Raw genomic sequence first — 112972 nt, 5'->3', positions numbered from 1 at the left:
AGCTATCCCTACGTCAACGTGGCCAATGGCTACGCCCGCGACATAGTGCGCGGCAAGATCCCTGCCTGCCGCTATGTGATCCAGGCATGCCAGCGTCATCTCGATGATCTGGCCAAGGAGAAGTCAGCCAAGTTTCGCTACCGCTTCGACAAGGACAAAGCCGAGCGGGCCGCCAAGTTCGTCCAGCTCATGCCCCACACCAAGGGGGAGTGGGCCTTCAAGCGCCAGACCCTGAACCTTGAGCCGTGGCAGCTGTTCATCATCTGCTGCGTGTTCGGATGGGTGCGCAAAGGAAGCGGCCTGCGGCGCTTTCGCGAGGTTTACAACGAGATCCCCCGCAAGAACGGTAAGTCGGCGCTCTCCGCCCCGGTTGGCCTCTACTGCTTCGCGGCGGATAACGAATTTGGCGCCGAGGTTTACTCCGGCGCCACGACAGAGAAACAGGCGTGGGAGGTATTCCGCCCGGCCCGCCTGATGGCCAAGCGTACCCCGGCGCTGCTCGATCATTACGGCATCGAGGTCAACGCCAGCAACATGAACATCCCTGCTGACGGCGCCCGTTTCGAGCCGCTGATCGGCAACCCTGGTGACGGCCAGTCACCATCCTGCGCCATCGTGGACGAATACCACGAGCACGACAGCGACGATCTCTATACCACCATGATCACCGGTATGGGGGCCCGCAAGCAGCCCCTGATGTGGATCATCACCACCGCGGGCTACAACATCGACGTGCCCTGTTACGACAAGCGGCGGGAGGTCATCGAGATGCTGGCCGGCACAGTGCCGGACGATGAGCTGTTCGGGATCATCTACACCATCGACGAAGGTGATGACTGGGCAGATCCTGCGGTGCTGGCCAAGGCCAACCCCAATATGGGGATCTCGGTCTACTCAGATCACCTGCTGGCGCAGCAGGCCAAGGCAATCAAGTCGGCCCGCTTTGCAAACATCTTCAAGACCAAACACCTCAACGTCTGGGTCTCGGCCAAGACGGCGTTCTACAACATGCAGCGCTGGGCGGCCTGCGAGGACAAGAGCCTCACCCTGGAGCAGTTTGCCGGTGACGAGTGCATTCTCGGCTTCGACCTGGCACGCAAGCTCGACATGAACTCCATGGCGCGGTTGTTCTGGCGCGATATTGACGGCAAGCGCCACTACTACTCGGTCGCCCCCCGATTCTGGGTGCCGGAAGATACCGTATTCGATAACGATAACCGGCGTCTGGCGGAGCGATACCAGAAGTGGGTCAACCTGGGTGAGCTCAGCACCACCGATGGGGCAGAGATCGACTATCGCGAGATCTTCGAAGAGGCCAAAGAGGCCAACCTAACCAATAAGGTGCTGGAGACTCCACTCGACCCGGCAGGGGCAATTGCCCTGTCTCACTCGCTGGCAGATGAGGGGATGACCCCCATCACCATCACCCAGAACTATCAGAACATGTCCGCCGGGATGAAGGAGCTGGAGGCTGCGATCCAGGCCGGCCGCTTCCACCATGATGGCAACAGCTTGATGACCTGGTGTATCGGCAATGTGATCGGCAAATACCTGCCCGGAAACGATGACATGGTGCGCCCGATCAAGGAGAGCGCGGATCAGAAGATAGACGGCGCGGTGGCGCTGATCATGACCATCGCCCGCGCCATGGTGCCGGATCGCGGCGATGACCGCTCCATCTACGAAACCTCGGACGTTTTATGCTGACACAACTTTTCATTTTCATCGTGGGCCTGCTGGGGGCTGCGGCGCTGGCCTATGGCGCCAGCCTCTACGCCCCGCCGCTCGGCTGGATAGTGGGCGGTCTGCTCTGCCTGATCTGGTCATTAATGATGAGTCGAGCAGTGGCTGCCGCCGAGTTCGCCAAACGCCACAAGGGGGATAGCTAATGTTCCTGCCAATGATGTTCGGCAGCGGGCGCAAGGGCGGCAACTTCAGTCAGTGGATCAGCAGCATGGCGGGTAAGACGACCAAGGCCGGAGTGCTGGTAACGCCGGAGACTGCCCTGGCGCAAGGGGTAGTGCGTGCCTGTGTCACCCTGCTGGCCGAGTCCGTGGCGCAGCTCCCCTGTGAGCTCTACCGTCGAGATGATGACCAGCGGCTGCGTGCAACTGACCACCCGCTGTACGACCTCATCCATAACCAGCCGAACCAGAAAGACACAGCGTTTGAATTCAATGAGCAGCGCATGGGCCACCTGGGCCTGCGTGGCAACAGTTATAGCTTGATCGACCGGGATGGGCGAGGCTTCATCACGGAGCTCATTCCCATCAACCCGGACAAGGTAGCTGTGCTCAAGGGGCCGGATGGGTTGCCCTATTACCAGTTGCTGGATGGCAGCAACCAGATCTTGCCGATGCGGATGGTGCACCACGTCAAGGCGTTCAGTCTTGACGGCTACCTGGGGCTATCACCAATCCAGACCAACCCTGACACCATCGGACTTGCGATGGCGGTGGATGAGCATGCGGGAAGGGTGTTTGCCAATGGCACGACTCTCTCGGGCGTCATCGAGAGCCCGAAGGATGGTGCCAAGTTTGACACACAGGCCAAGGTGGATGCGTTCCTCGGCAAGTTTGTAGAGCGCCACTCTGGGCTGCGCAACGCCTTCTCAGTCGCATTACTGCAGGAGGGGATGCAGTACAAGCAGCTCGCCATGAACAACGAGCAGGCGCAGCTGCTGGAGTCCCGCAAGTATGGCGCAAACGAGATCTGCCGGCTCTACAAGGTGCCGCCGCACATGATCGGCGAACTGGAGCGGGCGACCAACAACAACATCGAGCACCAGGGGCTGCAGTTTGTCATCTACACCCTGCTGGCCTGGGTCAAGCGGATCGAAGGCGCCATGATGCGCGACTTGCTGTTACCAGCGGAGCGCAAGAACCTCTACATCGAGTTCAACGTCTCCGGGTTGCTACGGGCAGATCAGAAGTCCCGCTACGAGGCCTATGCCCTCGGTCGCCAGTGGGGCTGGATGAGTGTCAACGATATCCGCCGGCTGGAGAACCTACCGCCGGTAGCAGGTGGAGATATCTACCTGACCCCGCTCAACATGGTGAGCACCGGCTCCCTCCCGCCAGGCATCACCAAAGCCAGCGCCGAACAACTCAACGAGATCGAGGCCATCCTATGCCGAAGCTGATCAATTACCCCCATCTGGCCAGCATGGCGTTTGGCCAACCCCTCTATGCCACCCAGGATGTTCTGGCTGGGGTGAAGAGCCTGCTGCTGCCACGGATGCTGGGCAACCAGCGAGACATCATGGCTGCCGACGAGTTGCCGGACGGATTCGAGCCTGCTCCGCTGGAGGCCAAGGGGGAGTTCAAGAACCGTATCGGCGGGCTGGCGGTCATCCCTGTACACGGCATCCTGATGGCACGGCGTGGGCACATCGATGCCACCTGCACCGAGCTGACCAGCTACGAGTGGGTGAGGATGCAGATCGCCACCGCGCTGGCTGACGAACGGGTCAAGGAGATCGTGCTCGACATCAACTCCGGCGGCGGCATGGCGGTGGGCTGCAAGGAGCTGGCGGAATACATCTATTCCAAGCGCAGCGTCAAACCGATCACCGCGTTGGTCAACTTTGCCGCCTACTCGGCCGCCTATTTCATCGCTGCCGCTTGCACCAGGGTGGTGGTGAGCGAGACCGGCGGCTGCGGCTCGGTGGGCGTCATCATGGAGCACATGGAAGTGAGCAAGTGGGAGCAGGAGGTGGGCCTCACCTTCACTACCTTCTACCGCGGCGAGCGTAAGAAAGACGGCACCCCGCACGAGCCTCTCTCCGAGGGGGCGATGGCCGCCATTGACCACCGGATGGATCAGGCCTACGAGCTGTTCGTGAGTTCGGTCGCTCGATATCGCAGCTTGTCAGCAGAGCAAGTGCAGGCCACTGAAGCTGCCCTCTTCAGCGGCAGTGAAGCCGTGGCCAACGGCCTGGCAGACGAACTGGCCAATCCCCAGGATTATCTCAACGCCCTTGCCGCCAGCGTGGCCAACCAGGGTAAACCTCAACAGTCCGTAGGCCTGCGGGCCAGGGCCATCGAATTGCAGAACCAGCTCTAGCCCTGCGGCGGAGCCCATCCCAATAAGCCCCTTTCGGGGCTTTTTTTATACCCAAAGGAAACCACTCGATGAAAACTATCGAAACCCTCCGCCGCGAGCGTGGCGAAATCGTCGCCCAGATCAAAGCCCTTGCCGACCTGGAAGCGAGCGGCACTGCCTTGAGTGACGAGCAACTGGCCCAGTTTGCCAATCTGGAGGCGCAAGCGAACCAGATCAGTGCCGCCATTGCTCGCCAAGAGAGCACCGAGCGACTGATGGCTCAGCAGGCTGTGCCGGTCAATGCTCACGGATCCCAGGCCCCCCCGGCAGTACATGTTAAACAAGAACTCAAACAGTACCCCGGTGCTGGCATGGCTCGTATCGCCATGGCCATTGCTGCAGGCGAGGGGGACATGAAGCTGGCAGAGCAGTTTGCCGCCAACGAGATTGGTGATACCGGGATTGCCATGGCTATCAGCACCGCGGCTGGTTCCGGCGGTGCTCTCATCCCTGAGAACCTGCACTCCGAGGTGATCGAGTTGCTGCGCCCCCGCACCATCGTTCGCAAACTCGGGGCCCGGCCGGTGCCGCTGCCCAACGGCAATCTGAGCATGCCGCGCATGTCCGGTGGGGCCACCTCCAGCTACGTGGGGGAAGGAGTTGATGCCAAGGCTACCGGTGGCAGCTTCGATGACGTGAAGCTGGCCGCCAAGACCATGATCACCCTGGTGCCGATTAGCAACCAGCTGATCGGGCGTGCCGGGTACAACGTCGAACAGCTGGTGCTGGGTGACATGCTCGCGGCCATGGGCGGTCGTGAAGACAAGGCGTTTCTGCGCGATGACGGCAGCAACAATACTCCGATCGGCTTCAAGAAAGTGGCCACCGACGCGGGCCGTACTGTTGCCTGGACCGGCACGGCGGATCTGGACACCATCGATGCTTACCTCGACTTGCTCATCCTGAAACTGATGAGCTCCGACTCCATGATGATCAACCCGGGTTGGGGCATGAGCCCGCGCTCCTGGATGAAGCTGTTCGGCCTGCGCGATGGCAACGGCAACAAGGTCTATCCGGAAATGGCCCAAGGCCTGCTGAAGGGTTACCCGGTTGCCCATACCAACACCATTCCGGTGAACCTCGGCGCGGGTACCAACCAGACCGAGATCTACTTCGCCGACTGGAACGACGTGGTGATCGGCGAGCAGGACAACATGACCATCGACTTCAGCCGCGAAGCCACCTATGTGGATGCTGCCGGCGAGCTGGTCAGCTCCTTTGCCCGCAACCAGTCCCTGATCCGTCTGGTCGGTAACCACGACGTGGGCTTCCGTCACGTAGAAGGGCTGGTGCTGGGGACTGCCGTTACCTGGTAAGCCCTGTCACGGGGCTACTTCGTGGCCCCTTCCATTTCCCTATCAAGATCGTTCAGGAGAGCCATCATGGCCAAACCAGACAAGGCGGGGAGCGAACCCACCGTAATGCTTATCAAGGTGATCCGCCCCTTCAAGAACTACAGCCCCGGCGACATCACCGGATTTGACGTAGCCAAGGCGCAGGCCTTGATCGACGGTGGCGTGGCTGAGGCCTACACCGCAGCCGAGGGTGAGGAGTAAACATGTTGCTGATCACCGTGGTTGAAGCCAAGGCTCAGTGCCGAATCGAACCGGAGATGACCGACGAAGATGCGCTTCTGACCGGTTTGATTGAAGCGGCGATCAGCCACATCCAGTCCGACATCAACAAGCCGCTGGTGGCAGCAGGGGAGGAGGGGCAGCCCCTCACTCCTGCGCTCAAGCTGGCGGCTCTGCTGCTGATCGGCCACTGGTATACCAACCGGGAGGCCGTGGTGACGGGCACCATCGCCACGACTCTGCCGCTGGCGTATGACTCGCTGATCCACCCCTACCGTGACATCGTGGTGGGCTAGGGGGACGCATGCTTAAAAGTGGCGAACTCGACACCCGGCTGACGCGCTTTGGCGCCGCAACCGGCACGCCCCCAGAATGGCCGCTGCTTGGCAAACTGTGGGCGAAGATCATTGACCCGAAGGCGGCAGGGCGCGAGGCACAGGCCAGTATCTATGCAACCGGTTCGACTTTGATAACGGTGCGGGCTCGGGGCGATATCCTGCCCGGGCAGTTGCTGAAGGCAAATGCCTGCTGGTACTTGATCGAAGACACCGCCAGCGAGCCTGGCGCCTTGCAGATCTCGGCCCGCAAACTCTCCGGCGAGCCAGCCACCTACACTCCGAAGCATGGGGAGCCATACCCGGTCACCGCCTTCCTGGTGGCAGAGAACGTGATGGTGGGAGCCCGTAGCGAGCCGCGGCACCAGATAGACCTGATCCTACCTGAGCTCGTGCCCCCCTTTGCACGCCAGGGTGACCAGATCACCTTGCGTGGCAGGCAACATCGTATCGATGGGCTGATTGAGGGCAGTGACAACGGCACCACGCTCCGAGTGATGGTGGTCTGATGCCGGGCGGACTTAGCCGCAAGCGCAGGGCCAGGGCGATCAACGTCACCGGCCTGAGCGAGAGTATTGATGCATTCAAGGCGCTCCCTGCCACGATCCGCAAGCAGTTGGTGGCCGTGGTCAATGAAGTGGCCACCAACACCCGTGGTGACATCGTGAACCGGATCGCCGCCGATGGGTTCAATACTACCTCGGTCAGGGCGCGGATCCGGCTCGACAAGGCGAACGCCAGCAACGACGTTGCCACTATCAGCCTGGACCTGAAGAAGATCCCGTTCAGCCGAGTCAAATTTGCCAGTCAGCGTACCGATGGTACCGGCACCCGGGCCAGTGTCTGGGTGCTGCGGGGCGGAAAGCGCGTGCAGGTCTACGGCTTTATCAACCCCTACGGCAAGAAGCGTCGCCCGATGATCCGCTATGCGAAAGCCGGCAAGCCGCGGCTGGTGATGGCGGGTGGTGTGGGGCTGCGGGGCTGGTGGAACGACATCATCACCGAGCAGTTCCTTGATGAACTGCAAGCCAACCTTGCCAGCACCTTCAGCAGGAGAGTGACATGACCGAAGCGACCGTCATCATCGATGCGCTGCTGGCCAAGTTGCGCAGCGTGCCAGCACTGTCGCCAGAAGACAGGGTATGCGACAGCGACCCGCAGATCGACCAGCACACCCCGCTGCCGCTCGCCCATTTTCGGGAGCTGACCGAGATCAAACCGGAGCGGCGGGGCCGTGAGTGGAAGCGTAACCGCAACATTCAGGTAGATCTCTATCAGTCCGTGAGTGACGGGCGGGCAGGGCGTGACCAGTTGCTGTCCGAGGTGCTGGCGGCGCTGGTGCCCTCGACGGCGGGGATCCCCCTGCCGGGCACGACGCTGCTCACTATCTCGGTGGGCACCATCAATCTGGAACCCGAAGAAATCGGCAGCGATACCTTGCTGACCTCCATCCAATTCAGCCTCACCTACACCGCCAGCCTATAGGCCGGCACCACCATCTGGATACAATAGGAGCATCCAAGCATGTCATTTACCGACAAAGGCCTGCTGCTGGCCGGTGATGTCTACATCGCCGAAATCAGCAATGGCGTGAAAGGGCCCCTGATTGGCCCCATCAACGTCAACGAGATCACCGTCACCCCGCCGACCACCGAGGAGAAGTCGCGTATCTCCAAGAAGCGCAGCACCTTCGGGCAGGCGCTGGACTCGGTCCAACTGCCGAAAGACCCGGCCAAGCTCTCACTGAAGTGGGACTCCATGACCAAGCAACTGCTGGCCGATGCCATCGCCGGCAAGCAGGTGGCCTTCACCCAGACCGAGGCCGCGGTCGTGGATGAACCGGTGACCCTCAGTAAAGAGGGATGGGTCGAGTTGGGCAACGCCTACATCAAGCCCGGCACCATCGTCGTGAAACTCGCCAGCGGCAGCACCACGCTGGTGCTCGACACCGATTACAAGGTGAATGGCAACATGGTGATGGCGCTGAACGACACGGCGGCTGTCGCTTGCAAGGTGAGCTACACCAAAGCGGCCGTGACCGGCACCACCTACACCGGCACCACCGAGACCCTCAAGCCGCGCTACTTCCTGATCGACGGCGAGAACCTGGCCAACCCCGGCCAGCGAGTGCGCGTCACCATCGACCAGGCCATGCTGGCCGCCCAGGGCGCCCTGGCGCTGATGAGTGGCGAGTTTATGGAAGGGGAGCTGGAAGGCTCATTGGTGACTCAGCCCGGTAAGTCCGAGCCGTATCGGATGGAGATCCTCAACTAATCGAATGGCATCGATGGATGCCATTCTGTTATTCGACCGCGATGCAGTTACTTCGCTTTTGGGCTCTTTGACTGTTGAGCTTGCTGAAGGATTCTTGAGGTATGCCATTGTCCCATTTTGGCGAGAGACTTGACCTTCTTCTTGTATTTAGCTGCAGTCAAAGGGTCTTTGTCATTGTGCCTTGCTTGGTTGCAATACTTACAAGCAGCCACAATGTTGCTCGCAGAGTTAGGCCCGCCATCGCATTTGGCTAATAGATGCTCCCCGGTGCATTGGAAGTGGTCTACTTGCTGCTTGCTTATCTGATATCGATCAGAAAACTGTGTTGGGTTCGCCTCCCACATAGGCATGCCGCAGTAGTAGCAACGATATGCTTGGTTTACCGCTGCGCGGTGACGTTGTTTATGAATTGAACTTGCCATATAGGGCTCCAAAAGTTGCTTGAAGCCCGGGGGGATAACAGACAGAACAGTGCCGGGCTTCAATGTTGAAGTTGAAGTCCCGTCACACCTTATCGGGTAGATCGGGCACTGGCAGGAGATTTCCTGACAGCACAACACCAGCGGCGTAACCGACTGGCACCCCATTTTGTTTGAATGTGGCAGGACAAATATCATCCAAAAAATGGTGTGATGCAATTGAATACAGATCGCCATTGTCACAAAAAGTAACTATTAACCCGCTTCGGCGGGTTTTTTCATTTCTGAGGAATCCCCATGGCCAGCAACGATACCGATATCCAGCTGCGGATCCGCGCCGCTGTTGAGGGGCTGGCCGAGATCAGCAAGCTCATCACTGAGGTGGATACCCTGGGTGGTGAGACCGAATCGAGCAGCGAGCAGGTCGGTTCCCTGGGGGATGAGCTGCTGCGCCTCGGTGAGCAAAACGCGACCCTGACCCAGTTTGCCAACCTCAAGCGCAGCACTGCCGATCTGGGTGAGGGGCTCGAGGCTGCCCGCACCCGTGCTACCGGCATGGGCAAGGCACTGGCGGATGCCAAGAAAGAGCTGACAGCGTCCAATGCTGCCTACAGTACCAGTCGGCAGGAGACCGAGCGGCTGGCGAGCGCTCATGCGGAAGCCAAGGCCAAGGTGGACCTGCTGCGCCAGGCCAATAGCGAGGCTACCAGCGTCACCAAGGAGCAGCGCCAGGCGCTCAAGGATGCACGGGATCAGGTTCGTCTGCTGGGGGACCAGTACAAAGAGAGCGCAGGGCAAACCAATGCCCTCAAGAACGGACTGGATGCCAGCGAGAAGGCTCTGCGGCAGCAGGCCCGGGAGTTCAACTCTGCTCGCCGGGAAGTGCAATCCCTCGATAGCCAGTATCAACGGCAGAACACCACGCTCAATGGGCTGCGCCGCGCCCTGACAGAAGCAGGAGTCGACACCCGCAAGCTGGCCAGCGAGCAGAAGCGGATTGAAACAGCCAGCCAACAGGCCGGAACCCAGGTGGCTTATCTGAAAAGCCAGCTTGCAGGACAGGCAGGGCAATTGCGCTCCAATGCCGTCGGGATGGAGGCATACAGCAAGAAAGCCAAGCAGGCGGAGCAGAACACCGAACAGCTGCATGAAGCGGTTCAGAGTGGCGAGCAAGGATGGGCAGCTCTGGCGGGCAAGATCACCGGCGTTGCAGCAGCCTTTCTCAGTTTTGATCAACTGGCTGCCCGCACTACCGGGATGGTCAGAACAGCGGATGAGATTGAGCGCCTGGGCGTCTCGCTCAAGAGCGTGGAAGGGAGTGCCGCCGGCGGTGAAAAGGCACTGGCCTGGTTGCGGGAGTTCAACGAGAAGACCCCGTTCCAACTCAACGAGATCACCACCGCCTTTATCAAGGCCAAGAACTTCGGATTGGACCCCTATAACGGGGTGCTGCAGGCCACGGCCAACTACACCGCAAAGACGGCCGGTACCTATCAGGATCTGGAAGGGGTCATCACCGCCCTCGGGCAAGCCTATGTGAAAGGCAAGCTGCAAGCGGAGGAGATGAACCAGCTCAATGAGCGCTCGGTGGCAGCGGCCAAACTGCTGGCGAAAGCCATGGGCAAGACCACTGACGAGATCATCGCCATGGCCACGGCAGGCAAGCTGGGTCGAAACGAGATCGAACTGCTGATCAAGGCGATGGGCGAGGATGCGGCCGGTGCGTCGGAGGAGATGGCGCAGACCTTCAGTGGAATATGGTCGAACTTTCTCGAGCAGCTCAACCAGGTCGAACTGGCCGTGGCCGATGCGGGGATTTTTGCCTTCATCAAATCCGAGCTGGCAGAGGTCACTGCCCAGATCAAAGCCGCAGCGGCAGATGGCAGTTTGGCAACCTGGGCACAAGGTGTGTCCGATGGCATGAGATCTGGTGCCATCGCCATTCGTGGGATCACCGAAACCCTTGTCGAGATGAGAGACGGGATCGGGCTGGTGGTGAAGGTCTGGGGCACCATGAAGGTGATCCAGTGGAGTACCCAACTGCTCGGCTTCGGGCAGGCGATGAAAACAGGGGTGGTACAGCCGGCAGCAGAGGCCGGCAAAGAGCTCGACAAGACGAGCAAGAAAGCGGTCAAGCTCAATGGGGTGCTGGGGGCGCTTACCGTGGGTAATGGTGCCGTTGCGGCTGGCCTCTCTGTTCTTGTCTACGAGGGTGGAAAAGGGCTGGCCAAGCTGGCCGAAGACGCCGGGGTCTGGGCGGCCAAGATGGGCGAGGCTGGGGAGGTTGATCAGCGAGTGGCCGAGCAGTCTCGCGCCTTCTTCGCCCAACTGCAGCGCCAGGGCATGACCACCATGGCGCAGTTTGACGAGTTCAAGAATGTGCAGATCCTCACTGCACAGGAGGTCGCCAACCTCTCTGCCGTCGAGCGGGCAGCCTACGAGCAGCGGCTCAAAGGCCATCGCGAGTACCTGACGGGCCAGTTGCAGGTGCAAAAGGCGCTTGAAGCCTCCGGGCTCAAGGCCGAGTCCATGCAGTATCAGGCCGATGCTGCACTGGCCAGCATGCGACAGGGATTTCTCGATCTGGCGGCTGGCGCCGACATGGCTGGCCAGGCCATTGACGCCAAGACTCGACCAGCAGTGCTGAAGCTGGTGGCCGACTTCGACTTGCTCAAGGCAAAAGGGAAGGAAACGGCCACCGGGATCAGCGAGATGTTCAAGGGGCTGCAATTGGGGGATCCCACCTCCCTGCAGAACATTACCCTGGCGCTCGAGTCGCTGCGTGAGCAGGGCAAGGTCACTCAGACCGAGATTGATGCGGGGCTGCGCAAGAGTCTGCAGGACATGAGCCTACAGGATCTCGAGGTATTGAAGGTCCAGTCAATGGCGGCTTTTGACACCATGAAAAATGGTGCCATCAGCACGGCCCAGATCACTGAGTCGGTGCTGTCAGAAAAGCTGCGCCGCCTGGGCGTGGATTATCAAGCGCTCCATACCGGCATAGATGCCGTGGGCCGCCAGACCATCGACACCTTCCGCGCTGTTGCTACCGATGTGAATGCCACCTCGCAAGACATTGCCGCTGCCATGAAGGCGGCCGTCAACAAGGCAGACACGGTGCAAGAGCTGGAGGAGCTGAGAAAGGTCTGGTTATCGGTAGGGCAGGCGGGAAAGGTCTCTACACAGGAGCAAGGACGCGGGCTTACCTATCTGGATGATCATATCCGCCAGACCAAAGCGAAAGCAGCAGAGATTGGTGATGGCTTCAACACCGCGGCGGATAAGTCGAAGAAGGCCACCGACACCATGAGGGAAAACCTCAAAGGGGTGCAAGAAGAGGCCAAAAAGACCAAAGCCGATGTGGAAGACGCCATCAGCAGTACGAGTGGTGGCAGCTCTGCCCTGTCGGGGGCGGGGCGAGGGGATGTGACTCGCACGGTTGGTGCTGGCTCCTTCTTCTACAAGACGGTGGATATCAACCAGCTCCGCGGCAACGCCGATGCCCTGGCCAACACCTTGGCCGGGGTGGAGGATGAGCTGGCCCGCTACAGCCAGAAGGTCAGGGACATCCCCGCCTACAGCGAGTGGAGCAAGTGGTACGCAGAGAAATTCCAGAAGGAGATGGAGGCCATGCGTGCCCAGCTCCAGAAGGAGTTGAATAAGGCACAACAGAAGGAGGTTGCAAAGAGTCAGCCAGCAGCAAGCCAACCTGTAGTTTCCCAACAGGTTTATCAGCCGACCCCACAAGCCCAGCAAGCAGAGAAACAGGTCACCATTATCCTGCAACTCCCCGGTGCCCCGGATGCACAGCTTCTGGCAGATGAGAAGGGTCTGAACAACCTGCTCAACATCCTGGAACAGGCGGGGTTGAACAAAACATGATCCAGCTAAATGGCATTGATTTGCCTGATGATATGTCATGGCCAAACGAACTTGCGCACACCCCGGTGGTGCAAAGCCTTGAACATGCAGTCACCGGGGATCCGGTGCTGCAATTCGGTATTCAAAAAGGGGGGCGTGCCATCCATTTGGTCTCTGACGGTGCATGGCTCAGCAGGGAACAACTGGACGCTCTGCGAACCACTCTAACCATCCCACCTCCACTGTTTCTGAACCTGGCGAACACCGTGTTCAAGGTCACCTGGGATCACCCTACTACCCCTATTGAAGCCACCCCCATCAGTCCCGAGGCGGAGCCTTGGCTGAATCCGACTGCTCAATACGAAGTCACGCTACGATTCATCACATTGGAGTAACCCATGCCCATCACAGCAAAAGATATCGTCATCTACGAGTCGGCCAGGCTGACGGATGAAGACAACGGCGGTGGGTTGCCGACTGGCCGACGGGTGATCGATGGGCAGGTCAACAACCTGTTCCCCGACACCAGCCGCCTGGACCGCACCCAGGGGCGGGTCAATATCCGCAAGATCTTCGGCGGGGTGGCGGTGGATACCCAGGAGGTCTACCTGGGCTCCCATTTCATGGTGAGCAAGGATGCCGCCGACAGTCGCGTCAACATGATCGCCTTTGCCGGCACCCCGACCGACACCCGTGCAGAGGTCAAGAACGCCATCGAGAGTTACCTGGTGCCCGGCATCAGCGCCCGCATGTACCTGCTCGGCGACCAGTACAAGGGGCAGCGGATGATCCTCGCGTTTCAGGAGGTGTCCGCTCCCGAGCCCGAACTGGGCGGCACCCTGCTGCTGCGGGGCGTGGACCCTGACACCAAGGCCGCCTATGAGCAGTACGTCAAGATCGCAGAGTATGAGGCCCACGAGCAGACCTTCACCTATGAACACGGTGGTGAGTTCAAGACCCTGGTACGGCGGGTCTGCACCCTCAAAATCACGGCCCGGCTCGCCTTTACCTTCTATGGCGGCGCCCCGTATCCAACCGGCTCGACCACCTCCAACGGTAATCAGGTGGCCGACATCCTCACCACCACAGTGGCGGATGCGGCACGCTACTACGGGGTCGCTGCGTTGGCGCGGCCAGCCTTGCCGGGGGATCTGCAGGTGCGGGTCAACTCGGTTTACAAGCCGATCGTGCCGAGCGCCTATGGCGAGAACCTGCTGACCGACCGCTCTGCCGCCACCGATCTGGCGATCATGCAACCCTCGGGCAATGCCGTGACTCGCCCCCTCCAGTTCGCCTTGGTGGCGGGCAGCCAGTCTCGCAGCTATCTGGAGCGGGTGCCCAAGCGCGGCTCCCTGCAACTCACGATCGATGGGGGCGTGTTCAAGGACAATGGCAGCGGGGAGTTGAAGTTCCAAAGCGGCAACAACAACTTCAGCAAGCTGACCGTGAACTTCGAAACCGGCCAGATCGACGTCTGGCGCAATGCGGGCAGCTTTACCGCTTCGGCCACCGCCAGCTACACCCCGGCGGTGCGGATCCTGGGCAACCTCATCAGCGCGAGCCGGGAGGTGACCCCGGCCACCCGCACCTTTAACTGGACGTTCGACTTCTCCGCCGCCATCCCCATGCCGGGCACGGTGCGGGTCTTGTATCGGGCGCTGGGCAAGTGGCAGCAGCTCGAAGACAACGGCAGCGGCCAGCTGGTGGGGCAGGGCTCTGGCACTCAGAACTTTGTGACCGGCTCCCTGGCCGTCACCACTGCCGCCCTGCCGGATGCCGAGAGCGAGATCATCGTCCAGTACCAGCCCGCTCAAGGGATAGCGGTCGAGTTGCTGCTGGGCAGCAAGACAGTCGGCAAGCACCAGCGCCTGGAGTTGCCGGACGGCATCCTGCCGGGCTCGCTGCAGGTCAGCTGGGTCAATGGCAGTACCGGATACAGCCTCACCAGCAACGAGCAGGGGGAATTGTCCGGCAGTGGCAGCGGCACCGTGCTCGATGTAGATGGGCTGATTGAGTTCACGCCACTCGTGTTGCCCAGCGATGGACTTTATACCCTGACCTACACACCGGATATCCGTCTGCTTGGGGAGGTGGTGATCCCGGGAGCAGGAAACCAGAGTGCCAACGGGTCGGTGGGGCAGGCGTTCAAGCCGCACAGCTTCCTGCTGCGCTATGCGGTGCGCCGCTTCAATTACGCCGGGCGCTTCCATGCCCAGGGGGATGGCTACTACACCACCCAGGTGATCGATATCCGTGACGATGGGGCGGGAAACCTCATGCGTGGTAGCGAGAATGTGGGGGTGATCAACTATCAGACTGGGGTGTTTTCCTTCACCTGGTCACAGGGCTATAGCTACAAGTACGAATGCTATGTTGGCCAGAACTGGACGGTCAGCACCGTCAACCTGTTTGAGGAGATGGTGGGCCCAGGCAGCTGGCAAGCGCTGGAAACGGGAACTGGAACTACCCCCATCACCAAGCAGGTCAATGCGCCGGAGCTCGATTTCTTGCTGGGTAAGCCCAACATTCTGACCGGTTCGCTCTGGTTTACCGATGGCAGCACCCACTACATCGAGCGAGATGGCATCCTCTGGAAGAATCCGGACTCCCGTACCGGGGCCGGGAGCCGGGTTGGCCGGGTGGATCTGGGGATCGGGCGGGTGGTGCTCTCCGATCTCAGCGGCTTTACCGGCAACCTCACGCTGCTCTCCTGTGCCCGCGTGGTGACGGCGGCATTTGCCAATGCGCTGACCTTCCGCACCCCCGGCAGCCCGCTCAAGCAGGCCAACTTCCAGCTGATCGCGGTGGCCTATGACGGCACCCTGGTGAATGCCAGCGCCGATGCGCAGGGGGATCTGGTGGGCGATGGCGTGACCGGGACGGTGAACACCAACACCGGGGTGGTGAAAGCAACTTTTGCCAAGCCGATCTTGGCGAGCTCTGCCCGCTACAACACCGTGTTGCTGACTGCCTTGCCGCTGGATGCCGCCCGCATCGGGCTGGATCCGGTGCGCCTGCCTGCCGATGGCAAGGTGCCCATCTACCAGGATGGCGACACCCTGGTGCTCTCCCACACAGCCTCCCAAGCGGTGGGGGTGCCAGCCGGTGGCGCAGTGCTCGACGCCGGGCGCGACTATGTGGCCGACCTCTACCTGGTGGGTGCCAATGGCAAGCGCCTCGCGCCCACCCAATACACCGAGGATCGGGACAGCGGTCTGCTGACCCTGAAAGCAGGCTACAGCCTGGTGGACGACACCGGTGCGGCAGTGACTGCGCCGCTCACCTTCGTCAACCGCATCGAGCACATGAGCCTGGTACTGGACGTGCAGATCTCCGGCGACCTGACCCTGGCCGACCCGCTGGTACACGACTATCCGGCCGGGGAGACCATGGTCAGCTCCTGCCTGCAGTTTGGCGACCGCTTTGCCAGTTGGGCCAACAACTTCGTCCAACAGAGCTGGAACAGCGCCAGCCCGAACTGGGGCAGTGCGCCCGTAGGCGGGGCCATCAGCGCCAACTACAACTGGGCGGATCACCCGGTGCAGGTAACCGACCGGGGGGCGGTGGATGAGCAGTGGGCGCTGGTCTTCACCAGTACCACCACCTACAACGTCATCGGCAAGACGCGGGGGCTGATCGCCTCTGGCAACCTGACCACCGACTTGGCACCGCTCAACCCCAACACCGGTACCCCCTACTTCGTGCTGGAGGCGGCGGGCTTCTCCAGCGGTTGGGCCACCGGCAACGTGGTGCGCTTCAATACCAGCTCGGCCCTGGCGCCGGTCTGGTTGCTGCGTTGTGTCAGCGTGGGCCGGGCTACTCACCCGGATGATCGCTTTGAGGTGGCCCAGCGTGGTGACGCCGACTAAGTGGCGCTATTGGGACAATGAGAGATAACGAGGAGCCGTGCAGTGCAGCGACTATCAGGCAGTGTCAATGATCAGGGGATTGCGGTGGTCGATGCCGTGGTGCTGGCCCTGCCGCGCTTTGCCGGAGTGATCCCCGGCTCCTCGCCGCCCAAGGTAGGGCGCTGGGTGATTGGCCACACCCGTACCGATGGCGCAGGGGCGTGGCAGCTCGATTGCGACTATTCAGGCCCGGTTATCGTGATGTGCTGGGATACGACAGGACGACAATTGGCCCCCATGGTACTGGGGCCGGTGGAGCTGATTTCATGAGCTATCTGCAGGGTGATGGTACTTCATTAAGTCCATTCATTATTCACAACGATATTGCATTTGAATATTGGTTAAATAATCATTGTAAGCGGAGCGACATTATTTTCTATGCTGAATTGGTAAGTAATGTTTCTTTCAAAAAAATTCTTCCAGTATATAACTATACTTGGTATGGAATACTTAATGGCAATGGGTATGAAGTATCAGGGGTGGCACATAACGGAGATGCGAAACTTAATGGTGTAATTAAAAATATAGCATTCAAAGACTGTGTTTTTGGTGTGTATTCAGGCATCGGAGTCAATACAGGTACATTGGAAGATGTTATTTTTCATGGCAACAACAGAGCATTTTGGAAGTCAGGTAATGGTCAAGTAAATCGAGTTTTGTGGAATCCATCCAATAATGTTGGTGGGTACTCAAATACAACCATCCCGCTACCATCCAAGTTGTACCAGCTTATGGGCCCTCTCATACCAGGTACCGGTGTTGTAGATCTTAGGTCAGCCATCGATAGATTCGATCCTAAATACTACCCAGAGTTGGTCGCTAAGCCAGAAATATGGATTTTCGATGGGGCTAGCCCACCGAGATTAAAAAGACAAGATACATCAGCACTGACAAGGGCATATTTGGTTAAAGGTCAAGTTAAAGTTGGCGGTGTTGCCAAGAATAGATTTGTTAGATTACTCAGCATGGGTGACTTCTATCGAATCAGTGATGGAGTCGCTGCTGCAGATGGAACATTTACCTTACAAAGTGGCTTTTATAGCGATGCGGTGATGGTTGCAACGTATGAGCCTTATGGTGAGATTCCTACGGTAAATAAAGGGTATGTACTTGGCGACATCATTCATCCTGTGACACCGAATGGCTTTCGCTACCTTTGCACCAAGGCTGGCAATAGTGGCGCTACCTTGCCTCCTGAGCCGTGGTCAACGTCGGCTGCTTTGACCATTGGTGCTGCCATTTTCACTCCCGATCCGGTTTATCAGCCACAGTTGCATGGCCCCATCAAACCGGTGCTTGTTGATCTGATAACCGGCCAACCGGTTTAAGGAGTCTTCATGGCTACCCCATATCTATTGACTGTTCCTGGCCTTGGCGTCGAATTTGATGGATTGAGCAGCTACGTATCCCCACCATGGGATCAGATCGCCTTTGATGTGCCAGATTGGCTGGAGCGCACTATCACAGGCCGGGTGGCGGGTGTGGTCACGGTGCGTGATATTGGCCGTGCCCGCGAGGTATTGGTGCTGAGTGCCGAACCCATTGAAGGCCAGTATCGGGTGCTGGCAGAGGTCACCAGCGGTGGGGACGGCGCCTTTGCCGCCCAGTGGCAGGCCTATCAGGGCAAGGTGTTGGTGGTGGGGCTCTCTCTGTTCGGTGAGCCCTTCCAGACGCAACGCATCTATCAGGTGGGGGAGGTACTCAGCCCCACTGAGTGGACGGGCTTTGTCTACGTCTGCGAGCAGCCCGGCACGGCAGGAGCCCAGGAGCCGGTCTGGCCGCAAGCGGAAGATGCGGCGGTGCAGGTTGGCAGCGCGGTGTTCCGCACCCGGCAATATCTGCCTATCGTGGCCCATGGGCCGTTGCAACCAGCCATTGAGGTTAGCTGATGTATCTGCCGCCATCCGCGACATCCATCCCGCTGGCATTCAAGGCGCCGCGCCGCCCAGTGTTCCTGCCCGCCGTTGATGCCATTCACTTCTATCTTGGCGGTGCCCTGCGCCCGCCCTTGGCCCCATCGATCCAGTCCAGGGTAGCCAGCCATTGGCAGGGGCTGGCACGGGTGATGGATAGCGAGTTGGCGCTGGATGCTGGCATCCTGCGCGAGAGCGATCTGTGTGAGGTGCTGCCGTTCGGTAGTGCCGTAGCGCGGGATCATCAGCTGCAGGCACCGCTGACGCAGGCCACCCCTCTCGATCTGGCCCAAGCTGGCGGCTGGTTGCAGGCCACTAATCTTGACTTGCGTCAGTGGCAGGGACTGGCGATGAGCACGGCCCGCGATCAGCGCCCGGTGGTCGGCAGTTGGCAGCAGGCGGCCAAGCCGCTGGATCTGGCCAGCAGCACCCCATGGCAGCAGCCGCCAGCCCGAGACCAGACCAACCAGACCAGCTGGCATATCACCGATCTCAGTCATCGCCCCTGGGAGTTGCGCTGGGATGGTCAGCCCCCGCTGTTAACCCGGTTACCCACCCGCGAACACCTGGATTTTGCCCTGACCGCCGCCACTGGCGAGTGGCAGGCGATGAGCCTGGTGCTATCGCTGGCATTGCCCCAACCGATCCGCCCCGTTGCCCCCCGTGATACCGGCCATGGCCTGCCTGCGGGTTATGCCCGCGAGGCAGACCAGAGCGATACCATGCCCTGGGGTGTTGGTGCCAAGCCGCTCGACCCTGATTGGGGTCTTGATCACGGCGATAACTCGGGCGGCGAGATCGGCGATCGCGATCCCCCCATCAACCCCAAACCGGCGCCCTATATCATCATGAACGAGATCAGCTGTGTTGCCGTCAATGGCAGCGAGCGCGTACCGCTCGCTCTGTTCAATCCGAGCCTGAAACTGGATATCGACAGCTTTGTGTGGGAGCTGACCGGCGAGCTGCGGGGCAAGACCAATCTGCCCTATGTGAAGCCGACCGCCACCGGGCCGCGCCATATCGAGCTGACCATCAATGGCTGGACCTGGCTGTTTGCGGTGCAGGGCTACCGGGTCAACCGTGCCCTGGGAAGTGAGGTCTATCCCTTCACGGCCCGCTCGCGCACCCAGTTCCTCGACAGCCCCTGGGCGTCCCTGGTCGATGTGACCCTGCCCAATGAGATGACTGCCTGGCAGCTCGCCGAGGCGCTGCTGACTCCGCTGGGCTTTGCCATTGAGCGCCCCGCCCACGGCGAGTGGGTGCAGACCCCGGACTGGTCGCTGGCACCGGGCTCTATCAGCGAACGGATGGCCCCCAAGGAGCTGCTGGCCAGGCTGGCCAAGGCGGCGGGGGCCGTGCTGGTGCCTCACATGAGCGAAGACAAGGTGCTGGTGCAGCCTCGTTACCTGGTGAGCCCGTGGCAGTGGGCCACGGCGCCGGATTCGGCCTTTAGCCACCTCATCCCCGAGGCGATGATCCCGGAAGAATCGAGCGAGTCGGCATCGAGCCCTCGCCTGGAGCGGGTGCTGATCGCCGGCACCACCCACGGGGTGGTCACCGAGGTGGTGCGCACCGGCACGGCGGGCAGCCAGAGCGGCGAGGATATCAGCGACGTGCTGGCCCAGACTCACCCGGTCAATGCCGAGCGGGGGCGCAATTTCATCGCCGACTCGGGCGAGCAGGAGATGGTGACCCTGCGCCTGCCACTGATGCGGCCGGGGCAGGCCCCCGGGCTGGTGATACCAGGCCAGTTGGTGAAGGTACTGCGGGCCGATGGCAGCCATACCAGGGCGCTGTGTATCAGCAATGCGCTGGCGCCTTCTGGCATCAGCTCGGTGTGGCAGAACGTCACCCTGGAAGTGCATTTGGACATGGAGGCATAGATGGCGAGCAACAACCCATGGAAGAAGTTTGAGGCCATGCTGCCGAGCACGGTGAGAGTGAGGGGCAAGGTGCTGCTGGTCGATACCCTGCGCGGTACCAGTCTCATCGAACAGGTGGGCGGGTCCACTCTGCGGGTGTTTGGCACTAGTGCCGCCGTGGGCCGCTGGGTGCTGGTTGAAAATGGTGCAATTGTGACCCAGCTCCCCGATCTGCCCTTTGCCAGAATTGAAGTCTAGGGCTACGTTTGATGCCAACTGAACAGGAGGTTCTATGAGACGGTTGATGATACTGCTGATATTGGCTATGCCCGTGACGGCGAATGCTGGAGCAATGAGGTGCAAAAGCGCACTGATCAGCGAAGGAGATTCATCCTTCAACGTGCAGAAGAAGTGCGGTCAACCACAGATGAAAGAGGACATCATCGACGAGCGTCTTTTGGATGCCCCAAAGATCGGGGAGCGCAGGACATATCAGGCCCGCGAAAGCGACATCCCTCAGGCAGTGACCATCATCAATGGCAAGGTGACCCAGATAGAAGACCTCACCCGCTGACATGAAAATGGCCACGCAATGTGGCCATTCCCGCCTCAGATAAATCAGCAAGCAATTTGCTCACGATAAACCTCATTTCCCCCTCTTTCATCTTTGCCACTGTCAGATCTGACAGTGCTTCATCTCTTGGTGATTGGAGCCACTATCGCCAGCAAAAAGGCTCCCAAAATTGGGGCCATCCTGGGGCCAAAAAATGCAGAACTGATGGGTTTGGGGCCAAAATGGGGCCGCAAAAAGAGCTATGAAAAGCCGAGGTTAGCTGATGGGGAGTGAGCCTAAGATTATGAATTAGCCAGCTATATGCGGCTCTTGGTAGCTCTATCTAGCTTTCGTTCTACCTCAATGGTTCATCGTGTAAATAAATTGAGCCATTGGCTAATTCTCTTCCTTTCAGCAGTTTAATGTCTTGGCATTAACAAACTGATGTCGTGGTGGGGCCGGGTCGACGGGCCGTCAACCCGGTTCCAAAAAACCCGTCGATTGTAAACCAATGGGAGAGGGGCGGCAAAGCCGGGCGCCGCAGGCGCGAGGGAAGAGGAGCAACCGGGCAAGCTCAGCGCGGTGAGCTGCGGCGGGCCGGTTTGTCAGGATCCTGCCCCGAGTAGTAGAGCACCCGCTGCACATACTCCTGGGTTTCCTGATAGGGCGGCACACCGCCGTGGCGCAGCACGGCCTGCTCCCCGGCGTTGTAGGCGGCGCTGATCCTCACCCAGTCCGGACCGAACTGCTTCTCCAGCCACTTCAGGTAGATCATGGCACCACGGATGTTCTGCTGGGCATCGAACGGCCGGGTCACACCGAAGCGGGCCTGGGTTTCGGGAATGAGCTGCATGACGCCCTGCGCCTGCTTGGGGGAGACGGCGGTACTGTTCAGATTGGATTCGGCGATGGCGATGGCCAGGGCGAGTTGGGGGTCCACTTTGTGACGCTGGGCGGCCTGGCGGATCATGACGGCCAGCTTTTGCTTGGCCTGTGACTGTCTGGCCAGGTAGCGCTCCTGATCGAAGGGGGTACTGGGGCGCACCCAGGGGGCTCCGCCACCGCCTCCAATGCCGCAGGTACCCAGGGGCGCATTGCCGACCCGCTCGTTGTAGTAACGGGCGGCTTGCTGGTTGCCAAGGCGCATGGCCATGGCCAGGTAGGCGTTGGCGCTGCGGGCATTGCGGATCCCCTGGGGGCCGCGAGCCAGCAGGCGGCCGATGCGGTAATAGGCTTCCGGGTTGCCAAGGTTGGCGGCGGTGCAGTAGTGGGCGATGGCCTGCCGCGGGTTTCCCTGTTCCATGGCGGCACCCTGGCGCAGTGCGCTCATGGCCTTGGGGGCCTGACGAAAGGGATCTGCGTGGGAAGTGGTGGCGAGCAGTATCAGGAGTCCCCAGCCCCAGAGTCGTTTTTTCATGGAAACCTCGTCGTTGGTATCCGCAACATATAGGCCCGATCCGGGGAGGGACGCCAGCCAGCAGATGGAACATCTGGTTATGTGGGTGAGCGGCAGAGATGAAAACGGTATGGAACTTTTGGTGCAGGGGAGGAGCGGCAGGCTCCCGGGTCAGTGACTGCTTTGATAGATTTGTTAATTGAAGTTCAATATGCTGACAGAGTTGTTTTCTAACGCCTTGTATTTGCATGATGTCAGCCAGGCCATCGATGCAATGTCGTCGGGTCTGCCGGGTGAATCGATAGCGCCTCTGATGAGGGCAGGATGTGCATATGGTCGAATCGGTCGATATCTCTGTCGTGGTGCCTGCCAAGGATGAGCGGGACAATCTGGCCCCGCTTGTCGGCGAAATAGATGCCGCCCTTGGGGGCAGGTTCGAGTACGAACTGATCTATGTGGACGATGGCAGTGTGGACGACAGCCATGTGGTACTGCGCGATTTGCAGACGCGTTTCACCAGGCTGAAGGTGCTACGCCATGTCCATGCCGTGGGCCAGAGCATGGCGGTGCTGAGCGGAGTGCGCCACGGGCGTGGCGACTGGCTGGTGGTACTCGACGGCGATGGTCAGAACGATCCCGCCGACATTCCCGCCATGCTGGAGGAGGCGATGCGCCGCTACCAGAGCGATCCATACCAGGTGGGCCTCATCGGCCACCGGGTCAACCGCCGTGACGACTGGGTCAAGCGCCTCTCTTCAACGCTGGCCAACGGCTTTCGCGACCTGCTGCTGCGCGACGGCATTCCGGATACCGGCTGCGGGCTCAAGGTGGTGCGTCGCGACTGGTATCTGAAACTGCCCGCCTTCAATCACATGCACCGCTACATCCCCGCGCTGATCCAGGCACAAGGGGGGCGCATGGCGCCCTGGCCGGTCAACCACAGGCCACGCCAGGCGGGCATCTCCAAATACGGGGTCTGGAACCGGCTCTGGGTCGGGCTGGTGGACGTGGTCGGGGTCTGGTGGTTGCAGCGCCGATCCAAGGTGGTTGAAATCCGGGAGATGCTGGAGTGATGGACGCCTGGCTGTCTGCCCCCATCGACTGGCTGGACTGGACCGGGGTGCATGTCACCGGCTGGAAGCTGATTGGCTACACGGGGGCGCTGATGTTCGGCGGACGCTGGCTGGTGCAGTTTCTGGCGTCCAGGCGGGCGGGACGACCCGTCATCCCGCGCCTGTTCTGGTACATGAGCGTGCTCGGCAGCCTGATGACGCTCAGTTACTTCACCTTCTCTCCCAAGCAGGACTCCGTCGGCGTGCTGCAAAACCTCTTCCCCACCTTCACCGCGCTCTACAGCCTCTATCTCGATATCCAGCATCGGGGCTGGCGGCGGGACAAAGGAGTGACCGGGGAGGCCCGTCATGGTGAGTGATCGCACCCTGCTCAATCAGACGTCCCTTGGCTGGTTGCTGCTGATCGCGCTGGTGGTGCTGGGGGCCGGGCTGGGTCTGCGGGATCCCTGGCCGGCGGACGAGCCGCGTTTTGCCCTGATCGCCCGGGAGATGGTGGAGAGCGGCCAGTGGCTCTTCCCCATGCGTGGCGGGGAGCTCTATCCGGACAAGCCGCCGCTGTTTATGTGGGGGATCGCGATCGGTTATGTGTTGACTGGCTCTATCAAGGTGGCCTTTCTGCTGCCCTCCCTGCTGTCTGGCTTGCTGACCATCTTGCTGGTGTGGGATCTGGGGCGCCGCCTGTGGGATCCGGCGACGGGATTTCTGGCGGGCTTGCTGCTGCTCTTTACCGTCCAGTTCACCCTGCAGGCCAAGACGGCGCAGATCGATGCCCTGGCGACGGCCTTCATCACCCTCGGTCTCTATGGTTTTCTGCGCTTCCTGCTCTGCGAGGGAGGGTGGCGCTGGTACTGGCTCGGCTGGTTTGCCGCGGGGCTTGGCGTCATCACCAAGGGGGTGGGAGTACTGGCCCTGCTGGTGCTGCTTCCCGCGCTCTGGACCCACAGGTCGCAAATCCGCGCCGCACCGTTGTCAGCCTGGCTGAAGGCCCTGCTCGGGCCGCTGGCCATGGCCCTGGCGATGGGCCTCTGGCTGGTCCCCATGCTGGAGGCCGTGACCCGAAGCGGGGATCCCCTCCTGCTGGCCTACAGAGACAACATACTGCTGCGCCAGACGGTGACTCGCTATACCAGCGCCTGGCATCACGTCAAACCGTTCTGGTACTACCTTACCTCGGTGATCCCGCCGTTCTGGCTGCCGCTCTCCCTGCTGCTGCCCTGGCTGGTGGTGGCCTGGCGGCGCGCCATTCGGGCGCAGGACAGGCGTATCCTGCTGCTGCTGGGTTATCTGGTGCTGGTGGTGCTGTTTTTCTCCTGCTCGCCGGGCAAGCGGGGCGTCTACATCACGCCCGGTACGCCCGCCCTGGCGCTCCTGACCGCACCCTTCATCGGCACCCTGCTGGTCCGGGTCTGGCCGGGGCGACTGCTGGCCGGACTCGGCTGGCTGCTGGGAGGGGCAGGGCTGGTGGGGGCTCTGGTGCTGGCATTTAGCGACAGAGTGGCCAGCCGTCTGGGGGAACTGGGGCCGGATCCCTGGCTTCCCCTGCTGGTGCTGGGGGGATCCTTGCTGCTGATCAATGCCTGGCTTCGCCGGGCGCCACTGACCGCCATTCTCTGCTCCCTGGCGGTGGGGTGGCTGATCTACTCCTGCTGGATAAGCGTGCGCCTCAACGAGGTGCGCACCCCTCAGGGAGTCATGGCATTGGCGGCGCAGAGGGTGCCTGCGGGGGATGAACTGCTGCTGGCGGGATTCAAGGAGCAGCATCTGCTGTTTAGCCTGCAACCAGTGAAACATTACCCTTATCTGATGGGGGACGGGGAGCAGGCCCGGGAAGCTGCCGCCTGGATAGGGGCTGCCCCCGGGCGCTGGGTACTGGGGAGCGCCGACCTTTTGGTGAGGTGTTTTGACCCCGCGAAGATGGAAAATCTCGGCAACCGTCACCGCACCGACTGGCTGCTGGCAGGCCCGCAGGCACTTAAATCCGCCTGTCGTGGGCTCTCCCCCACCATGGTGCCCTTCAGCTATACCCCTTCATCCTGAGCGCAGGGTCGCGAGCCAGGGGACCCTGCCACCTCGTTTGGCTCAGACCCGGTAGTAGTCCCGATACCAGCGGACAAAGCTGTCTACCCCTTCCTTGAGCCCGACACGGGGGCGATAGCCCGTGGCGTCGAACAACGAGCGGGTGTCGGCCCAGGTGGCGAGCACGTCGCCGGGCTGCATGGGCAGCATGTTGCGGATGGCCCGTTTGCCGAGGGCCGACTCGATGGCATCCACGAAGTCCAGCAGCCTGACCGGGCTGCCATTGCCGATGTTGAAGAGGCGATAGGGGGCCGGGCTGGCGTCCGGGGCCCCCTGCCAGTGGGCATCGCCCGCAGGGGGGATGTCTGAGATGCGCACTATCCCCTCGACGATGTCGTCGACATGGGTGAAATCCCGGCTGAGCTGGCCCTGGTTGTAGAGGTCGATGGGGTCGCCGTTCAGGATGGCGCGCACGAACTTGAACAGGGCCATGTCGGGCCGGCCCCAGGGGCCGTAGACGGTGAAAAAGCGCAGCCCGGTGGTGGGCAGGCCGTAGAGATGGGAGTAGGAGTGGGCCATCAGTTCCCCCGCCTTCTTGCTCGCCGCATAGAGGGAGACGGGATGATCCGCCCCATCGGACGGCTTGAACGGCATCTGTTCGTTCAGCCCGTAGACCGAGCTGGAGGAGGCATAGACCAGATGTTGCACCCGGGTCTGGCGACATCCCTCCAGCACGGTAAGGTGGCCGGTGAGGTTGCTGTCGGCGTAGGCGAAGGGGTTGTCCAGGGAGTAGCGCACCCCGGCCTGGGCCCCCAGATGGATCACCCGGTCAAACTGCTCGCGGGCAAAGAGCGAGGCCATGGCCGCGCGGTCCGCGAGATCGAGGTGTTCGAAGCGAAAGCCGGGTAGAGGCGTGAGCAGGGCGAGGCGCGCCTCCTTGAGACTCACCGCGTAGTAGTCGTTGAGGTTGTCTATCCCCACCACCTGATGGCCGTCGCCACAGAGCCTGCGCGCCACATGAAATCCGATAAACCCGGCGGCGCCGGTGACGAGGTACTTCATCGCTCCTCCTGATGAGCCAGGCTGTCGCCACGGCCGATGGCATAGTAGGTGAAACCGCGCTGGCGTAGACGGGCCGGATCATAGAGGTTGCGGCCGTCGAAGATGATGGCCTGCTTCAGGGTCTGGCGAAGCAGGTCGAAATCCGGTGCGCGGAACTGTTGCCACTCGGTGCAGACGAGCAGGGCATCGGCCCCCTGGAGGGCGGCTTCCTGGGTGTCGCACAGGGTCAAGTCCGCCCGCTGGCCATAGAGGCGGGCGGCCTCGGTCATGGCCTCGGGGTCGAACGCCTGCACCTGGCCTCCTGCCGCCCAGATCGCCTCCATCAGCACCCTGCTCGGGGCTTCGCGCATGTCGTCGGTATTGGGTTTGAAGGCGAGTCCCCATAACGCGAAGGTGCGCCCCGACAGACTGGGGCCAAAATGGTGGTGCAGCCGGGTCATGAGCCTGTGCTTCTGCGCCTCGTTGACCTGCTCCACCGAGCGCAGCAGGGGGGTCTCGCACCCCGCCTCCTTCGCGGTGTGGATCAGCGCCCTGACATCCTTGGGGAAGCAGGATCCGCCATAACCGCAGCCCGGGTAGATGAAGTGGTGGCCGATGCGCGGATCGGCACCAATGCCCTTGCGCACTTCCTCGATGTCGGCGCCCAGGGCTTCGGCCAGGGTGGCCATCTCGTTCATGAAGGAGATGCGGGTCGCCAGCATGGCGTTGGCGGCGTACTTGGTCAGTTCGGCGCTGCGTGCATCCATCCGCAGGATGCGGTCTCGCTTGCGGTTGAAGGGGGCGTAGAGCTCCTCCAGCAGGGAGAAGGCGTGATCGGAGTCGGTGCCGATGATGATGCGATCCGGCCGCAGGCAGTCGGCGACGGCGGCGCCCTCCTTGAGAAATTCGGGGTTGGAGACCACGTCGAGCGGAAGATCGAGACCACGGTCGGCGAGGCGCTCCGCAATGTGTCGCCGTACCCGGCTGGCGGTGCCGACAGGGACAGTGCTCTTGTTGACCACTACCTTGCCCCCTTGCATCAGGCTGCCTATGGTGTCCGCCACCGTCATCACCTGATGGAGGTCGGCGGACCCGTCCTCGTCCGGCGGCGTTCCGACCGCGATGAAGATAAGCTCGGCAAACTCCACCGCCCGTGCCGGGTCTGTGGTGAAGATCAGGCGGCCGGCCTGATGGTTGCGCTGCACCAGGGGGGAGAGACCGGGCTCGAAGAGGGGAATGCGCCCTTCTTTCAGGCCCGCGACCTTGTCGGCATCCACATCCACGCAGATCACCTTGTGACCCATCTCCGCCAGTACGGCGGCCTGAACCAACCCGACATAACCTATTCCGAATACGGTGACTCTCATCCGCTGTTGTTCCGCTGGCAGTGACAAGCGACTCATTCTAGAACGATTCGGGTGCGGGGGCAGCGGCCCGTTTCAGGTTTTTCAGCATCATGCCGGCGGTGAGCGCGGGACATTTTGGTGCAAGGATTGTAACGCCTGGATGACGCGCACCATTTTGGCGCGTGAAGGGCGGGACTTGTGATCCATCTCACTCAAAATGGAGACTGTCGGCATAACGAAGCCCCGGTTCACGGGGCTCGCTCCGCCTGACGGGCGGCCAACACTCTCTTGCTTCGCGACTGGATACCTGGTTATGGACAACACTTCACGCTCTGCGCACCCGCTCTATGAGGATGTGCTCGCCTTGCTGACCGCAGCAGGCTTCGTTTCCCTCGGCATCTTCCTGTTCCATCAGGTCGGCTTGCTCACCGGTGGCACCGCCGGCTTGGCGCTGCTGCTGCAACAGGTGACCGGCATCAGCTTCGGCCTGCTGTTCTTCGCCATGAACCTGCCTTTCTATGCCCTGGCCTGGCTCAGAATGGGGCCGCGCTTCACCCTCAATACCTTTGCCGCCGTGGCCACCGTCTCCTTCATGACGGATCACCTCAACGCCGTGCTGCAAATCGGCAAGATCGAACCCGTCTATGCAGCATTGATAGGCGGCACCCTGATCGGCATGGGGCTGCTCATCATGTTTCGCCACAAGGCGAGCCTGGGGGGCTTCAACATCCTGGCGCTCTTCATTCAGGACAGATGGGGTGTGCGGGCAGGCAAGTTGCAAATGGGGCTGGATTGCACCATCGTCGTCGCCTCTTTCTTCGTGGTCTCCCCCTGGCTGCTGGCGCTTTCCGTGGTGGCAGCCATCATCTGTAACCTGGTGTTGACACTCAATCACAAGCCGGGGCGCTACCAGATAGCCTGATGTGCCAAGGGGATTACCCTGCTGGTCAGCCCAGGGCTGGATACCGCAAAAAGACAGAGCGCCTGATGGCGCTCTGTTGCTATCTGCCCCGGGGTGTCACACCACCATGGGGACGCCGCTCTCGGGGTGGTGGATCACCTGGGCGGGGTAGTCGTAGAGGCGCGCGATGAGCGCCGGGGTCAGCACCTCGCCTGCGCTGCCGTCAGCCATCAGCCTGCCCTGCTCCAGCATCACCAGCCTATCGGCGTAGCGGGCTGCCAGATTGAGATCGTGCAACACCACCAGCACGGCGGTGTTGCGGCCGGCCAGCGCCCGGGCCATGGCGAGCAACTGGTGCTGGTATTTGAGATCCAGCGCCGAGGTGGGCTCGTCCAGCAGCAGCAGCCGCGCTTGCTGCGGTTCCTCCGGTGCCTGCCAGATCTGGGCCAGCACCCGGGCGAACTGCACCCGTTGACGCTCCCCGCCGGAGAGACCGGGATAGAGGCGGTTCGCCAGATGGTCGACCCCGGCGTGGGTCATGGCGGCGCGGACTATCTCGTCGCGCCGGCTGGCAGGCTCGCTGTGGGGCAGCCGGCCCATGGCCACCACCTCTTCGCACAGGAAGGGGAAGCTCAAGGAGGAGCTTTGCGGCAGCACACCGACCCGGTGGGCCAGAGCGTTGTCGGCCCACCCCCTGCGGGTCTGGCCGAACAGGTGGATCTCCCCTTCATGTTCCAGCTCGCCGGTCAGGCACTTGAGCAGCGAGCTTTTGCCCGCCCCGTTGGGGCCGAGCAGGGCGGTCAGGCTGCCGGCATGCAGGTCGAGATCCAGGCTGTCCAGGATAAGTCGGTTGCCGCGACTGAGGCGAAGGCCCCGGCAACTGAGCAGGGGGGAGGGGGATCCGGGCAAGGTGGCGATCTCCTGTTACAGGGGTCGGCGGCTCTTGACCAAGAGCCAGATGAAGAAGGGGGCACCCAGCAGGGCGGTGATGATGCCGACCGGCAGCTCGGCCGGTGCGAGCAGGGTACGCGCCAGCATGTCGGCCCCCAGCAGCAGGCCAGCCCCCAGCAGGGCAGACAGCGGCAACAGGCGGACATGGTTGGGTCCGGCCAGCAGCCGTACCAGATGGGGAACCACCAGACCGACAAAGCCGATCATGCCGGCCACGGCCACCGCCACGCCGACACCAGCAGCGGTGAGCAGGATGAGGCGACGCTTCAGTGTCTGCACGTTCACCCCCAGATGCCGTGCCTCTCCCTCTCCCAGCAGCAGGGCGTTGAGGGGATTGGCATCGCGCATGAACAGCAGCAGCAAAGCGGCCAGGGTCAGCAGCGCCAGCGTCACATCGACCGGCTTGCCTGCCGCCAGGGAGCCCATCTGCCACAGACTCAGGTTGCGCAGCATCTGATCGTCCGCGAGATAGGTGAGCAGTCCGATGACGGCACCGGAGAGCGCCGTGATGGCCACCCCGGCCAGCAGCATCACGGTGACCGAGGTGCCCCCTTCCCGGGTACCCAGCAGATAGACGAGGGTGGTGGTGAGGGCTCCGCCGAGAAAGGCGAGCAGGGGCAGCAACCCCAGGCCGAGCAGGCTCTGCAGGTGCGAGCCCAGCGGAGCGAGCAGCACGATGGCCAGGGCCGCGCCGAGTGCCGCCCCGCCCGACACCCCTATGATGCCGGGGTCTGCCAGGGGGTTGCGAAACAGTCCCTGCATGACGGCGCCGCAGAGGCCGAGAATGCCCCCCACGGCGATGCAGAGCAGGGTTCGTGGCAGACGGATCTCCTGCACGATCAATAATTTGTGAGCCTCAATCCCGCTCTGTGGTCCGGCAAACAGGGCGCGCAGGCTCTCGCCAAGGGAGAGGGACATGGGGCCGGTCGCGAGGGACCCGACCAGCAGCAACGCCAGCGCGCAGCCGGTCAGGGCGAGCAGCCAGGGCAGAGGCAGGCGCATCAGGAACCCTGCTTGAGCCACTGGGCGATCTGGTTCGCCTGTTGCAGGGAACGAAGGCTGAGGCCCCCTTGCAGGGCATGTCCGTCGATGGCATGGATGGCCTTGTTCTTGCCTGCCGGGGTGGCTGACAGGGCGGGCACCTGCCTCAGGACGGCGTCGGGATCCTGATACTGCTGCCAGTCGCGGCCGCTCACCAGCACCAGATCAGGTTGCAGCTCGATGAGGGATTCGGTGGAGACGGGCTTGTAGTCGTGGAGCCCAGCCACCGGATTGACGCCGCCCGCCAGGGTGATGAGAGCGCTGGCGGTGGTGTTGCCGCCAGCGATGCTGGTGGGTTGACCCTTGTGCAGCAGCAGGAAGGCGACCTTGAGGGGCTTGTTCTGCTTCGCCTGCGCCGCCAGGGTGTCGCTTTGGGCGGCAATTTCCTCCTTGAGCTTGCTCCCTGCCGCCTGGTCACCCAGGAGATGGGCCAGGGTGTCGATACGCTCGTTGAGGTTGGCCAGCGTAGGGGCTGTGGCCATGACCTCGACCTTGACGTTGGCACGGCGCAACTGATCAAGCGTGCTGTTCGGGCCCATCTCGTCGCTGCCGACCACCAGGGTCGGAGAGAGGCTCAGGATCCCTTCGGCGGCGAGGGAGCGGTGATAGCCGACCTTGGGCACGCCTCTGGGCTCCGGACTGCTGACATCGGTGGCGACCAGGCTCTGCTCGCCTCCCAGCGCCAGGATGAGTTCCGTGGTGGCCGGGCCTATGCTGACGATACGCTCCACCGCCATGACGGATGGGGAAGAGAGGGAAAGGGCACAGCCGAGCAGGCTGAATGCGAGGGCAAAACGACGGCCCATGCGAACCTCCGAAGGGTGAATGAAATAGGGTTGCCGCCGAGAATATCAAGTCGCCCATCAAAATGCACTGAGAATGAAAGCGATTATCAATTGCGTTGCTTGGGGCGCTTTATTACAGTATCCGCCGCGACACCGAGCACCATCGCCAGATCATCCAGGGAGAACCGATGAGCATTGCACAACGCATTCACGCGCTGCTGGAGCAAGACCCCAGCGCCCACCCGTCCACCCTCGCCACCGAGCTGGCCGTCAGCGAGTGGGAGGTGGTACGCCATCTGCCTGCCGCCCTGATGACGCAAGTGCCGGCCGGGGAGGCCGAAGCCCTGCTGGCGGACCTGGCCAGCTGGGGTCAGGTGACCACCATCGTCGAATCCGATGGCTCCATCTTCGAGGTGAAGGCTCCCTTCCCCAAGGGCAAGAACGCGCGCGGCTACTACAACCTGATGGGGCGGGACGGCGAACTGCACGGCCACCTCAAGCTCGACAACGTGGCGGGCATCGCCCTGGTCAGCAAGCTCTTCATGGGCAAGGAGGGGCACTCCTTCCAGTTCTTCGGCCACAGTGGCCGCTGCATTTTCAAGATCTACCTGGGCCGGGACGAGCAGCGTCAACTGCTGCCTGAGCAGGTGGAGCGTTTCATGGCCCTGCGCCGTCAGTATCAAGAGGAAGTGAAAGCATGAGTGAACGTCAGGAGCGCCTGCAAAACCGCCTGCAACCGGAGATCCGCGAGTTCCGCGACGGTTGCCGTACCCTGCAGCTCGCCACTGTGGATGGCGAAGGCAACCCCAATGCCAGCTATGCCCCCTTCGTGCTGCAGGAAGATGGATACTATGTGCTCATCTCCGAGATAGCTCGCCACGCCCGCAACCTGCAACAGGTGCCCAAGGTATCGCTGATGCTGATCGAGGACGAAACCGGTGCCCGCGAGCTGTTTGCCCGCAAGCGTCTGACCTTCGATGCGGTCGCCGAGGTGGTGGCCCGCGACGACGCACGCTGGGAGAAGGCCGTTGCGGCGTTGGAAGGGCGCTTCGGCGAGATAGTCAAAGGGCTCTCCAACCTCAAGGACTTCGTGCTGTTTAGGCTCAAGCCCGAGCAGGGACTGTTCGTCAAGGGATTCGGTCAGGCGTTCCGTGTCTCTGGCGACGAGCTGGTGGACTTCGTTCACCTGGTGGAAGGGCACAAACGCATCGACAATGGCGCCGAGCTGACCAGCCCGGCGGATGAACCCGTTTGAGGGGACAGTTAGCGAGATGAGAGAACGGGCAGCCTGGGCTGCCCGTTTTGTTGTTATGTCCTGGGTTACTCCTGCCAGCCTGCCTGGTTGGGGAAGGCATCGCGATCGGCCTGGCTGGCGCTCTCGTTGCATTCCCCGCGGATCTTCCAGGAGGTCTGGCTGAGGACGATATAGCCGCTTCGGCAATACTTGCGCGTGGCCAGCATCTGGGTGAGCTGCTCGTCCTGCAGGGCTTCCCGGCGTTCCAGCAGGCTCTTGTCGCGGCGGCTCAGCCGGTTGTCATCTCCCTCCTGCAACCGGGTGGGCAGGACGTCGAGAGGGGCGGCCTCGAAGGTGAAGCGCTTGCTCCCGTCGTCGCTGATATGGGTGTGGAACAGGGGGGCCGGGCCATCGGGTGCCGCCCCCGGCAATCCGGAGCAGGCGGTGAGCGCCGGTAACAGCAGCGTGAGGGCAACGGCAGAGAGTAGACGCACACAAGACTCCAATCGGGTGTTCACATCAGGACGGGCAGCTTAACACGCCCGCTCGGGTTAAATGGTGGCCAGCAGCTCATCCGTCGTGAGCAGGGTCACGCTTCTGCCTTGAGGCAGGCTCAGATGCCGCCACATGAAGTGGTGGTGCTGGATGATCTGCTCCGCACTCAGGTGCGGCCTGTCCTCCGTGGTATGGGCGTCGGTCACCGCAAAGGCGTCAAAGCCCCTGGCGGCGGCGCTGCGCAACGTGGTATCGACGCAAAAGTCGGTGGCACAGCCGCAGATGAGCAGTCTGTCTACCGACTGCTCTGCCAGCAGGAAGCCGAGCTCGGTGTCGAGGAAGCTGTCACAGGCAGTCTTGCGCACCCGGCTGTCGTGGGGAGACGGGGCCAGATCGGCGTGCAGTTGCCAGCCCGCACTGCCAGGTTCCAGTTCGGAACCCGGTTCGTCGTGTTGCACATAGATGACCCGTCCGTGTTGGCCCCGCACGCGATCGGCCAGACGATTGATGTTGGCGATGACCTGGGCATCCTGATGGCGGGGGTTATCGAACAACCCCTGTTGCATGTCGATGACGAGTAACACATCCATATGAAATCCTTGGGCTATTTTGAGGGTTGCAACCATTGGCTGCAGTCACGGCTTCGGGATTGATGCAGTGCGCCCATATCTTGCTTCATTTCCTTTGCATTTAGCCAGCGTTCCGGCAGGGGAGCGATGTGGACCCTGACATCAGCGTCTCTCCCGGGGGCTGTCTCGTCACCGGTTTGCGGCACGATGAGTGCCACCTTGAGTGCCGGATTGCGGCTGGCGATGCGACTGGCGATCCCGAGCCCCCCCTCCACGTGGAAGTTGCCTGCGATATGCATGATGCGCCTGCCGGGATGCTTGCCCAGATAATCCACCATGCTTTCGGCCATGGTGTCGTCCCAGCTGGTCTGGGCGGCGAAGCGACGGGCGTTGCCGTCCGCATCCCCATGGTGCATGGAGGCCATGAACTTCTGGCGGTAGCCGTCATCCCCCAGAGTCAGCTCGCGGGCAAGCTGGCTGCGGCGATTGGCCGGCAGTTTGTCGAGCCAGGCCGGTCCCTCCTGACCGACGCAGCTCACCAGAGGTTTGGGGGCATTGGCGGCAATCACTGGCAGGTGCTGCGCCTTGGCGAACTCCACCAGAGGGCGGTAATCACTCTGGTAGTTGGGCCAGGCATGGCCATCTCGAATGAGGGCCGATTCGCCGATGCGTCCGGCCAGGTAGGCATCCAGCACAGGCTGATCGGCGCGGCTGAACTGCTCCATGGAGAGTACCAGGGCCCGGCCATCGGCTTGCGACATCTCGTCAAGCCCCGCCAGCAGACGTGCCTGCAACAGATGGATGGCCGGGTGAGTGTGAAGCTCCCCCACCAGCACGATGTCGGCATCCGCCACCCGCGCCACCGCCTGCTCGAAGGTCAGCGCCTGCCCCTGGGCCGTATCGAGCCGTGCGTCATAGAGGGTCTCGGGTGGGGTGTTCTGCGACGTGGTGGCGCAGGCGGCCAGCAGCAGGGGCAGGGCGAGCAGGGGGAGTCGTCGGATCATGGTTACTCACTCAAGAAACAGGGGATGGGAAAAGGCTGCACCATGGGATGGCGGCATGGCGAGCGAAAAAGTGGCGCCAGTGTAAGGGGAAATGACGATAAAGTTAAATGAGAATGATTAACTTTATTATTGATCTTTGTCTCTGGCGGGGTAATATGCCTTCCGCTTGATAATAATTCTCAATAAGGACTTTGCAGTGGCGCACAACAACACCCCCTCCCTGATAGCCCTCGCCGTGGCGGCCGGGCTGATCTCCCCCGCTTTCGCCGCAGACAAGAAAGCCGATGAAGTCATGGTCGTCAGCGGCTCACGGATGGAACAGAAGCTGGAAGATGTTTCCGGTCCCATCGCTGTCATTACCTCGGAGCAGATTGAAGAGCAGGTCGTCAGCAACGTCGCCGATCTGTTCCGCTATGAGCCCGGGGTGAGCGTGCAGGGAGGCGCAGGAGATGCCCAGACCTTCACCATTCGCGGCATGAGCGAAAACCGGGTCAAGGTGGTGCAGGACGGTGTGCGCCAGAACGATGCCTACAAGAATGGCGGCGTGGGTCAGACCTACTTCGACACCGACATGATCAAGCAGGTGGAAGTGGCCAAAGGGCCGGCCTCTGCCGCTTACGGTTCCGATGCTCTGGGAGGCGTCATTGCCATCACCACCAAGGATGCTGGCGACTTCCTCAAGGGTCGCGACAGCTATCTGGATGCGACCACGGGTTATGCCTCCAGCAGCCACCAGAGAATGGCCGGCATCACGGGGGCGCTGCGCACCGGGGAAGTCGAGAACCTGCTGCGCTACACCTGGCGCGATGGCGGTGTCACCCAGAATTATGACGGCGACAAGAACGAGTTCGACATCGTCAGCCAGGCCGTGCTGTTCAAGAGCAAGTGGAATCTCTCCGATGATCAGTTCCTGAAACTGACGGTGGATTACTTCACCGAGGGGCAGGATCCGGATGCCATCGATCTGACCAAGGCGGGCTCCGTCTTCAACCAGCCCATTACCGACAAGGAGACCGACAACCTCTCCCTGGTACTGGATCATGGCCTCGCCCTGAACGCCCCCTGGGCGGATCGCGTGGACAGCAAGATCTACTACAGCCGCGCCAAGCAGACCCTGGATCAGTACGCTTCGTCCAAGTATCCGGTCATGCCGGGCAACCCCTATGTGACCAAGAACTCCCTGGATCACAACGGTTTCGAGCAGGAGAGCCTGGGCGCCCAGGTGAAGTTCAACAAGGCGCTCGCCAGCCAGCGTCTGGCCTGGGGCCTGGAATACGAGCACACCGACAACGAGCGCACCCGCTTCAAGGGGCCGACCGTTCCGGGTGACTTCGTCGGCTACAACGAGCTGAGCTTCCCCTCCACCACCAGCGAGCGCAGTGCGCTCTGGGCCTTTGACGAGATCAAGTTCGGCGAGCGTTGGGTGCTGACCCCGGGCGTGCGTTACGACTACTACAAGATGACCCCGGACGAGGATCCCGCCTACACCGGCGAGAACATGAAGAAGATCTCCGAAGGGGAGTTCTCTCCCAAGCTGGGGCTGGTATTCAAGGCGCACGAGGCGGCGAACCTGTTCGCCCAGTACAGCCACGGCTTCAAGGCGCCCATGTATGACAACGCCTTCTCCACCCTGAACCACCAGGCGTATGGCTATCGCATCGAGCCCAACCCGAACCTCAAGCCAGAGAGCAGCGACGGCATCGATCTGGGGGTGCGCGGCAGCCGTGGCGGGTTCAGCTATGAAGTGGCCACCTTCTACAACAAGTTCGACGACTTCATCGAGCTGACGGCCGTGGGCACCGAAGGCCGTACCGCCCTCTATCAGTACCAGAACCTGGACAAGGCGACCACCAAGGGGGCCGAGGCCAAGGCGGACTACTGGTTGAACGAGCTGGTCAACGTCTGGGGCAACCTGGCCTACATCGAGGGCAAGGATGGCGAGGGCAACTACATCAACAGCCTGAGCCCCCTGAACGGCAGCGTCGGGGTGCGTCTGGAGCAGCCGAACTGGAACATCAACACCGCATTGCGCTTTGCCGACGACATGGACAAGGTGGGCAAGGATGCGCGAGGCAACGACAACATCAAGAGCGCAGGCTGGGGCGTGGTGGATCTCTATGCCCAGTTCAAGCCGGTGCAGGACCTGCAGCTCAACGTGGGGGTGTTCAACCTGTTTGACAAGGAGTACGTGAGCTACGAAAGCATCACCGGCCTTGCCGCCACCGCGGATACCAGCAAGCAGACCGAGCCTGGCCGCAACCTCAGTGCACGGGTCAAGTACGTGTTCTGATGGTCGTCGACCAGCATGAAGGAAAAGGGGCCCTCGGGCCCCTTTTGTCATGAAGGTCGGCGTCTGCAAAAAAGAAACCCGCCAGGGGCGGGTGGAAGGATTGCAACACTCATCAGGAAGCGGTGTTACCCAATAGACAGGGGGATGTGACAAAGGTTCAACTTTATTGATATTTATGGTTTTTATCTGTCATGCCGCCTGGGGATCCCCGTCCCGAAATCGGTTATCATTTGTGCCCCTTGTCATGCAGCCCGAGCCTCTATGCCCGCGTTCTCCTGGTTAGCCCTGTTTTTTGGCGCCTTCTACTTCGTTTATGGCGCCTACCTGCCGTTCTGGTCGCTCTGGCTGGAAGGCATCGGGGTGAGTACTGAACAGATAGGGCTGTTGCTGGGGGTGGGCATGGCCATCCGCTTTGCCGGCAACCTGATGGTGATGGGGCGAGTCAAGGGGGCCGGCCAGTTGCTGCCCGTCACCCGGCTGCTCTGTCTGCTGAGTCTGCTGGCCTTCCTCGGTTTCTATCTGGGCCACAGCCTCTGGTGGCTGGTGGTGCTGACCCTCGCGGCCAACTTCATCTACCCGACCCTGATGCCCATGGGAGAGGCGCTTGCCACCCGCATGGTGGTTCAGACCCACCTCGACTACGGCAAGGTGCGGCTGTGCGGCTCCTTTGCCTTTATCGTCGCCTCCACCCTGGTGGGGGCCCTGGTGGGCAACTTTGGCAGCGACTGGGTGCTACACACCATGGTGGCCGGGCTGCTGATCATGCTGGGGCTCAGCCTGCTGCCGCTGCGACCCGCCCCTCGGGAGCTGCAAGGGGAGCGGGCGAAGGCCTCGCTGCTCGTCACGCTCAGGTCGGCCCCGGTGCGCCGCTTCCTGCTCATCACCGCCCTGCTGCAGGGGAGCCACGCGGCCTACTACGGTTTCAGCGCCATCTACTGGAAGAGCGCCGGCTACAGCGGCACCCTGATCGGGTATCTCTGGGCTCTGGGAGTGGTGGCGGAGATCGCCATGTTCGCCGCGGACAAGCGCTTCCTCCAGCGCTTCGGCGCCCAGACCCTGTTTCTGGTAGGGGCCCTTGGCTGCGTGGTGCGCTGGGTGCTGCTCGGCAGTTCTACCGACCTGGCGGTGCTGGTGCTCGGCCAGCTGCTGCACGGGGTCACCTTCTGCGTCAGTCACCTCGGCGCCATCCGCTTCATGACCCGCCAGTTGCCCGCGGAGCAGCAGATCCCCACCCAGGCGCTCTATGCGGCCCTGGGCCTTGGCATGACGGTGGCGGCCCTGATGGCGATCTGCGGCGTGCTGTTCGAGCCGCTGGGAGGCGGCATCTTCTTTATCATGGTGCTGGTAGTGCTGCCGGTCTTCGTGTTGCGGCTGCGTGAAGAGAGCCCTGAACAGGGCCGATGACACAGGTCTGCCGGTCTCTGGCGCGGCAGGCCTCCGACTTATCTGGACAAGGGAAGTAGAGAGATGCACCAAGGATGGCTGCTGATCGGGTTGTCGCTCGCCTATCTGGGCTTGCTGTTCCTCATCGCCTATGTGGCGGACAAGAACAAGCGCCGTCGCCCCAAGGGGCAGCCTCTGCTCTACAGCCTGTCGCTGGCGGTCTATTGCACCTCCTGGACCTTCTTCGGCACCGTGGGCCAGGCCAGCGAATCCCCCTGGTCGCCGGTGCCCATCTACCTGGGCCCCATGCTGGTGTTTCTGTTTGGCTGGCGCCTGCTGGCCCGCCTCATCCTGGTGGCCAAGCGCGAGCACATCACCTCCATCGCCGATTTCATTGCCGCCCGTTATGGCAAGTCCCAGCGCCTGGCCATGGTGATCAGCCTCATCGCCGTCATGGGGATACTTCCCTATCTGGTGCTACAGCTCAAGGCGATCGTCACCGGGCTCGATCTGCTGATGGCCAACAGCACGGGGGTCAGTCCCACCAGCAACATGGCGGAGCTGGCGCTGGGGGTCACCCTGCTGCTGGCCCTGTTCAGCATTCTATTCGGCACCCGCAACCTGGATGCCACCGAGCACCACAGGGGCATGGTGGTGGCCATCGCCTTCGAGTCCGTGGTCAAGCTGCTCGCCTTCATGGCGGTGGGGGGCTTTGCGCTCTGGCTCATCATCGCCAGACCGAGTGAGGCGCGTACCCTGGTGGCGGGCGACTTCCTCGATGCGGTGGTGGCGGTGACGCCGGGCGGCCTGCTGGAGCTCGCCATCTACACCCTGATCGCCATGTGTGCCGTCATCTGCCTGCCGCGCCAGTTTCACGTGACCGTGGTGGAGAACAACCAGGGGCAGGATCTGCACTGGGCCCGCTGGATCTTCCCCCTCTATCTCTTCCTGATGGGGCTCTTCATCTGGCCGCTGGCGCTGGCAGGCAAGCAGTGGGTCGGGGCAGACATGGCCTCTGACACTTATGTGATAAGCCTCCCCATGTCCCTCGGATTCGACGGCATGGCGATGCTGGCATTTCTCGGCGGCACCTCGGCGGCCACCGGCATGGTGATCGTCTGCACCATCGCCCTGGCCATCATGGTGAGCAACGATCTGGTGTTGCCGGTCCTGCTGCGCCGGGTCTGGCAACAGGGGCGGGACGAACGCCTGATGCGGTTGCTGCTGCAGGTGCGTCGGGGCGCCATCTTGCTGATTTTGCTGGCGGCCTGGGCGCTCTATCTCTGGCTCGGGGATCTCACCAGTCTGTCACGCATCGGTTATCTTTCGTTCGGGGCCGTGGCCCAGTTCGCGCCAGCCCTGCTGCTCGGCCTGTACTGGCGTCATGGCAATCGCAAGGGCGTCTATCTCGGACTCGCCCTCGGGGTCAGCCTCTGGTTCGTGACCCTGCTGGCGGAGAGCGGACTGCTGGCAGGCTCCCCCCTCGAAGCCCTGCTGGCGCCCCCAGACTGGCTAGCGGTGCGGGATCTGAGCCTGGGGGCCTGGTGCCTCTTCCTGAGTCTTCTGCTCAACCTCGCCGGCTATGTGGCGGGCTCCCTGCTGTCACGGGCGGCGGTGAGCGAGCGGCTGCAGGCAGCCAACTTCGTCGGCAAGACGAGCCGGGATACCTCGGCGCTTTATCATGCGCGGGTCTCGGTGAAGGAGCTGGAGATGCTGGCGGCCCGCTTCGTCGGTTCCAGCCGCGTCAAGCGGGCCTTCGGCCGCTTCGCCGGCGAGCGGGGAGGCACCCTGGCACCCCAGATGCAGGCCTCCGCCGAGCTCATCGCCCACACGGAGCGACTGCTGGCCGGGGTATTCGGTACCTCGTCCGCCCGCCTGGTGCTAGCCTCTGCCCTGCAGGGACGCAACATGCAGCTCGAGGAGATCGCGACCATAGTGGACGAGGCCTCCGACATGTTCCGCTTCAACCGCGGCCTGTTGCAGGGGGCAATCGAACACATGGGGCAGGGGATCTCCGTGGTGGACAGGGAGCTCAGGCTGGTGGCCTGGAACCGACGCTACATCGAGCTATTCTCCTATCCCCCCGGTCTCATTCAGGTGGGCCGTTCCATCGAGGAGATCATCCGCTACAACGCCGGACAGGGGTTGTGCGGCCAGGGTGACATCGAGGCCCAGGTGGCGCGGCGGGTTGCCTTCATGAAGCGTGGCAGCCCCCATGTCTCGGCGCGGGAGCGTCCCGATGGCCGGGTCATCGAGATGCAGGGCAACCCCATGCCTGCGGGGGGCTTTGTCATGACCTTCACCGATATCACCCCGTTCAGGGCGGCGGAGCGGGTGCTGCGGGAAGCGAACGAGCACCTGGAGGCGCGGGTGGCCGAGCGCACCCACGAGCTCTCCGAACTCAACCGCCAACTGCTGCTGGTAAACCAGCAGGTGGAGCGGGCCAACCAGTCCAAGAGCCGGTTCCTTGCGGCGGTGAGCCACGACCTGACCCAGCCGCTGAACGCGGCCAAGCTCTTTACCTCCTCCTTGCTGGAGATGCTGCCCCCGGAGGACGAACCGGCCCGTATCGCTCGCCACATCGACGACGCCCTGGGGGCGACCGAGGATCTCATCACGGATCTGCTGGACATCTCGCGCCTCGAGGCGGGCAAGTTCAAGGCGAAGAAGCTCGATTTCGCCCTGAGCGATGTGCTGGACAATCTCAAGGCGGAATTCGGCGTGCTGGCCCAGGCCGGTGGGATCCAGTTCTCCGTGGTGGAGAGCCGCCTTGCGGTCTACAGCGATGTGCGCTTGCTGCGGCGGGTGTTGCAGAACTTCCTCACCAACGCATTTCGCTACAACCCCGGCGGTCGGGTGCTGCTTGGCTGTCGCCGCATGGGGGAGAAGGTGCGCATCGAGGTGTGGGACAACGGCCCCGGCATCCCGGAGGGCAAGCAGGAGGCGATCTTCGACGAGTTTTCCCGCCTCGATCACTCCCGCACCGCCAGGGAGCAGGGGCTTGGCCTCGGGCTCGCCATCGCCCGCGGCATTTCGCTGGTGCTGGGTCATCAGCTCTCCCTGCGCAGCTGGCCCGGAGCGGGGTCCGTCTTTGCCATCACCCTGAACCTCGCGACCCGGCCCGTCATCCCCAGCCAGGTGACGACCCCGGCCCTGCGAGACAGTCAGCTGGAAGGGGTCAGGATCCTCTGCATCGACAACGAGGAGGATATCCTCATCGCCATGGCCTCGCTGCTGGGACGCTGGGGCTGCGAGGTGCGCTGTGCCCAGAGCCTGGAGCAGGCGGAGGAGATCATCGGCGGCGGCTTCCTGCCTGCGCTGGTGCTGTCGGATTATCACCTGGATGACGGCAAGACCGGGTTGCAGGCGCTGCACATGATCAGGCTGGCCCACGGCAACGGTATCGGCGGCATCATCATCAGTGCGGATCGCAAGAGCGAGTTGCAGGCACAGATCCGTGAGCACGGCTTTGGCTACGTGAGCAAACCGGTCAAACCTCTCAAGCTGCGCGCCCTGATGAACAGCCTGCTGATGCCGGTTCAGTGACTGGTCTCACAGAATCGAGCATTGGCTGAACGTTTTCTGGATGCCATCCAGGCGCCATGATCGCCGATGATGGCGCCTCTTTCGTCGCCATTTGCCGCGATTGGTGATAATTGAGTCTTGCTGGGTGTCACTTTTGGCAGGTGGCGGCCGAGCGACTCTCCTCTATAGTCATTCGGCGATTATTTTTGTCGCAAATCAAGTTGTGCAAAAAGGCAAACCGGATGAAAGTCCGGGACGCAAAGCTTCCGGTCTAAGGGTCTGCGTACCTAGGATAGCGGGGCCACCACAGGTTGTATCGTCCATGGGCCAAGCCATGATTGCGATGTTGTCTGCGTTACCTGGCAGGTTGCGTTGCCTTTTTCGTTGTTAATTCCAATAACGAAATAAGGAAGTTCAAATATGTTAAGTCCAAAACTTTCCCTGCTGGCGCTTCTGGTCGGGGGGCTTTGCACTACCTCCGCCTTCGCCGCTGCCCCGGGCAAACCCACCATTGGCTCCGGCCCCACCAAGTTTGCCATCGTTGAAGTCAATCAGGCCGCTTCGGCCTACAACCAGCTGGTGACCGTCCACAAGGATGGCGCTCCCGTCAGCGTGACCTGGAACCTCTGGTCCGGTGACGTCGGACAGACCGCCAAGGTACTGCTCGACGGCAAGGAGGTGTGGTCAGGCCCGGCTTCCGCCGCGGGTACCGCCAACTTCAAGGTCACCAAGGGGGGGCGTTACCAGATGCAGGTGGCCCTGTGCAACGCCGACGGCTGCACCCTCTCCGACAAGAAGGAGCTGATGGTCGCCGATACCGACGGCAGCCACCTGGCGCCGCTCAATGCGCCCCTCAAGGAGAACAACAAGCCCTACGCCAACAAGTCTGGCAAGGTGGTGGGGGCCTACTACGTGGAGTGGGGTGTCTATGGTCGCAAGTTCACCGTGGACAAGATCCCGGCCCAGAACCTGACCCATATTCTCTACGGCTTCACCCCCATCTGCGGTGGCAACGGCATCAACGACAGCCTCAAAGAGATCTCCGGCAGCTTCGAGGCGTTGCAGCGCTCCTGTGCGGGCCGCGAAGACTTCAAGGTCTCCATCCATGATCCCTGGGCGGCGATCCAGATGTCCCAAGGCAACCTCAGCGCTTGGGATGAGCCCTACAAGGGCAACTTCGGCAACCTGATGGCCCTCAAGCAGGCGCACCCGGACCTCAAGATCCTGCCGTCTGTCGGCGGATGGACCCTCTCCGATCCCTTCTATTTCCTGGGTGACAAGACCAAGCGCGATACCTTCGTCGCCTCGGTCAAAGAGTTCCTGCAGACCTGGAAATTCTTCGACGGCGTGGACATCGACTGGGAGTTCCCGGGCGGACAGGGGGCCAACCCCAGCCTGGGCGGCCCGAATGACGGCGCTACCTATGTGGTGCTGATGAAGGAGTTGCGAGCCATGCTCGATGAACTGGAAGCCGAGACCGGCCGCCAGTATGAGCTGACCTCGGCCATCAGCGCCGGCGGTGACAAGATTGCCAAGGTGGATTATCAGGCGGCCCAGCAGTACATGGACCACATCTTCCTGATGAGCTACGACTTCAGCGGCGCCTTCGACCTGACGAATCTGGCCCACCAGACCAACCTCTTTGCCTCCAGCTGGGATCCGGCCACCAAGTACACCACCGACAAGGGCGTCAAGGCGCTGCTGGGTCAGGGGGTGACACCGGGCAAGATTGTGGTGGGGGCGGCCATGTATGGCCGTGGCTGGACCGGAGTGAAGAACTACCAGGCCGGCAACCCCTTCACCGGCACCGCTACCGGACCGGTGAGCGGTACCTGGGAAAATGGCGTGGTGGATTACCGCGACATCGTCAACAACCGCATGGGCGCAGGCTGGGAGCAGGGCTATGACGAGTCGGCCGAGGCCCCCTATGTCTTCAAGGCCAGCAGTGGCGACCTCATCACCTTCGACAACGACCGCTCGGTCAAGGCCAAGGGGCAGTACGTGCTGGCGAACCAGCTTGGCGGTCTGTTCGCCTGGGAAATTGATGCGGACAACGGCGACATCCTCAACGCCATGCACGAGGGGCTGGGCCACGGCGAGGGTACGCTGCCGCCGGTCAACAAGCCGCCGGTTGCCAATGCCGGCAGCGATCTGAGTGCCACCGGCCCGGCCGAGGTAACCCTCAACGGCAGCGCCTCCCATGATCCGGAAAACGGGGCGCTGACCTACAGCTGGAAACAGGTCTCCGGACCCCAGGCCAGTCTGCTGGATGCCACCCAGGCCAAGGCCCGTGCGGTATTGGATGCCGTCAGCAGCGACATCAATCTGGTGTTCGAGCTGACCGTGACCGACGATCAGGGGCTCTCGGCCAAGGATCAGGTGGTGGTCACCAACAAGGCGCCGCAGCCGAACCTGCCCCCCGTGGTCAGCGTACCGGCCAGTGCGACCGTCGAGGCCGGCAAGCAGGTGAGCATCAAGGCCACCGCTTCCGACCCCAATGGTGATGCCCTGAGCTATCAGTGGACAGTGCCGGCCGGGCTCAGCGCCACCGGTCTGGACAGCGCGACCCTGGTGGTCACGGGCTCGAACGTGACCAGTGACACGGCCTACGATCTGACCTTGGTGGTCACCGACGGGGCGCTGGATGCCACAGCCGTTACCCGCCTGACCGTCAAGCCGGCCAGTACAGGTGGTGGCTGCGAGGCCAGCGATCCGGATGCGGCCAACCACCCGGCCTGGAGTGCAGGTACCGTCTACAACACCAATGACAAGGTGAGCCACAAGCAACTGGTGTGGCAGGCCAAGTATTGGACCCAGGGCAACGAGCCGAGCCGCACCGCCGATCAGTGGAAACTGGTGAGCCAGGTGCAACTGGGTTGGGATGCCGGAGTAGTCTACAACGGCGGTGATGTCACCAGCCACAACGGCCGCAAGTGGAAGGCCCAGTACTGGACCAAGGGCGATGAGCCCGGCAAGGCCGCCGTCTGGGTCGATCAGGGCGCGGCGAGCTGCAACTGATCTGCCGTGATGAAAAATGGGGCCGAGGGCCCCATTTTTGTCTTGCTGCGTGGTCGGGTGTCTCTTCCCTGTCAGGGGAAAGGCGCACTTGCTTTGTCAAAAAGGCCCGTCAGGGCCTTTTTTCATGGTATGTCACCGGTTCACAGCGGTTTTTGCCACAGGCTGAGCAGCAGATCCTGCTCGAGGGCGTCGGGCCCCTGGTGGGTGAAGGCGTGGCGCTGCTCACCGCTGGCACGCCAGCCGAGGCGACTGGTCTCCAGAATGTGCTCGCGCAGGCCCTGATCCAGCGCCGTACTGAACTGGGCGCGTTGCTGAGCAACATTGACGAGCCCGGTGAGGGCGGGCCAGCTCAGGGGATGTTCCATGCTCACCGGATTGAGGCTGACGCGCAATTGCCACTGATGGCGAGGGCCTGGCTGCACGTGGAGCAGATAGCCGCCCGGCGCCAGCCAGCTGACCAGGAGTTCCGTCTTGACCTTGAGGTCGTTGACCAGCAGCACCTGGGCCGTGCCAGGCAGTAGCGGGGCGCGCGCCGGGTCGGCGATGACGAACTGGCCTTCCGGTTGCGCCTTGTTGGCGGCGAAGATGGCATTCTTGGCCAGATCGAAACCGCCGACCTGCCAGCCGGGCAGCCGCTCAGCCAGGGCGCGGCAGTAGTACCCCTCGCCACAGCCGAGGTGGACAAGCTCGCGCTCGCCAAGAGGAGCGAGCAGGTTCGCCATGGCGTCCACCAGAGGCAGCTGGTGGCCTTGTTCCAGGAAGCGGCGCTTGGCGCGCAGCAGGGCCCGGCTGTCGCTGTCCTTGGGGTTCTTCTTGCCGGGGATGAGGTCCAGATAGCCTTCCGGTGCGGGATCGAAGTGGTGCTTGTTGTCGCAATAGACCCCGCGGGAGGCGGCATGAAGGTGCAGGGGGCTGCGGCAAAGGGGGCATTGAAGGTGCATAGGAGTTCTCTTGGCGAAGGCCATGACGGCGGGGCGTTCGGGATTATAGGGGAGAGGATCGGAAAAGGCTGCCATGGGCAGCCTTTTTATCCAACGGCGCTGTGCGGGCGCCGTCGGCGGAACCCGGTCAGCGGGTACCAAACACCACTATGGTCTTGCCGTGGGCGGAGATGAGCTCCTGCTCTTCCAGCATCTTGAGGATGCGGCCGACGGTTTCACGGGAGCAGCCGACGATCTGGCCGATCTCCTGGCGGGTGATCTTGATCTGCATGCCATCCGGGTGGGTCATGGCATCCGGCTGTTTGGCCAGGTTGAGCAGGGTCTGGGCAATGCGGCCGGTCACGTCCAGGAAGGCGAGGTTGCCGACCTTCTGGCTGGTGTGCTGCAGGCGCTTGGCCATTTGACCGGATAGACGCATCAGGATGTCCGGGTTGACCTGGATCAGCTGGCGGAACTTCTTGTAGGAGATCTCGGCGACTTCGCAGGCGCCTTTGGCACGTACCCAGGCGGAACGCTCCGGATTCTCGTTCTCTTCGAACATCCCCATCTCGCCCAGGAAATCCCCCTGATTCAGGTAGGAGAGGATCATCTCCTTGCCTTCGTCATCCTTGATCAGGACGGCGACGGTGCCCTTGACGATGTAGTAGAGGGTTTCCGCTTTTTCACCGGCGTGGATCAGGGTGCTCTTGGCGGGATACTTATGAATGTGGCAATGCGACAAGAACCACTCAAGGGTGGGATCGCTTTGCGGTTTGCCAATGATCATGAGACTTCCTCTGTAGTGTCATTTTTATGGACTGTGCGTCCAGGCAAGTTGCCAAGCTTGCCATTCCTTACTCTTTGGTCGCAGTAGAATAAGAGCCTTTGCCTGTGCTGACAAGGCTTTGGGGTTTTGCCGTCCACCGGTGAGCCGCCATCTGCTGCGTCGTCCGGGGCATTCTAGGCAAGAAGAGGAGGTCGGATGTTGATTTCGATCTATTTCCCTTTGGGTCGTCGTCCGTTTCGCAGGAGAGGCTTGTCGCCGCAAAACGGGGCTTTATCGTCGGGAACGGGCAAGATCCTGGCGCATGTGCCACTCGACCCCGGCTTGAGGTATGCTATGGGCGTTAGAACCGTCGTCATTGAGAGGAAAGTGAGAGATGAAAGCCAAGGTCAGCTGGGTGGAAGGCATGAAGTTTGTGGGGGAGAGCGAGTCCGGTCATCAGGTGACCCTGGATGGCGCCAACCCGGGTGAAGGTGCCAGCCCGATGGAGATGATCCTGCTGGCTGTCGGCGGTTGCAGCTCCATCGATGTGGTCTCCATCCTGGAGAAGGCCCGTCAGTCAGTGACCGCCTGCCATGTCGAACTGGAAGGGACCCGCGCCGATACCGTTCCCCGGGTATTTGAGCAGATCCACCTCAAGTTCGTGGTGACCGGCAAGAGTCTGGCGGAGAAGCAGGTCGCCCGTGCGGTGGATCTGTCCATGGAAAAATATTGTTCAGTTTCCCTGATGTTGGAAAAAGCGGTAGAAATTACCCATAGTTATCAAATTCTTGAGGGTTGACCGCTATAGTTTGTCCCGTCGATAACGCCATGACATAAGGAAAGTGCGATGAAAAAAATGATGATGTTGCTTCCCCTGTTCGGTCTGGCCGCCTGCAGCATGCCGCAGCCGACCCAGTATCAATACAGCCAGTATCAGTGCGGGGAAGAGTTGCTGGCCATCACCTATGATGCCCAGGCCGACATGGTGCAGTTCCCTTATGCCGGTGTCTATCACAAGCTGGGGCGCATCGAGTCGCCCAAAGAGACTGCCAGCTATTCCGACGGGGTGACTACCTTCTCCCGTCAGGACAAGCAGGCCACCCTGGTCAAGAGCGGTGTGACCCAGCTGACCTGTGAGTTGAAGTGACCCTGATGCCGTCACGGCGTGCATGGAAAACGGCCTGCGTGAAGCAGGCCGTTTTTGTTGAAAGAGACATCAGTCTGACGGTAGCGAGCCCAGCAACTGGGCGGCCAGTTGCTGGCTAAGCTGGCCACGGGCTTCCTCTGCGACAGGCACGTCGCTGGCGAGCTGGATGGCGCTGCTCCACACCGCTTTCTGGCTATGCCCGTCGAGCAGCACGACGGCCAGGGTCCCCTTGCGGGCATTGGCGGCGGCGTTCAGGCCCGGTGTCATGCCGAGGCGGGAGAAGATCTCGCCATCGCTCATGTCCTGGCTGCCAGCTACCCCGATGGCGACCCAGACGTCGGCCTCATCCAGGGGAACGCTGCGCCAGCCTTTGCCGTCCAGTTGCCGGATGACGGCCTGCTGTACCGGTTCGAGCCAGGGCGCGGCGCTGTTGCCCGCATACTGGAATTGTTCGGCCAGCGCATAGCGTGGTGTCGCCCCGTAGGTCCAATGCTCCGCCGGGCGAACCACCATGGTGCCCGTTTCGACCGTGGGTGCGGCGGGGCCGGAGCTGCAACCGCCCAGCAGGGTTGCCAGCGTGAATGAGAGAAGTGCAGCGCGCATCGTTAAGCTCCTTGGCTCAGGTGATCTTGCCCGTTTCGATCAGTTGCTGGATCAGGGGGCGCAGGATCAGTTCCATTGCGAAGCCCATCTTGCCACCCGGCACGACGATGGTGTTCATCCTGGACATGAAGGCGCCGTCTATCATCGACAGCAGGTAGGGGAAGTCCACCTGCTTGATGCCCCGAAACCTGATCACCAGCATACTCTCGTCCAGGCTGGGTATCACCTTGGCGCTGAAGGGGTTGGAAGTATCGACGGTCGGCACCCGCTGGAAGTTGATGTGGGTGCGGGAGAACTGCGGCGTGATGAAGTTGATGTAGTCGTCCATGGAACGCACGATGGAGTCGGTCACCGCCTCGCGGGAGTGGCCGCGTTCCGAGGTGTCGCGAATGAGCTTCTGGATCCACTCCAGGTTGACGATGGGCACCACGCCGATGAGAAAGTCCACGTGCCGCGCCACGTTGTGCTCCCCCGTGACCACGCCGCCATGCAGTCCTTCGTAGAACAGCAGATCCGTCTCGCCGGGCAGATCCTGCCAGGGGGTGAAGGTGCCCGGCATCTGGTTGAAAGGCACTGCCTCGTCGAAGCTGTGCAGATAGCGCCGGTACTGGCCTGTGCCGCTCTGGCCATACTCCTGGAAAAAGGACTCCAGCAGACCGAAGTCGTTGGCCTCCGGGCCGAAGTAGCTGATATGCCGCCCCTGCTCCCGGGCCTTGCGGATAGCCACGTCCATCTCGGGCCTGGTGTAGCGGTGAAAACTGTCCCCCTCGACCACGGCCGCCTTGTATCCAAGCTGGTGGAACATGGAGCGGAAGGCGTTGGTGGAGGTGGAAGTACCGGCACCGGACGAACCGGTGACCGCGATGATGGGATGCTTGGCGGACATAGAATTCTCTCTTCCTTGGGAGTTCCGTTATAAGGGGTGGCCCAAAGTGCGGTCAAGTGCGCCGTCATCCTCCCGCTGCCCCCACGCTTCCCGGCAATAGCTGTGAACAAGGGCTGCCCTGTGCTCTGGGTACGTTGGTATAGGTGCTGCTGGGTGGCGAACTGGTCATGCGGCCTGATGATGTGAGCTGGATAGGTGGAGGGCGGGGTGAGCCGCCCGATAAGCCGTGACCGCGTTACTCTTGGGGGAAGTCGTCAGTGGGTGACTTGCTTAAATGAGTCTTTGGGACGACATTGACACTTTCGTGCAGCTCGCTGTAGACAAGCACGGCGCTACCTTGTAGCAATTGTTGCCTGACTGCTTCGACCTTGTCGATCAGGCTGACATCCTGTTCACCGTATTCGGTGCCTTCTTGCAGCACAAAGTGTTCGAGCAGGTTGGTGAGGGTGTCCGGCTCCAGTTCTTGCCAGGGGATAATCATGATTTCATCTTCACTCAGTGGGTTGCGGATATTGTCGGTGTCTGGTCGGCAAGCGCAAGGGATTTGTCTTGTTTTGGACGAGGGGTGCCATGCAATCCATTGACGCACGCCGGCCCTCCAGTCAATTCGAACAGCACCTGTTCGATGCCCGCCGTCGCGCCCTGAGCGCCGGTTTGCGCTGGTACTGGGTCATCAATCTCATCGCCCTCGTATTTCTGCTGACCCGCTTCTACCTCTATCGGGATGCACACCTGGTACTGGTCGGCAACCTGCCCTGGTCCTACAAATGGCAGCTCTTTGCCATGATAGCTGTTGGCCTGCTGCTGCCGCTCGGGTGGGGCTGGCTCTCCCGTCAATCCCATGCCATCTGGCTGGTGTCCCTGTGCGTCTGTGCCCTGGCCTGGGGGCTGGCCTGGGCCATGGTGGGTTACACCATCTCGATCGTCGACTTGAAGGGAGGCTTCAGCTTCATTTTCAACATGGTCAGTCTGTTGCTGCTGACCGGTCTCGTCGCCGCGTATTGCGATGTGCGGCTGTTTTACGCACTGGTTTCTGTCCCCCTGCTGTTCTTGTTGATGAGAGCCTCCTGGAGTCCTGAGCCCTTTGTTCTGGTCAACACCATCGTGGTCGGGGTCTTGCTGGTGGTGCTGGAGACGGGGCGGCGCATGCTCAACGGCTGGTTCGAGCTTGCGGTGTCAAGGGAGCACGACAACCTGATGCTGGCAAACAAGATGAATGCCATGGCCAACCGGGATCCCCTGACCGGCATTGCCAACCGTCGCCACTTCGATCAGGCGTGCAAGCGTGCCATTGCGCAAGGCACGACCCTGGATGTGCCGCTCACCGTGATCCTGCTCGATGTGGATTTCTTCAAGCGCTACAACGATCGCTATGGTCATCAGGCGGGGGATGAGTGCCTGATCCTGGTGGCCGAGTGCCTGGAGGAGAGTGTGCGGGAGCCCGGTGATCTGGTGGCGCGCTACGGGGGAGAGGAGTTCGTAGTGCTGCTGCAGGAGACGACGCTGGCCGGTGGCCAGGAGGTGGCGGAGCGCATTCGCACCACTCTGGCGGCCAGGGCTCTGCCCCATGAGGGTTCCGACGTTTCCCCCCATCTCACCCTGAGCCAGGGAATCGCCCAGTGGCGAACCGGGGAGAGCCTCGTCATGTTGCTCGAGCGAGTCGATGGCGCCCTCTATCAGGCCAAGGAAGAGGGGCGCAACGGTTACCGGTTCGCGCCCTGAGTCTGTTCCTGCAACCACTGGCTGATGCGCTCATCCAGCCAGAAGCGGGGGCGCCAGGGAGAGCCGTGCAGGAAGCCCACGTGGCCGCCCTGGCGGCTCAGCTCGTAGCGCACCAGAGGGGAGAGCTGCTCCGCCGCCGGAATGACGGCATCGGTCATGAAGGGATCGTCGGCGGCGTGAATGACGAGGGTCGGGATGGGAATGCGGGCCAGCATGCCCAGGCCGGAGCAGGTCTGGTAGTAGTGATCGGCGCTCTCGAAACCATGGAGCGGTGCCGTCACCAGCTCGTCGAACTCCCTCAGTGTGGCGATGCGGGTGATCTGGGCCGGCTGCCAGCGCGCCCGTGCCGCGCTCTGGCGCCGGATCTTGCTTTGCAGGTTGGTTCGCATGGTGCGCAGCAGGTAGTTCTGATAGACCCGTGAGAAGCCCTGATTGACCCGATCGGCACAGCTTGCCAGTTGCAGCGGGGCCGACACTACCACCGCCGCCTTCAATGGTGCCGGGCAGGCCCGCGCCAGCAGATTGACCAGCATGTTGCCCCCCAGGGAATAGCCGATGGCGACCAGGGGACGGCCAGGAAAACGCCGCCCCAGCTCGGCAATCACCGCCTGGGCGTCCTCGATGGCGCCTGAGTGATAGGCCTGCAGCAGCCGATTCGGCTCGCCACTGCACCCCCGAAAGTGCATCAGCACCGCCTCGTTCCCTTGCCGCTGCAGGTGGGCAAAGAGCCCCTTGGCATAGTGGGAGTGAATGCTCCCCTCCAGTCCGTGGAACACCACCACCAGGGGTTGTTCATCCTGGCCGGGTTCGCCGCTCCAGGCCAGATCAACGAAATCGCCGTCCGGAAGTTCGAAGCGCTCCTGGATGAAGCGGGCAGGCGAGCGGCGCAGCCACTTGGGCAAAATGGTTTGCAGATGGGGGTTGCGGGCCCACCAGGGGGCGTGAAAGTGGCTTTCTGTCAACATGCAGCGACTCGGAAGAGCAGGGAGGAAAAGGGGGCGGCGAGCCCTTGGCTCGCCGCGACATCAGGCCATCAGACGATCGTGGTGCTCGGCGCCGCGCAGCATGGCCTGGATAAGTTCGTTGGCTTCAAACTTGGTGAGCGCCTCGTGGGCGCCGACCTGATGGGCCCGCTCCACGCTGATCTCGCTGGAGAGGGAGGTGTGCAGGATGATGTAGGCTCCCGCCAGCTTGGCATCGCTCTGCACCTCGAAGGCCAGCTCGTAACCATCCAGTCCCGGCATCTCGATATCGCTCACCAGGATGTCGATCCGCTTGCCCTGGGAGACCCGGGTCTGCATCAGGGTGAGGGCGTCGCGTCCGTTGGTGCAGACCTCGTAGGGGATGTTGATGTAATCGAGCGCCGCCATGAGCTGGCGACGGGCGACAGAGGAGTCGTCTACCAGCAGGATCCGCATCGGCTTGAGCCGCTCGCGCTGCACGTCGGTCAGCACGGGGTAGAGATGGCTGGGATCGTCCGGATAGACCCGCGACAGGATGAGTTCCACATCCAGCAACTGGATCAACTGATCTCCCACCCGGGTCACGCCGGTGACGAAGACGTTCTGTCCCAAGGAGGGAGGGGGCGGTTCGATGTCACGCCAGTTGCACTCGGTGATCTTGTCGATGCCCCGCACCAGAAAGCCCACCAGGGTGCGGCGGCAATCGGTGATGATGATGAAGCAGTGGGGCATCTCCTCCCGGGTGATGGGGCGGTAGCCCACGGCCATTGCCATGTCGATCACCGGGATGGTGGTGCCGCGCATGCTGGCGGCACCGAGCACGGTGGGATGGGATTGTGGCAGGGCGGTGAGCTGGGTGTAGGGCACGATCTCCTTCACCTTGAGGGTACCGATGGCGAAGGATTGTCTGGCAGAGAGGTGGAACAGCAACATGCCCTGGGATTGGTTGGCCTTGCTCGTCATGGCGGATGTCCTGTTGATCTAGTCGGTGACGGTCAATCGGGTGTTCAGCATAAAAGATGGTGACATGAATGACTCCTTTGTTGTTAGCGGCGGTGAGCCGCAAAACTGGATTTCTTTTGCCATCCTTTTATGCCTCTCTTATCGGGTCGCGGACGGCTGAGGGGAGAGGGGCGCCCCGAGCCATTGCAGATGAGCCTCGGCCAGCGCGCTTTCATCCCGATAACCCAGCCTGCTCACCACCTGTGACGGTGTGCTGCCGCTTCGCAGCAGGCGAATCCCCTGCAACAGTTGCCACTGATCCTGCAGTGCCTGGGCGTGCGGGCCCTCGAGACCGCGAGTGCCCAGCAGGGTCTGCCAGGCAGCCACGCTATCCGGCTGCGCTCTGGCCAGGGCTTGCCAGGCATCTTGCAGTGCCTGATCCCCCAGTGACGAGATGGTGCAGCCATGCAACTCATCCCCCACCACTTGCAGTCGCTGCCCATAGGGGCCTTGCCAGTCTCGGGGGCGTGACCAGGCCGCCAGGCTGTCCAGCAGTGCGTCCATCAACGGGTTTGCCTGCAACCAGCCAGCCTGGGCGGGCTGGGGCACCCGCACGGAGCAGGCCAGCAGATCATGCTGGCAGTCAGCCAGAGGGGTGAAGGCGGCGAGGGCATCGGCACAGAGCCAGAAGTGGCTGCCAGGTGTCAGCAGCAGCTCATGGGCACCCAATTTCAGCAGCGCCGCCCCCTGGGTGACTCGCAGCAATTGGCCCATGGGGGAGCGCTTGCGGGGGCCGACCTGAAGGGTGGAAGTGGAAAAATGCTGATATTCGATGGCGTGATGCATGTAAAAACCCTGATATGATGCTGCCTGGAGGTAACAAAAATGGAAACCAGACGTAAAAAGCGCTTCATTGCCGGGGCGGTTTGCCCGGCGTGCGGCAAGATGGACACCATGATGCTGTATATGGAGCATGGAGTCGAGAAGGTGACCTGTGTCGAGTGCGGGGATACCCAGGTGCAGACCCAGGAGCAGGTGGACAAGGCGACGCGCGAGGCGGAGCAGGTGATAGGGGTGTTTCGTCCCGAGTGAGGGACATGCCTCAAGATGATGGTACGCCGGTCAGGCGGGTCGCTGTTGATGACTTTTTCATCACATTGAAGCCGGGCCGACCATATGCTTGTCTGCCTTTTTGAGGTATTCTGAGCCCGTTTTTTTCTATCCGCAGGATCCCTGACATGAAAGTAGCTCCCCTGAGCGTGGTTACGCTGGAATACACGGTCACCGACGAACACGGTGAAGTCATCGACACCACTGTCGGTAAAGAGCCGCTGGTGTATCTGCACGGTACCCGTTACCTGGTCTCCGGCCTCGAAGCCGAGCTGGAAGGTCGCAGCGTGGGCGAGGCGTTCGACGTCACCCTGACGCCGAACCAGGCCTATGGCGAGTACGACGAGAATCTGGTGCAGGAAGTGCCCGGCGAGCTGTTCGACGGTATGGAAGTGTCTGAAGGGGATACTTTTGTGGCCGAGACCGACGACGGCCACCGCCCGGTGACCGTCATCGAGGTGTCCGAGGAGTTCATCAAGGTGGACGGCAATCATCCCCTGGCTGGCGTGACCCTGGGCTTCAAGGTCGAGATCAAGGACGTGCGTGCCGCGACCGCCGAAGAGCTGGCCCATGGCCATGTGCACGGCGCTGGTGGCTGCGGTCACGATCATGGTCATGACCATGATCACGGCCATGATCACGATCATGACCACGGTGGCTGCTGTGGCGGCCATGGTCACAACCATGCACACGATCACGGCGACGATCACGGTCACGGTGGTTGCTGCGGTGGTGGCGGTTGTGGTGGCAAGGGCCATCAGCACTGATCACGGCCTGGCCGATGATAAAAAAACCCGCGCATGGCGCGGGTTTTTTTATGGCTGGCACTCATCAGTAGTGCGGTGGCGGCGTCTCTTCGGCCATGCTGGCGATCTGGCTCGGCTGTACGCTCTGCAATTTATCCACCAGTAGATGGATCTGGTGTTTGAGCCGGTCCAGCTCGCGACCCTGGGTGGTGACCTCGTCGTTGAGCTGCTCCACCGTGTATTCGGCAAAGGCGAGGCGGCTTTCCAGGGTTTCGAGGCGTTCGTTTAGTTGCTGACTCATGGGCCTTTTGGTCCTTACTTGATAGTCCAGATTTCAGCCAGGCCACTGGAGCTGGCACTGACGAGGTGGTCATTGTCGCGCAAAGCCACGCCATAGACCACAGCGCTCGGCGGTTTCACCTTGGGATGGGGCGAGACGCGCCAGCTCTGCAACGGCTGGCCGTCACTCACCTGCCACAGAGTGAGCTGGCGGGAGGGGGCGCCGGTGATGAGCCAGTTGCCGCCGTTGGCAAAGCGGGCGCTGGTGTAGACCTCGAAGCGGTGATCGTATTGCAACCTGCTGTGCTCCTTGCCGGTTTTGAGATCCCAGATGCTGGCCTGGCGACTGTCTGCGGTGAAGGCGAAACGTCCGGACGGATCCAGTCTCGCCATCACGACTCGCCCGGCGTGGTTGAAGCGCCACACCACCTGGCCCGTGCGGGTATCCCACAGATAGGCGCTGTAATCGTTGCCGCCGGTGAGGGCATAGCGACCATTGGGGGAGAGATCCACCGTGTTGACCTGTTCGGTGTGGCCGAGGAATTGCAGCCGGCGTCCGGTCTGGGTGTCGACCACTTCCGCCTTGCCGTCTTCACGGCCGATGAGCACCTGGCGGCCATCCGTCGAGATCGCCGCATCGCGCAGGGGGGATTCTGGCAGGGAGTAGTAGCCCTGGGAGCGGCCATCCTGCAAGCGCCAGATGGCGAAGGTGTGCTGGGTGGCGGTGATGGCATGGCTGTCATCGGGGGAGAAGCGGGTCAGGGTGACGAACTCCTCCTGGTCGTCGCTCTGGCGCCAGCGCCAGCGCTCCTTGCCCTGTTCCAGATCCCACACCACAGTGCCCTGACTCAGGCTGGAGACGAGCGCGAGCTTGCCGGAACTGGCGAGATCCGCGCTCAGCAGACCCTGGTGGGCGAGGCGGATCTGCTGGCTGGGAAGTGAGCGTTGTTCGCACCCCGTCAGCATCAGGCAAATACCGATGAGATAAATGGCACTTTTGATCATTTTTCCTGTCTCATGCTTTCGTTACCTGCGATCACGGCGTTAGTATAAGGCGCTTATCACGATAAACCTCTCATTTCACGAAGGAACCGAGAGCGGTATTTAGAGTTTTGGAGAAACTGATGAACAATTTTCTGAAGGTGTCCCTGTTGGCTGCGGCGGTTGCCGTCGGTCTGACTGCTTGCCAAAAAGATGAGAAACCTGCTGCGACCAACACCGCAGAGGTCAAGGCAGAAGCCAGCAAGCCGGCAGAGGCCCCCAAGGCTGAGGCCAAGAGCTTTGAAGAGCAATCCGGCTATGCGATCGGCCTCTCCATGGGTCGTTATATCGCCAATACCCTGGAGCGCCAGCAGGAGCTCGGCATCAAGCTGGACAACACCGTGATCCTGAAGGGTGTCACCGACGGTCTGGGCAAAGAAGCCAAGATGACCGACGAGGAGATCCAGAAGGTTCTGCAGGAATACGACGCCAAGATCAACGAGCTGACCAAGGCGAAGGCCGACAAGGATGCCGTGGAAAACCTGAAGAAGGGTGAAGAGTTCCTGGCTGCCAACGCCAAGAAAGAGGGCGTGAAGAGCACTGAGTCCGGCCTGCAATATCAGGTCGAGAAGATGGGTGACGGCGCCAAGCCGAAGGCCACCGACATCGTCAAGGTACACTACACCGGTACCCTGACCGACGGCACCAAGTTTGACAGCTCCGTCGATCGCGGCGAGCCGGCTACTTTCCCGCTCAACCAGGTGATCCCGGGCTGGACCGAAGGGGTGCAACTGATGCCGGTCGGCTCCAAGTTCAAGTTCTTCCTGCCGTCCAAGCTGGCCTATGGCGAGCACGGTGCAGGTTCCATCCCGGCCAACGCCGTGCTGGTATTTGACGTAGAGCTGCTGGCCATCGAAAAACCGGCTGCCGATGGCGACAACGCCAAGAAATAAGCTCAAAGCACCATAAAAACGGCTCCCCAGGGAGCCGTTTTTGCTTGTGTATTGTCGCAATCCCCCGGATAAAGCGATGAGGCCGTCTTGAGTGTGTGGCGTCTAGCCCCCAGAATAGACAACAAAATCAAGCGCAAGGATGGATCTCGTGGCTGAAAGCAAACCCCGTGTCCTGTTGGTGGAAGATACCCGCAGTCTGGCGGTCGTCTATGAGCAGTATCTGGCCCAGGATGGCTACGAGGTGCAGCTGGCAGATTGTGGCCAGCAGGCTTTGGCACAATTGCTGGCAAGCCCGCCCCCTGTGGTGCTGCTCGACCTGGAGTTGCCCGACATGTCCGGCATGGACATCTTGCAGCAGATCACGGAGCGGCAGCTGCCCTGCTCCGTGGTGGTGATCACCGCTCACGGCTCGGTGGATGTGGCGGTGGAGGCGATGCGGTTCGGGGCCTTCGATTTTCTCACCAAGCCGTTCGATGGCAAGCGCCTGTGCGCCACGGCGCGCAATGCCCTGAAGCACCAGCAGCTCAGCTCGCTGGTGGCCCAGTATCGGGAAAACTTCGAGCGCAGCTCCTTTGCCGGTTTCATCGGCGCCTCCATGGCGATGCAGGCGGTCTATCGCATCATCGAGAGCGCGGCGCCGAGCAAGGCCACCGTCTTCATCACTGGCGAGAGCGGCACCGGCAAGGAGGTGTGCGCCGAGGCCATCCACCAGTGCAGCCCGCGTCGGGATCAGCCCTTCATCGCCCTCAACTGCGCCGCCATTCCCCATGACCTGATGGAGAGCGAGATCTTCGGCCACGTGAAGGGGTCGTTTACCGGTGCCCAAGGGGATCGCAAGGGGGCGGCCAGTCTGGCGGACGGCGGTACCCTCTTCCTCGACGAGATCTGCGAGATGGATCTCGACCTGCAGAGCAAGCTGCTGCGTTTCATCCAGACCGGCACCTTGCAGCGGGTCGGCAGCGGCAAGCTGGAGACGGTGGATGTGCGCTTTGTCTGCGCCACCAACCGGGATCCCCTGGTGGAGGTCAAGGCCGGACGGTTTCGTGAAGATCTTTACTACCGCCTGCACGTGATCCCGCTGGCGCTGCCCCCCCTGAGGGAGCGGGGAGAGGACATCCTGCTGCTGGCCCGGGAGTTGCTGCTGCGTTATGCCGGTGAGGAGAACAAGCGGTTCAGGGATTTTGATGCGGACGCAGTGCAGGTGCTGCTCGACTATCCCTGGCCCGGCAACGTGCGCGAGCTGCAAAACGTGGTGCGCAACATAGTGGTGCTCAACGATGGCGAGCTGGTGAGCCCGGATATCCTGCCACCTCCCCTCAACGGGGGGCGTACCCTGGCCCCGGAGCCTGCGGTCGGGATCGCGGATCCCCAGTCAGAATCCGTGGTCGTTCGCAGGCAGGTCCGTCCGCTCTGGCAGGTGGAGAAGGAGGCCATCGAGCAGGCCATCGCCAGTTGTGACGGCAACATCCCCAAGGCGGCGGCCCTGCTGGAAATAAGCCCTTCCACGATTTATCGCAAGAAGCAGAGCTGGGAAGAGGCGAGTCCGGCCTGAGCCGTCACCTCTGCTCCCGGGCAGACATGCTGATGTGCGGGGCGGCCAATTGGTCGCCCCGCACGCTTATCAGAGTTTGGCGAGCAGCTTGAGCCTGGCCAGTCGTTCTGCCTCGTTGGCGGTGAACCAGCCATCCTGTGACAGCAGAAACCAGGCGCGGGCAAAGTATTCGGTCGCCGCGGGATCATTGAGCACGAGTGCATTCTCCCCCAGCTCCTCGAACACATAGCCATCCTCGGGGGTGCCTGCGGCGGCCATGTCGTCGCGCAACTGCGCCAGTTCGGCCATGGCCTGTTCATGGCGCTCCTGGGCCCGGCTCAGGCGCGCCAGACTCCAGCGGGCGATAAAGGCTTTGCTCTGGTTGTTGTGCTGCTCGTGCCAGGCCAGGCACTTTTGTTGACAGGCGATGGCCTCGTCGAGGCGACCCAGCTCGAACAGGGTCCAGCCCTGATTGTTGTAGAGGGTGGCGAGCCAGCCTCGCGCCCGCTTGTCGTGACTGCGCTCGGCCAGGGTCATCGCCAGCTGGTGCCAGTGGCTCTGCTCCTTCAGGGGGGCGGCGATGGCCACCATGTGGGCCGCATCGATGGCCAGATAGTGCTCTTCGTGCTGCTCTCCCAGTTGCCAGGCCTGTTCAAACAGGGCTCTGGCGCTGGCCTTGTCACCGGCGGAGTTGAAGGTGCGGCCACGCTCCAGCAAGGCGCGCAGGCGGGCCCGGGGAGTCGCCTCGGTGAGGCGGGGTTCTATCTCGTCGAGCAGCTGGTGCGCCTGTGCAAACTGGCGTTGCAGCGAATGGGTACGGGCTATCTGGGTGAGGAGCTCCAGCTCCCATTGCAGGTTGGCGGCACGCGCCTCGGGCAGCAGTGCTTGAAAACGCTGTGCGCTGGCAACGGGATCCTGATAATCCCACAGCGCCATGAAATCGGGCGGATTGTTCATCTGGCCTCCATGCCGGTTATCCGCCCACCAAGATGCCTGAAGGCCATTCTTTGTACAAGAAGGGGGGGCTGGCGCCATCGTGACGCCAGCGCTTGCCGATCAGTAGACCATGGCAAGGCTCATCAGCATCAGACCCAGGGCAGCAAAGGCTCCCTCCTTGATAGCCAGGCGCGGTACCAGGGCCTTGGGCAGGGCAGGGAACAGGCTCAGGGCAAAGCCGAACCCCGGCATCAGCCAGTGGAAAGCAGGGCTTCGCAGGGCGGGATCCGCAGCGCCATTGATGACGATGAGCAGGATAAAGAGAGTGAAGGCGGGCAGGATAAACCAGCGGGCATGGCCGGCGGCAACCGCCCGCAGTGGCGAGATGCGATAGAGCACCAGGGTCACGAGGAAGAGGGCGAGGGGAGCCAGCAGATAGAGCGGGGCCGGGTTCATGATGAGTGTCTCCTGACAAGGGGGGCAGAGTGTAGGCAGTCCGGGTGGGGAATGACCAGTCCCCCGCGCCCGGGCTGTGAAGCGGATCGCAGGGCAAAGGTTTGCCTGGGCAGGATCAGCGGAACCAGAACCAGAGCACGGCAAATACCAGCCAGCTCAGCATCAGCAGGATCCAGGGCAGCGGGTGCTGGCGGGTGAGCTCGATGACCTCGGCTTCGCTCTCCTCTTCCGGCGTCTCTTGGGAAGAGTGCCTGGCTTTGGCTTGCAGTTTCTTCTGGCGGTTGGCTTCGCGGGCCTTCGCTTTCATCTGTTTCTTGTATTCGTCTATGCCCTTCTGGATCCCCTGGGCGATGAGCTGGGTCTGCTCCTTGGTCTGCCCCGGCTTCTGGTTGGCACGGGCGATTTTCATCGCCTCCTGCTGGGTTTCGGGGGAAATTTTGTCGTACTTGGCCATTCCAGGCACTCCTTGGCATTGATTGGCGGGCAGTATGCCATAACCGTTACCGGCGGGCTGCCATCATGGGGGAAATTGCTCTGTGAGTGGGGGGCCTCTGTTCCAAATAGGGGAAACAGGTTGCGTGGATGATCACATTTGGCGGAATTTGTGAGTCGCCGATGAAAAACCGTCACATGTTGTTTGTTATATTACCGCCCGATCCTGGATAGGGTCGTCCAATAACAAAATAACAAGGTGATATGGAAATGAATTATAAATTTGTCAAAGGAAGTATCGCACTGGCAGTGCTTGCCGCATTGAGCGGCTGCAATACCTCAAGCAACGACAGCGTCGCCCCCTGCACCGAAAATGTCTGCAAGCTGACCATTTTGCATACCAATGATACCCACGGTCGTTTCTGGCACAACGACAAGGGCGAATATGGCATGGCGGCCCAGAAGACCCTGGTCGAGCGGCTGCGTGCCGAGGCGAAAGCGGCGGGCAGCGAAGTGCTGGTGCTCTCCGGCGGTGACGTCAACACCGGGGTGCCAGAGTCGGATCTGCAGGATGCAGAGCCGGACTTCATGGCCATGAACAGCATCCGTTACGATGCCATGGCGGTGGGCAACCACGAGTTCGACAACCCCCTGACCATCCTCGAGAAACAGCGTCAGTGGGCCCAGTTCCCGATGATCTCCGCCAACATCTATGACAAGACGAGCGGCAAGCGCTACTTCGATCCCTACAAGGTGTTCAAGCTGGAGAGCGGCCTCAAGGTCGCCGTGCTGGGTCTGACCACAGAGGACACCGCCCAGTTGGTGGATCCCAACAACGTCCAGACCCTGGAGTTCCGCGATCCGACCACGGAAGCCGCCAATCTCGGCAAGCAGATCCGCGACAACAAAGAGGCGAACCTGGTTCTTGCCATCACCCACATGGGCCATTACGAGAATGGTCAGCACGGCAGCAACGCACCGGGTGACGTGGAGATGGCCCGTGCGCTGCCGGCAGGCACCCTGGACGCCATCATCGGTGGTCACTCCCAGAACCCGGTCTGCATGGAGCCGGGCACCCCGGACAAGTACGCCGACTTCAAGCCGGGCGACGACTGCCAGCCGGATCAGCAGAACGGCACCTGGATCATGCAGGCTCACGAGTGGGGCAAGTATGTGGGTCGTGCCCAGTTTGACTATCAGAATGGCAAGCTGACCCTGACCCAGTACGATCTGATCCCGGTCAACCTGAAGAACGCGGACGGTGATTTCATTCAGGAAGAGATCGTCAAGGATCCCGAGCTCTACAACACCCTGCTCTCCTATCAGGAGAAGGGACAGCAGGAGCTGGGTGTGGTCATCGGTGCCACCGATGGCGTACTGGACGGTGAGCGCGCCAACGTCCGCAACAAGCAGACCAACCTGGGTCGTCTCATCACCACCGCGACCGCCGAGAAGCTGAGCACCGACTTTGGCATCGTCAACTCCGGCGGGGTGCGTGCCTCCATCGCGGCAGGGGACATCAGCTACCGTGACGTGCTGACCGTGCATCCGTTCGGCAACACCGTCAACAAGGCGACCATGAGCGGCAACGAGCTGCTGACCTACCTGGGTCAGGTCGCGACCAAGACCGCCAATACCGGTGGCTATGCCCAGTTCGGCGGCATCAAGATGACGGTGGATTGCCAGGCCAAGAGCGTGGACATCGCCACCATCGGCGGCAAGGCCTTCGATCCGGCAGCAACCTACAGCTTCTCCATCCCGAGCTTCAGCGCGGCCGGTGGTGACGGTTATCCGAAGATCGACACCATCAATGCCGGTCTGGTGGATGCCGGTGTACTGAAGGATTATATCGCGGCGAAGAAGACCATTCAGGTCGCCGATTATCAGCCGGCCGGCGAGGTCAGCTATATCAACTCCACCTCGGTAGAGGGTTGCAAATAATCCCTGCACCCCGAGCCAATAAAAAAGAGAGGCAGCCATGGCTGCCTCTCTTTTTATTTTCAATGTCATCAGCAGTGTCTCTCGGGAAATATATCCGGCCACGGGGAGCTGCCTCGAAATAGGGCATGACACGATCTGATGGCAATAAAAAGGCGACCCTGAGGTCGCCTTGATGAAATGGGTCGGTTGAACCTTAGAGCTGCTCGATGCCGACGATATGCCAGGGGGCATTGTCCTTGGCGAGATCACGCTCGAGGTGCCACACCTCCTTGATATCCTCCTCGACCTGCTCCTGACGGTCCATGTAGCGGCCGCTGAAGCGCACGCTCACCTGGGCCCAGTCGCTGCCGTAGTCGGCACGGACCAGCTGGGTGTCCACGTACATCACCTCGGTGTGCTGCTCACCGGAGAGCTCGGCGCGTTCGGCCTTGAGGTGCTCGAACAGCTCGGGGCTCACGTACTCGCGGATCTTCTCCAGGTCGTTCTTGTTCCAGGCCTCTTGCAGGGTGCGGTAGTGATCGCGGGCACCGGCCAGGAAGCCGTTCATGTCAAAGCCCGGGGGCAGACGGAAGGGCACGTCGCTGTCGGCAAAACCGGTGGCCTGCGGGGCGCTGTGGCTCTGCTCGAACTGCTGGGGGGCCGCGCTCTGGGGCGGTTGATAGCCCGCATAGGCTGTCTGTGGCTGGACCGCTGCCGCCTTGTTCCTGCGCAGGGCTCGGAACAGGAAGACACCGCCCAGTGCCAGCAGGGCGATCAGCAGGAAGTCCATCCCTTGCAGACCTTCGAAGGCGCCGCTGCCCAGCAGGTAGGCAAACAGGCCGCCGGCCAGCAGACCACCCAGCAGGCCGCCCATCATGCCGCCTTTCTTGGGTGCCTGGGCGCCCACTGTCGGGTTCTTGGTGTCGACCGGCTTGGCCGCAGGTTGGGCCGGGGCCGTCTTGTAGCTCTTGCCAAAGGATTTGCCGCCACCAAGTTTCTTGGCCTCGGCGATGGGTGCCCCAAGGCCAATGGCCAGGATCAGGGCAAACAGGGTCAGCATCTTTTTCATTTTGACTCTTTCACTCTCATGTAGGTGGGGGCATGCTCTGCTTGTGCAAGCTCAGCGAGGCGCATGGCAGGCTGCCAGTCCCTTTTTGTGTTGCAGCTTGCGGGTATGATTATCACGGATGGCATGAATTATTCATGAACAGATTGAGTCGTCCGACAGGGGAGGTGCCCATGAGACATAGACGGCCGAGTCGCTCGGTGCGCAGGCTGCGCAACAAACAAAGAGCAAGAACGAAGGATCAGACCCTGGTCTGGCCCTTTCTCGTACTGTGAGGCAGGTCTGCGGCGCAGAAGTGGATGATGCTGACGAGGCCTGGGTCCCGTCTTGTCGCCGGATGCGATGACGGGACGTATTAGCACTCGCGATGGCGGGGTTTCTTTTGTAAAATTCCCGTCCCCTTCCCGCTGCGGTTTTTATGTGTATGGCAGAGCAAGTGACGGCGAAAAAAGACGCCAAGACACAACAGCTGAAAGTACCTCCCCACTCTTTTGAGGCCGAACAGTCCGTACTGGGCGGCCTGATGCTGGACAACGAGGCCTGGGATCGGGTCGCCGAACGGGTGATCGACAAGGATTTCTACAGCCGCCCGCACCGCCTGATCTTCCAGGCCATGACCCGCCTCTCCAACGCGGGCAACCCCATCGATCTCATCACTCTGCAGGAGGAGCTCGAGCGCTCCGAGCAACTGGAAGAGGCCGGTGGCTTCGCCTATCTGGTGGAGATCGCCAAGAACACCCCGAGTGCCGCCAACATCAGTGCCTACGCCGAGATCGTGCGTGAGCGGGCGGTGGTGCGGGAGATGATCTCGGTCGCCAACGAGATAGTCGAAGCGGGCTACGAGCCCCAGGGGCGTACCTCCAACGATCTGCTGGACTTGGCCGAGAGCAAGGTGTTCCAGATCGCCGAGCAGCGCACCAGCGCCAACGAGGGCCCCCAGCCCCTGAAGCTCATCCTCGAGCAGACCGTCGACAAGATTGAAGAGCTGTTCAAGACCCCCCACAACGGGGTGACCGGCGTGTCGTCCGGCTACAACGATCTGGACAAGATGACCGCCGGCCTGCAGCGTTCGGATCTGGTCATCGTCGCCGCCCGTCCCTCCATGGGCAAGACCACCTTTGCCATGAACCTGTGCGAGCACGCGGCCCTCACCGCCGACAAGCCGGTGCTGATCTTCTCCCTCGAGATGCCCTCCGAGCAGATCATCATGCGTATGCTCGCCTCGGTGGGGCGCATCGACCAGACCAAGGTGCGGACCGGCCAGCTCGACGACGAGGATTGGGCGCGGCTCTCTTCCACCATGGGGCTGCTGCTGGAGAAGGGGAAGATGTACATCGACGACTCCTCCGGCCTCACCCCGACCGAAGTGCGCTCCCGTGCCCGTCGGGTGGCGCGGGACAACGGCGGCATCAGCATGATTATGGTGGACTACCTGCAGCTGATGCGTGTGCCGGCCCTGTCTGACAACCGTACGCTGGAAATCGGTGAAATCTCCCGCTCCCTCAAGGCGCTGGCGAAAGAGTTGCAGTGCCCCGTGGTGGCGCTCTCCCAGCTCAACCGAAGCCTGGAACAGCGGGCCGACAAGCGCCCGGTCAACTCGGATCTGCGGGAATCCGGCTCCATCGAGCAGGATGCGGACTTGATCATGTTCATCTACCGCGACGAGGTCTATCACGACGACAGCCCCGACAAGGGGATCGCCGAGATCATTATCGGCAAGCAGCGTAACGGCCCCATAGGACGAGTGCGGCTCACCTTCCAGGGTCAGTTCTCGCGCTTTGACAACTACGCGGGCCCGGCGTTTGACGATGACTACTAAGTAAGTCGGGAGCCTGCTCCCGGCATCCATAAACAGTTTTCCCGGTTCGACAATTCTGCCGGTCCGGCCTTAGACGATGAGATTTGAGGGCTGACACCACCCGGTGCCTGATTATCATGCCCTCGTAAGGGAAAACAGATGAAAGCGGCTATCGCCCAGATCAATACAGCGGCCCTGCGCCACAACCTCGCTGTGGTGAAACGCCACGCCCCCCAATGCAAGATCATTGCCGTGGTCAAGGCCAACGCCTACGGTCACGGCCTGCTGCCGGTCGCCCGCACCCTGGTGGATGCGGACGCCTACGCGGTGGCCCGCATCGAAGAGGCGCTGATGCTGCGCTCCTGCGCCGTGGTCAAGCCCATCGTGCTGCTGGAGGGCTTCTTCAGCGCCGCCGACCTGCCGGTGCTGGCGGCCAACAACCTGCAGACCGCGGTGCACACCTGGGAGCAGCTCGAGGCGCTGGAGCAGGCGGAGCTGCCTGCCCCCGTGGTGGCCTGGCTCAAGCTCGATACCGGCATGCACCGCCTCGGGGTACGGGCCGAGGAGATGCCCGTCTTTATCGAGCGCCTCGCCAAGTGCAAGAACGTGGTGCAGCCGTTCAACGTCATGACCCACTTCAGCCGCTCCGATGAGCTGGAGCAGCCCACCACCCGCGAGCAGATCGACCTGTTCAGCCAGCTGACCGCGCCGCTGTTGGGCGAGCGGGCCATGGCCAACTCGGCGGGCATCCTGGCGTGGCCGGATGCCCACTGCGACTGGATCCGCCCCGGCGTCATCCTCTACGGCGTCTCGCCTTTCCCCAATACGGTGGCGGCGGATTATGACCTGCAGCCAGTGATGACCCTCAAGACCCAGCTCATCGCGGTGCGCGATCACAAGGCGGGCGAGCCGGTAGGCTATGGCGCCAACTGGGTGTCGGATCGCGATACCCGGCTCGGGGTGATTGCCATCGGCTATGGCGACGGTTATCCGCGCATGGCCCCCAACGGCACGCCAGTGCTGGTCAATGGCCGCATCGTGCCCCTGGTGGGCCGCGTCTCCATGGACATGACCACGGTGGATCTCGGCCCCGACGCCACCGACAAGGCCGGCGACGAGGCGGTGCTCTGGGGTGAGGGGCTGCCGGTAGAGCGGGTGGCCGACCAGATCGGCACCATTCCCTATGAGCTCATTACCAAGCTCACTTCCCGGGTGTTTATGGATTACGTGTAGGCGAGTCGCCCCTCATCCCCCACCCTTCTCCCGCGAGGGGAGAAGGGAGAACAAAAAGGCCGCCCCGACAAGGGCGGCCTTTTTCATGGGCGTGTCCCAGAGACGAAAGAACAAGCCCCGCATCTGCGGGGCTTGAGTCTCCGTCACTATGTGGCGCTTAGCCTATGGTCATCAGGCTGGCGTTGCCACCGGCGGCGGCGGTGTTGACCGAGAGGGCGTGCTCGATGAGCAGGCGCTCCAGCGGGATGTCGGTCTCGCCGCGATGCAGGCCGTGCACACCGATGATGGCGCCGTTACGGGCTGCCTGGCGTGCGGCGGCGAGCTTGCTCACCTCCCGCAACTGATCCGAGTCGCCGTGGTGCAGCAGGGCATCGAAGTCTGTCTCCCCCGTGGCCCAGTCCGCCACCAGCGCGATGGGATCCCGCACCTCGGTCGGCAGGGAAGAGAGCAGGGAGCGTGTCTGGGCATCGTCCGGCAGCAGCACCTGGCTGCCGACCGCCAGACAGGCGGCCAGCTGGGCCAGCAGGTCGGCCTTCTCCTGGGCAAGACAGAGCACCCGTTCCCGGGGAAGCAGGCTGTAGCTGTTGCGCTCGCCGGTGGGGCCGGTCAGCAGCTGGGTACGGCCGCTCTGGGAGAGCGCGGCGTAGTGATCGCACAGGGCGGCGAGGGCCGGATCCTGCTTGCTCGCCCAGTCGCGCAGGGCCACGAGGGGGGCTTTCGCCTCGGCATGCAGGGCACCGGACTCCTGGTGCAGCTGGTTGGCCACCGCCTCCTGGGGACGGGCGCCGAGCAGGCGATACATGTAGAGCGGGCCGCCGGCCTTGGGACCAGTGCCGGAAAGCCCTTCCCCGCCGAAGGGTTGCACCCCGACCACGGCGCCCACGATGTTGCGGTTGACGTAGAGGTTGCCCACCTTGGCCACGTTCACCACCTGGGCGATGGTCTCGTCGATGCGGGTATGAACACCCAGGGTCAGGCCGTAACCGCTGGCGTTGATCTGCTCGAGCAACTCCCCGAGCCGGGTGCGCGGGTAGCGGACCAGGTGCAGCACGGGGCCGAACACTTCGCGTCCCAGTTCGTCCAGGCTGTCGAGCTCGATCAGGGTCGGCAGCACGAAGGTGCCGCGGCTGCAGGCATCCCCCTGGGTGCGGGCGATCTGGTGCACCTTGCGCCCCTTGTCGCCCATGGCCTTGATGTGGCGCTCGATGTTGGTCTTGGCCTCGGCGTCGATGACGGGGCCGATGTCGGTGGAGAGGTGCTCGGGGCTGCCGACCTTGTACTCTGCCATGGCGCCCTTGAGCATCCGGATCACCCGATCCGCCACGTCATCCTGCACGCACAGCACTCGCAGGGCGGAGCAGCGCTGACCGGCGCTGTCGAACGCCGAGGAGATGACATCCATCACCACCTGTTCGGTCAAGGCGGAGGAGTCGACGATCATGGCGTTCTGGCCGCCGGTCTCGGCGATGAGGGGAATGGTGCGACCCTGGGCGTCGAGGCGACCGGCCAGGTTGCAGGAGATGATGCCCGCCACCTCGGTGGAGCCGGTGAACATGACGCCGCGCACCCGTTCGTCCGCGATGAGCGCCGCACCCACGGTCTCACCACGGCCCGGCAGCAGTTGCACCGCACCGGCGGGAACCCCCGCTTCCAGCAGGATGCGCACCGCTTGTGCCGCGATGAGGGGGGTCTGCTCGGCAGGCTTGGCCAGCACCGTATTGCCGGCGGCCAGGGCCGCGCACACCTGGCCGCTGAAGATGGCCAGCGGGAAGTTCCAGGGGCTGATGCAGACCACGGGGCCGAGCGGCCTGTGGGTGTCGTTGGCGAAGTGGTTGCGCGCCTGGGCGGCGTAGTAGCGCAAAAAGTCCACCGCCTCGCGCACCTCGGCGATGGCGTTGGCGAAGGTCTTGCCGGATTCGCGAACCAGCAGGCCCATCAGGGGTTGCAGTTCGGATTCCATCAGATCGGCTGCCTTGTCCAGCACGGCGGCCCGCTCGGCTGGCGGGGTGGACTGCCAGATCTGGCCGCTCGTGAGGGAGCAGGCGAGCGCCTTGTCCACCAGCGCTACCGTGGCTTCGCTCACCTGACCGACGACATCGCGGTGATCCGCCGGGTTGAGCACGGGCTGGAACTGGGTCGGCGCCTCGGTGTCGCAACCCAGCATGGGCACGGCCTGATAGGCTGTGTTGGTGCTGGCGAGCAGGGCGGCGGAGAGGGACCCCAGGCGGTGCTCGTTCGCGAGATCCAGACCTGCGGAGTTCGGGCGCGCCTCGCCGTAGAGATCCCGGGGCAGGGGGATGCGCGGATGGGGCAGACCCAGGGTCCCTTCACGGGCGGCCATCTGCTCGATCTGCTGCACCGGATCCTGCACCAGATCCGAGAGGGAGATGTTGTTGTCCGCGATGCGGTTGACGAAGGAGGTGTTGGCCCCGTTCTCCAGCAGGCGGCGCACCAGGTAGGCGAGCAGGGTCTCGTGGCTGCCTACCGGTGCATAGATGCGGCAGGGGCGACCCAGCTTGCCGTCGGCCACCTTGCCGACCACCTGTTCGTACAGGGGTTCACCCATGCCGTGCAGGCACTGGAACTCGTACTGGCCCGGGTAGTAGTTCTGACCCGCCAGCTGATAGATGGCAGACAGGGAGTGGGCGTTGTGGGTGGCGAACTGGGGATAGATGGCCTCGGGCACCGCCAGCAGCTTGCGGGCGCAGGCGAGGTAGGAGACGTCCGTGTAGGGCTTGCGGGTATAGACCGGGTAGCCTTCCAGCCCTTCCTGCTGGGCGCGCTTGATCTCGCTGTCCCAGTAGGCGCCCTTCACCAGACGGATCATCAGGCGGTGACGGCTGCGCTTGGCGAGATCGATGACGTAGTCGATCACATAGGGGCAGCGCTTCTGGTAGGCCTGGATGACGAAGCCGATGCCGTTCCAGTCGGCGAGGGACGGATCGAAGCAGAGCTTCTCCAGCAGATCGAGGGAGATCTCCAGCCGATCGGCCTCCTCGGCGTCGATGTTGATGCCGATGTCATACTGCCTGGCGAGCTGGGTCAGGCCCAGCAAGGTGGGGTAGAGCTCCTCCATGACGCGATCGTACTGGGCGCGGCTGTAGCGCGGATGCAGGGCGGAGAGTTTGATGGAGATGCCCGGCCCCTCGTAGATGCCGCGACCGTGGGAGGCCTTGCCGATGGCGTGGATGGCCTGCTCGTAGGAGGCCAGATAGCGTTTGGCGTCCTCCTCGGTCAGGGCCGCTTCCCCTAGCATGTCGTAGGAGTAGCGGAACCCTTTGCTCTCCATGCCGCCTGCGTTCGCCAGCGCCTCGGCGATGGTCTCGCCGGTGACGAACTGTTCACCCATCAGGCGCATCGCCATGTCGACGCCCTTGCGGATGAGCGGCTCACCCCCCTTGCCGATGAGTCCCTTGAGGGAGCTGTTCATGCCCGCCTCGTTGTGGGTGGCCACCAGCTTGCCGGTGATGAGCAGACCCCAGGAGGCCGCATTGACGAACAATGAGGTGCTCTGGCCCAGGTGCTGGCTCCAGTTGCCGCCGCTTATCTTGTCGCGGATGAGGGCATCCCGGGTCGCCTTGTCGGGGATGCGCAGCAGCGCCTCCGCCAGGCACATCAGGGCCACCCCTTCCTGGGAGGAGAGGGAGAACTCCTGAAGCAGCCCCTGCACCAGGCCCTGACGGCCGCTGGCGCTCTTCTGGTTGCGCAGCTTCTCGGCGATGCCCATGGCCAGCTTCTGGGTCGCGTCAGCCTTCTCCTTGGGCAGACGGGCCTGCTCCAGCAGCATGGGGACGGCTTCGGTCTCGGGGCGGCGATAAGCCCCCGTGATGGCGGCCCGCAGCACGGACTGGGGCAGAATGCTCTCGGCAAACTCGAGGAAGACCTGGATGCCCTGCTCGGTCAGGGTCTCGACGGCCTCTTCCCCGGCGGCGGCGGCCAGCCCGGAGTGCTCGGGCGGGGTCAGACCGCGATCCAGTTGCTCCAGATAGGTGAAGATGGCTTGCTTGATCAGCCAGTGGGGAGTGCGATCCAGGGTCTGCGCAGCCTGTTTGAGGCGGTCGCGGGTCGCTTCATCGAGTTTGACGCCGAGGGTGGTAGTGGCCATGGGACTTCCTGTGTCTAGAAGGTAACAATATTACCGGACGGTTAAATTTCGCCGATGATGGTGCAACCAGGTGCAACCTTCAAGCAGGAAATTTTAATGTATTGGTTACATTGTTGAATTCTTCCATGAATACGGTCTCCATCGGGATCCTTTCAAACCCGCCGCTTGTCCGCTTTTCACAGCATTATTAATGGGTTGGCAATGCATCTTATGAATGCCTATATGAAGTGCAACCCACTGTGAATCGGGTTGCACTTTTGCGTGTTCGACCGAGCCTGGGCTGTGAGCGCGGCTCCCCCGTGCGCAGAAGGGGGCGGAGCGCCACCTGACAGAGCCCCGTGCTCTTCTATGCTGTTAGCTGGCCACAGGGGCCAGCTATCGGTGACAAGGAGAAACCCATGGCGCGTGTCAGTACCTATCTCAATTTTGCCCGGGAGACGGAGGCTGCCTTCCTCTTCTATCGCGAAGTGTTCGGCGGTGACTTCAGCGGCCCCATCCACAGGTTCAAGGAGTCCCCGGGTTGCCCGGGCCAGCCCCCTTTGTCGGAGGAAGACGGGGAGCTGGTGATGCATGTGGCCCTGCCCATCCTTGGGGGTCACGTGCTGATGGGCTCGGATGCTCCGGCCAGCATGGGGTTCACCCTGGTACAGGGCAACAACAGCTACCTCAACCTGGAGCCGGACAGCCGGGGCGAGACCGATCGCCTGTTCGCGGCCCTGGCCGAGGGAGGCCAGGTGGAGATGCCGCTGACGGAGATGTTCTGGGGTGACTATTTCGGATCCCTGGTGGACAAGTTCGGCACCCACTGGATGTTCAACTGCCAGAGCAAGACCTGACGGCAGATCTGCAATGAAAAGGGCGCCATGGCGCCCTTTTCATCTTTATTGCCCATCACTGTCCCGATTTGCTGCGCCTGCTACCTGAGCTGGTATGCCCCGAGCATGGGATTGCAGTGCAGTGCGCTGCTTTATGGCGTGTGACCCACCATGTCAGCGGGGATCACCCAGGCATCGAATTGCTCCGCGCTGAGGTGGCCCGAGGCAATGGCCGCCTCCCGCAGGCTGAGCCCCTGATGGTGCGCCCGCTTGGCGATCTCGGCCGCCTTGTCATAGCCGATATGGGGGTTGAGGGCCGTCACCAGCATCAGGGAGCGGGAGAGCAGATCGTCGATCCTGGCCTGGTTCGGGGTGATGCCGACGGCGCAGTGGTCGTGGAAGCTCTGCATGCCATCCCCCAGCAGCCGCACGCTCTGCAGGATGTTGTAGGCGATCATCGGCCTGAACACGTTGAGCTCGAAGTTGCCGCTGGCACCGCCGATGTTGATGGCCACATCGTTGCCCATCACCTGGGCGCAGAGCATGGTGAGGGCCTCGCTCTGGGTCGGGTTGACCTTGCCGGGCATGATGGAGGATCCAGGCTCGTTCTCGGGGATGAGCAGCTCCCCCAGCCCGCTGCGGGGGCCGCTCGCCAGCCAGCGCACGTCGTTGGCGATCTTCATGAGGGAGGCTGCCAGCGTCTTGAGGGCACCGTGGGCGTGAACCTGGGCGTCACTCGCCGCCAGGGCCTCGAACTTGTTGGGGGCGCTGATAAGCGGCAGGCCGGTCTGCTCGGCCAGGGTTCTGGCCACCGCCTCGGCAAAGCCGGGAGGGCAGTTGAGGCCGGTGCCCACGGCGGTGCCGCCGAGCGCCAGCTCGCACAAATGGGGCTGGGCGGCGCGTAGATGGCGCTCCCCCTGTTCAAGCTGGGCGACCCAGCCGGAGATCTCCTGGCCCAGGGTGAGGGGAGTGGCATCCTGCAAATGAGTGCGGCCAATCTTGACGATGTGGTCGAAGGCGGCGGCCTTGCCTGCCAGGGTCTGCTTCAGGGCAGCGAGGGCTGGCAGCAACCGCTGCGTGATGGCGGTGACCGCCGCCAGGTTCATGGCGCTCGGAAAGACATCGTTGCTGGACTGGCTCTTGTTTACCTCGTCGTTGGGATGCACCAGCCGCGCTTCCCCCCGGGGGCCGCCGAGCAGTTCGCTGGCCCGGTTTGCCAGCACCTCGTTGAGGTTCATGTTGGTTTGGGTGCCGGAGCCGGTCTGCCACACCATCAGGGGAAACTCGGCGTCGTGCAGACCGCGCAGGATTTCGTCGGCAGCGGCCATGATGGCCTGGGCCTTGCGGGCGGGGAGCAGCCCCAGGGCGTGGTTGACCCGGGCGCAGGCGGACTTGATGCGGGCCAGGGCATGGATGATCTCCATGGGTTGGCGCTCCCCCGAGATGTTGAAGTGATGCAGGGAGCGCTGGGTCTGGGCCCCCCAGAGCCTGTCCGCCGGGACGGCTATCTCCCCCAGGCTGTCCCGCTCCATCCTGATATCCATGACGTGTCTCCTGCCGTTGAGGTGGTGGCACCCAGCATGAACCCAAACGGCGGCCGGGGCCAGCTTGCACATGGAGACGCTTTGCATATAATAAGCAAAGCTTACTATATGGGTTGCATATCATGAACAAACAACCGGACACCCTTGGCTTTCTCATCGGCGACGTCCAGCGTCTGATGCGCCGCCAGTTCCAGCAGCAGCTGGAGGGAAGCTGCCTCACCCTGGCCCAGGCCAGAGCTCTGGTGCACATTGCACGCAGCGAAGGGATCCGCCAGGTGGATCTGGCGGAGCGGCTCGACATCCAGCCCATCACCCTGGCCCGTCAGCTCGATCAGCTGGCGGAGAGCGGCCTGGTGGAGCGGCGCAGCGACCCCCATGACAGGCGTGCCTATCAGCTCCATCTGACCGAAGGGGCCACCCCCTATCTGGCGATGATCAAACAGGCGTCCGATCTGGTGCATCAGAGGGCCATCGGCGAGCTGGGGGAGGAGGCGACCGAGGCGCTGTGCCGCTCCCTCAAGATCCTGCGTGCCAACCTCGGCCACCTCTGATGCTTTCCTGTGATGCCAACCAACGTGGAGCCATATCATGACCACTGATTCCCCCTCTTCCTCCCTTCCTGCCGCCAACCGGCGCCGTACCCGCCTGCTGTTGCTGGTGGTGGTGCCGGCCCTGGCCCTGATCGGCGCGGGCGTTATCTACCTGCAGGGCGGGCGCTATGTGGAGACGGACAACGCCTATGTGAAGGCGGACAAGGTCCCCATCAGCACCGAGGTGCTGGGCCGGGTGGCCAAGGTGTTCGTCGAGGAAAACCAGCAGGTCCGTGCCGGCCAGCCGCTGTTCGAGCTGGATCAGGAGCCCTTCCGGGTCGCCGTGGCCAAGGCCGAGGCGGAACTTGCCAAGGTGCGCACCGATCTGGTGGCGCTGCAGACCAGTTATCGCGGCCAGCAGGCGGAGATCGCCGTGGCCCGCACCCGCCATGCCTATGCCCTGAAGGAGGAGCGTCGCCAGGCGGATCTGGTGACCAGGCACTTCACCTCCACCGCCAATTACGACGATGCCCGCCAGCTCACCATACAGACCGCCCAGCAGCAGGTGGCGCTGGAGGAGGGGCTCAAGAAGATTGAAGCCTCCCTCAGCGGGGACGTGAACCTGCCGGTGGAGCAGCAGCCCGCCTATCAGGAGGCCGCGGCCGAGTTGGCCAAGGCCAGGCTGGATCTGGCTCGCACCACCATCTATGCCCCCGCCAACGGCATCGCCTGCCAGTTGCCCAAGCCCGGCCAGTACAATCTGGTGGGCATGACCGCCATGATGCTGGTGGAGACCGACACCCCCTGGGTGGAGGCGAACTTCACCGAGACGGAGCTGACCCATGTGCAACCTGGCCAGAAGGTGGACATCAGTGTGGATACCTACCCCGATGCGCACTGGACCGGGGTGGTGGAGAGCCTGAGCCCGGCCACAGGCTCCGAGTTTTCGGTGATCCCGGCCCAGAACGCCACCGGCAACTGGGTCAAGATCGCCCAGCGGGTGGCAGTGCGGATCAAGCTGGATTCGGGAGCGGATCTGCCCACCCTGAGGGCGGGTCTGAGTGCTACTGCCGAGATAGACACCGGCCATCAGCGCACCCTGCCTGGCCTGTCAGGTCGAGGTTGATATGACGAGCGCAGCCACAGGGCAGGCAGACCAGGCTTCCCGTCGCACCTTCATCACCTTGTCGGTGATGGTGGCGACCATCATGCAGGCGCTGGACACCACCATCGCCAACGTGGCCCTCCCCCACATGCAGGGGGCGATGGGGGCGACCCAGGATCAGATCTCCTGGGTGCTCACCTCCTACATAGTGGCGGCCGCCATCTTCATGCCGCTGACCGGTTTCATTTCGGCAAGAATTGGCCGCAAAAGGCTGTTCATGTGGTCGGTGGCGGGCTTTACCGTTGCCTCCATGCTGTGCGGCGCGGCCCAGAGCCTGGATCAGATAGTGCTGTTCCGCCTGCTGCAGGGGATCTTTGGTGCCAGTCTGGTGCCCCTCTCACAGGCGGTGCTGCTGGACACCTATCCGCCGGAGAAGCACGGCTCCGCCATGGCGCTCTGGGGGATAGGGGTCATGGTGGGCCCCATTCTGGGGCCGTCGCTGGGGGGCTGGCTCACCGAGTACTACAACTGGCGCTGGGTCTTCTACATCAACCTGCCGTTCGGCTTGCTGGCCTGGTTCGGACTTGCCGCCTTCATCGAGGAGACGAAGATCGATGCCAGCCGCCGCTTCGATCTGCTGGGGTTCGCCCTGTTGAGTCTCGGCATCGGGGCGTTGCAGATGGCGCTGGACAGGGGAGAGTCCCAGAACTGGTTCGCCAGCCGGGAGATCGTCATCGAGACCGCCCTGATGGTGATGGCGTTCTACCTCTTCGTGGTGCATATCTTCACCCACCCGCACCCCTACATAGAACCGGCCCTGTTCCGGGATCGCAACTTCAGCGTCGGTCTGCTCTTCATCTTCATCGTCGGCATCATCTTGCTGGCGACCATGACGCTGCTGCCTCCCTTCATGCAGGGGCTGATGGGTTACCCGGTGATCGACGTGGGTTACCTGCTCGCCCCGCGCGGGGTGGGCACCATGGTTGCCATGATGCTGGTGGGCAGGCTGTCGGGCCGGGTGGACGCCCGTTACCTCATCCTGTCAGGGCTGCTGCTCACCAGCTTCTCCATGTGGGAGATGACCCTGTTCAACACGGACATCGGCAGCTGGGACATAGTGCGCACCGGCATCATCCAGGGGCTGGGGCTCGGCTTCATCTTCGTGCCACTCTCCACCATCACCTTTGCGACCCTGGCGCCGCGCTATCGCAACGAGGGGACGGCGCTGTTCAGCCTGGTGCGCAACATCGGCAGCAGCATCGGCATCTCGGTGGTAATCACCTATCTGGCCCAGCGATCCCAGATGAACCACGAGGCGTTCGCCGCCTACATCACCCCGTTCAATGTCAACCTGCATCAGGGCGGGGGCATGGCGGAGCTGATGACGCCGAAGGGGCTGGCCATGATCAACGGCGAGGTGACCCGGCAGGCCAGCCTGCTCGCCTACCTGCAGGATTTTCGCCTGATGATGTGGGTCAGCCTGTGCGCCGTGCCGCTGGTGGTGTTGCTGAGGGCTCCCGGGCGCAGCGGCTCTCGGGAGGAGATGGCCATTCTGGAGTGAATTACGAAGGGGCGAGCAACAAAGAAAGAGGGATGGCGCAGGCCATCCCTCTATCGTTTGGCAGGATCAGCGTGCCGGCGTGAAGGGGGTGAGCGCTGCCAGAGGCGCAGCGTCCCCGTATTCCCGGATGGGTTCGCCGTGCTTGAAGATCTTGAAGGTCTCGCCCCGGGCACTCCAGTACTCGATGTGATCGCCGCCGATCTGCAACAGGCTCGCCTCGCGCAGGGCCACCACGGATTCGCTCGGGTTGATGGCGCAGAACTCGGCCAGACGCTCGTCCCGGGTCTCCCCCATGTGGCCGCTGATGCTGGCGTCCAGATAGTGGGGGTTGATCTGCACGGGGAAGAGCCCCAGCGCAGGCAGCACGACGGCGCTGCACACCGGCATGTCGTTGGTGGTGCGGATGCTGGGGGTGGCCACGTTGCAGCCGGCGCTCCAGCCCACATAGGGCACGCCCCGCTCGCGCACCGCACGCTGGATGGGGACCACCAGACCATACTCGTGCAGCCGCTGGTTCAGGAGCCAGGTATTGCCGCCGCTGATGAAGATGGCGTCGGCCCGGTTGATGGCATCCACCGGATCGTCGAAGTGATGGATGCTGATGGCGTCCACCCCTAGACTCTCGGTGAGCTCCCGGGCGCGGGCATCCCAGTCGCTGCGGATCACCGCGTAGGGGATGAGCAGGATGCGCTTGACCTGGTTGCGAGCGAGCAGGGTTTGCACCCGGTCGCGGGCCCAGCCGAGCAGGCCGGGGTGTTCTGTGGTTTTACCGTTGCTGAGCAGAAGCAGTTCCATGATGTGTCCTCGAAACAAGGCGCAGGACCCGGGCGATCCTGGTGAAGAGAAGAGGGCACTCTACCGCCATCGAAGCGCCAAATGTGTGATCTCGGCCCGTTTTGTACGGTTGCAGGCCACTCAGGGGTGTTCGTTCACCTGCGCGTAGCGCAGCAGCATCTCGGCGAGGGAGTTCACCGCCAGGCGTTTCATCAGGCTGGCGCGGCACACCTCGACGGTGCGCACCGAAATGCAGAGATCCTGCGCTATCTGCTGGTTCTTGTGGCCCCGGGCGATGAGCTGCAACAACTGGCGTTCGCGCGGTGTGAGGCGCTCAAAGGCGGCCAGCTGGGCGAGGCGGGTGGCCGCACTCAGCGTCGCCTGCTCGGCCCGCTCGATGGCGGCGAGCAGGGGGGCCAGCTGCACCGGCTTTTGCAAGAAATCCACCGCCCCCAGCTTGAGGGATTCCACCGCCAGTGGGACCTCGCCGTGGCCGGTGAGAAACAGGATGGCGATGGGGCTCTGGGCCGCCTTCAGCCGCTGCTGGACCTCGGGGCCAGAGAGTCCCGGCATGCGGCAGTCGAGAATGAGGCAGGCGGGTTGGTGCAGGTCGACCTCGGCCAGAAAGCGCTCGCCATCGGCAAAGCTGAGCAGTTGCCGCTCGTCGCAGCTCTCCAGCATGAAGCGCAGGGAGTCGAGCACGGCCTCGTCGTCATCGACCAGATAGAGCGGGGGGCGGGAGGGGGACGTCATCTCAGTTCCTCGGTGTTGGCGGGTGGGTGGGGGTGGCTGAGGTGTGATCCTCGGGGGGCTGCATGGGCACAATGACCCGGGCCAGACAGCCGTGGGGGCTCAGGTTCTCCAGGCTGAATTGGCCGCGATGGCTCTCGACCACCTCCCGGCAGATGGCCAGCCCCAACCCCATGCCGTCCGGCTTGTCGCTGTAAAACGCCTGCTGCAGTTCGGTGGCGGGGACTCTCAGGCCAACGCCGTTGTCGCGGATCTCCAGCAGCAGGCTCTGTGCCTCGAAGGCGATCAGCAGCTCGACCCGGGCAGGCGCCTGCGCCGCTACTTGCGCAGGGGGGTGAGCAGGAGAGTGAACAGCGGCGCGCACCCTCTTCGCTGCACTCTCGGCGCCATTCTTGATGAGGTTGACCAGCAACTGCTCCATCCCGGTGCCGTCCAGTGGCAACGGGCGCGGCTGGCCCTGCCAGTGCAGGGTGAAGGCGACGTCGAGCGGCGCCAGCATCTGCTCCAGCAGGGGGCGCAACTCCGCCACCAGGGTGGGCAGGTCGCAAGGCGCGAAGCGGGGAGGGCGCTTCTGCAGCCTGGCTCTGAGCCGGTTGACGGTCTGGGTGATGCGCTGGACCTGGCGCCCTATCTGCTCCAGGGCCTGACGCAGGGAGGCCTGGGCAGCAGACTGGGCCGGATCCTGTGCCAATCTGTCCAGTCGCAGCAGTGCCCCCTGGCTGTAGTTGGCGATGGCGCTGAGGGGCTGATTGATCTCGTGGGCCACGTTGGCGCCCAGCTCACCCAGTTCGGCGAGCCGTCTGGCCTGTGCCAGCTGGCGTCCCTTCTGCTCGAGCTGGTGGCGGGCTTGGAGCAGCCGGCGCTGGCTGCGGTTGAACAGGTATTGCAGCAGCAGGTGGTGGCCTCCCAGCAGCAGTACCAGCGCCAGGGCGCCCCAGCCCCACTGCTGATGCTGGCGCAGCCAGTGCCAGGCCGCTTGCCACCAGGGGCCCTGCAGCGGGTGGCGATCCAGCGCCTTGAGCAGGCGGTCGATGGCGAGCTCGCTGGTGGGCACGGTCCAGCCCGCCGAATCGGCGGCGATGGCCGCCTCGCTATCAGCGGGCAGATCGTACAGCGCGCGGGTCACCGCCAGCGCCAGCGCGGGGGAGGCCCGCTCTGTCTTGGCGAAGGACCAGTTGGGGTAGAGCCGGGTCGAGCTCTGGCAACCAAAGCCGGGCGGCGCCTGATCGTCCAGCACCCGATATGCCCCCTTGGCGACCTTGCCTTCCCGCTCCATGCGCTCGAGCTGACACACCGGCACGATGGCGGCGGCCACCTCCCCTGCCGCCAATCGCTCGATGAGCCGATCCAGTGGAAACCCGGTGAACTGTACGGTGGAGAAGAAATGTTCCAGCCGAACCCCCTGTTCGCCCGCCTCGAAGCGATAGGCGAGGTAGCCGCCGAAGGCGTTCTCCGAGACGGCGGCGACCGCTTGCCCCTTGAGGTCACGCCAGTGTCGGTAGGGGGCCTGGGCGGGCACCACCAGCGCCGCGCCGATGGCGAGGTTGTCACCCCCGGCCGGGCTCTTGAGGGTGGCGAGCCAGGCCAGCGGATACTGGCGCGCCAGGCTCACCGACTGACCCGGGTTGGTGATGACGAAATCGAGGTGCTCGAGGGCGACGGCCTCGGCCAGTTCATCGAGCCCCAGCGGATGCAGCACGAAGCGATGGCCGGGCACGCGCTGCGCCAGCCAGCGCAGCAGCGGTTGCCACTGGGCTCTGGCCAGTGCCGGGCCGCGGGTTGCCAACACGCCGATGCGTATCGGCTCGGCCATGGTCTGCACCGGCGTGGCCTGGGATGGTGTGGGCAGCTGTTGGGCCAGCGCTGGCACAGAGGGGGTTGGGGCGGCCTGCACCCGCAGCGGCAGGGCTGACAGGGCGAGCCAGAGCAGCAGGCTGAGCAGGGGCAAGGGGACTGGGGCGTGCAGGGGGCTCTCCTCTCGATGTAAAGGGGGCAGTCTATCACCGGGGCGCGCGCTTGCACGCGAACGGGGGCCGGGAGGGGGAGCAAACGCCGCCCCTGTCACAGTTCAGCAGGGCTGGGGCATTTTTTATTGCGCTGGATCAACCCGGCTCCCGGTATGTGGAAAACCACAATAGAGGCGACTTCCTGCGTTGAGGACAATCGGCCCAACCCCTTTCAAGCAGCTCAGCAGAAGGAAAGACGCCATGGAGCCCAGCAAGCGCCGATTGTTATCCGGGATCGCCGCCCTCACCGCAGGGGCGGCCCTGATCCCCGTCACCCAGGTTCAGGCGCAGTCCGTTCCCGCTCCCCGCAACGGGCGGGCGGCCATCAGCCGGGGGGACGGGCGCAAGCGCTACGGCATGCTGATCGACCTGCGCCGCTGCGTCGGCTGCCAGGCCTGCACCGTGGCCTGCACCATCGAAAACCAACCCCCCCTCGGCCAGTTTCGCACCACGGTGAGCCAGTACGAGGTGAGCGACGTGGGCGCCCTCGAGGCTCCCGCCTCTCTCTTGATGCTGCCGAGGCTGTGCAACCACTGCGCCGAGCCCGCCTGCCTCGATGTCTGCCCCACCGGCGCCACCTTCCAGCGCGACGACGGCATCGTCGTGGTCAACAACGACTGGTGCGTCGGCTGCGGCTACTGCGTGCAGGCCTGCCCCTATGACGCCCGCTTCATCAACCACGAGACCAACACCGCCGACAAGTGCACCTTCTGCGCCCATCGGCTGGAGGCGGGGCTCTTGCCCGCCTGCGTCGAGAGCTGTGTCGGAGAGGCGCGCATCATAGGCGATTTGAACGACCCCAAGAGCCGGATAAGCCGCTTGCTGCGCGAACACGAGCCGGCGCTCAAGGTGCTCAAGCCCGAGGCCAATACCCAGCCGCGGGTATTTTATCTGGGCATGGACGAGGCCTTCGTCAGCAAGGTCGACGGCAATCCGGCCCTGCGCACCCTGCTCACCGACGATGGCAAGGAGATAGCCCATGGTCATTAACGAACTGCTGGCCCCGGCTCAGCCCATCACCTGGCTGCCCTGGGCGGTGCAATATTTCTTTCTCATCGGCCTCGCCTACGGGGCCCTCTGGCTCGGTGCGTTTGAGCTGTGGCGCAAGGCACCGGACCCGCGGCTGCAGACCCTGGCGGCGGTGTTGATGGTGGCGGCCGGCCTGGTGGCTCCCATCGCCCTGACCGCGGATCTGCACCAGCCGGCCCGAGCCTGGCACTTCTACGCCCAGGCGCGCTTTGGCTCCGTCATGTGGTATGGCGCCTATCTGCTACCGTTGTTCAGCCTGCTCTCCATGCTGTTCGGCTGGCTGCTGCTAAGGCCAGCCCTGGCCCGGCGCGGTGCAGAAGGGGACAAGATAGCCCGCCTTGCCCGGCTGCTCTGCCTGGGAAGCTGGTCGGGGCACGTTTGGCTGCGGCCCCTCTCCCTGCTGGCGGCCCTGAGCGGGCTCAGCATCGCCCTCTACACCGGGCTCGAGACCATGGCGGTGGCGGCGCGCCCGCTCTGGCACACCCCCTGGTTGCCCTGGCTGCTGACCCTGAGCGCCGTGCTGGGGGCCCAGAGCGCCCTGCTGCTGCTCAACCGCTTGCTGGCGGGCTGGCGTGCCCAGACCGAGTCGACCCTGCTGCGCCAGAGCGGCTGGACCTTGAGCCTGCTGGCCCTCTCCCTGCTGGGCTGGGCCCTGCTTGGCGGCGCCTCGGCGGCAGAGGCCGCGGCCCTCTATCGGCTCGACCCGAGCTGGCGGCTGGCGGCCCACTGGCTGTTGCTGACCCTGGGGCTGGCTGGCCTGCTGATGCTGATCCAGCGAAGGATCTCTGCCCGCCTGGCACTCTGGGGGCTGGCGCTGCTGGGGCTGCACCTGGTGTGGGGCCTGCGCTGGCTGGTGCTGATCCAGGGGCAGCTCGCGCCCAAGTACGGGGCCGGCGTCTATCTCTATGAAATCGCCTGGGGTCCGGCCGGTGTGCTCGGCATTCTCGGTACTTTCGGTCTGCTGCTGGCCCTGCTGGTGGCCCTCTCGGAGCTGGTGCGCCCCTCTGCTTCCCCCGCCATCAAGGCACCCACTCCTTTTGCACGCGAGGCACTCTGATGGATCACAGCAAACGCAAGTTTCTCAAGGGTGCCGCCATCGCCGGCGGTACCGGATTGTTCGTCGCCGGTTACAGCGACACCCTCAAGCAGGTGGCGACTGGCCTCGCCACCGGCAGCTCGGGCCAGCCGACCCGGGATCCCATCCATGGCAACTCGCTGGCCGTGGAGTACCGGGTTGACGAGCAGGGGGAGCTGCACCCCAACCCGGCCCAGCGGGTTGCCAACACCATGTGCCTCGGCTGCTGGACCCTGTGCGGAGTGCGGGCCCGCATCGACAACGAGCGCGACCAGATAGTGCGGATCCTGGGCAACCCCTATCACCCCCTCTCCGCTCGCCATCACATTGACTTCAAGACCCCGGTCAAGCAGGCGCTGCTCGCAACCAGTGGCTACCAGGAAGGGGGGCTGGACGGGCGCTCCACCGCCTGCGCCCGGGGCAACGCCATGCTCGAGCAGCTCGACAGCCCGCAGCGGGTCACCCGTTGTCTCAAGCGGGTGGGGCCCCGTGGCAGCGGCCGCTGGCAGAGCATCCCCTTCGAGCAGCTGGTGGCCGAGGTGGTGGAGGGGGGAGACCTGTTTGGCGAGGGCCAGGTTGAGGGGCTGCGGGCCATCCGCAACCTCGCCGAGCCGCTCGACCCGGCCAACCCGGAGTACGGCCCCAGGGCCAACCAGCTGCTGGTGAGCAACGCCTCGGACGAGGGGCGGGATCACTTCATCAAGCGCTTCACCTTCAACAGCTTCGGTACCCGCAACTTCGCCAACCACGGCGCTTACTGCGGCCTGTCGTTCCGGGTCGGGGCCGGCGCCCTGCTGGACGATCTGGAGAAGAACGCCCACCTCAAGCCGGACTGGGACGAGAGCGACTTCCTGCTGTTCATGGGCACCTCGCCCCAGCAATCGGGCAACCCCTTCAAGCGCCAGTCCCGTCAGCTGGCGGCTAACCGGGCGCGACCGGGCAAGCCGTTCTCCTACGTGGTGGTGGCCCCCAGCCTGCCCAACACGGTGAACATGCCCTCCGCCCCTGCCAACCGCTGGCTGCCCATTCGTCCCGCCACCGACTCGGCGCTGGCCATGGCCATGCTGCGCTGGATCATCGACAACCAACGCTATGCCGAGCCCTTCCTGACGGCACCCCATGCTGCCGCCGCCGAGCGGGCCGGTTATCGCGGTTTTTGCAACGCCAGCCACCTGGTGGTCAGCGATGAATCCCACCCGCGCTTCGGCCAGATGCTGCGCTCAAGCGATCTCGGGCTGCCCTTTGAGGGGGAAGCCTATGGGGAGGGGGACGCCATGCTGATAGAGGAGGCGGGGAGCGGCGAGCCGAGACCCGCCGGCCAGTGTGAGCGGGCCAACCTCTGGGTGGATCGCGCCATTCAGGGCCCCAAGGGGGAGCTGATGGTGAAGAGCAGCTTCCAGCTGCTGGCCGAGGCGTGCCGGGAGCACACCCTCGAACAATACAGCGCCGAGTGCGCCGTGCCGGTGGCCGATATCGAGGCGCTGGCGCGGGAGTTCACCAGCCACGGTACCCGGGCGGCCGTGGTCTCCCACGGCGGCACCATGAGCGCCAACGGCTTCTACTCGGCCTGGGCCATCATGATGCTCAACGTCATGGTAGGGAACTTGAACGCCCGGGGCGGCGCCGTGGCGAGCGGCGGCAAGTTCGATCCCTTCGGGGCGGGGCCGCGCTACGATCTGGCGAGCTTCCCCGGCATGGTCAAGCCCGCCGGGGTCTTCCTGTCGCGATCCAAGTTCCCCTACGAGAAAACTTCCGAATATCGGCGCAAGCGCGAGGCGGGCCAGAACCCCTATCCAGCGCAAGAGCCCTGGTTCCCCATCTCGGGCCCCTTGCTCGGCGAACACCTGACCGCTGCGGTGAACGGCTATCCCTACCGGCTCAAGGCCTGGATCAATCACATGGGCAATCCCCTCTACGGCCAGGCCGGGCTCAGCAAGGCCATCGGCGAAGAGCTCAAGGACCCTGCCGTGCTGCCCCTTGTGGTCAGCATCGACAGCTTCATCAACGAGTCGTCGGCGCTGTCGGACTACCTGGTGCCGGACACCCTCACCTACGAGTCCTGGGGCTGGGCCACCGCCTGGCACGGGGTGATGACCAAGGTTTCCACCGGCCGCTGGCCTATCGTGGAGCCCCGTGTCGCCAAGACCGCCGAGGGGGATCCGGTCTGTATGGAGTCCTTTTTTATCGCGGTGGCCAAACGGCTGGGGCTGCCGGGCTTTGGCGAGGGGGCGCTCAAAGGGGCGGACGGCAAGTTGCATGCCCTGCATAAGGCGGCGGACTTTTCCCTCTACGGGGCGGCCAACGTCGCCTATCTCGGCGAGCCGGTGCCTCCTATCGGGCCTGAGGATCTCGCCTGGTCCGGGGTGGAGCGGATCCTGCCGGTGCTGAACGCCACCCTGAGTGCGGAGGAGGCGGGCCGCGCCGCCTATCTCTTCGCCCGTGGCGGGCGCTTCGAGCCGGCGGCCAAGGGGCGCGACGAAGCGGGTCAGCCAAGCAAGCGCTGGCCCAAGCCGCTGATGGTGTGGAACCCCGAGGTGGGCAGCCGCCGCCACAGCCAGAGCGGGCAGTTCCTGAGCGGTACCCCGCGCTTTTTCCGTCCCCAGCTGGCGGACGGCACGCCGCTCAATGAGGCGTTCAAGCCGGCCCAGTGGCCGCTGCTGCTCACCAGCTACAAGTCCCACACCATGAGCTCCATGAGCATCGGCTCGGATCGCCTGCGCCAGGTGAACCCCAGCAACCGGGTGCGGCTCAATGTGCAGACGGCGGCGCAGCTGGGCATCGAGAGCGGGGACAGGGTGCGGGTCAGCACCCCGGATGGGAGCGTGATCGGGGTGGCCGAGTGCGTGGCCGGGGTGCAGGCCGATGCCATCGCCATCGAACACGGCTTCGGCCACAAGGAGCTGGGGGCGCGGGAACACTGGATAGACGGCCAGAAAGTGGTCGCCAATCCGTTGCGCGGAGCCGGGGTCAATCTGAATGACTTGGCGGTGCTGGATCCCAGCCGCCATGGCCGCTATCCCCTGGTGGACTGGGCCATCGGCTCGTCGGCCCGCCAGGGGCTGCCGGCCCGGGTGGAGAAGCTGGTATGACAAACCAATGAAAACGGGGCCTGCGGGCCCCGTTGCTTATCTGCTCTGCGTCACTGTCACAGTGTGACGTCGACCCACACCAGGCGGTGATCCGAGCTGACTCCCTTGGCGATGCCGAACTTGGCGTCATACACCAGGTGGTAGCCCGGCTCGAAGCTGGCTGGCCAGAACACGCCGGAGGCGACCGCGTTCAGGTTGGCGGAGGGCAGCACGTGGTCGAGCTGCAGGCCGCTGCTGCTGGTGATGCGCTCCGGGGTGGGGCGGTTATTGTTGCGCTTGCACTGATCCGGCTGGCTGGCGAGGCACTCGGGGCCGCCCTGGCTGACCGGGATCAGGGCGCCGTTGGTGACGGCCTGGTTGACCAGCACATGGTTGTGCAGCGCCTGAATGGCGGTGAGATCCCCATCGCCAATCTGGGGATCGGCGTTGAGATCGCCGGCGATGACGAACTTGGCGCCCTCGGGCAGGCCACCGACCTTGCCGGCGTCATCCACCATGTAGCTGGCGGTCTCCACGTAATCCTGCCAGAAGGCGACTTCGGCCCGGTTGTGCTTGACGTTGTGGCGCGCCGCGTTGCCGAAGATGGGCGGAGTCGGGTGGGAGATAAGGAAGTGGATCACCTCCTCCTTGTTGCCACGCTTGATGCGCACCGGCACGTCGGCGTGGTTCTTGGAGGAGAGGGGGAGCGCCTGCCAGGCGGCGTCGTCATACCAGGCATCGCCGCACTGGCGGCCGGCCGGGATCGGCGCCTTGGCATTGTTGCAGTCGTCGATGACGGGGTTCGTTTCGCCCGGCATCTCCTTCCACTTGAATGTCTGGAAGGTGCGGATCTGCTTGGTATCGATGGGGTACTGGGACATCACGGCGAAGGCGTACTGGCCGTGGTAGTTGCCAAAGCCCCAGGCGTCGTCCGGCCCGTTGTTGACCTTGCCGTCCAGGTTGAGGTCATGGCCGCTCATCAGGCCGGTGTTGGTGGCAAAGTTCTGCAGCACCGGGTAGCTGATGGCCTTCACTTCGTCGTGCTGGGCGTGGGCCAGGTAGTTGTCGTTGAAGGCGTTGAGGTCCGTGGTGTCGCTGCCCTTGCCGTCATTGTCGAATTCGTTGAGCAGGAACACATCCGGCCGGGTACGCTGGATGATTTCGGCGATGTTGCGGATCTGCTGCACGTCGAGGGCCTTGGTCTTCTGGGCGCCGCTCAAGGTGCCGTCGGCGAGGCGGGCCAGCAGGGCATCCTGCTCGGTGCGGGTCAGGGCGAGCTCTTCCCCCAGCATGCCGGGTGCAGTGCGATCGAAGGCGAGATTGAAGGTGGCAAAGCGAACCATGGCGGGCCTCGGCGTCAGTGTGGCCGGGACAGCCTGCCATCTTTGGCAGGAAAATGGCAGCACCCTGCCGAATTTCATGGGAAAGGTGCCCGGGTTTCCCCCGTGACACGCAAGCGCCCGGCTCAGGCCCAGCGGGAGAGAGGGGAGGGAATGGCGTAGGCGTAGCCCTGCTGGTAGTCGCAGCCCAGCCGGTTCGCCACCTCGATATGGGCCTGGGTCTCCACTCCCTCGCACACCACGGCCATGCCGAGTCGTTGCAGGTATTTCACCAGCCCCGTCAGCATGTTGAGGGCGTGGGTGCTGCGCGCAGCCTGAAGCAGCAGGGAGCGATCCAGCTTCACGATCTCGTAGGGAAGCATCATCAGGCGCTGGAAATTGCACGCCAGGGAGCCGAAGTCGTCACAAGCGATGTGGGCGCCATGGGCCCGCAACACCTCGATCATCTCCCTGTGCTGGTGTTTGATCCTGACGTGCTCCAGCACCTCGAACCAGATGTCGATCCCCAGCTTGCGGGCCTGGAGCAGCACCAGCAACAGCAGATTGCGGTAGGTGGGGCTGGAGAGCGCCGGATTGAGGTTGATGGAGAGTGCATAGGGGCCTTTTTGGGCGAGCACGGGCAGATCGCGCATGATGGCCCTGAGCATGACGATATCCAGGTGCAGAGCGTCATCTTCGCCGAGGGCGGCAAAATCGATGCACTGATAACCCTGGCTATCGGCATCCCAGCGCCTGGCCAGCACCTCATACCCCTTGACTTGACGATCCTGGCCGATGATGGGCTGATAAAAGGGGACGACGATATCCGCCATGTTGGCCATGGCCCTTACGGGAGACTCTTCTTTGAACGCAAACATGGTTCTCACCTGACGGGAACATGGTTACGCATCATACAGGGAGGGTCTAAAGGGAGGCTGTAGGAAGAGTCTGATAATGGGCCCTGCTTGGGCGTGGGCAGGAAGGAGGGGGTCAGGGAAGGGCATGGCCCTGTGCAGGTGCGGCGCCAGCCTGGGGGGCTGCGTGCATGGCCTGGGCAAGCCAGGACCAGTCGAGCATGGGGGAACCCGCCTTGAAGCGCTGATAGGCGTATCCCTGGCGGATGGTCAGGAAGAGGGTGCTTGGCAGGCCGAGGCGGTTGAGGTAGCGCACCATCACGTCTCCCTGATAATCCCGCAGCCGCAGTTGCAGCTCGGGCAGTGTCAGCCCGTGCTCGCGACCCGTTTCATCCCAGATTTCAAACATCTGTGTGTACTCCTTGCGACATGAGGCTCCACTGTTTCTAAAAAGTGCGGGGAGGGCAATTGTCAGATCTGACAGCGCCATATGGATTCTATCCAGAAAAGCGAAAACCCGGCGCGAGGCCGGGTTGTCTGAAGGATGGTGGAGGGAGAAGGATTCGAACCTTCGAAGGCAGAGCCGTCAGATTTACAGTCTGATCCCTTTGGCCGCTCGGGAACCCCTCCACAGGGGCATTGCATATTGTGTTCAGGAAGATGGTGGAGGGAGAAGGATTCGAACCTTCGAAGGCAGAGCCGTCAGATTTACAGTCTGATCCCTTTGGCCGCTCGGGAACCCCTCCACGGGGTATTTTCCTGATTTTACTTACTTGACGCACTTGAATGGTGGAGGGAGAAGGATTCGAACCTTCGAAGGCAGAGCCGTCAGATTTACAGTCTGATCCCTTTGGCCGCTCGGGAACCCCTCCCCAAGTGCGAGGCCGCATACTACCAGATCCGGCAAGGTTGTGAACCCCTTGGCCGCATTCTGACGACAAAAAAGTGTCAAGTGGTCATTTTTTGATATGTTTCGCTCAAAATTCACACTTTTCAATGACTTTTATGTCGCTGCCGAAACGGCGAGGGGGCGTGGGGGGCTGGCTGCCAGGAGCCACGGGGCTCCTGGCGGATCATGGGGCGCTGGCGCTCATTCAGGCGTCGGCGGGGCGGGCCTGCTGGCAACCCTGCACCGCATGGGCGATGAGTTCGAGGGCGCTCTGCTCGCAGGGGGGCAGCACCTCGTCGCAACTCGCGATCGGGGTGACGCGATCCCCCCACTTGATGAGGGCGGCGCCCCAGGTCAGCCCGGCCCCGAAGGCGGCGGTCAGCAGGTAGCTGTTCGGCTTGACCCGACCCTGCTCCAGCGCCTCGCACAGGGCGATGGGCACAGTGGCGGCGGAGGTGTTGCCGTACTGCTCTATATTGACCATCACCTTATCCATGGGGGCATTCATCCGCTTGGCCAGGGTCTCGATGATGCGCACGTTCGCCTGGTGCGGCACGATGAGGTCGACCTGCTCGGGGGCGATGCCCGCCAGGGTCAGTACGGTGCCGGTGGCTTCGCCCATGCCGCGCACGGCGCGCTTGAAGATCTCCTGCCCCTCGAAGTTGAAGGTGAAGAGGCCGTCAATGTCGGCGAAACGCACCCTATCCGTACCGAAGTTCGGCACGTGCAGTATCTCCCGCGCTTCGCTGTCACAGCCGAGCTTGCTGGCAATCAGGCCGCTCTCCTGCTCGCTCGCCTCGATGATGACGGCGCCGGCGCCATCCCCGAACAGCACGGCGGTGTCGCGCTTGGCCCAGTCCAGCAACTGGGTCAGCCGCTCGGCACCGATCACCAGCACCCTTTGCATCATGCCGGTCTGCACCAGGGAGGTGGCGACCGAGAGGGCATAGACGAAGCCGGTGCAGGCGGCGTTGAGGTCGAACACCGCCGCCTTGTGGGCGCCGAGGGCCTGCTGCACGGCGGAGGCACCATTGGGGACCAGCGTGCCCGGGGTGGCGGTCGCGAGGATGATGCCATCGAGGGCGGCGGCGTCCAGGCCTGCGCACGCCAGGGCGCGACGGGCGGCCAGGGTGGCGAGCGCCTGGGTGCTGACATGGGAGACCCGGCGGGCCTTGATGCCGGTGCGCGGGTAGATCCACTCGTCCGAGGTATCCATGATGGTGCCGAGGTCATCGTTGGTCAGCGAGGCGGGGGGCAGGCATTTTCCCCACCCGGTGATAGTGGCGTATGTCATCTTGTCGTCGCTTGTCGTGATGGCCGCCCTGGGGCGGGAAGTGGCGAAATTATGCCGCACGGGGCGTTCACTGTCATCCTGCGGCCCCTCCAGTGTAAGAGGAGTGGGAGGAGCAAGACCGTGATTTTGCTTAAATTTCCGCTTCTCCTTGCCGTAAGATGAAGGCCCGATCCCGGCGACCCCTTCCCGAGGTGACTCCTGTGCACAAAGCGAATCTCAATCTCTTGCCCACCCTCAAGGTGCTGCTGGAGACCCGCAATATCAGCCGGGCGGCGGAGCTGCTGAACCTGAGCCAGCCCTCCATCAGCAAGCAGCTCGGCCAGCTTCGCAGCGAGTTTGGCGACGAGCTGCTGGTGCGGGAAGGGCAGCGCTGGCTGCTGACACCGCGGGCCGAGGCCCTGGCGGCCCAGCTTGCCGATTCCCTCGGGGCCCTGGAGCGGCTCTACGAGGCGCCGGAATTTGCCCCCGAGCGCTGCGAGCGGGTGTTTCGGCTCGCCTCCTCCGACTACGTGGCCCAGCACATCCTGCCGGACATCTGTGCGGCCCTGGCGAGGGCCGCCCCCCGGGCGGCGCTGGAGTACAGCCTGTGGGACAAGCGCCAGTTGCCCCAGCTCTGGCAATCGGAGCTGGACATGGTCTCCACCATCACGGAGCTGGTGCCGGACCAGATCCGCGGCCTGCATCAGGGGGAGGACAGGCTGGTGGTACTGATGGGGCGCCATCACCCGCTCTCTGGCATGGCGCCCAGTCTGGAGGATTACCTTGCATGGCCCCACCTGCAGGTGAGCGGGGGCGGGGACAAGGACAGCCCGGTGGAGCAGGTGCTGGCCCCCCGCGGGCTCTCCCGCCGCTGGTTTGCCCGGGTGCCCTTCTTCCAGGCCGCGGTGGAGGTGCTGCTGCGCACAGACTGTCTGATGACCACCCCGGCCCATATCGCCTGGCAGCTCTCCCGGGAACATGCCCTGAGTTTTTGCGATCTCCCCTTCGCCACCCGGGTCCAGCAGTATCATCTGCTGTGGCACCAGCGCCACCACCTGGATCCGGCTCACCGCTGGTTTCGCGAGCTGGCCTATCCCTTCCTGCGGGATCACCTGCAATTCACCCTGGGGGAGAGTCGCAAGCAGTTGGCCCGAGGGCCGCAGGTGAGCCGCTGATGGCAGCGGGTTGTGCCACTCTATAGCCACTGGCTATGGACTCTATTCATAACTTTCACTTCTGGCATAGCGAGCCACCCCCTACCCTGATCCCGGGTGACAACAATCGACACGAAGGAAGAGAAGGTATGGAGCTGACGAGTTGGCTGGCGCTGGCCGCCATTTGCGTGATGGGGGCCATCAGCCCGGGGCCGAGCCTGGCACTGATCATCCGCAATACGGTGCAGGGAGGGCAGGGCCACGGGGTTGCCACGGCGCTGGGACACGGCCTGGGAGTCGGCATCTATGCGCTGATCACGGCCCTCGGCCTCGCCATCATGATCACTCAGACCCCGCTGCTGTTCGATCTCATCCGCTACGGCGGCGCGGCGTTCCTCGCCTGGCTCGGGATCAAGGCGTTGCTGGCCAGGCCCGCAGGGGGGGAGGCAGGCAAGGAGGATGGGCACCCGCCACGGGGACGTCAAGGGGCGTTCGAGGGCTTTATGGTGGCCTTCTTGAACCCCCAGCTCGCCATCTTCTTTATCGCCCTGTTCAGCCAGTTCGTGCATGCCGACACCGGCTGGCGTGAGGGGGGCATCATGATGATGACCGCAGGCGGCATCGATGCGCTCTGGTATGTGCTGGTGGCCCTGGTGCTCTCTCGCGGGCCCGTACTCGCCTGGCTCAAGGCCAAATCCACCGTGATCGACAAGGTGAGCGGCCTGGTGCTGCTGGGGCTGGCCCTCAAGGTCGTGATCTAGCTCCGCGTCGGGTGCCAGCGTAGTCGGCACTCTCTCAGGGCCGGGGGATGAGGGGGCAGCCAGACGTTCTTGTACCGGGTCAATCCTGCATTCTGCGGTGATCTTAAGCGGGATCAAGGCGGGGGGCGGGGAGTCTGGCTAGAGTGGCGGCCATTTGCAGCCCTTCGAACCGGACGTTATGCGCGATCAGAACCATCACAACCGCCTGGAGTTGCTGGCCCCGGCCAAGAACCTCGCCTATGGCATCGAGGCCATCAACCACGGCGCCGATGCCGTCTACATGGGGGGCCCCGCCTTCGGTGCCCGCCGCGCAGCGGGCAACAGCCTCGAGGACATCGAGGCCCTGGCCCGCCATGCCCACCGCTTCGGCGCCCAGGTCTTCGTCGCCTTCAATACCCTGCTGCACGACCACGAGCTGGAGCAGGCCCGGCGCCTGACCCACCAGATCTACGAGGCAGGCGCCGATGCGCTGATCGTGCAGGACATGGGGCTGCTAGCGCTCGATTTGCCCCCCATCGCGCTGCACGCCAGCACCCAGACCGACAACCGCACCCCGGAAAAGGTGAAGTTTCTGCAGGACGTGGGCTTCTCCCAGGTGGTGCTGGCCCGCGAGCTCTCCCTTGCGCAGATCCGCGAGATAAGCGCCGCCACCAGCGTGCAGCTGGAGTTCTTCATCCACGGCGCCCTGTGTGTCTCCTACAGCGGCCAGTGCAACATCAGCCACGCCCGCACCGGGCGCAGCGCGAATCGCGGCGAGTGCGCCCAGCTCTGTCGGCTGCCCTGTTCCCTGCAAACGCCAGGGGGGGAGGTGCTGGTGGAAAACAGCCACCTGCTCTCCTTGAAAGACATGGATCAGACCGACAACCTGGAGGCGCTGATCGCCGCAGGGATCCGCTCCTTCAAGATTGAAGGGCGCCTCAAGGGGCTCGACTACGTCAAGAACGTCACCGCCTGGTATCGTCAGAAGCTGGACACCATCCTGGCGAGCCGCCCCGATCTGGTGGCCGCTTCCGCCGGTCGTTGCAGCTACACCTTTACGCCGGATCCCAAGAAGAGTTTCAACCGGGGCAGCACCGACTACTTCCTCCATGGCCGACAGCCAGGCATCGACTCGCCGCGCAGCCCGAAATATGTCGGGGAGCCGCTCGGGCGCGTCACCAGCGTGACCCGCGATGGCATCGAGATCGACGGCCAGGCCGTTGCCCTCAACAACGGCGATGGCCTCGGCTTCTTCAAGCCGGGGGGCGAGCTGGTGGGGATGCGCCTCAATCAAGTGGAAGAGAAGGCACAGAGCAAGCGGTTACTCCTGTCGGAACCCATGCCCGGTCTCAAGGTGGGCACCGAGATCTTTCGCAACCACGATCAGGCCTTCAGCAAGCAGCTCGAAAAGGGGAGCGCGGATCGCCGCATCCGGGTCGATATGCGGCTATCGGAGTGCGACGAGGGACTGCGGCTCGAACTTGTGGACGAGCAGGGCGTCGGCGCCGCCGTCACGCTCCCCTGCGACCAGCAGCCGGCCGACAACCCGGAACGGGCGCTGCAACAGGCCAGGGATCAGCTCGGCAAACTCGGCAACACCCTGTTTGTGGCTCGCCAGATTGAGTTGGCATTCACTCGCCCGCTATTTATTGCGGCTTCACAGCTTAACGGCTTGCGCCGGGAGGGGATCGCCGCCCTGGAAGCGGCCCGTCTGGCTGCCTACCGACGACCCGAGCGGCGCATTCCCCTGCGAGGCGCCGTTTATCCCCAGCATCGGCTCTCCTACCTCGGCAATGTGCTGAACAGCGCGGCGGAGCAGTTCTTTCGCCAACACGGGGTGGGGAGCATCGCCCCCGCGTATGAGGCGAACAAGGAGGAGCGAGAAGTGGTGCTGATGACAACGAAGCACTGCATCCGCTACAGCCAGCAGCTCTGCCCCAAGGAGGTGCCCGGTCTCAAGGCCGAGCCCCTGGAGCTCAAGATGGGCAAGGACAGCTTCCGCCTGCGTTTTGACTGCCACCGCTGCGAGATGCAGGTGATGGGCAGCCTGAAGAGGGGATGATTGCCCGTGTGGGCATGGGGCTGGAGCGGATTTGATGGCAGTATGGGGCGCGGCCTAGTCACGGATATCCCGTGGCGAGCCGCCTTCCCCCAGCCTTCTTCTGACAAAGGATCCGTCATGAACATCAATGCACTGCCGTTTTGCACCACGAACTGGGCCGAGGTCCCGCCGACCGAACACAAGGGAGAGCGCGGCGTCGCCCTCTGGCACACCCGGCAGTTCGGGGAGCTGCGGGTGCGAATGGTGGAGTACTCCCCCGGGTATCTGGCGGATCACTGGTGCAGCAAGGGCCATGTGCTGCTCTGCCTCGAAGGGGAGCTGCACACCGAGTTGCAGGATGGCCGCGTCTTCACCCTGACGCCGGGCATGAGCTACCAGGTGGCGGACAACGCCGAACCCCATCGCTCCTACACCGAACTGGGCGCTCGCCTCTTTATCGTCGACTGAGCCGCCCTCTTTCCCGCTTTCCCCTTGCGCTTCAGGAACTTGCCATGCTTGAACTCAGACCCAACTGCGAGTGCTGTGACCGGGATCTGCCCGCCGACACGGCGACGGCCTACATCTGCTCCTTCGAGTGCACCTTCTGCGCCGAGTGCAACGATCAGTATCTGCACCTGACCTGCCCCAACTGTGGCGGCGAGCTGGTCAGGCGCCCGCGCCGCCCGGCGGCCAAGCTGGTGAACAACCCCGCCTCCCTCCAGCGCGTCTTCAATCCGGCTCTGAAAGCGGCGCTGGGCAAGGGGGGCTAAGGCCCTCCCTTCATGGGAAGGGCTGGGCTGGCAACTGGCTCGTCCCTGTGGCTCTTGACCTTCTCCCGGCGGCAGCCCCTATCAAGGGGGCTCACACCAAAGGAGCAAAAGATGACGGAGCGATTCGAAGGAGAAGGGGCGAAGGCCTATGACAGCCGCATCCCCCTGCTGGTGCCAGGCTACGAGCTGCTGCACCAGCTTTGTGCCTCCCGGCTGATGGCCGCGCTGGGCCAGGAGGCCCGGGTGCTGCTGGTGGGGGTGGGCACGGGCAGCGAGTTGCTGCTGCTTGGCCGTCTCTGCCCCCGCTGGACCTTTGTGGCCCAGGATATCTCGGCGGACATGCTGGCCCAGGCCAGGATGCGGGCCGAGCAGGCGGGCATGGGGGAGAGGGTGTGCTGGCACCTGGGCGCATTGCCTGTGGTGGATAAGCCTTGCGATGGCGCACTCTGTCTGCTGGTGCTGCATTTTCTGGCGCAAGATCCCAAAGCCGCGCTATTGGGTGATATTTATCGCCAGCTCAATCCTGGCGCTCCCCTGCTGCTGGCGGATCTGATGGCGCCAACGGACCCGCTCGAGCGCAAGGCCATGGGGTTGCAAGCCGCCCTCGCCGGTTTGCCGCTTCCTGCCTGCGAGCAGATGGTGCGCCGCCTCGGAGGGGACTTCACCTCCCTGGACGAGGGACAGACCCGGCGCCTCTTGCAAGGGGCCGGTTTCGCGGCGGCGCACCGCTTCTTTCAGGCGTTGGGGTTTCACGGCTGGCTGGCGCAGCGGCAGTGAGCCCTGGCCGGGTGGCGCCGGATCAACGAGAGGCCCTCTCCAGCGTCAGCAGTGCCTGCTTGATGGGCAGGCCTCCCGCATAGCCGGTGAGGCTGCCATTCTGGCCGATCACCCGGTGGCAGGGGATGATGATGGAGAGCGGATTGCGGCCGTTCGCGGCACCCACCGCCCGCACCGCGTTTGGCTTGCCGATGGCGCGGGCGATGTCGCCGTAGCTGCGGGTCTCCCCGTAGGGGATGTCGCACAGCGCCTGCCACACCGCTTGCTGAAACGCCGTGCCCCTGGGGGCGAGCGGCAGGGTGAAGCGCTGCAACCGGCCCGCGAAGTAGTCCCGAAACTCGGCGAGGAAGGGGGCGAGCGCCTCGCCGTCCTGCTGCCAGTCCTGCATGTCGGGAAGCGGCCGCAGTCCGGCCAGGAAGTCCACATGGACCAGGCCGCGTTCGTCGATGGCGACCAGCAGTTCGCCTTGGTCGGTGAGCATCATGTCATATCGGATCATGGGCTCTTCTCCTCGTCTTGTGTCTGTGCAGGCCGGGTGAGCAGCGTCGGTTGTTCACTCATGGCGTGCCACAGCCAGCTCGCGGCATAGGCGCGCCACGGCTGCCAGGGGGCGCTGCGCGCTGTCACCTCTTTCACCGGCAGCTTGTCACCGCCCCCCAGCGCCTTTTGCAGCACGAGATCCGAGGCGGGGAAGGCATCCGTGTCGAGCCCGCAGCGCAGCCGCCAGTAAGCGACCGTCCAGGGACCTATGCCCGGCAGCGCGAGCAGTTGCTCGTCGCTTGCCGTGGCGAGGGTGAGTGCGCCGCTTGCGAGCGCCGAGGCCAGCCCTTGCAGGGTGCGGATGCGGCTACCAGGCATGCCGATACCGTCAAGATCCAGCTCGCACAGCTGGGTCGGGGTGGGCAGCTGCGCGGTGCCGAACTGAGCCTGGGTGCGCGCCACCAGGCGCCCCATGATGGTGATGGCACCCTTGACCGACACCTGCTGGCCGACGATGGCGCGCAGCATCACCTCGTATTCATCCCACCCCCCCGGCAGCCGCACCCCGGGCCATCGTCCCTGGATGCCGGCGAGCAGCGGATCCTGCCCCAGGTGTTCGCCGATGCGGCCCATGTCGGCGTCGAGATCCCACATGCGGCGCACGCGGTACAGGATGTCCGGCAGCGCTCCCGGCGGCAGATCCCGCACCGTGAGTCTGAGCCTCTCCCCCTCGACGGGCTCGATGCGGATGAGCCCCTCCTGCTCGCCGACCCGGTGACGGCGTTCGTAACCGTGCTCATCCACCCGCTCCAGCCCCGGAATGGCGCGCAACCGGTAGAACGCGAGCATGGCCTGGACGTCGAACGGCGGGCGATACAGCAGGTGCAGTTGCAGGCTCGATTGCGGCGTCTCCTGCGGCGCGCCCCCTTCCTGCTTGCGCAGGGCGCCCGGTGTCATCCCATACGCCTGCAGCCAGGCGTCGTTGAAGCGACGAATGCTCGCAAAGCCTGCGGCAAACGCCACGTCCGTGATGGGCAGGCGCGTTTCCGTCAGCAGCCGCTTCGCGAGCAGCAGGCGGCGCGTCTGCTCCACCTGTTTCGGCGAGGCACCGAGGTGTTGCTCGAACTGGCGCCTCAGGGTGCGCTCCGTGATCCCGGCCTGCGTTGCAAGGTAGCCCAGGCTGTGCTCCGCCAGCTCGCCGCGCTCGATGCGCGCCAGCACCTGGGCGACGAGCGGTGGCAGATCGCCGCTCTGGGCCGGTGCGAGCTCGGGGCGACAGCGCAGGCAGGGGCGCAGCCCGTGCTGCTCCGCCGCCGCCGCGAAGCGAAAATAGCGCACATTGTGCTCGTGCGGTGCCCGCGCCGGACACACGGGGCGGCAATAGATGCCGGTGGAGAGCACCCCGGTGAAGAAGCGACCATCGAAACGCGCGTCTCGCGCGAGGCGTGCGGTGTGGCACTGCTCCCGGGTGAGACCCGGGATGATCTCGTCCCGTTGGGATGAATGCGGGGGCTCTGTGGTCATGGCATGGCTCGGGTTGCTGTGGGCATGTCCCAGAGACTAAGCGGGGGCGAGAGGGGTGACTAGCCAAAAACGGACAGGAATAGCAAAAATAGTCGGGCAGGGGAAAAGCGGGCGCGACGAGGGGCGCGCCCGGGAGCGGTTATTTTAGGTAGCGCTGTTCGAGGTGTTTGCGCAGCCACTGGGGATTGAGCGCCTCACCGGTCGCGCGGCGAATGAGCTCGTCCGTGCCGTGCAGGCTGCCCTGGGACCAGATATGGCGACCGAGCCAGCCAAAGATCTCCGGCAGGCGGCCGGACTCTACGAGCGTGCCCATGTCGCCGAGCTCACGCTCGAGTGCAAAGCGCAGCTGCGCCGCGTACATGGCGCCGAGCGTGTAGCTCGGGAAGTAGCCAAACGAGCCGTCCGTCCAGTGGATGTCCTGCATGCAGCCATTCTGGTAATTGCCCTTCGTGGACAAGCCGAGCCACTGTTGCATCTTCGCGTCCCACAGCTCGGGGATGTCCGCGACCTCGATGCGCCCTTCCATCAGGTCCCGCTCCAGCTCGTAGCGCAGGATGACGTGGGCCGGGTAGGTGACCTCGTCCGCATCGACGCGGATAAAGCCGGGCTCGACCCTGTTGTACAGCTTCTCGAGGTTCGCCGGTGCGAGCGCATCCTCTGCCCCGAAGTGCGCGCGAATGCGCGGCGCAATCAGCGTGAGGAACGCGGGGTGATGGCCGAGTTGCATCTCGCAGAACAGGCTCTGGCTCTCGTGAATGCCCATGGAGCGCGCCTCGGCCACCGGCTGGCCGAGCAGTGCGCGCGGCAGGCCCTGCTCGTAGCGTGCGTGGCCCGTCTCGTGGACGATGCCCATCAGGCTGGAGACGAACTCCTGCTCGTTGTAGCGCGTGGTGATGCGCACGTCCGTCGGCACGCCGCCGCAGAACGGGTGGCTGCTCACGTCGAGCCTGCCGTGAGCAAAATCAAAGCCGAGCAGTCCCATCACCTCCTGGCCGAGCGCCTGCTGCGTCGCAACCGGGAACGGGCCTTGCGGGGTGAGGAGGGTGTCGCTCTTCTGCCGCTCGCTCACGGTCTGGATGAGGCCGGGCAGCCAGCTCGTCAGATCGCCGAAGATCTGATCCAGCCTCGCGCTCGTCATGCCGGGCTCGTACAGCGCCAGCATGGCGTCATAGGGGCGCACCCCGAGCGCCTCTGCGCGCAGGCGAGCCACCTCCCGCGACAGGCGCACCACCTCCTCGAGGTTCGGGGCAAAACCTGCCCAGTCGTTCTCCTTGCGCTGGCGACGCCAGGCGTGTTCGCATTTGCTGCCGGCCAGGGAAAGCGCCTCCACCAGCGCCCCCGGCAGCAGGCTTGCATCCTGCCACTGGCGCTTGATCTCCCGCAGGTTCGCACGCTGGTGCTCGTCCAGCGGTTCACTCTCTGCCTTGGCAATCCACTCCCCAAGCTCGGGGGCGGTGCGCTTGCCGTGGATCAGCACGCCAAGCTCCGCCATCGCCTCGGCGCGGGCCTCGTTGCCCCCCTCCGGCATCATGGCGGCCTGATCCCAGCCGCAGATGGCGGAGAGGTGAGAGAGGCGGTGCAGTTGTTGCTGATGTTGTTCGAGTTTCTGGTATGACATGGGATTGTCCTTGTTATCGTCCCTGATGGTATGCACCCCGTACCTGGCATGATCGGGGCCGCCCGATGCTAGCACTGCCATCCACCCTGGTGCCACCCTCAGGCAGTCAGCCGAGGCGCTTCTGGTGCCGTTCGCGGTTTTCCGCCTTCTTGCGCTCGCTCTTGCGCAGCAATACGTAGAGCGCACCGCTGCCGCCGTGGCGGCGCTCGGCGCTGTGCATGGCCATCACCGAAGGCAACTGTGGCAGCCAGGCGCTGACATGGCTCTTGAGCAGGGCACGCGGGGTGCTGCGCTCCCCCTTGCCGTGCAGGATCAGCAGGCAGCGGATATCCCGCACTTCGCACTCCTGGACGAACTGCACCAGGGCGATACGGGCCTCGTTGAGCGTCTTGTGGTGCAGGTCGAGGGAGCCTTGCAGCTCGTACTTGCCAAGGCGCAGCTTCTTGTAGACCCCCTCCTGCACGCCGTCACGCTTGAAGCCGACGATGGCGTGGGGGTCCAGCATCTCGACTGCTTCTGTGCCAAGGTGATCCAGGGTGAGTTGTTCGGCGGTGGCGGCTTCCCGGCGCGCGAGTTGCGCCTCGGTGGGCTGGCTGTTGCCCGCAACGGGGGCGATATGGTCGCTGCGAAGGGGCCGCACGTCGGCCACTTCCTGCAGGAACAGTGAGAGTTCGTCGTTATGAGACACGGCAGGCTCCCCGCATGAAAATGAGGGAGCCAGTATAGCGGGCCTTGGTGGGCCTTAGAATGGCAACGCTCGCGGGCCCCGGCCCTGCCGGGGAGGGCGGTCTGAGCGAGCCTGGTTATTGCCCCTCTTTGGGCGGCTCTGCGTGCATCACCTTGTAGATGAAATAGACCGCATAGGCGCTGATGAGCAGGAAGGTGCCGAAAATCACCAGCATGGACATCAGCCCCACGCTGTTGCCGAACATCAGGTTCATCCAGAATTCCATCTCGTTCACTCCTGTCACTGGGCGGTGACAGGCATGATAGATACCTCTTCAGGAGGGAGGGGATGATCTCGATCAACTCCCTCTCTGGTTATTTAATCGGCAGCAAATTCTGTGAGCCGACGCGCATCCGGCGCGTCAGGTCGCCGGACTGGACGCTATTTTGCTTTCTCCAGGGTCGGTTCGGTGAGGGGCGTGATGCGCCAGCCCTGCTGCTCCAGCAGGGCGAGCAGCCCGTGCTCGCCGTAAAGATGCAGGGCCCCTACCACGATAAAGCTCTCGTTCGGCAGGCTGGGCCACTTCTTGACCCAGTTGCGGTTGCGCTCTGCCAGCAGGGTCTGTTCCAGCCAGGCTTGCAGCTTGGGCGGCGCCATCTCCTCCCTGAGCAGATTGATGAGGGTGTCCTGATCCCCGTTCTGCCAAGCGGTCATCACGGCGTCGAACCCCTGCTGGATGTCGGGCAGCTCGTCCAGGGTGCTCTCCAGCATCAGGGTCTGGTTGTCGCCGACGCTCGCGAGATAGCCGAGCTGCTCCAGCAGGGTCTCCAGCCCGACGATGGGTTTGCCGCCGTCGTTCGCCCGCTTGGCGAAGTGCTGGTCGACACCGTATTCACCGCGATAGCCGGTGCGCTCCAGGGCCGCCTGGGTCAGGGTAATGGCCGCAAACCAGGGACGCAGCGGGGCCAGCATGCTCTCGTTCAGACCATTCTGGCCCGCGGCGATGAGGGTGCGACGGTAGAGGTCGATGGGCAGGTGATCCTTGAGGGTCTTGCCGTCGACGAGCCGGGTGATGGCGCCCATCTCCTGCCACTGCTCCTGGCTGATGTGGGTCATGTCCACCTCCATCACCAGGGCGCGGCTCTGCTGCCAGGCGCGCTCCACCGGGTCCGGCAGGGGATAGAGAGAGGGTTTGCCCGCATGGATGGACCCCAGCAGCCAGTGCTGTTCGTTGCCCTTGTTGATGCGGTAGAAGGCCGGATCGGCCATGGCATGGAGCGGTAGCAGCAGGCAGAGCAGGAAGGAGAGCAGCGTGGGATGGAATCTCATGAGGCACCTTATGTGAGCTGGATGAGTGCTCTATGATAAGTCCTCATTTGTCACAGCCAAGAGGTTTCCCATGCCCCACCTTCGTTTTCGGGCAGTTTCTGTCGACACCCTGCAGCGGATAAGCGCCCCCCTGATGACGGATCTCTGCGCCCTGACCGGTGGCAAGCCGGAGTTCGTCACCCTGGAGTGCGTGCCGAGCCAGTGGGTACGAGATGGCCAGCCCGAAGCCGGTTTTCCCTTCGTGGAGCTGGTCTGGTTCGAGCGACCGCAGGAGATGCAGGATGCCGCCGCCGCCCTCATCACCCGCCACCTGAAAGGGGTGCTGGGGGAGCAGACCTATGTGGTGGTGCAGGTGCTGCCCATCGTCAAGAGTCACTACTACAGCAACGGCCAGCACTATTGAGCGGGCATCGTTGCTGAGACAGGTGCATGTCAAGAGGAGGGCCCGCCGAGGGCACCTTTATCAGGCGGATTTGATCAGCAGCTTGTCCAGCCAGTGGCTTGGCAGCAGGCGGCGCAGGACGGTAAACAATTTGGTCGGGAAGGTGACCGGGTAGCGGTGCCTGGGACGCTTGCTCGTGAGCGCATGCAGTAACGGCGGGATGCAGGCCTCGCTTGGCAGGGTAAAGCCCCGGGCACCCCCTTCACGCTCCAGCCTGGCCAGTGTCTGGGCATAGGCGTCCTGGTGGCGGCTGGTGGCGGGGTCTATGTGGCGCAGGAAGGCCTCCCGGGCATTGGCGCGAAACCGGGTGTCGATGGGGCCGGGTTCGATCAGGCTGATGTGCACGCCGCTGCCCGCGAGTTCCAGGCGCAGGGTGTCGGTATAGCCTTCCAGCGCGAACTTGCTGGCGTTGTAGGCGCCACGATACTTCATGGCCACCAGGCCAAGCACCGAGCTGTTCTGTACGATGCGCCCCTCGCCTGCCGCCAGCATGGGGGGCAATATCTGGCGAATGAGGTGATGCCAGCCAAAGAGGTTGGTCTCGAACTGCTCGCGCAGCGCCTCGGTGGGCAGATCTTCCAGCGCACCGGGCTGGCCGTAGTGTCAATGTTAGATGGATCTTTTCGATGATGGCAGTATGCTATCCGCACCAGTCAGGCCAATCGCCGCACGGAGTCAACATGCCAAAGCCAAAACCCATGATCTACCCCTACTCCCGGATAAGTTCAGCCAAGCAGGCCAAGGGCCAGGGTCTTGCCATGCAGCAGGAGGAGGAATTGCTTGAAAAGCTAAAGGAGCGCTATGGCATGGAGATTTACGGGGGGCGCATGGTCGACAGCGGAAAGTCCGCATTCCACGGCAAGCACATCGCAGACGGGCAACTGGGTTGGTTCTTGGCTGCCGTCCAGTCAGGGGAAGTGGCCCCCGGCTCGATCCTTGTTGTCAGCAGTCTCGATCGATTTAGCCGTCAGCAGGTTCGCCGAGCGTCCCGCGACCTAGTTAACGTGCTGGATGCCGAAGTGGGGGTTTACTCTGTTTACGAGGGCAGATGCTTCTGTGACCCGAAAGGCAACAGAGGCAACGACTCAGCTGATATTCAGTACGCTACCGCAGTGCTCGACCGAGCAAACAACGAAAGCGCCACCAAGCAGGCCCGCACCCACAAAATTCGCGATCTTGCAATCGCTCGCCATCTGCGAGGAGAGCGCCACGAGTCTGGCTTTGCCTACTCGATTAAGGTCGTGGGGAATGACGTATGGTGGGTCGATAATTCTGATGGCGTTGTCCGTCCCCACGAACAATATGCCCCGCTGGCGAAACAGATCGCGCTTCGATTGATTGCCCGAGAGAGCCCGCTGAATGTCACCAAGTGGTTGAATACCGAGGGCATCACCTGTCCCATCAATCGCAGCGACAAGAAGGCGAAAGGTGCGTGGAGCCACCACGTTATACGCCGATTCCACTTAAACCGGGCGCTTATGGGTGAGAAGCGAATCAACCAGACGGTGTTGGATGGATATTACCCGGCAGTCCTGACGGAGGATGAATACCTCCGGCTGGTTCACGCCCGGACTTGCAGTATGCGCCCAAAGTCATCTGGCCGAGCCAAGGTTATTAGTTTGTTTGCAGGGGTGGAACAGGTGCAGTGTCGGCATTGTGGTGCAGGAGTGCATCTCAACTCAGAGGCGGGAGGGTATGTCAACTACCGATGCAGCGGCTTCAAGACTGAATTGGCCTGCCCCGGCTGGAGTAAGCGAGCCCGCGACATTGAAAGCGCCTTGTTAAGTGTCTGTCTCGCCGAGACTTGGAAAGATCCTGAGCAGTTGCCATCAAGCCGAGTGCCAGTGATTCAAGGGGAAATCTACCGGTTACAAGCTAGTCTCGATAATCTTGTGGAGATGGCGAGAGATAAAGGATTCCCCAAGATCTTGATCTCGGAGATAGCCGATCTGGAAGCGAAAATAGAACGCCTTGATAGCGAGCTCGAACAAGCCAGAGTCGAAGAGGTCGCCAAGCAGGTACACAGTGCAGCATCAATCCGCGAGCGCTGGAAGGCTATCACGGATAACGTCTTAGATCCGACCAACGATGAGTCTCGCCACCATATGCGCGAGTTACTGCGAGATTCCATAAAATCGTTCCGTATCGGGCGGCCAAGTTACATGGGTGTTGAAGACCGAGAGAATGCGTTGAAAGCAAGGGAGATGTTGGACGCAGCCGCAAGGGGGGCGATTGTGCTTGAGGAGGATGAGCGCAAATTTTTGGAAGGCGTGAGGAATAGTCTTTTCAATGATGAGGGAAAATCTAAAGGGCATGAGCGCTTTACGGTCGTACTGGAAATGGAGTTCATAAACGGGACGCGCCGGGTTGTCACAATAGGCAGAAACGGCCCTATCGCAGTGGCTGGCATTGAGAGGGAGCAGCTACCGCCGGAAGTAAAGGCACAGCTAGGGGAGGCGCCCGCGAGCCTCTTCAACACATACGCCCCGATTAGCCTGGATGACGAGGCATGGTTGCAGGAGGAGTTTAAAGGCTTCCCCACCAACAGGGAGACCAGCGACCAATGATGGGTTAAACGCTCCAGCTCGAGGGATTGTGTTGGACTCTCTGGGAGATAACGCATCAATCTTTTGTCTCACTGATCTCACTGATCTCACTGATCTCACTGATCTCACTGATCTCACTGATCTCACTGATCTCACTGATCTCACTGATCTCACTGATCTCACTGATCTCACTGATCTCACTGATCTCACAGGATGACAGGCGGCAATAATGGGTGTTCGTTTACCGCAACGCCCCATATACGCACTAGCCAACGGGCTATGACTTGGGCTGGTACTGCTTAAAATACTGGGAAGCCAGTGCCTGCGCCTTTGCTAATTCGGAAGGTGTCAAACTCTCAGCTAATTCATCACGGTTTTTGGCTGCCGCCTCGTTTCCATTGGCAGCAGCTACAGAACACCAGACGTAAGCTAGTTTGTCATCTTGTGCCACCCCCTGCCCATTGGCGTACATCACACCGAGGTTGGATTGCGCAACGTCATGGCCTTGTTCGGCGGCCTTATGTAACCAAGTCGTGGCCTGCTTGAAATTTTGTACCACCCCATGGCCTTTGGCGTACATCACGCCAAGGGCGGCTTGCGCATCGACATTACCCTGTTCTGCCGCCTTCAGGTACCAAGCCTCAGCCTTTTTATAGTCCTTGGTCACCCCTTGGCCATTTATATACATATCGGCGAGGTTGGATTGTGCATCTACATCACCCTGTTCTGCAGCTTTGCTTAACCAGAACACAGCCTTCTCATCGTTCCGTATTCCTCCAGAACCAATCCCAACTCCCCATCCCGTTTTGTACAACATGCCGAGGTTGGATTGCGCATCGACATTGCCCTGTTCTGCCGCCTTGAGGTACCAAGCTTCAGCCTGCTTAGAATCCTGTTTAGTTCCAAGAATACCAAAGTCGTATATCAAACCAACTTGGTATTGCGCATCGACATAGCCCTGTTCTGCCGCCTTGAGGTACCAAGCTACGGCTTGTTTATCATCCTCATCGACTCCCCACCCCACATTGTACAAAAATGCTAAATAGTACTGTGCATCGGCATTACCCTGTTCTGCTGCCTTGAGGTACCAAGCCGCAGCCTTCTTATCGTCCTTGGGCACCCCTTCGCCATTATTGTATTTCAAGCCTAGGATGAATTGTGCCTCAGCATTGCCCTGCTTGGCTGCATTCTGAACATCAGTAAGGGGTGCGTTGTTCCAATCTGTCGCTTGTAATGGCGCCCCCCAACAAGCCCCAATGATCATCAGTGCAAAAATTCCTTTTTTCATCTATATGTTACCGTTTTATTGATACTGCCTCGCATCTTACCGCAGATGACAGCATCGGTGGATTTCTGGGATCTCAAAATGGAGCGGGAACAACACGGAAATCACCACATCTGGTTGCCAATTTGCTCACTTGATCAAAATCTCACCAGTCCCAATAAATGAAATTACACGCACAACGAACGTTGAACATTGTGTGTGGCTGTTGTTAATCCGAGACTAATCCCTTTCTTGCTTTGGCTCAAAATTTGTACCTTTTGAGCCACCCAAACACCCCATCGAAAAGAGTGGCTCAAAAGTGTTGATTTAGTTATGAGCCAGCTCTATATTATGAGCTATAGTTTGTGAGCCATCTGTGGGGGATTGTCATGGCGGTTATCGGGTATCTGAGGGTGAGCACTGGCGAGCAAAGCGTAGAGGCTCAGCGACACAGCATTGAGCAGATCCACAAGGTAGAAACGTGGTTCGCAGACGAAGGCATATCTGGCGCAGTGAAGGCATTAGAGCGCACGGAATTCTCCGAGCTGTTCAAGTTTGTGCGGAAGGGGGATACGCTAATTGTTCCCGCCGTTGACCGTCTTGGGCGTGACACCATCGACGTTCTACACACGGTTGAAGCGCTGCAAGCCAAGGGCGTGTCGATTATCAGCTTGCGGGAGGGGTTCGACCTATCCACGCCAATCGGTAAGGCAATGCTGACCATGCTGGCCGCTGTCGCAGAGCTGGAGCGCTCAAATATCAAGGCCCGTCAGATGGCCGGGATCGCTAAAGCCAAGGCAGAGGGCAAAGCATTAGGGCGTGAGAAGACCATCGACGATACCGCCGTTGCTATCTGGCGGAAGGAAAACAGCGCAAGCATCCAGGCGACCGCCGAACATTTTGGGATTTCACCCGCCAGTGTGAAGCGAGCCTGCAAAGCAGCGTAATGACGATCCAAACAACACGCGAATAAAGCAACAACATACCGGCCAAGCGCCGGTATTTTTTTGTCTCGAATATGGTGATCGGTCATCTATTTGTGTAACATGTAATCATTGTAACTTATTGAGATTTATAGGCTTATACATGAAGGTTTCAATATTGAAGCGTCAGCTCGCGGAGCGGATGGGTGAGGATGCGCACTATCTGGAAGGTAGGGACAAAGCGTTTTTAGCAGAGCTTGCCGGTATACCGGTTGAGCAGATTGAAGACGACGAGATCATCACTGGTGAAGGGGAAACCGGCTGGATTGAAGAGCGTGAGACCAATCTAGATTTGGCGGACAGGATGCGCATGGAAGTTAAGGAGGAAATCGAGAAGCAGCGTCAGCGCACTATTGAGCGTGGAAGCCTTGGCGGCTCGTATCGTATAGCGGCGGCATTGGCCCGCAAAGGAGGTAAAGCATGATCCCAGAAACGCGTTTCGAACAGGCGCATGGTGTGACAGCGGGCAAGCTCTCATACGCTTTGGAACTGATGGATAAGGGGGACGTTGTGGCGGCTCGCGATGTAATCCTTGAGGTTCAAAAGACCAATGAAGAGCAGGCCCGGGTTATTGATACCCGGCTTTATGGGGCTGTTCGTAATCTATGCGAGGCGAGGCGTATGGATAGCCGGAGATTTTTCGCATTGCAGCAGGTGTTAGGGTTGCGCGAGATCGTCCGCTCCTTGCTCGTATCACCTGCCGGGGTGGATCTGATCTCTATGCATGTGCCAGTAGAAAATGATTTCTTCGTCTCCATGCTGTCTAGGATCCCACAATCGGCGGCAGTAGCCCCCATAGCCAATGACAATGAGCGGGCGGCAACCCTGACATATCAAAATGGGAATGCGCGTTTATGGACGATGTTCTGCGAACAGCAGCAGGGTTTGGAGCATGGAGAGGGGAAAGCATGAAGCCGCAAAAAACAGTCCAAGTAATACGGTTATCCCGTCCAGTCGCGGAACGTGTTGCGATATGGGCCAGTGCTCTGAATATGTCGCCTACGCAAATTGTGGAGCTGGCAATCACCCGGTGGGAGCAATTGACCCCGTGTGATGCGCTCGGAATAGAGGGGGGCCGCGATGCGTCGCACCTCCCCCGCCCTTGAAGCGCAGGTTGCCGCAGCTCTCGCGGCAGGATGGCCGATTGTTGCTATCGCCGAGCAGACGGGAATCAGCCTATCCACAGTGAAACGGATCCGGGGGCGTTCAGGTGTTCGCCCCGACTCGATGCGGGAGGAGTTGATAGAGGAGGCCCGCGCCGGATTGCGGGCCTCATTATCTTCTGAGTTCGCCGCCTCGGAGGGCGCTCGCCTCGTCCGGTCACAGGTTGCACTTTGCAACCAAATCCATACCAAGACAGCCGAGCTGTTAGAGAGCCTGACAATTGATAGTGAATGTGACAGGCACCAAGCGGCCAAGATCCTTTCAGCGTGTGCCACAGCCAGTAAGCTAGCCGCTGATGGGTTGCGCCGGGTACTCACACTGGCAGCGGAGCCGGAGGTGGTCGAAGCCCTGCCGGAGCTGGTTGTGAGAGACTACACAGACGAGGAGATATTGGCTATCAGGGCCGAGCGCGATTGCTGGGGCGATGTGCCGCCAGAGTGATGCAGGTTGACGGCGGCCCCGCCCATGTCGCAAAGTAACTCCGTAATTTTGGCCGATGAGTCGGCCCTACCTCTTCGCTAACGCCCATTTCGCGGCGTCCTTTCGTTGGAATCCCCATAGGTACTGACACCGGCCCTAACCGGTCAGTTGTCGCTGTACGCGCTTTACAGGCACTTAGGGGATGGGACGGGAGACATTTAAAAGAGGGCTTGCCGCTGGCAAGCAGGCAAAAACAAAAAAAGCCGCCAAATGAGGCGGCACAAAAGGTTTTAACTATGGATAGAGTATCAGCAGAGAACTCGGTGCTCAATGACTGGTCATCAAAATTAGCGTGGCCTCAGTGGTGTGCTATGGCGCAAGCATTTCTCGCAGAGTACCGGCAAGCCCTTGTATCTGGAGAGGCTTTCACGGAGTACAAGTGGCAGGAATGGGATCAGTTCGACACGCTAGAACCTGATATTTCAGTCAGTGAGACTAAGAAGCGAGGGCGTCAAGTTCGCCCACCATACGCTGATCGCCCCGTTTCCGACGATGAATGGACCGTCATTGAGAGTCGTTCGCGTTGGATTATGGCTGGCGGCTGGTTAGCGGTCAGATCTGCACAAAGCCACGGACATCACCCCTATCAATGGGCTGCCAAAAACCAGCTAAAAGCAGCAGGAAAAGACCCCGGAAATTTTCCAGCAATTGCCGCAGATAACGATGCTAGAGATCACCGTGCAACCCTAGAGCTGGCAAGGCTTTGCGCCCTGTCCATGCGTAACGAATCTAGGGGCTTTGTAGTTAACACGGATATATGCTCCAAATACTCCCTCGATGATGTATTCCAAGCAGAGGAATGTCAGAGAGCATTGAAGCCCCTGATTACCTCAACCTTCGACAAACTCAGCCCCACTATGAAGCAGCTCTTGAAGCTGGCGAGCATGTATAGCCGGACAGGTGTCTACACCGCCGTGTCCCTTAACTTTGGAAAGGGGAAGCTGGACAAGTTCAAGGGCAAGGCGAATGGGCGCATGGCATGGCACAAGCGGATGACGACGGCACTAAACAAAGCTCTGCAAGGATTGCCGTTTAACTTTGTGATGGAGAGAGCACGCTCCGGTTGGCACCTTCACATGATTGTCCATGGTGTCCACTATGAGGTGTTCGAGGAGCAGCACAAAGCCGCACTCTTGCAAATTGGCGGAGCCTATACCCCGGAGGCCGAAGATCACCAGCTTGTGATCGATGGCGGTTATGGTTTCGAGTGGATGCTTGGATGGGTCGGATACATGACCAAGGACAAGGACGCCATCCTCTACGAATCCAATGCGTTGACCGCAGCAGGCAGAGAGCTGTTTGCCTACGTGAAAGCCAAGCTGACTGACTATCACACCCGGAACAGTCAGATCACCAGCCCCACACAAACCAAAGTCCTAGAAAAACCAGCTCCCTATGCATCCCCCAGTGAGAAAGTCAGTAATGCAATTTTGAAAATCGAGGCCAATGGCTGTGCAGCCACACCCGGACACGCTCATGAAGGCCCACAGGACGCGCCAGAATCAATTTCAAACCCAAAAGCACCCCAAGACAGCACAAGCACCAACAAGGCGGTTAAAAGCGATTATGTGAGCGTTGGCGACATAGAGGACCAACAAGTCCACCAGCCCCGGCTACCTGAAGACAGTGCCCTTGATGCCATGCTCGTAGAGTTGGACAAGTGGGCAGCCACTCACTTCGGAAGGGAAGAGATGCAAGGAGAGCTGACCCGGTAATGGACGGTTAATGACCCGGTATTAAAAGTAGATGTACGGGGTGTGTCAGGTGTAAGGGGGATCGTAAACGTGTGAGACAGTACCGGGACGATTTACAAAAACCGCTTTAGAGCACTCCAGCGAGCATCCGGCACCGTACCAAATGGCATAGCGACAAAAACGCACAGGGGGCGTTCTAGGCCCCCAGAATCAAACCTTTCGCAGCTATGCCACCACCTGACGAGTAACCCCCAGAACATCACGCCCCAGCATCAGGCACAGATTGAAATCGGCAGCAGACACCGGGAGCGTTTCGTTGTCGCTATCGTCGAGATAATCCAGCACATCAGCGGGTGAAACGTGCTGGATGTCATCGAAGCCACTCTGGATCAGTAGCGTCCAGAGCGCCCTTTTCCCTGCCTGTGATAATTCGCGCTCGCTCCATTGAAACCACTCGCACACGCATCCACAGTGGTGGGTCTGATGGCCTCCAGACACGCGGCAACCGCAGGGGAGGTGAACAGACAGCAGACGAGAGCGAACAGATAACACGACCGACCCGGCACTAATAGTTTGATTTTTCATTCGACATTCCAACAGCGACAACGGAAATAATCTTGCTTAACTCATATGGAGCTCACCAACAAGATACCCCCGACAAAGTAACTATGGCTGGCCGTAGGCGCCGTTGTTGAAGAGGCCGTAGAGGCGCCCTTCTGCCAGGGCCAGCGCCTCTGCCGCCCCTCGCTCTATGCTGGCGCTGTCCGCCAGATCCAGTTGCACCGCCAACAGACCCTGCTGCTGCAGCAGGGCCACATCCTCGGCCTTGCGGGCGGAAGCGATGACGGTGAAGCCCCGGGCGCCGAGCTTTCTTGCGGCGGCGAGGCCGATGCCGCTGGAGCAGCCGGTGACGAGCACGAAGGGATGGGGCATGAGCATGGTCCTGATTGACGGCCGGCAGGTGGCCCGAAGCGGGCATGGTAGCGTGGTGCCACCAAAAACAAAACCGGGCCAGAGGCCCGGTTTTCGGTCACGTCAGATGCCTGATTACATGATGGTGAACGGCATGATGATGTGGAACTTGACGTCATGCTCGGAGCTGAACATGTTCGGGTAGTACCAGCTGCCCTTGTCGTCCTGTTCGTTGTTGTAGTCGGTGTAGTGCAGCTTGAACAGGGTGCCCTTCAGCTTGCCGTCCTGCACTGTGTACATGACGTCGAAGTTGGCTGCCCACTCTTTGCCGCCTTCCAGGGACTTGTCGCCGTTGTTGGCATCCCAGCCGTAGGCACCGGAGACACCCACGCCCCAGCCCGGTGCACCCACCAGATCATCCAGGGAACGAGTCACGCCGAAGAACAGGGCCTTCTCGTCGTTGTGGTTCCAGTCGGAGCGGGAATCCCACCAGATTTCGTTCGCGCCCTGGGAGTTGCCGTAGCCGCGGGTCAGACGGGGCAGGTAGTTGCCCAGATCCCCTTCAGCCTTGGTCCACAGGCCTTCCAGACGGAAGCCATAGGGGCCGGCTGCCCAGCTGGCGGTCAGGGCTTGTTGCCAGGCCAGGCCGTCATAGTCGCTGTTCTCGGTGTCGGAACCGTAGAACTGGTAGCTGGTGTTCAGGCCACCCAGTACGTCGAACTTGTGGGCCAGCTTGAAGTGGTAGCTGTCCATGTAGCCTTCGGACTGACCGAAGCCGGCGGTGACGGCAGTGCCGTTCTCGAAGGTGTAGCGAGCGGCCAGACCGTGGATGTAGTCGATCTTGTTCGCATCGGTGAAGGGATCGCTGGCATAGGGGCTGCTCTTGGAGAAGCCGGTGGTGTTCTTGAACCAGGGAGCTTTGTACTCGTCGGCGATGGCGTAGGTCAGGTAGAGGCCGCCGAAGGTGCCTTCGATCTGGCCACCACGGTAGGTACCGGGTTGATAGGACCAGTTGACGCCGAGGATGCCGGGTACATAGAGCTGGGTGTAACCACCCTTGGCGGTGACGGCGTCACCGAACTTGAATTTCAGGGCGGCGTTGGAGAGGCTGAAGCCGTTCTCGGGAACGCCGTCACCACCTGAACCCCACTTGTCGCCCCAGAAGGAGAACTCGTTCTCTTCGTTGACGCCATTGCTCTCGTCAACGGCCAGATCGTAGGCACCGAAGCCGCCCACGTCGACGCCGATCACACCCCATGCATAGCCGGAGTTGAAGTTCAGGGCTGCCTGGGTGGTGGCATGGCTCAGGTTGGAGTGGTATTTGCCATCCTGACCCGGACCGGCCTGGACGCGATCACGCTCACGCTGGAAATAGAACAGGCCACCGGTGAGCTTGCCTTCGTCGATGAAGGCGCTGTAGGACTTGCCGTATTCCGGGCTCATCATGTCTTGAGCGGCGAACGCCATGCCGGGGGCGACCAGTGCCGCGACCACGGCAGCACTCAACGCGGCGCGCTTGAAGATCACTTTTTCCATTTGTTATTGCTCCTGATTTTATGGACTTAGCTTTTTTATCCGGCAGCCGGGTAGGCACCCGCCGCTCGGTATTGGCATTGCAATCAACACCCCGAAGGGCAAAAAAATGGTTCTCTGTCGAGCCCTTGTGCCTGATGCCTTGGCGCATCGGTCGGGGCTATCTGCATCGTTACAGTCGTTATTTTTTGGCTGTCGATCCTTGGCGATCTGACATCACCAAGAGTACGTTCGCGGTGCGAAATATCAATGTAAAGTTCCCGGCAAGTTTCAAAAATATGACCGAGTGCAAATAATCATGATTCTTGGTGTGGGCACTCCCAGGCCACTCATGTCGGCAATGACAACGCTTTCATGGTGATTTCACCGTTCTCCTGCGCAGATCTTGCTGTCAAGGCAGAACTTTCTTTGTTAACCCGGTGGCAACATATAATTTTGTATCACAAAAAAAGATGGGCCCGGTCGGATGCCCACTGTCGTGAGCGTGAGCCGTCGCCCCGACAGACAGGGGGACCAGGGATGTGAAAGGGGTGAGGGAGCCTGTGACTGAATGGATGAGGCAACCCGTCATCGCCCGTGAAGACGTGACGGGAGTATCAGGGGAAGGGTTGCGGCAAGGCCGGGCCGCGGGGAGATTGACAGGGAGCGCGCCCCGGGTCTGGTGCGAACCTGGCCCGGGGGTTATCAGCTCTGACTCAGGATCCGGGGGATCTGCTGGGCCTGGTGGTGGATGTGCTCGGAGACCTGCACCGAGAGACGGCTGCCCTGACGGGCGTGCTGGCTGATGCGGCCGATGAGGGCGGCGAAGCTCGCCAGCCTGTGCTCCTGGCTGCGGGCGTTGTCGGCCCCCTGCAGCGCGATGACGGCGGTGCTGCGCGCCATCTCCCGCACCGTCTGGGTGGTCTGGCGCAGCTGTTCGGCCTGCTGGCGCTGATCGGCGGCCTCCGCGGTGATGCGGGACAGCACGGTGGCGAGCTGATCCCCCGCCTGGGTGAGGCTCGCCAGGATCTCGGTGATCTGGCCGAGGGAGCGCTGGGTGTCGGCGGAGAGGTGGCGCACCTCGTCGGCGACGACCGCAAAGCCGCGTCCCTGCTCCCCGGCGCGGGCCGCTTCGATGGCGGCGTTGAGCGCCAGCAGGTTGGTCTGCTGGGAGATGTGGCCGATGACGTCGACGATGGCGGTCACGTCCTCCACCGAGCGGGTCAGCTGGGCCAGGGCGCCGCTGCTCTCGTCGATGGCGAGCCCGGTCTGGGCGGTGGCCGTCAGCATGCCACCCACCAGCTGCTCGCTCTGGGTCATGGAGTGTTCGTTGTGCTGGGCGTGCTGGGCGATTTCGGCGGCGACCTGGTGCACCTCGCTGGCGAGCTGGTTGAGCTCCTGCATCATGGTGTCGCTCTCGTCCACCGCCTGCTCCGTGGTGCGGGTGCTGTGATGGATCTCCTGCACCTGGGCCACCATCTCCTGCAGGCTGGAGGAGACGCTGGAGAGCTGCCCCGCCTTCTGCTGCTGATCCTGTTGCAGCCTCTCAATGAGGCGGTTGTAGCTCGCGACTATGTCCGCCAGCTCGTTGCGCTCGCGCCCCTGGGCCAGCAACTGGGCCTGACCCGTGGCATCGAGCTGCAGGAAGGCGGCCCGCAGCCGCAGCAGGGGGCTGACCAGCCAGCGGCGCTGCACCAGGGCGAACAGCAGGGCGACCACCACCAGGCAGAGCGCCAGCACGCCGAGCACCGTGGCCAGTTCCCGGTTCACCGTCTGGCGGGCGGCAGCGAGCCGCTCTCCCAGCTGTTCCCCGGCCTGCAGTAGCTGGCTGATGTCCTGCTGCACCATCTGACGCGCGGCCTGCTGCTGTTGCAGCGCCTTGCGGCTGTTCTCCAGCTCCTGCGGATAGCGTTTGAGC

At 62.4% G+C, this 112972-nt stretch carries 102 protein-coding genes, 3 tRNA genes, 3 pseudogenes and 1 riboswitch (2 of these 109 running past the window's edge); of the genes and pseudogenes, 60 read left to right on the top strand and 48 right to left on the bottom strand.

Annotated elements, in window-relative coordinates; all coding sequences use genetic code 11:
- The 11 genes from I6L32_RS02355 to I6L32_RS02305 form a co-directional block, all read left to right on the top strand.
- A protein-coding gene (locus tag I6L32_RS02355) for a terminase large subunit (RefSeq protein ID WP_042016759.1) crosses the window boundary here: on the top strand, positions 1-1707 show its 3' portion. The gene continues 15 nt to the left of window position 1, outside the view; the window shows 1707 of its 1722 coding nt (coding positions 16-1722); its start codon lies beyond the left edge, outside the window; the stop codon is at positions 1705-1707.
- Positions 1701-1889 carry a hypothetical protein gene (locus I6L32_RS02350; RefSeq protein ID WP_033130572.1) on the top strand — a complete coding sequence of 63 codons (189 nt, stop codon included), beginning with the start codon at positions 1701-1703 and terminating at the stop codon, positions 1887-1889. The genes I6L32_RS02355 and I6L32_RS02350 overlap by 7 nt, the downstream gene beginning before the upstream one ends.
- Positions 1889-3142, top strand: a complete 1254-nt coding sequence (locus I6L32_RS02345) for a phage portal protein (protein WP_216944616.1) — start codon at positions 1889-1891, stop codon at positions 3140-3142. Before I6L32_RS02350 ends, I6L32_RS02345 begins: the two co-directional genes overlap by 1 nt.
- The gene (locus I6L32_RS02340) at positions 3130-4065 is read left to right on the top strand and encodes a S49 family peptidase (RefSeq protein ID WP_216944615.1); all 936 of its coding nucleotides are present in this window, start codon (positions 3130-3132) and stop codon (positions 4063-4065) included. The genes I6L32_RS02345 and I6L32_RS02340 overlap by 13 nt, the downstream gene beginning before the upstream one ends.
- A gap of 68 nt (positions 4066-4133) precedes the next feature.
- Positions 4134-5420, top strand: a complete 1287-nt coding sequence (locus tag I6L32_RS02335) for a phage major capsid protein (RefSeq protein ID WP_216944614.1) — start codon at positions 4134-4136, stop codon at positions 5418-5420.
- A 66-nt stretch (positions 5421-5486) separates the two neighbouring features.
- The gene (locus I6L32_RS02330; RefSeq protein ID WP_216944613.1) at positions 5487-5660 is read left to right on the top strand and encodes a hypothetical protein; all 174 of its coding nucleotides are present in this window, start codon (positions 5487-5489) and stop codon (positions 5658-5660) included.
- A 2-nt stretch (positions 5661-5662) separates the two neighbouring features.
- Positions 5663-5974 carry a head-tail connector protein gene (locus I6L32_RS02325; RefSeq protein ID WP_042016765.1) on the top strand — a complete coding sequence of 104 codons (312 nt, stop codon included), beginning with the start codon at positions 5663-5665 and terminating at the stop codon, positions 5972-5974.
- An 8-nt stretch (positions 5975-5982) separates the two neighbouring features.
- A complete protein-coding gene (locus tag I6L32_RS02320) occupies positions 5983-6522 on the top strand; it encodes a head-tail adaptor protein (RefSeq protein ID WP_216944612.1) in 540 nt (179 codons plus the stop codon).
- Positions 6522-7079, top strand: a complete 558-nt coding sequence (locus I6L32_RS02315; RefSeq protein WP_216944611.1) for a hypothetical protein — start codon at positions 6522-6524, stop codon at positions 7077-7079. The genes I6L32_RS02320 and I6L32_RS02315 overlap by 1 nt, the downstream gene beginning before the upstream one ends.
- Complete coding sequence (locus tag I6L32_RS02310; RefSeq protein WP_216944610.1) at positions 7076-7498, top strand: DUF3168 domain-containing protein; 423 nt, start codon at positions 7076-7078, stop codon at positions 7496-7498. Before I6L32_RS02315 ends, I6L32_RS02310 begins: the two co-directional genes overlap by 4 nt.
- Positions 7499-7537: 39 nt before the next feature.
- Positions 7538-8287, top strand: coding sequence for a hypothetical protein (locus I6L32_RS02305; RefSeq protein WP_216944609.1), 750 nt, complete (start codon positions 7538-7540; stop codon positions 8285-8287).
- Between the two features lie 47 nt (positions 8288-8334).
- On the opposite strand, the gene I6L32_RS23615 is transcribed toward I6L32_RS02305, so the two are convergent.
- Positions 8335-8631 (bottom strand): HNH endonuclease, encoded by a 297-nt coding sequence (locus tag I6L32_RS23615; protein WP_367950695.1) that lies wholly within the window; start codon positions 8629-8631, stop codon positions 8335-8337.
- A gap of 372 nt (positions 8632-9003) precedes the next feature.
- On the opposite strand from I6L32_RS23615, the gene I6L32_RS02295 reads away from it, so the two are divergent.
- From I6L32_RS02295 to I6L32_RS02255, 9 genes are read left to right on the top strand one after another with little or no spacing between them, the layout of a single operon-like run.
- Positions 9004-12588 carry a tape measure protein gene (locus I6L32_RS02295; protein ID WP_216944608.1) on the top strand — a complete coding sequence of 1195 codons (3585 nt, stop codon included), beginning with the start codon at positions 9004-9006 and terminating at the stop codon, positions 12586-12588.
- On the top strand, positions 12585-12962 hold the full coding sequence (locus I6L32_RS02290) for a hypothetical protein (RefSeq protein WP_216944607.1): 378 nt from the start codon (positions 12585-12587) through the stop codon (positions 12960-12962). Before I6L32_RS02295 ends, I6L32_RS02290 begins: the two co-directional genes overlap by 4 nt.
- A gap of 3 nt (positions 12963-12965) precedes the next feature.
- Positions 12966-16436, top strand: a complete 3471-nt coding sequence (locus I6L32_RS02285; protein ID WP_216944606.1) for a hypothetical protein — start codon at positions 12966-12968, stop codon at positions 16434-16436.
- Between the two features lie 42 nt (positions 16437-16478).
- Positions 16479-16745, top strand: a complete 267-nt coding sequence (locus I6L32_RS02280; RefSeq protein WP_216944605.1) for a hypothetical protein — start codon at positions 16479-16481, stop codon at positions 16743-16745.
- Positions 16742-17803, top strand: a complete 1062-nt coding sequence (locus I6L32_RS02275) for a hypothetical protein (RefSeq protein ID WP_216944604.1) — start codon at positions 16742-16744, stop codon at positions 17801-17803. Before I6L32_RS02280 ends, I6L32_RS02275 begins: the two co-directional genes overlap by 4 nt.
- Before the next feature lie 9 nt (positions 17804-17812).
- A complete protein-coding gene (locus tag I6L32_RS02270) occupies positions 17813-18364 on the top strand; it encodes a hypothetical protein (RefSeq protein WP_216944603.1) in 552 nt (183 codons plus the stop codon).
- The gene (locus I6L32_RS02265) at positions 18364-20271 is read left to right on the top strand and encodes a hypothetical protein (protein ID WP_216944602.1); all 1908 of its coding nucleotides are present in this window, start codon (positions 18364-18366) and stop codon (positions 20269-20271) included. Before I6L32_RS02270 ends, I6L32_RS02265 begins: the two co-directional genes overlap by 1 nt.
- Positions 20272-20508, top strand: coding sequence for a hypothetical protein (locus I6L32_RS02260; RefSeq protein ID WP_216944601.1), 237 nt, complete (start codon positions 20272-20274; stop codon positions 20506-20508). It begins immediately after the preceding gene.
- Positions 20509-20542: 34 nt separating this feature from the next.
- Positions 20543-20824 (top strand): DUF2845 domain-containing protein, encoded by a 282-nt coding sequence (locus I6L32_RS02255; RefSeq protein WP_216944600.1) that lies wholly within the window; start codon positions 20543-20545, stop codon positions 20822-20824.
- Positions 20825-21377: 553 nt separating this feature from the next.
- Here the strand turns inward: I6L32_RS02255 and I6L32_RS02250 are convergent.
- The gene (locus tag I6L32_RS02250) at positions 21378-22220 is read right to left on the bottom strand and encodes a lytic transglycosylase domain-containing protein (RefSeq protein ID WP_010673217.1); all 843 of its coding nucleotides are present in this window, start codon (positions 22218-22220) and stop codon (positions 21378-21380) included.
- Positions 22221-22531: 311 nt separating this feature from the next.
- Here I6L32_RS02250 and I6L32_RS02245 point away from each other — a divergent pair, with 311 nt between their 5' ends.
- Genes I6L32_RS02245 through I6L32_RS02235 form a run of 3 tightly spaced genes read left to right on the top strand, consistent with a single transcriptional unit; the run spans position 22532 to position 25309 of the window.
- The gene (locus tag I6L32_RS02245) at positions 22532-23272 is read left to right on the top strand and encodes a glycosyltransferase family 2 protein (protein WP_201996043.1); all 741 of its coding nucleotides are present in this window, start codon (positions 22532-22534) and stop codon (positions 23270-23272) included.
- On the top strand, positions 23272-23631 hold the full coding sequence (locus I6L32_RS02240; RefSeq protein ID WP_045523761.1) for a lipid-A-disaccharide synthase N-terminal domain-containing protein: 360 nt from the start codon (positions 23272-23274) through the stop codon (positions 23629-23631). The genes I6L32_RS02245 and I6L32_RS02240 overlap by 1 nt, the downstream gene beginning before the upstream one ends.
- Positions 23621-25309: a glycosyltransferase family 39 protein gene (locus tag I6L32_RS02235; protein WP_216944599.1), complete on the top strand. Its 1689-nt coding sequence runs from the start codon at positions 23621-23623 to the stop codon at positions 25307-25309. The genes I6L32_RS02240 and I6L32_RS02235 overlap by 11 nt, the downstream gene beginning before the upstream one ends.
- Before the next feature lie 42 nt (positions 25310-25351).
- Here I6L32_RS02235 and I6L32_RS02230 read toward each other — a convergent pair whose 3' ends face one another.
- Together I6L32_RS02230 and I6L32_RS02225 are read right to left on the bottom strand one after the other, a co-directional pair.
- Positions 25352-26350 (bottom strand): NAD-dependent epimerase, encoded by a 999-nt coding sequence (locus I6L32_RS02230; RefSeq protein WP_216944598.1) that lies wholly within the window; start codon positions 26348-26350, stop codon positions 25352-25354.
- The gene (locus tag I6L32_RS02225; protein ID WP_216944597.1) at positions 26347-27696 is read right to left on the bottom strand and encodes a UDP-glucose/GDP-mannose dehydrogenase family protein; all 1350 of its coding nucleotides are present in this window, start codon (positions 27694-27696) and stop codon (positions 26347-26349) included. The genes I6L32_RS02230 and I6L32_RS02225 overlap by 4 nt, the downstream gene beginning before the upstream one ends.
- 292 nt (positions 27697-27988) lie before the next feature.
- Between I6L32_RS02225 and I6L32_RS02220 the strand changes: the two genes are divergently transcribed.
- Entirely contained in the window at positions 27989-28597 is a 609-nt protein-coding gene (locus tag I6L32_RS02220; protein WP_216944596.1) for a YitT family protein, read from the top strand.
- Positions 28598-28693: 96 nt separating this feature from the next.
- Here I6L32_RS02220 and I6L32_RS02215 read toward each other — a convergent pair whose 3' ends face one another.
- Genes I6L32_RS02215 through I6L32_RS02205 form a run of 3 tightly spaced genes read right to left on the bottom strand, consistent with a single transcriptional unit; the run spans position 28694 to position 31374 of the window.
- Positions 28694-29485, bottom strand: a complete 792-nt coding sequence (locus I6L32_RS02215; RefSeq protein WP_042016790.1) for a heme ABC transporter ATP-binding protein — start codon at positions 29483-29485, stop codon at positions 28694-28696.
- Positions 29486-29500: 15 nt separating this feature from the next.
- Complete coding sequence (locus I6L32_RS02210; protein WP_187171344.1) at positions 29501-30532, bottom strand: iron ABC transporter permease; 1032 nt, start codon at positions 30530-30532, stop codon at positions 29501-29503.
- Complete coding sequence (locus I6L32_RS02205; RefSeq protein WP_216944595.1) at positions 30529-31374, bottom strand: hemin ABC transporter substrate-binding protein; 846 nt, start codon at positions 31372-31374, stop codon at positions 30529-30531. Before I6L32_RS02205 ends, I6L32_RS02210 begins: the two co-directional genes overlap by 4 nt.
- A gap of 167 nt (positions 31375-31541) precedes the next feature.
- Here I6L32_RS02205 and hutX point away from each other — a divergent pair, with 167 nt between their 5' ends.
- Both hutX and hutZ read left to right on the top strand, forming a co-directional pair.
- Positions 31542-32054 (top strand): heme utilization cystosolic carrier protein HutX, encoded by a 513-nt coding sequence (gene hutX, locus I6L32_RS02200; RefSeq protein WP_041214612.1) that lies wholly within the window; start codon positions 31542-31544, stop codon positions 32052-32054.
- Positions 32051-32608 carry a heme utilization protein HutZ gene (gene hutZ / locus I6L32_RS02195; protein WP_010673228.1) on the top strand — a complete coding sequence of 186 codons (558 nt, stop codon included), beginning with the start codon at positions 32051-32053 and terminating at the stop codon, positions 32606-32608. The genes hutX and hutZ overlap by 4 nt, the downstream gene beginning before the upstream one ends.
- A 65-nt stretch (positions 32609-32673) precedes the next feature.
- Here the strand turns inward: hutZ and I6L32_RS02190 are convergent, their stop codons facing one another.
- From I6L32_RS02190 to I6L32_RS02180, 3 genes are read right to left on the bottom strand one after another with little or no spacing between them, the layout of a single operon-like run.
- Positions 32674-33081 (bottom strand): hypothetical protein, encoded by a 408-nt coding sequence (locus I6L32_RS02190; protein WP_010673229.1) that lies wholly within the window; start codon positions 33079-33081, stop codon positions 32674-32676.
- Positions 33082-33138: 57 nt separating this feature from the next.
- The gene (locus tag I6L32_RS02185) at positions 33139-33672 is read right to left on the bottom strand and encodes a cysteine hydrolase family protein (protein ID WP_216944594.1); all 534 of its coding nucleotides are present in this window, start codon (positions 33670-33672) and stop codon (positions 33139-33141) included.
- Positions 33673-33686: 14 nt separating this feature from the next.
- The gene (locus tag I6L32_RS02180) at positions 33687-34655 is read right to left on the bottom strand and encodes a ChaN family lipoprotein (RefSeq protein ID WP_043152606.1); all 969 of its coding nucleotides are present in this window, start codon (positions 34653-34655) and stop codon (positions 33687-33689) included.
- 196 nt (positions 34656-34851) lie between these two features.
- Between I6L32_RS02180 and I6L32_RS02175 the strand changes: the two genes are divergently transcribed.
- The 4 genes from I6L32_RS02175 to I6L32_RS02160 all read left to right on the top strand — a co-directional run bounded on the left by I6L32_RS02175 (position 34852) and on the right by I6L32_RS02160 (position 44871).
- Entirely contained in the window at positions 34852-36945 is a 2094-nt protein-coding gene (locus I6L32_RS02175; RefSeq protein WP_042881282.1) for a TonB-dependent hemoglobin/transferrin/lactoferrin family receptor, read from the top strand.
- 261 nt (positions 36946-37206) lie between these two features.
- On the top strand, positions 37207-38349 hold the full coding sequence (locus tag I6L32_RS02170; RefSeq protein WP_010673233.1) for a 3-phenylpropionate MFS transporter: 1143 nt from the start codon (positions 37207-37209) through the stop codon (positions 38347-38349).
- Between the two features lie 63 nt (positions 38350-38412).
- Entirely contained in the window at positions 38413-41874 is a 3462-nt protein-coding gene (locus I6L32_RS02165) for a PAS domain-containing hybrid sensor histidine kinase/response regulator (RefSeq protein ID WP_216944593.1), read from the top strand.
- 201 nt (positions 41875-42075) lie between these two features.
- Positions 42076-42162, top strand: a riboswitch (cyclic di-GMP riboswitch).
- A gap of 111 nt (positions 42163-42273) precedes the next feature.
- Positions 42274-44871: a glycosyl hydrolase family 18 protein gene (locus I6L32_RS02160; protein ID WP_104451754.1), complete on the top strand. Its 2598-nt coding sequence runs from the start codon at positions 42274-42276 to the stop codon at positions 44869-44871.
- 140 nt (positions 44872-45011) lie between these two features.
- Here I6L32_RS02160 and I6L32_RS02155 read toward each other — a convergent pair whose 3' ends face one another.
- Both I6L32_RS02155 and crp read right to left on the bottom strand, forming a co-directional pair.
- A complete protein-coding gene (locus I6L32_RS02155) occupies positions 45012-45812 on the bottom strand; it encodes a putative RNA methyltransferase (RefSeq protein ID WP_041211190.1) in 801 nt (266 codons plus the stop codon).
- Between the two features lie 127 nt (positions 45813-45939).
- On the bottom strand, positions 45940-46578 hold the full coding sequence (gene crp / locus I6L32_RS02150) for a cAMP-activated global transcriptional regulator CRP (protein ID WP_010673237.1): 639 nt from the start codon (positions 46576-46578) through the stop codon (positions 45940-45942).
- Positions 46579-46951: 373 nt separating this feature from the next.
- Between crp and I6L32_RS02145 the strand changes: the two genes are divergently transcribed.
- Together I6L32_RS02145 and I6L32_RS02140 are read left to right on the top strand one after the other, a co-directional pair.
- Entirely contained in the window at positions 46952-47356 is a 405-nt protein-coding gene (locus tag I6L32_RS02145; RefSeq protein ID WP_041211191.1) for an OsmC family protein, read from the top strand.
- A 48-nt stretch (positions 47357-47404) separates the two neighbouring features.
- Positions 47405-47704 (top strand): hypothetical protein, encoded by a 300-nt coding sequence (locus tag I6L32_RS02140; protein WP_010673239.1) that lies wholly within the window; start codon positions 47405-47407, stop codon positions 47702-47704.
- A 69-nt stretch (positions 47705-47773) separates the two neighbouring features.
- On the opposite strand, the gene I6L32_RS02135 is transcribed toward I6L32_RS02140, so the two are convergent.
- The 3 genes from I6L32_RS02135 to I6L32_RS02125 form a co-directional block, all read right to left on the bottom strand.
- On the bottom strand, positions 47774-48307 hold the full coding sequence (locus I6L32_RS02135) for a lipoprotein (RefSeq protein ID WP_043152620.1): 534 nt from the start codon (positions 48305-48307) through the stop codon (positions 47774-47776).
- 16 nt (positions 48308-48323) lie between these two features.
- Positions 48324-49193, bottom strand: a complete 870-nt coding sequence (locus I6L32_RS02130) for a phosphoribulokinase (RefSeq protein ID WP_010673241.1) — start codon at positions 49191-49193, stop codon at positions 48324-48326.
- A gap of 235 nt (positions 49194-49428) precedes the next feature.
- Complete coding sequence (locus tag I6L32_RS02125) at positions 49429-49674, bottom strand: YheU family protein (protein ID WP_216945104.1); 246 nt, start codon at positions 49672-49674, stop codon at positions 49429-49431.
- 89 nt (positions 49675-49763) lie between these two features.
- On the opposite strand from I6L32_RS02125, the gene I6L32_RS02120 reads away from it, so the two are divergent.
- Positions 49764-50915 (top strand): GGDEF domain-containing protein, encoded by a 1152-nt coding sequence (locus I6L32_RS02120; protein WP_216944592.1) that lies wholly within the window; start codon positions 49764-49766, stop codon positions 50913-50915.
- On the opposite strand, the gene I6L32_RS02115 is transcribed toward I6L32_RS02120, so the two are convergent.
- From I6L32_RS02115 to I6L32_RS02105, 3 genes are all read right to left on the bottom strand, one after another.
- Positions 50897-51880, bottom strand: a complete 984-nt coding sequence (locus I6L32_RS02115) for a hydrolase (RefSeq protein ID WP_216944591.1) — start codon at positions 51878-51880, stop codon at positions 50897-50899. The two genes, I6L32_RS02120 and I6L32_RS02115, sit on opposite strands and share 19 nt — an antisense overlap.
- 60 nt (positions 51881-51940) lie before the next feature.
- Positions 51941-52840 (bottom strand): chemotaxis protein, encoded by a 900-nt coding sequence (locus I6L32_RS02110; protein ID WP_039040047.1) that lies wholly within the window; start codon positions 52838-52840, stop codon positions 51941-51943.
- Positions 52841-52978: 138 nt separating this feature from the next.
- Positions 52979-53665, bottom strand: a complete 687-nt coding sequence (locus I6L32_RS02105; RefSeq protein WP_042881265.1) for a hypothetical protein — start codon at positions 53663-53665, stop codon at positions 52979-52981.
- Positions 53666-53704: 39 nt separating this feature from the next.
- Here I6L32_RS02105 and I6L32_RS02100 point away from each other — a divergent pair, with 39 nt between their 5' ends.
- Positions 53705-53911, top strand: coding sequence for a YheV family putative zinc ribbon protein (locus I6L32_RS02100; RefSeq protein ID WP_010673247.1), 207 nt, complete (start codon positions 53705-53707; stop codon positions 53909-53911).
- 146 nt (positions 53912-54057) lie between these two features.
- Positions 54058-54696 carry a peptidylprolyl isomerase gene (locus tag I6L32_RS02095; RefSeq protein ID WP_010673248.1) on the top strand — a complete coding sequence of 213 codons (639 nt, stop codon included), beginning with the start codon at positions 54058-54060 and terminating at the stop codon, positions 54694-54696.
- Positions 54697-54760: 64 nt separating this feature from the next.
- On the opposite strand, the gene I6L32_RS02090 is transcribed toward I6L32_RS02095, so the two are convergent.
- Positions 54761-54976 carry a SlyX family protein gene (locus I6L32_RS02090; protein WP_010673249.1) on the bottom strand — a complete coding sequence of 72 codons (216 nt, stop codon included), beginning with the start codon at positions 54974-54976 and terminating at the stop codon, positions 54761-54763.
- Between the two features lie 14 nt (positions 54977-54990).
- The gene (locus tag I6L32_RS02085; protein WP_202015651.1) at positions 54991-55959 is read right to left on the bottom strand and encodes a WD40 repeat domain-containing protein; all 969 of its coding nucleotides are present in this window, start codon (positions 55957-55959) and stop codon (positions 54991-54993) included.
- A gap of 119 nt (positions 55960-56078) precedes the next feature.
- Between I6L32_RS02085 and fkpA the strand changes: the two genes are divergently transcribed.
- Positions 56079-56888 (top strand): FKBP-type peptidyl-prolyl cis-trans isomerase, encoded by an 810-nt coding sequence (fkpA, locus tag I6L32_RS02080; protein ID WP_029313875.1) that lies wholly within the window; start codon positions 56079-56081, stop codon positions 56886-56888.
- Positions 56889-57036: 148 nt separating this feature from the next.
- Positions 57037-58440, top strand: coding sequence for a sigma-54 dependent transcriptional regulator (locus tag I6L32_RS02075; RefSeq protein ID WP_042881314.1), 1404 nt, complete (start codon positions 57037-57039; stop codon positions 58438-58440).
- 69 nt (positions 58441-58509) lie between these two features.
- On the opposite strand, the gene I6L32_RS02070 is transcribed toward I6L32_RS02075, so the two are convergent.
- The 3 genes from I6L32_RS02070 to I6L32_RS02060 all read right to left on the bottom strand — a co-directional run bounded on the left by I6L32_RS02070 (position 58510) and on the right by I6L32_RS02060 (position 60265).
- A complete protein-coding gene (locus tag I6L32_RS02070) occupies positions 58510-59376 on the bottom strand; it encodes a tetratricopeptide repeat protein (protein ID WP_216944590.1) in 867 nt (288 codons plus the stop codon).
- Between the two features lie 99 nt (positions 59377-59475).
- Positions 59476-59811, bottom strand: a complete 336-nt coding sequence (locus I6L32_RS02065) for a hypothetical protein (RefSeq protein ID WP_010673254.1) — start codon at positions 59809-59811, stop codon at positions 59476-59478.
- Positions 59812-59926: 115 nt separating this feature from the next.
- Positions 59927-60265: a DUF2956 domain-containing protein gene (locus tag I6L32_RS02060; RefSeq protein ID WP_042016818.1), complete on the bottom strand. Its 339-nt coding sequence runs from the start codon at positions 60263-60265 to the stop codon at positions 59927-59929.
- 248 nt (positions 60266-60513) lie between these two features.
- Here I6L32_RS02060 and ushA point away from each other — a divergent pair, with 248 nt between their 5' ends.
- Positions 60514-62184, top strand: coding sequence for a bifunctional UDP-sugar hydrolase/5'-nucleotidase UshA (gene ushA / locus I6L32_RS02055; RefSeq protein ID WP_216944589.1), 1671 nt, complete (start codon positions 60514-60516; stop codon positions 62182-62184).
- A gap of 193 nt (positions 62185-62377) precedes the next feature.
- On the opposite strand, the gene I6L32_RS02050 is transcribed toward ushA, so the two are convergent.
- Positions 62378-63232 (bottom strand): Tim44 domain-containing protein, encoded by an 855-nt coding sequence (locus tag I6L32_RS02050; protein WP_216944588.1) that lies wholly within the window; start codon positions 63230-63232, stop codon positions 62378-62380.
- 421 nt (positions 63233-63653) lie between these two features.
- Here I6L32_RS02050 and dnaB point away from each other — a divergent pair, with 421 nt between their 5' ends.
- Both dnaB and alr read left to right on the top strand, forming a co-directional pair.
- A complete protein-coding gene (gene dnaB, locus I6L32_RS02045) occupies positions 63654-65048 on the top strand; it encodes a replicative DNA helicase (RefSeq protein WP_039040054.1) in 1395 nt (464 codons plus the stop codon).
- A gap of 138 nt (positions 65049-65186) precedes the next feature.
- A complete protein-coding gene (gene alr / locus I6L32_RS02040; protein ID WP_216944587.1) occupies positions 65187-66260 on the top strand; it encodes an alanine racemase in 1074 nt (357 codons plus the stop codon).
- A 157-nt stretch (positions 66261-66417) separates the two neighbouring features.
- Here the strand turns inward: alr and putA are convergent, their stop codons facing one another.
- Positions 66418-70365, bottom strand: a complete 3948-nt coding sequence (gene putA / locus I6L32_RS02035) for a trifunctional transcriptional regulator/proline dehydrogenase/L-glutamate gamma-semialdehyde dehydrogenase (protein ID WP_216944586.1) — start codon at positions 70363-70365, stop codon at positions 66418-66420.
- Positions 70366-70763: 398 nt separating this feature from the next.
- On the opposite strand from putA, the gene I6L32_RS02030 reads away from it, so the two are divergent.
- The gene (locus tag I6L32_RS02030; protein ID WP_216944585.1) at positions 70764-71201 is read left to right on the top strand and encodes a VOC family protein; all 438 of its coding nucleotides are present in this window, start codon (positions 70764-70766) and stop codon (positions 71199-71201) included.
- Between the two features lie 131 nt (positions 71202-71332).
- Here I6L32_RS02030 and fumC read toward each other — a convergent pair whose 3' ends face one another.
- Entirely contained in the window at positions 71333-72724 is a 1392-nt protein-coding gene (gene fumC / locus I6L32_RS02025) for a class II fumarate hydratase (protein ID WP_216944584.1), read from the bottom strand.
- Between the two features lie 122 nt (positions 72725-72846).
- On the opposite strand from fumC, the gene I6L32_RS02020 reads away from it, so the two are divergent.
- From I6L32_RS02020 to I6L32_RS02010, 3 genes are read left to right on the top strand one after another with little or no spacing between them, the layout of a single operon-like run.
- Positions 72847-73275 (top strand): MarR family winged helix-turn-helix transcriptional regulator, encoded by a 429-nt coding sequence (locus tag I6L32_RS02020; RefSeq protein ID WP_010673264.1) that lies wholly within the window; start codon positions 72847-72849, stop codon positions 73273-73275.
- Positions 73276-73312: 37 nt separating this feature from the next.
- Complete coding sequence (locus I6L32_RS02015; RefSeq protein WP_216944583.1) at positions 73313-74380, top strand: HlyD family secretion protein; 1068 nt, start codon at positions 73313-73315, stop codon at positions 74378-74380.
- Between the two features lies 1 nt (position 74381).
- Positions 74382-75920: a DHA2 family efflux MFS transporter permease subunit gene (locus tag I6L32_RS02010; protein WP_103858720.1), complete on the top strand. Its 1539-nt coding sequence runs from the start codon at positions 74382-74384 to the stop codon at positions 75918-75920.
- Between the two features lie 66 nt (positions 75921-75986).
- On the opposite strand, the gene pepE is transcribed toward I6L32_RS02010, so the two are convergent.
- The 3 genes from pepE to I6L32_RS01995 all read right to left on the bottom strand — a co-directional run bounded on the left by pepE (position 75987) and on the right by I6L32_RS01995 (position 79392).
- Positions 75987-76715 carry a dipeptidase PepE gene (gene pepE / locus I6L32_RS02005; protein WP_048208247.1) on the bottom strand — a complete coding sequence of 243 codons (729 nt, stop codon included), beginning with the start codon at positions 76713-76715 and terminating at the stop codon, positions 75987-75989.
- A 120-nt stretch (positions 76716-76835) separates the two neighbouring features.
- Positions 76836-77447, bottom strand: a complete 612-nt coding sequence (locus I6L32_RS02000; RefSeq protein ID WP_216944582.1) for a response regulator transcription factor — start codon at positions 77445-77447, stop codon at positions 76836-76838.
- A gap of 1 nt (position 77448) precedes the next feature.
- Entirely contained in the window at positions 77449-79392 is a 1944-nt protein-coding gene (locus I6L32_RS01995) for a PhnD/SsuA/transferrin family substrate-binding protein (RefSeq protein ID WP_216944581.1), read from the bottom strand.
- A gap of 259 nt (positions 79393-79651) precedes the next feature.
- On the opposite strand from I6L32_RS01995, the gene dsrO reads away from it, so the two are divergent.
- From dsrO to I6L32_RS01980, 3 genes are read left to right on the top strand one after another with little or no spacing between them, the layout of a single operon-like run.
- A complete protein-coding gene (gene dsrO / locus I6L32_RS01990) occupies positions 79652-80440 on the top strand; it encodes a sulfate reduction electron transfer complex DsrMKJOP subunit DsrO (RefSeq protein WP_139700114.1) in 789 nt (262 codons plus the stop codon).
- Positions 80430-81536: an NrfD/PsrC family molybdoenzyme membrane anchor subunit gene (nrfD, locus tag I6L32_RS01985; RefSeq protein WP_216944580.1), complete on the top strand. Its 1107-nt coding sequence runs from the start codon at positions 80430-80432 to the stop codon at positions 81534-81536. The genes dsrO and nrfD overlap by 11 nt, the downstream gene beginning before the upstream one ends.
- Positions 81536-84643, top strand: a complete 3108-nt coding sequence (locus I6L32_RS01980) for a tetrathionate reductase subunit A (protein WP_216944579.1) — start codon at positions 81536-81538, stop codon at positions 84641-84643. Before nrfD ends, I6L32_RS01980 begins: the two co-directional genes overlap by 1 nt.
- Positions 84644-84699: 56 nt before the next feature.
- On the opposite strand, the pseudogene I6L32_RS01975 reads toward I6L32_RS01980, so the two are convergent.
- The 7 genes and pseudogenes from I6L32_RS01975 to I6L32_RS01945 form a co-directional block, all read right to left on the bottom strand.
- Positions 84700-86005 (bottom strand): annotated as a pseudogene (locus I6L32_RS01975) (endonuclease/exonuclease/phosphatase family protein).
- A gap of 82 nt (positions 86006-86087) precedes the next feature.
- Entirely contained in the window at positions 86088-86819 is a 732-nt protein-coding gene (locus I6L32_RS01970; RefSeq protein ID WP_216944577.1) for an EAL domain-containing protein, read from the bottom strand.
- A 112-nt stretch (positions 86820-86931) separates the two neighbouring features.
- Positions 86932-87204 carry a hypothetical protein gene (locus I6L32_RS01965; RefSeq protein ID WP_109112804.1) on the bottom strand — a complete coding sequence of 91 codons (273 nt, stop codon included), beginning with the start codon at positions 87202-87204 and terminating at the stop codon, positions 86932-86934.
- A gap of 136 nt (positions 87205-87340) precedes the next feature.
- Positions 87341-87425: transfer RNA gene (locus I6L32_RS01960), tRNA-Tyr, on the bottom strand.
- Positions 87426-87456: 31 nt separating this feature from the next.
- Positions 87457-87541: transfer RNA gene (locus tag I6L32_RS01955), tRNA-Tyr, on the bottom strand.
- Between the two features lie 41 nt (positions 87542-87582).
- A tRNA-Tyr gene (locus I6L32_RS01950) sits at positions 87583-87667 on the bottom strand.
- A gap of 222 nt (positions 87668-87889) precedes the next feature.
- Positions 87890-88978 carry a ketoacyl-ACP synthase III gene (locus tag I6L32_RS01945; protein ID WP_216944576.1) on the bottom strand — a complete coding sequence of 363 codons (1089 nt, stop codon included), beginning with the start codon at positions 88976-88978 and terminating at the stop codon, positions 87890-87892.
- A 200-nt stretch (positions 88979-89178) separates the two neighbouring features.
- Here I6L32_RS01945 and I6L32_RS01940 point away from each other — a divergent pair, with 200 nt between their 5' ends.
- From I6L32_RS01940 to I6L32_RS01915, 6 genes are all read left to right on the top strand, one after another.
- Entirely contained in the window at positions 89179-90132 is a 954-nt protein-coding gene (locus tag I6L32_RS01940; protein ID WP_109112806.1) for a LysR family transcriptional regulator, read from the top strand.
- Positions 90133-90260: 128 nt separating this feature from the next.
- Complete coding sequence (locus tag I6L32_RS01935) at positions 90261-90872, top strand: LysE family translocator (RefSeq protein WP_216944575.1); 612 nt, start codon at positions 90261-90263, stop codon at positions 90870-90872.
- A gap of 178 nt (positions 90873-91050) precedes the next feature.
- Positions 91051-92913 carry a U32 family peptidase gene (locus tag I6L32_RS01930; RefSeq protein WP_216944574.1) on the top strand — a complete coding sequence of 621 codons (1863 nt, stop codon included), beginning with the start codon at positions 91051-91053 and terminating at the stop codon, positions 92911-92913.
- A 117-nt stretch (positions 92914-93030) separates the two neighbouring features.
- On the top strand, positions 93031-93360 hold the full coding sequence (locus tag I6L32_RS01925) for a DHCW motif cupin fold protein (protein WP_139736647.1): 330 nt from the start codon (positions 93031-93033) through the stop codon (positions 93358-93360).
- Between the two features lie 44 nt (positions 93361-93404).
- Complete coding sequence (locus I6L32_RS01920) at positions 93405-93662, top strand: DUF1272 domain-containing protein (RefSeq protein ID WP_010673281.1); 258 nt, start codon at positions 93405-93407, stop codon at positions 93660-93662.
- A gap of 111 nt (positions 93663-93773) precedes the next feature.
- Positions 93774-94439 carry a class I SAM-dependent methyltransferase gene (locus I6L32_RS01915; RefSeq protein WP_216944573.1) on the top strand — a complete coding sequence of 222 codons (666 nt, stop codon included), beginning with the start codon at positions 93774-93776 and terminating at the stop codon, positions 94437-94439.
- A gap of 22 nt (positions 94440-94461) precedes the next feature.
- On the opposite strand, the gene I6L32_RS01910 is transcribed toward I6L32_RS01915, so the two are convergent.
- From I6L32_RS01910 to I6L32_RS01885, 6 genes are all read right to left on the bottom strand, one after another.
- Positions 94462-94938: a methylated-DNA--[protein]-cysteine S-methyltransferase gene (locus tag I6L32_RS01910; protein ID WP_104454658.1), complete on the bottom strand. Its 477-nt coding sequence runs from the start codon at positions 94936-94938 to the stop codon at positions 94462-94464.
- Positions 94935-96443: a DNA-3-methyladenine glycosylase 2 gene (locus I6L32_RS01905; RefSeq protein ID WP_216944572.1), complete on the bottom strand. Its 1509-nt coding sequence runs from the start codon at positions 96441-96443 to the stop codon at positions 94935-94937. The genes I6L32_RS01910 and I6L32_RS01905 overlap by 4 nt, the downstream gene beginning before the upstream one ends.
- Before the next feature lie 139 nt (positions 96444-96582).
- Positions 96583-98061, bottom strand: a complete 1479-nt coding sequence (locus I6L32_RS01900; protein ID WP_199770379.1) for a carboxypeptidase M32 — start codon at positions 98059-98061, stop codon at positions 96583-96585.
- Positions 98062-98167: 106 nt separating this feature from the next.
- Positions 98168-98749 (bottom strand): DNA endonuclease SmrA, encoded by a 582-nt coding sequence (smrA, locus tag I6L32_RS01895; protein ID WP_041211226.1) that lies wholly within the window; start codon positions 98747-98749, stop codon positions 98168-98170.
- 115 nt (positions 98750-98864) lie between these two features.
- On the bottom strand, positions 98865-99014 hold the full coding sequence (locus tag I6L32_RS01890; protein ID WP_010673287.1) for a DUF3149 domain-containing protein: 150 nt from the start codon (positions 99012-99014) through the stop codon (positions 98865-98867).
- Positions 99015-99169: 155 nt separating this feature from the next.
- Positions 99170-100057, bottom strand: coding sequence for a TraB/GumN family protein (locus I6L32_RS01885; RefSeq protein ID WP_041211227.1), 888 nt, complete (start codon positions 100055-100057; stop codon positions 99170-99172).
- A gap of 70 nt (positions 100058-100127) precedes the next feature.
- Between I6L32_RS01885 and I6L32_RS01880 the strand changes: the two genes are divergently transcribed.
- Positions 100128-100460 carry a DUF1904 family protein gene (locus tag I6L32_RS01880; RefSeq protein WP_010673289.1) on the top strand — a complete coding sequence of 111 codons (333 nt, stop codon included), beginning with the start codon at positions 100128-100130 and terminating at the stop codon, positions 100458-100460.
- Between the two features lie 60 nt (positions 100461-100520).
- Here I6L32_RS01880 and I6L32_RS01875 read toward each other — a convergent pair.
- Positions 100521-101099 (bottom strand): annotated as a pseudogene (locus tag I6L32_RS01875) (SDR family NAD(P)-dependent oxidoreductase); the annotation flags it as partial.
- Positions 101100-101179: 80 nt separating this feature from the next.
- Here I6L32_RS01875 and I6L32_RS01870 point away from each other — a divergent pair.
- Positions 101180-103066 (top strand): recombinase family protein, encoded by a 1887-nt coding sequence (locus tag I6L32_RS01870; RefSeq protein ID WP_216944571.1) that lies wholly within the window; start codon positions 101180-101182, stop codon positions 103064-103066.
- Between the two features lie 256 nt (positions 103067-103322).
- Here the strand turns inward: I6L32_RS01870 and I6L32_RS01865 are convergent, their stop codons facing one another.
- On the bottom strand, positions 103323-104333 hold the full coding sequence (locus tag I6L32_RS01865; RefSeq protein ID WP_216944570.1) for an SEL1-like repeat protein: 1011 nt from the start codon (positions 104331-104333) through the stop codon (positions 103323-103325).
- Positions 104334-104674: 341 nt separating this feature from the next.
- Between I6L32_RS01865 and I6L32_RS01860 the strand changes: the two genes are divergently transcribed.
- The 5 genes from I6L32_RS01860 (at position 104675) to I6L32_RS01840 (ending at position 108651) form a co-directional block, all read left to right on the top strand.
- On the top strand, positions 104675-105256 hold the full coding sequence (locus I6L32_RS01860; protein WP_226014373.1) for a recombinase family protein: 582 nt from the start codon (positions 104675-104677) through the stop codon (positions 105254-105256).
- Between the two features lie 154 nt (positions 105257-105410).
- Complete coding sequence (locus tag I6L32_RS01855; RefSeq protein ID WP_141712016.1) at positions 105411-105716, top strand: hypothetical protein; 306 nt, start codon at positions 105411-105413, stop codon at positions 105714-105716.
- Positions 105713-106204: a hypothetical protein gene (locus tag I6L32_RS01850; protein WP_069651784.1), complete on the top strand. Its 492-nt coding sequence runs from the start codon at positions 105713-105715 to the stop codon at positions 106202-106204. The genes I6L32_RS01855 and I6L32_RS01850 overlap by 4 nt, the downstream gene beginning before the upstream one ends.
- Before the next feature lie 168 nt (positions 106205-106372).
- A complete protein-coding gene (locus I6L32_RS01845) occupies positions 106373-106897 on the top strand; it encodes a helix-turn-helix domain-containing protein (protein WP_167824804.1) in 525 nt (174 codons plus the stop codon).
- A gap of 209 nt (positions 106898-107106) precedes the next feature.
- Positions 107107-108651 carry a hypothetical protein gene (locus I6L32_RS01840; RefSeq protein ID WP_141712014.1) on the top strand — a complete coding sequence of 515 codons (1545 nt, stop codon included), beginning with the start codon at positions 107107-107109 and terminating at the stop codon, positions 108649-108651.
- Positions 108652-108855: 204 nt separating this feature from the next.
- On the opposite strand, the gene I6L32_RS01835 is transcribed toward I6L32_RS01840, so the two are convergent.
- The 4 genes and pseudogenes from I6L32_RS01835 to I6L32_RS01820 all read right to left on the bottom strand — a co-directional run.
- Positions 108856-109215, bottom strand: a complete 360-nt coding sequence (locus I6L32_RS01835) for a hypothetical protein (protein ID WP_141712013.1) — start codon at positions 109213-109215, stop codon at positions 108856-108858.
- Positions 109216-109299: 84 nt separating this feature from the next.
- Positions 109300-109563, bottom strand: a pseudogene (locus tag I6L32_RS01830) (SDR family NAD(P)-dependent oxidoreductase); the annotation flags it as partial.
- A gap of 114 nt (positions 109564-109677) precedes the next feature.
- A complete protein-coding gene (locus I6L32_RS01825; protein ID WP_216944569.1) occupies positions 109678-111078 on the bottom strand; it encodes an OprD family outer membrane porin in 1401 nt (466 codons plus the stop codon).
- 681 nt (positions 111079-111759) lie between these two features.
- Positions 111760-112972: the 3' portion of a methyl-accepting chemotaxis protein gene (locus I6L32_RS01820; protein WP_216944568.1), read on the bottom strand. 725 nt of this gene lie beyond the right edge of the window; only the last 1213 of its 1938 coding nucleotides appear in the window; the start codon falls outside the window, past its right edge; the stop codon is at positions 111760-111762.

It is taken from the genome of Aeromonas sp. FDAARGOS 1402 (assembly GCF_019046925.1).
Classification (GTDB): domain Bacteria; phylum Pseudomonadota; class Gammaproteobacteria; order Enterobacterales; family Aeromonadaceae; genus Aeromonas; species Aeromonas caviae.
Note: the sequence above shows the minus strand (reverse complement) of the source record. Positions and strands in the feature narration are given on the sequence as shown.

Coding starts and splice junctions, on each gene's coding strand:
- I6L32_RS02305 (WP_216944609.1), top strand. CDS start 7,538: ATGTCATTTACCGACAAAGGCCTGCTGCTGGCCGGTGATGTCTACATC.
- ushA (WP_216944589.1), top strand. CDS start 60,514: ATGAATTATAAATTTGTCAAAGGAAGTATCGCACTGGCAGTGCTTGCC.
- nrfD (WP_216944580.1), top strand. CDS start 80,430: ATGGTCATTAACGAACTGCTGGCCCCGGCTCAGCCCATCACCTGGCTG.
- dsrO (WP_139700114.1), top strand. CDS start 79,652: ATGGAGCCCAGCAAGCGCCGATTGTTATCCGGGATCGCCGCCCTCACC.
- I6L32_RS01900 (WP_199770379.1), bottom strand. CDS start 98,061: ATGTCATACCAGAAACTCGAACAACATCAGCAACAACTGCACCGCCTC.
- I6L32_RS02310 (WP_216944610.1), top strand. CDS start 7,076: ATGACCGAAGCGACCGTCATCATCGATGCGCTGCTGGCCAAGTTGCGC.
- I6L32_RS01925 (WP_139736647.1), top strand. CDS start 93,031: ATGAACATCAATGCACTGCCGTTTTGCACCACGAACTGGGCCGAGGTC.
- I6L32_RS01920 (WP_010673281.1), top strand. CDS start 93,405: ATGCTTGAACTCAGACCCAACTGCGAGTGCTGTGACCGGGATCTGCCC.
- I6L32_RS01835 (WP_141712013.1), bottom strand. CDS start 109,215: ATGAAAAATCAAACTATTAGTGCCGGGTCGGTCGTGTTATCTGTTCGC.
- I6L32_RS02320 (WP_216944612.1), top strand. CDS start 5,983: ATGCTTAAAAGTGGCGAACTCGACACCCGGCTGACGCGCTTTGGCGCC.
- I6L32_RS02125 (WP_216945104.1), bottom strand. CDS start 49,674: ATGATTATCCCCTGGCAAGAACTGGAGCCGGACACCCTCACCAACCTG.
- I6L32_RS02250 (WP_010673217.1), bottom strand. CDS start 22,220: ATGAAAAAACGACTCTGGGGCTGGGGACTCCTGATACTGCTCGCCACC.
- alr (WP_216944587.1), top strand. CDS start 65,187: ATGAAAGCGGCTATCGCCCAGATCAATACAGCGGCCCTGCGCCACAAC.
- I6L32_RS02100 (WP_010673247.1), top strand. CDS start 53,705: ATGGAAACCAGACGTAAAAAGCGCTTCATTGCCGGGGCGGTTTGCCCG.
- I6L32_RS01850 (WP_069651784.1), top strand. CDS start 105,713: ATGATCCCAGAAACGCGTTTCGAACAGGCGCATGGTGTGACAGCGGGC.
- I6L32_RS02145 (WP_041211191.1), top strand. CDS start 46,952: ATGAAAGCCAAGGTCAGCTGGGTGGAAGGCATGAAGTTTGTGGGGGAG.
- I6L32_RS01870 (WP_216944571.1), top strand. CDS start 101,180: ATGCCAAAGCCAAAACCCATGATCTACCCCTACTCCCGGATAAGTTCA.
- I6L32_RS02295 (WP_216944608.1), top strand. CDS start 9,004: ATGGCCAGCAACGATACCGATATCCAGCTGCGGATCCGCGCCGCTGTT.
- I6L32_RS01970 (WP_216944577.1), bottom strand. CDS start 86,819: ATGTTTGCGTTCAAAGAAGAGTCTCCCGTAAGGGCCATGGCCAACATG.
- I6L32_RS02230 (WP_216944598.1), bottom strand. CDS start 26,350: ATGAAGTACCTCGTCACCGGCGCCGCCGGGTTTATCGGATTTCATGTG.
- I6L32_RS02235 (WP_216944599.1), top strand. CDS start 23,621: ATGGTGAGTGATCGCACCCTGCTCAATCAGACGTCCCTTGGCTGGTTG.
- putA (WP_216944586.1), bottom strand. CDS start 70,365: ATGGCCACTACCACCCTCGGCGTCAAACTCGATGAAGCGACCCGCGAC.
- I6L32_RS01980 (WP_216944579.1), top strand. CDS start 81,536: ATGGATCACAGCAAACGCAAGTTTCTCAAGGGTGCCGCCATCGCCGGC.
- I6L32_RS02245 (WP_201996043.1), top strand. CDS start 22,532: ATGGTCGAATCGGTCGATATCTCTGTCGTGGTGCCTGCCAAGGATGAG.
- I6L32_RS01905 (WP_216944572.1), bottom strand. CDS start 96,443: ATGACCACAGAGCCCCCGCATTCATCCCAACGGGACGAGATCATCCCG.
- I6L32_RS02115 (WP_216944591.1), bottom strand. CDS start 51,880: ATGTTGACAGAAAGCCACTTTCACGCCCCCTGGTGGGCCCGCAACCCC.
- I6L32_RS02160 (WP_104451754.1), top strand. CDS start 42,274: ATGTTAAGTCCAAAACTTTCCCTGCTGGCGCTTCTGGTCGGGGGGCTT.
- I6L32_RS02070 (WP_216944590.1), bottom strand. CDS start 59,376: ATGAACAATCCGCCCGATTTCATGGCGCTGTGGGATTATCAGGATCCC.
- I6L32_RS02240 (WP_045523761.1), top strand. CDS start 23,272: ATGGACGCCTGGCTGTCTGCCCCCATCGACTGGCTGGACTGGACCGGG.
- hutX (WP_041214612.1), top strand. CDS start 31,542: ATGAGCATTGCACAACGCATTCACGCGCTGCTGGAGCAAGACCCCAGC.
- I6L32_RS01880 (WP_010673289.1), top strand. CDS start 100,128: ATGCCCCACCTTCGTTTTCGGGCAGTTTCTGTCGACACCCTGCAGCGG.
- I6L32_RS02335 (WP_216944614.1), top strand. CDS start 4,134: ATGAAAACTATCGAAACCCTCCGCCGCGAGCGTGGCGAAATCGTCGCC.
- I6L32_RS02340 (WP_216944615.1), top strand. CDS start 3,130: ATGCCGAAGCTGATCAATTACCCCCATCTGGCCAGCATGGCGTTTGGC.
- I6L32_RS02155 (WP_041211190.1), bottom strand. CDS start 45,812: ATGCACCTTCAATGCCCCCTTTGCCGCAGCCCCCTGCACCTTCATGCC.
- I6L32_RS02050 (WP_216944588.1), bottom strand. CDS start 63,232: ATGAAAAAGATGCTGACCCTGTTTGCCCTGATCCTGGCCATTGGCCTT.
- fumC (WP_216944584.1), bottom strand. CDS start 72,724: ATGGATATCAGGATGGAGCGGGACAGCCTGGGGGAGATAGCCGTCCCG.
- I6L32_RS01915 (WP_216944573.1), top strand. CDS start 93,774: ATGACGGAGCGATTCGAAGGAGAAGGGGCGAAGGCCTATGACAGCCGC.
- I6L32_RS02010 (WP_103858720.1), top strand. CDS start 74,382: ATGACGAGCGCAGCCACAGGGCAGGCAGACCAGGCTTCCCGTCGCACC.
- I6L32_RS01865 (WP_216944570.1), bottom strand. CDS start 104,333: ATGAAAAAAGGAATTTTTGCACTGATGATCATTGGGGCTTGTTGGGGG.
- pepE (WP_048208247.1), bottom strand. CDS start 76,715: ATGGAACTGCTTCTGCTCAGCAACGGTAAAACCACAGAACACCCCGGC.
- I6L32_RS02120 (WP_216944592.1), top strand. CDS start 49,764: ATGCAATCCATTGACGCACGCCGGCCCTCCAGTCAATTCGAACAGCAC.
- I6L32_RS02020 (WP_010673264.1), top strand. CDS start 72,847: ATGAACAAACAACCGGACACCCTTGGCTTTCTCATCGGCGACGTCCAG.
- I6L32_RS02330 (WP_216944613.1), top strand. CDS start 5,487: ATGGCCAAACCAGACAAGGCGGGGAGCGAACCCACCGTAATGCTTATC.
- I6L32_RS01930 (WP_216944574.1), top strand. CDS start 91,051: ATGCGCGATCAGAACCATCACAACCGCCTGGAGTTGCTGGCCCCGGCC.
- I6L32_RS02030 (WP_216944585.1), top strand. CDS start 70,764: ATGGCGCGTGTCAGTACCTATCTCAATTTTGCCCGGGAGACGGAGGCT.
- I6L32_RS01945 (WP_216944576.1), bottom strand. CDS start 88,978: ATGACATACGCCACTATCACCGGGTGGGGAAAATGCCTGCCCCCCGCC.
- I6L32_RS01885 (WP_041211227.1), bottom strand. CDS start 100,057: ATGAGATTCCATCCCACGCTGCTCTCCTTCCTGCTCTGCCTGCTGCTA.
- I6L32_RS01935 (WP_216944575.1), top strand. CDS start 90,261: ATGGAGCTGACGAGTTGGCTGGCGCTGGCCGCCATTTGCGTGATGGGG.
- I6L32_RS02095 (WP_010673248.1), top strand. CDS start 54,058: ATGAAAGTAGCTCCCCTGAGCGTGGTTACGCTGGAATACACGGTCACC.
- I6L32_RS02085 (WP_202015651.1), bottom strand. CDS start 55,959: ATGATCAAAAGTGCCATTTATCTCATCGGTATTTGCCTGATGCTGACG.
- I6L32_RS02255 (WP_216944600.1), top strand. CDS start 20,543: ATGAGACGGTTGATGATACTGCTGATATTGGCTATGCCCGTGACGGCG.
- I6L32_RS02130 (WP_010673241.1), bottom strand. CDS start 49,193: ATGTCCGCCAAGCATCCCATCATCGCGGTCACCGGTTCGTCCGGTGCC.
- I6L32_RS01890 (WP_010673287.1), bottom strand. CDS start 99,014: ATGGAATTCTGGATGAACCTGATGTTCGGCAACAGCGTGGGGCTGATG.
- fkpA (WP_029313875.1), top strand. CDS start 56,079: ATGAACAATTTTCTGAAGGTGTCCCTGTTGGCTGCGGCGGTTGCCGTC.
- I6L32_RS02225 (WP_216944597.1), bottom strand. CDS start 27,696: ATGAGAGTCACCGTATTCGGAATAGGTTATGTCGGGTTGGTTCAGGCC.
- I6L32_RS23615 (WP_367950695.1), bottom strand. CDS start 8,631: ATGTGGGAGGCGAACCCAACACAGTTTTCTGATCGATATCAGATAAGC.
- I6L32_RS02170 (WP_010673233.1), top strand. CDS start 37,207: ATGCCCGCGTTCTCCTGGTTAGCCCTGTTTTTTGGCGCCTTCTACTTC.
- crp (WP_010673237.1), bottom strand. CDS start 46,578: ATGATCATTGGCAAACCGCAAAGCGATCCCACCCTTGAGTGGTTCTTG.
- I6L32_RS02275 (WP_216944604.1), top strand. CDS start 16,742: ATGAGCTATCTGCAGGGTGATGGTACTTCATTAAGTCCATTCATTATT.
- I6L32_RS02205 (WP_216944595.1), bottom strand. CDS start 31,374: ATGGGCCGTCGTTTTGCCCTCGCATTCAGCCTGCTCGGCTGTGCCCTT.
- I6L32_RS01825 (WP_216944569.1), bottom strand. CDS start 111,078: ATGGAAAAAGTGATCTTCAAGCGCGCCGCGTTGAGTGCTGCCGTGGTC.
- I6L32_RS02270 (WP_216944603.1), top strand. CDS start 17,813: ATGGCTACCCCATATCTATTGACTGTTCCTGGCCTTGGCGTCGAATTT.
- I6L32_RS02285 (WP_216944606.1), top strand. CDS start 12,966: ATGCCCATCACAGCAAAAGATATCGTCATCTACGAGTCGGCCAGGCTG.
- I6L32_RS02090 (WP_010673249.1), bottom strand. CDS start 54,976: ATGAGTCAGCAACTAAACGAACGCCTCGAAACCCTGGAAAGCCGCCTC.
- I6L32_RS02065 (WP_010673254.1), bottom strand. CDS start 59,811: ATGAACCCGGCCCCGCTCTATCTGCTGGCTCCCCTCGCCCTCTTCCTC.
- hutZ (WP_010673228.1), top strand. CDS start 32,051: ATGAGTGAACGTCAGGAGCGCCTGCAAAACCGCCTGCAACCGGAGATC.
- I6L32_RS01965 (WP_109112804.1), bottom strand. CDS start 87,204: ATGTTTGAAATCTGGGATGAAACGGGTCGCGAGCACGGGCTGACACTG.
- I6L32_RS02185 (WP_216944594.1), bottom strand. CDS start 33,672: ATGGATGTGTTACTCGTCATCGACATGCAACAGGGGTTGTTCGATAAC.
- I6L32_RS01910 (WP_104454658.1), bottom strand. CDS start 94,938: ATGATCCGATATGACATGATGCTCACCGACCAAGGCGAACTGCTGGTC.
- I6L32_RS02105 (WP_042881265.1), bottom strand. CDS start 53,665: ATGCATCACGCCATCGAATATCAGCATTTTTCCACTTCCACCCTTCAG.
- I6L32_RS02060 (WP_042016818.1), bottom strand. CDS start 60,265: ATGGCCAAGTACGACAAAATTTCCCCCGAAACCCAGCAGGAGGCGATG.
- I6L32_RS02265 (WP_216944602.1), top strand. CDS start 18,364: ATGTATCTGCCGCCATCCGCGACATCCATCCCGCTGGCATTCAAGGCG.
- I6L32_RS02350 (WP_033130572.1), top strand. CDS start 1,701: ATGCTGACACAACTTTTCATTTTCATCGTGGGCCTGCTGGGGGCTGCG.
- I6L32_RS02135 (WP_043152620.1), bottom strand. CDS start 48,307: ATGCGCGCTGCACTTCTCTCATTCACGCTGGCAACCCTGCTGGGCGGT.
- I6L32_RS02325 (WP_042016765.1), top strand. CDS start 5,663: ATGTTGCTGATCACCGTGGTTGAAGCCAAGGCTCAGTGCCGAATCGAA.
- I6L32_RS02140 (WP_010673239.1), top strand. CDS start 47,405: ATGAAAAAAATGATGATGTTGCTTCCCCTGTTCGGTCTGGCCGCCTGC.
- I6L32_RS02220 (WP_216944596.1), top strand. CDS start 27,989: ATGGACAACACTTCACGCTCTGCGCACCCGCTCTATGAGGATGTGCTC.
- I6L32_RS02345 (WP_216944616.1), top strand. CDS start 1,889: ATGTTCCTGCCAATGATGTTCGGCAGCGGGCGCAAGGGCGGCAACTTC.
- I6L32_RS01845 (WP_167824804.1), top strand. CDS start 106,373: ATGCGTCGCACCTCCCCCGCCCTTGAAGCGCAGGTTGCCGCAGCTCTC.
- I6L32_RS02290 (WP_216944607.1), top strand. CDS start 12,585: ATGATCCAGCTAAATGGCATTGATTTGCCTGATGATATGTCATGGCCA.
- I6L32_RS02110 (WP_039040047.1), bottom strand. CDS start 52,840: ATGACGAGCAAGGCCAACCAATCCCAGGGCATGTTGCTGTTCCACCTC.
- dnaB (WP_039040054.1), top strand. CDS start 63,654: ATGGCAGAGCAAGTGACGGCGAAAAAAGACGCCAAGACACAACAGCTG.
- I6L32_RS02260 (WP_216944601.1), top strand. CDS start 20,272: ATGGCGAGCAACAACCCATGGAAGAAGTTTGAGGCCATGCTGCCGAGC.
- I6L32_RS02165 (WP_216944593.1), top strand. CDS start 38,413: ATGCACCAAGGATGGCTGCTGATCGGGTTGTCGCTCGCCTATCTGGGC.
- I6L32_RS02015 (WP_216944583.1), top strand. CDS start 73,313: ATGACCACTGATTCCCCCTCTTCCTCCCTTCCTGCCGCCAACCGGCGC.
- I6L32_RS02000 (WP_216944582.1), bottom strand. CDS start 77,447: ATGACGTCCCCCTCCCGCCCCCCGCTCTATCTGGTCGATGACGACGAG.
- I6L32_RS02315 (WP_216944611.1), top strand. CDS start 6,522: ATGCCGGGCGGACTTAGCCGCAAGCGCAGGGCCAGGGCGATCAACGTC.
- I6L32_RS02180 (WP_043152606.1), bottom strand. CDS start 34,655: ATGATCCGACGACTCCCCCTGCTCGCCCTGCCCCTGCTGCTGGCCGCC.